Annotated in this window: 112 protein-coding genes, 1 tRNA gene, 1 pseudogene and 1 other annotated feature (2 of these 115 only partly in view); of the genes and pseudogenes, 79 read left to right on the top strand and 35 right to left on the bottom strand. The window is 37.2% G+C overall.

What is annotated here, in order from left to right:
* The 8 genes from RCG25_RS20035 to RCG25_RS20000 all read left to right on the top strand — a co-directional run.
* On the top strand, window positions 1–334 hold the final stretch of the coding sequence (locus RCG25_RS20035; protein WP_308080583.1) for a CpaE/TadZ family protein. 509 nt of this gene lie to the left of the window's left edge; only the last 334 of its 843 coding nucleotides appear in the window; its start codon lies off the left edge, out of view; its stop codon occupies window positions 332–334.
* A gap of 13 nt (window positions 335–347) precedes the next feature.
* The gene (locus RCG25_RS20030; protein WP_308080582.1) at window positions 348–1,799 is read left to right on the top strand and encodes a TadA family conjugal transfer-associated ATPase; all 1,452 of its coding nucleotides are present in this window, start codon (window positions 348–350) and stop codon (window positions 1,797–1,799) included.
* Window positions 1,796–2,764 (top strand): type II secretion system F family protein, encoded by a 969-nt coding sequence (locus RCG25_RS20025; RefSeq protein ID WP_308080581.1) that lies wholly within the window; start codon window positions 1,796–1,798, stop codon window positions 2,762–2,764. The genes RCG25_RS20030 and RCG25_RS20025 overlap by 4 nt, the downstream gene beginning before the upstream one ends.
* Window positions 2,765–2,767: 3 nt before the next feature.
* Window positions 2,768–3,691, top strand: a complete 924-nt coding sequence (locus RCG25_RS20020) for a type II secretion system F family protein (RefSeq protein ID WP_308080580.1) — start codon at window positions 2,768–2,770, stop codon at window positions 3,689–3,691.
* 106 nt (window positions 3,692–3,797) lie between these two features.
* Window positions 3,798–4,706 carry a fumarylacetoacetate hydrolase family protein gene (locus tag RCG25_RS20015; RefSeq protein WP_308080579.1) on the top strand — a complete coding sequence of 303 codons (909 nt, stop codon included), beginning with the start codon at window positions 3,798–3,800 and terminating at the stop codon, window positions 4,704–4,706.
* A gap of 100 nt (window positions 4,707–4,806) precedes the next feature.
* Window positions 4,807–5,166 carry a YisL family protein gene (locus tag RCG25_RS20010; protein ID WP_308080578.1) on the top strand — a complete coding sequence of 120 codons (360 nt, stop codon included), beginning with the start codon at window positions 4,807–4,809 and terminating at the stop codon, window positions 5,164–5,166.
* Window positions 5,167–5,245: 79 nt separating this feature from the next.
* Window positions 5,246–5,518 carry a ubiquitin-like small modifier protein 1 gene (locus RCG25_RS20005; RefSeq protein ID WP_308080577.1) on the top strand — a complete coding sequence of 91 codons (273 nt, stop codon included), beginning with the start codon at window positions 5,246–5,248 and terminating at the stop codon, window positions 5,516–5,518.
* A gap of 1 nt (window position 5,519) precedes the next feature.
* Window positions 5,520–5,792: a MoaD-like domain-containing protein gene (locus RCG25_RS20000; protein ID WP_308080576.1), complete on the top strand. Its 273-nt coding sequence runs from the start codon at window positions 5,520–5,522 to the stop codon at window positions 5,790–5,792.
* Window positions 5,793–6,027: 235 nt separating this feature from the next.
* On the opposite strand, the gene RCG25_RS19995 is transcribed toward RCG25_RS20000, so the two are convergent.
* Complete coding sequence (locus RCG25_RS19995; protein WP_308080575.1) at window positions 6,028–7,860, bottom strand: aldehyde ferredoxin oxidoreductase family protein; 1,833 nt, start codon at window positions 7,858–7,860, stop codon at window positions 6,028–6,030.
* 234 nt (window positions 7,861–8,094) lie between these two features.
* Here RCG25_RS19995 and RCG25_RS19990 point away from each other — a divergent pair, with 234 nt between their 5' ends.
* A complete protein-coding gene (locus RCG25_RS19990) occupies window positions 8,095–9,123 on the top strand; it encodes a ThiF family adenylyltransferase (RefSeq protein ID WP_308080574.1) in 1,029 nt (342 codons plus the stop codon).
* A 287-nt stretch (window positions 9,124–9,410) separates the two neighbouring features.
* Here the strand turns inward: RCG25_RS19990 and RCG25_RS19985 are convergent, their stop codons facing one another.
* Both RCG25_RS19985 and RCG25_RS19980 read right to left on the bottom strand, forming a co-directional pair.
* The gene (locus RCG25_RS19985) at window positions 9,411–10,343 is read right to left on the bottom strand and encodes an aminoglycoside phosphotransferase family protein (RefSeq protein WP_308080573.1); all 933 of its coding nucleotides are present in this window, start codon (window positions 10,341–10,343) and stop codon (window positions 9,411–9,413) included.
* Window positions 10,344–10,634: 291 nt separating this feature from the next.
* Window positions 10,635–11,198 (bottom strand): DUF2777 domain-containing protein, encoded by a 564-nt coding sequence (locus RCG25_RS19980; protein ID WP_308084230.1) that lies wholly within the window; start codon window positions 11,196–11,198, stop codon window positions 10,635–10,637.
* A 269-nt stretch (window positions 11,199–11,467) separates the two neighbouring features.
* On the opposite strand from RCG25_RS19980, the gene asnB reads away from it, so the two are divergent.
* Together asnB and RCG25_RS19970 are read left to right on the top strand one after the other, a co-directional pair.
* Window positions 11,468–13,315 carry an asparagine synthase (glutamine-hydrolyzing) gene (gene asnB / locus RCG25_RS19975; RefSeq protein ID WP_308080572.1) on the top strand — a complete coding sequence of 616 codons (1,848 nt, stop codon included), beginning with the start codon at window positions 11,468–11,470 and terminating at the stop codon, window positions 13,313–13,315.
* Between the two features lie 92 nt (window positions 13,316–13,407).
* On the top strand, window positions 13,408–14,805 hold the full coding sequence (locus RCG25_RS19970; RefSeq protein ID WP_308080571.1) for an alpha-amylase family glycosyl hydrolase: 1,398 nt from the start codon (window positions 13,408–13,410) through the stop codon (window positions 14,803–14,805).
* Between the two features lie 37 nt (window positions 14,806–14,842).
* On the opposite strand, the gene RCG25_RS19965 is transcribed toward RCG25_RS19970, so the two are convergent.
* Window positions 14,843–15,715 carry an SDR family oxidoreductase gene (locus tag RCG25_RS19965; protein ID WP_308080570.1) on the bottom strand — a complete coding sequence of 291 codons (873 nt, stop codon included), beginning with the start codon at window positions 15,713–15,715 and terminating at the stop codon, window positions 14,843–14,845.
* 148 nt (window positions 15,716–15,863) lie between these two features.
* Window positions 15,864–16,355 carry a YajQ family cyclic di-GMP-binding protein gene (locus tag RCG25_RS19960; RefSeq protein ID WP_308080569.1) on the bottom strand — a complete coding sequence of 164 codons (492 nt, stop codon included), beginning with the start codon at window positions 16,353–16,355 and terminating at the stop codon, window positions 15,864–15,866.
* Window positions 16,356–16,524: 169 nt separating this feature from the next.
* Between RCG25_RS19960 and RCG25_RS19955 the strand changes: the two genes are divergently transcribed.
* Together RCG25_RS19955 and RCG25_RS19950 are read left to right on the top strand one after the other, a co-directional pair.
* The gene (locus RCG25_RS19955; RefSeq protein WP_308080568.1) at window positions 16,525–17,388 is read left to right on the top strand and encodes a CvfB family protein; all 864 of its coding nucleotides are present in this window, start codon (window positions 16,525–16,527) and stop codon (window positions 17,386–17,388) included.
* Between the two features lie 73 nt (window positions 17,389–17,461).
* A complete protein-coding gene (locus tag RCG25_RS19950; protein ID WP_081825501.1) occupies window positions 17,462–17,593 on the top strand; it encodes a DUF3941 domain-containing protein in 132 nt (43 codons plus the stop codon).
* A gap of 43 nt (window positions 17,594–17,636) precedes the next feature.
* Here RCG25_RS19950 and RCG25_RS19945 read toward each other — a convergent pair whose 3' ends face one another.
* The gene (locus RCG25_RS19945; RefSeq protein WP_308080567.1) at window positions 17,637–18,494 is read right to left on the bottom strand and encodes a DegV family protein; all 858 of its coding nucleotides are present in this window, start codon (window positions 18,492–18,494) and stop codon (window positions 17,637–17,639) included.
* Between the two features lie 115 nt (window positions 18,495–18,609).
* Between RCG25_RS19945 and RCG25_RS19940 the strand changes: the two genes are divergently transcribed.
* Both RCG25_RS19940 and RCG25_RS19935 read left to right on the top strand, forming a co-directional pair.
* Complete coding sequence (locus RCG25_RS19940; RefSeq protein WP_308080566.1) at window positions 18,610–19,452, top strand: YitT family protein; 843 nt, start codon at window positions 18,610–18,612, stop codon at window positions 19,450–19,452.
* 18 nt (window positions 19,453–19,470) lie between these two features.
* Entirely contained in the window at window positions 19,471–20,259 is a 789-nt protein-coding gene (locus RCG25_RS19935; protein WP_308080565.1) for a BsuPI-related putative proteinase inhibitor, read from the top strand.
* A gap of 23 nt (window positions 20,260–20,282) precedes the next feature.
* Here the strand turns inward: RCG25_RS19935 and RCG25_RS19930 are convergent, their stop codons facing one another.
* From RCG25_RS19930 to RCG25_RS19920, 3 genes are all read right to left on the bottom strand, one after another.
* Window positions 20,283–20,468, bottom strand: coding sequence for a DUF3813 domain-containing protein (locus RCG25_RS19930; RefSeq protein ID WP_308080564.1), 186 nt, complete (start codon window positions 20,466–20,468; stop codon window positions 20,283–20,285).
* A gap of 1 nt (window position 20,469) precedes the next feature.
* Window positions 20,470–20,622, bottom strand: coding sequence for a hypothetical protein (locus RCG25_RS19925; RefSeq protein WP_308080563.1), 153 nt, complete (start codon window positions 20,620–20,622; stop codon window positions 20,470–20,472).
* A 109-nt stretch (window positions 20,623–20,731) separates the two neighbouring features.
* Window positions 20,732–21,547 carry a Cof-type HAD-IIB family hydrolase gene (locus RCG25_RS19920; RefSeq protein ID WP_308080562.1) on the bottom strand — a complete coding sequence of 272 codons (816 nt, stop codon included), beginning with the start codon at window positions 21,545–21,547 and terminating at the stop codon, window positions 20,732–20,734.
* Between the two features lie 243 nt (window positions 21,548–21,790).
* On the opposite strand from RCG25_RS19920, the gene RCG25_RS19915 reads away from it, so the two are divergent.
* Together RCG25_RS19915 and RCG25_RS19910 are read left to right on the top strand one after the other, a co-directional pair.
* On the top strand, window positions 21,791–22,099 hold the full coding sequence (locus RCG25_RS19915; RefSeq protein WP_308080561.1) for a metal-sulfur cluster assembly factor: 309 nt from the start codon (window positions 21,791–21,793) through the stop codon (window positions 22,097–22,099).
* Between the two features lie 203 nt (window positions 22,100–22,302).
* Window positions 22,303–23,430: a TIGR04053 family radical SAM/SPASM domain-containing protein gene (locus tag RCG25_RS19910; protein WP_308080560.1), complete on the top strand. Its 1,128-nt coding sequence runs from the start codon at window positions 22,303–22,305 to the stop codon at window positions 23,428–23,430.
* A 52-nt stretch (window positions 23,431–23,482) separates the two neighbouring features.
* On the opposite strand, the gene RCG25_RS19905 is transcribed toward RCG25_RS19910, so the two are convergent.
* On the bottom strand, window positions 23,483–24,181 hold the full coding sequence (locus RCG25_RS19905; protein ID WP_308084229.1) for a Crp/Fnr family transcriptional regulator: 699 nt from the start codon (window positions 24,179–24,181) through the stop codon (window positions 23,483–23,485).
* Window positions 24,182–24,498: 317 nt separating this feature from the next.
* On the opposite strand from RCG25_RS19905, the gene moaA reads away from it, so the two are divergent.
* Window positions 24,499–25,515: a GTP 3',8-cyclase MoaA gene (gene moaA, locus RCG25_RS19900; RefSeq protein ID WP_308080559.1), complete on the top strand. Its 1,017-nt coding sequence runs from the start codon at window positions 24,499–24,501 to the stop codon at window positions 25,513–25,515.
* 297 nt (window positions 25,516–25,812) lie between these two features.
* Here moaA and ric read toward each other — a convergent pair whose 3' ends face one another.
* Window positions 25,813–26,511, bottom strand: a complete 699-nt coding sequence (gene ric / locus RCG25_RS19895; RefSeq protein WP_308080558.1) for an iron-sulfur cluster repair di-iron protein — start codon at window positions 26,509–26,511, stop codon at window positions 25,813–25,815.
* A 244-nt stretch (window positions 26,512–26,755) separates the two neighbouring features.
* Between ric and glp the strand changes: the two genes are divergently transcribed.
* Together glp and mobB are read left to right on the top strand one after the other, a co-directional pair.
* Window positions 26,756–28,021, top strand: a complete 1,266-nt coding sequence (gene glp, locus RCG25_RS19890; protein WP_308080557.1) for a molybdopterin molybdotransferase MoeA — start codon at window positions 26,756–26,758, stop codon at window positions 28,019–28,021.
* Complete coding sequence (mobB, locus tag RCG25_RS19885; RefSeq protein WP_308080556.1) at window positions 28,009–28,560, top strand: molybdopterin-guanine dinucleotide biosynthesis protein B; 552 nt, start codon at window positions 28,009–28,011, stop codon at window positions 28,558–28,560. Before glp ends, mobB begins: the two co-directional genes overlap by 13 nt.
* Before the next feature lie 32 nt (window positions 28,561–28,592).
* On the opposite strand, the gene RCG25_RS19880 is transcribed toward mobB, so the two are convergent.
* Complete coding sequence (locus RCG25_RS19880) at window positions 28,593–29,285, bottom strand: Crp/Fnr family transcriptional regulator (RefSeq protein WP_308080555.1); 693 nt, start codon at window positions 29,283–29,285, stop codon at window positions 28,593–28,595.
* Between the two features lie 273 nt (window positions 29,286–29,558).
* Between RCG25_RS19880 and RCG25_RS19875 the strand changes: the two genes are divergently transcribed.
* Both RCG25_RS19875 and clpB read left to right on the top strand, forming a co-directional pair.
* Window positions 29,559–29,738, top strand: a complete 180-nt coding sequence (locus RCG25_RS19875) for a YjzC family protein (RefSeq protein ID WP_308080554.1) — start codon at window positions 29,559–29,561, stop codon at window positions 29,736–29,738.
* Window positions 29,739–29,857: 119 nt separating this feature from the next.
* Entirely contained in the window at window positions 29,858–32,464 is a 2,607-nt protein-coding gene (clpB, locus tag RCG25_RS19870) for an ATP-dependent chaperone ClpB (RefSeq protein WP_308080553.1), read from the top strand.
* Between the two features lie 76 nt (window positions 32,465–32,540).
* Here the strand turns inward: clpB and RCG25_RS19865 are convergent, their stop codons facing one another.
* On the bottom strand, window positions 32,541–32,723 hold the full coding sequence (locus tag RCG25_RS19865) for a YjzD family protein (protein ID WP_308080552.1): 183 nt from the start codon (window positions 32,721–32,723) through the stop codon (window positions 32,541–32,543).
* Window positions 32,724–32,893: 170 nt separating this feature from the next.
* Between RCG25_RS19865 and RCG25_RS19860 the strand changes: the two genes are divergently transcribed.
* The 4 genes from RCG25_RS19860 to RCG25_RS19845 all read left to right on the top strand — a co-directional run bounded on the left by RCG25_RS19860 (window position 32,894) and on the right by RCG25_RS19845 (window position 35,847).
* Window positions 32,894–33,616: an alpha/beta fold hydrolase gene (locus tag RCG25_RS19860; RefSeq protein ID WP_308080551.1), complete on the top strand. Its 723-nt coding sequence runs from the start codon at window positions 32,894–32,896 to the stop codon at window positions 33,614–33,616.
* Between the two features lie 79 nt (window positions 33,617–33,695).
* The gene (locus RCG25_RS19855; protein ID WP_308080550.1) at window positions 33,696–34,532 is read left to right on the top strand and encodes a hypothetical protein; all 837 of its coding nucleotides are present in this window, start codon (window positions 33,696–33,698) and stop codon (window positions 34,530–34,532) included.
* Between the two features lie 146 nt (window positions 34,533–34,678).
* Window positions 34,679–35,626: a BMP family ABC transporter substrate-binding protein gene (locus RCG25_RS19850; protein WP_308080549.1), complete on the top strand. Its 948-nt coding sequence runs from the start codon at window positions 34,679–34,681 to the stop codon at window positions 35,624–35,626.
* Between the two features lie 20 nt (window positions 35,627–35,646).
* Entirely contained in the window at window positions 35,647–35,847 is a 201-nt protein-coding gene (locus RCG25_RS19845) for a ComZ family protein (protein WP_308080548.1), read from the top strand.
* 32 nt (window positions 35,848–35,879) lie between these two features.
* On the opposite strand, the gene RCG25_RS19840 is transcribed toward RCG25_RS19845, so the two are convergent.
* Window positions 35,880–36,137, bottom strand: coding sequence for a hypothetical protein (locus tag RCG25_RS19840; protein WP_308080547.1), 258 nt, complete (start codon window positions 36,135–36,137; stop codon window positions 35,880–35,882).
* Window positions 36,138–36,314: 177 nt separating this feature from the next.
* Between RCG25_RS19840 and RCG25_RS19835 the strand changes: the two genes are divergently transcribed.
* The 9 genes from RCG25_RS19835 (at window position 36,315) to RCG25_RS19795 (ending at window position 48,606) form a co-directional block, all read left to right on the top strand.
* Entirely contained in the window at window positions 36,315–37,247 is a 933-nt protein-coding gene (locus RCG25_RS19835; RefSeq protein ID WP_308080545.1) for a beta-ketoacyl-ACP synthase III, read from the top strand.
* A 108-nt stretch (window positions 37,248–37,355) separates the two neighbouring features.
* Entirely contained in the window at window positions 37,356–38,594 is a 1,239-nt protein-coding gene (gene fabF / locus RCG25_RS19830; protein ID WP_308080544.1) for a beta-ketoacyl-ACP synthase II, read from the top strand.
* A 1,433-nt stretch (window positions 38,595–40,027) separates the two neighbouring features.
* Window positions 40,028–40,807, top strand: a complete 780-nt coding sequence (locus tag RCG25_RS19825; protein ID WP_308080543.1) for a DUF2268 domain-containing putative Zn-dependent protease — start codon at window positions 40,028–40,030, stop codon at window positions 40,805–40,807.
* Between the two features lie 162 nt (window positions 40,808–40,969).
* Window positions 40,970–41,995 (top strand): ABC transporter ATP-binding protein, encoded by a 1,026-nt coding sequence (locus tag RCG25_RS19820; RefSeq protein WP_308080542.1) that lies wholly within the window; start codon window positions 40,970–40,972, stop codon window positions 41,993–41,995.
* Window positions 41,992–42,996 (top strand): ABC transporter ATP-binding protein, encoded by a 1,005-nt coding sequence (locus tag RCG25_RS19815; RefSeq protein WP_308080541.1) that lies wholly within the window; start codon window positions 41,992–41,994, stop codon window positions 42,994–42,996. Before RCG25_RS19820 ends, RCG25_RS19815 begins: the two co-directional genes overlap by 4 nt.
* 38 nt (window positions 42,997–43,034) lie before the next feature.
* Window positions 43,035–44,747, top strand: a complete 1,713-nt coding sequence (gene opp4A / locus RCG25_RS19810; protein ID WP_308080540.1) for an oligopeptide ABC transporter substrate-binding protein — start codon at window positions 43,035–43,037, stop codon at window positions 44,745–44,747.
* A 177-nt stretch (window positions 44,748–44,924) separates the two neighbouring features.
* Entirely contained in the window at window positions 44,925–45,890 is a 966-nt protein-coding gene (gene opp4B / locus RCG25_RS19805; RefSeq protein WP_308080539.1) for an oligopeptide ABC transporter permease, read from the top strand.
* An 11-nt stretch (window positions 45,891–45,901) separates the two neighbouring features.
* Window positions 45,902–46,813 carry an oligopeptide ABC transporter permease gene (gene opp4C / locus RCG25_RS19800; protein ID WP_308080538.1) on the top strand — a complete coding sequence of 304 codons (912 nt, stop codon included), beginning with the start codon at window positions 45,902–45,904 and terminating at the stop codon, window positions 46,811–46,813.
* A gap of 1,046 nt (window positions 46,814–47,859) precedes the next feature.
* Window positions 47,860–48,606 carry a YjbA family protein gene (locus tag RCG25_RS19795; RefSeq protein ID WP_308080537.1) on the top strand — a complete coding sequence of 249 codons (747 nt, stop codon included), beginning with the start codon at window positions 47,860–47,862 and terminating at the stop codon, window positions 48,604–48,606.
* A gap of 61 nt (window positions 48,607–48,667) precedes the next feature.
* Here RCG25_RS19795 and trpS read toward each other — a convergent pair whose 3' ends face one another.
* Entirely contained in the window at window positions 48,668–49,657 is a 990-nt protein-coding gene (gene trpS / locus RCG25_RS19790) for a tryptophan--tRNA ligase (protein WP_308080536.1), read from the bottom strand.
* Window positions 49,658–49,706: 49 nt separating this feature from the next.
* Window positions 49,707–49,958, bottom strand: a binding site (T-box leader).
* Window positions 49,959–50,004: 46 nt separating this feature from the next.
* On the bottom strand, window positions 50,005–50,370 hold the full coding sequence (locus RCG25_RS19785; RefSeq protein WP_308080535.1) for a DUF3899 domain-containing protein: 366 nt from the start codon (window positions 50,368–50,370) through the stop codon (window positions 50,005–50,007).
* Between the two features lie 221 nt (window positions 50,371–50,591).
* On the opposite strand from RCG25_RS19785, the gene RCG25_RS19780 reads away from it, so the two are divergent.
* The 5 genes from RCG25_RS19780 to RCG25_RS19760 all read left to right on the top strand — a co-directional run bounded on the left by RCG25_RS19780 (window position 50,592) and on the right by RCG25_RS19760 (window position 56,406).
* Window positions 50,592–52,286, top strand: a complete 1,695-nt coding sequence (locus tag RCG25_RS19780) for a peptide ABC transporter substrate-binding protein (RefSeq protein ID WP_308080534.1) — start codon at window positions 50,592–50,594, stop codon at window positions 52,284–52,286.
* A 112-nt stretch (window positions 52,287–52,398) separates the two neighbouring features.
* Window positions 52,399–53,331, top strand: a complete 933-nt coding sequence (opp3b, locus tag RCG25_RS19775; RefSeq protein WP_308080532.1) for an oligopeptide ABC transporter permease — start codon at window positions 52,399–52,401, stop codon at window positions 53,329–53,331.
* Window positions 53,328–54,356, top strand: coding sequence for an oligopeptide ABC transporter permease (opp3C, locus tag RCG25_RS19770; RefSeq protein ID WP_308080531.1), 1,029 nt, complete (start codon window positions 53,328–53,330; stop codon window positions 54,354–54,356). The genes opp3b and opp3C overlap by 4 nt, the downstream gene beginning before the upstream one ends.
* A gap of 16 nt (window positions 54,357–54,372) precedes the next feature.
* A complete protein-coding gene (locus RCG25_RS19765; RefSeq protein WP_308080530.1) occupies window positions 54,373–55,467 on the top strand; it encodes an ABC transporter ATP-binding protein in 1,095 nt (364 codons plus the stop codon).
* On the top strand, window positions 55,468–56,406 hold the full coding sequence (locus RCG25_RS19760) for an ABC transporter ATP-binding protein (RefSeq protein ID WP_308080529.1): 939 nt from the start codon (window positions 55,468–55,470) through the stop codon (window positions 56,404–56,406).
* Window positions 56,407–56,588: 182 nt separating this feature from the next.
* Here the strand turns inward: RCG25_RS19760 and RCG25_RS19755 are convergent, their stop codons facing one another.
* Window positions 56,589–56,774, bottom strand: a complete 186-nt coding sequence (locus RCG25_RS19755) for a hypothetical protein (protein WP_308080528.1) — start codon at window positions 56,772–56,774, stop codon at window positions 56,589–56,591.
* A gap of 579 nt (window positions 56,775–57,353) precedes the next feature.
* On the opposite strand from RCG25_RS19755, the gene spxA reads away from it, so the two are divergent.
* From spxA to pepF, 5 genes are all read left to right on the top strand, one after another.
* Window positions 57,354–57,749, top strand: coding sequence for a transcriptional regulator SpxA (gene spxA, locus RCG25_RS19750; protein ID WP_308080527.1), 396 nt, complete (start codon window positions 57,354–57,356; stop codon window positions 57,747–57,749).
* 279 nt (window positions 57,750–58,028) lie between these two features.
* Window positions 58,029–58,700, top strand: coding sequence for an adaptor protein MecA (gene mecA / locus RCG25_RS19745; protein WP_308084228.1), 672 nt, complete (start codon window positions 58,029–58,031; stop codon window positions 58,698–58,700).
* A gap of 234 nt (window positions 58,701–58,934) precedes the next feature.
* Complete coding sequence (cls, locus tag RCG25_RS19740) at window positions 58,935–60,446, top strand: cardiolipin synthase (RefSeq protein ID WP_308084227.1); 1,512 nt, start codon at window positions 58,935–58,937, stop codon at window positions 60,444–60,446.
* 241 nt (window positions 60,447–60,687) lie between these two features.
* A complete protein-coding gene (locus tag RCG25_RS19735) occupies window positions 60,688–61,893 on the top strand; it encodes a competence protein CoiA (protein ID WP_308080526.1) in 1,206 nt (401 codons plus the stop codon).
* A gap of 128 nt (window positions 61,894–62,021) precedes the next feature.
* Window positions 62,022–63,839, top strand: a complete 1,818-nt coding sequence (gene pepF / locus RCG25_RS19730) for an oligoendopeptidase F (RefSeq protein WP_308080525.1) — start codon at window positions 62,022–62,024, stop codon at window positions 63,837–63,839.
* Between the two features lie 510 nt (window positions 63,840–64,349).
* Here pepF and RCG25_RS19725 read toward each other — a convergent pair.
* The 3 genes from RCG25_RS19725 to RCG25_RS19715 form a co-directional block, all read right to left on the bottom strand.
* The gene (locus tag RCG25_RS19725; protein ID WP_374121008.1) at window positions 64,350–65,240 is read right to left on the bottom strand and encodes a ClpXP adapter SpxH family protein; all 891 of its coding nucleotides are present in this window, start codon (window positions 65,238–65,240) and stop codon (window positions 64,350–64,352) included.
* On the bottom strand, window positions 65,212–65,622 hold the full coding sequence (locus RCG25_RS19720; RefSeq protein ID WP_308080523.1) for a globin domain-containing protein: 411 nt from the start codon (window positions 65,620–65,622) through the stop codon (window positions 65,212–65,214). The genes RCG25_RS19725 and RCG25_RS19720 overlap by 29 nt, the downstream gene beginning before the upstream one ends.
* A gap of 99 nt (window positions 65,623–65,721) precedes the next feature.
* Entirely contained in the window at window positions 65,722–66,306 is a 585-nt protein-coding gene (locus tag RCG25_RS19715) for a CYTH domain-containing protein (RefSeq protein WP_308080522.1), read from the bottom strand.
* Between the two features lie 118 nt (window positions 66,307–66,424).
* On the opposite strand from RCG25_RS19715, the gene RCG25_RS19710 reads away from it, so the two are divergent.
* From RCG25_RS19710 to RCG25_RS19695, 4 genes are read left to right on the top strand one after another with little or no spacing between them, the layout of a single operon-like run.
* Window positions 66,425–66,784: a UPF0738 family protein gene (locus RCG25_RS19710; RefSeq protein ID WP_308080521.1), complete on the top strand. Its 360-nt coding sequence runs from the start codon at window positions 66,425–66,427 to the stop codon at window positions 66,782–66,784.
* Window positions 66,785–66,802: 18 nt separating this feature from the next.
* Window positions 66,803–67,441, top strand: a complete 639-nt coding sequence (locus tag RCG25_RS19705; protein ID WP_308080520.1) for a GTP diphosphokinase — start codon at window positions 66,803–66,805, stop codon at window positions 67,439–67,441.
* 46 nt (window positions 67,442–67,487) lie between these two features.
* Window positions 67,488–68,282 carry an NAD kinase gene (locus RCG25_RS19700; protein ID WP_308080519.1) on the top strand — a complete coding sequence of 265 codons (795 nt, stop codon included), beginning with the start codon at window positions 67,488–67,490 and terminating at the stop codon, window positions 68,280–68,282.
* Between the two features lie 15 nt (window positions 68,283–68,297).
* Complete coding sequence (locus RCG25_RS19695; RefSeq protein ID WP_308080518.1) at window positions 68,298–69,200, top strand: RluA family pseudouridine synthase; 903 nt, start codon at window positions 68,298–68,300, stop codon at window positions 69,198–69,200.
* A gap of 23 nt (window positions 69,201–69,223) precedes the next feature.
* Here the strand turns inward: RCG25_RS19695 and prpE are convergent, their stop codons facing one another.
* Window positions 69,224–69,964: a bis(5'-nucleosyl)-tetraphosphatase PrpE gene (gene prpE, locus RCG25_RS19690; protein WP_308080517.1), complete on the bottom strand. Its 741-nt coding sequence runs from the start codon at window positions 69,962–69,964 to the stop codon at window positions 69,224–69,226.
* A gap of 95 nt (window positions 69,965–70,059) precedes the next feature.
* Here prpE and RCG25_RS19685 point away from each other — a divergent pair, with 95 nt between their 5' ends.
* The 3 genes from RCG25_RS19685 (at window position 70,060) to RCG25_RS19675 (ending at window position 73,445) form a co-directional block, all read left to right on the top strand.
* A complete protein-coding gene (locus tag RCG25_RS19685) occupies window positions 70,060–71,919 on the top strand; it encodes a monovalent cation:proton antiporter family protein (RefSeq protein WP_308080516.1) in 1,860 nt (619 codons plus the stop codon).
* 137 nt (window positions 71,920–72,056) lie between these two features.
* On the top strand, window positions 72,057–72,827 hold the full coding sequence (fabI, locus tag RCG25_RS19680) for an enoyl-ACP reductase FabI (RefSeq protein ID WP_308080515.1): 771 nt from the start codon (window positions 72,057–72,059) through the stop codon (window positions 72,825–72,827).
* A gap of 120 nt (window positions 72,828–72,947) precedes the next feature.
* Window positions 72,948–73,445, top strand: a complete 498-nt coding sequence (locus tag RCG25_RS19675) for a CotO family spore coat protein (RefSeq protein WP_308080513.1) — start codon at window positions 72,948–72,950, stop codon at window positions 73,443–73,445.
* A 49-nt stretch (window positions 73,446–73,494) separates the two neighbouring features.
* Here RCG25_RS19675 and RCG25_RS19670 read toward each other — a convergent pair whose 3' ends face one another.
* A complete protein-coding gene (locus RCG25_RS19670) occupies window positions 73,495–74,004 on the bottom strand; it encodes a CotY/CotZ family spore coat protein (protein WP_308080512.1) in 510 nt (169 codons plus the stop codon).
* Between the two features lie 151 nt (window positions 74,005–74,155).
* On the opposite strand from RCG25_RS19670, the gene RCG25_RS19665 reads away from it, so the two are divergent.
* From RCG25_RS19665 to RCG25_RS19635, 7 genes are all read left to right on the top strand, one after another.
* Window positions 74,156–74,512 carry a DUF1360 domain-containing protein gene (locus RCG25_RS19665; protein ID WP_308080511.1) on the top strand — a complete coding sequence of 119 codons (357 nt, stop codon included), beginning with the start codon at window positions 74,156–74,158 and terminating at the stop codon, window positions 74,510–74,512.
* Between the two features lie 339 nt (window positions 74,513–74,851).
* Window positions 74,852–75,319, top strand: a complete 468-nt coding sequence (locus tag RCG25_RS19660; RefSeq protein ID WP_308080510.1) for a sporulation protein — start codon at window positions 74,852–74,854, stop codon at window positions 75,317–75,319.
* A 15-nt stretch (window positions 75,320–75,334) separates the two neighbouring features.
* Window positions 75,335–75,814: a stage V sporulation protein AC gene (spoVAC, locus tag RCG25_RS19655; protein WP_308080509.1), complete on the top strand. Its 480-nt coding sequence runs from the start codon at window positions 75,335–75,337 to the stop codon at window positions 75,812–75,814.
* Window positions 75,815–76,840, top strand: coding sequence for a stage V sporulation protein AD (spoVAD, locus tag RCG25_RS19650; protein ID WP_308080508.1), 1,026 nt, complete (start codon window positions 75,815–75,817; stop codon window positions 76,838–76,840).
* A 6-nt stretch (window positions 76,841–76,846) separates the two neighbouring features.
* On the top strand, window positions 76,847–77,203 hold the full coding sequence (gene spoVAE / locus RCG25_RS19645; protein WP_308080507.1) for a stage V sporulation protein AE: 357 nt from the start codon (window positions 76,847–76,849) through the stop codon (window positions 77,201–77,203).
* 105 nt (window positions 77,204–77,308) lie between these two features.
* Window positions 77,309–77,428: a YjcZ family sporulation protein gene (locus RCG25_RS19640; RefSeq protein WP_308080505.1), complete on the top strand. Its 120-nt coding sequence runs from the start codon at window positions 77,309–77,311 to the stop codon at window positions 77,426–77,428.
* Between the two features lie 153 nt (window positions 77,429–77,581).
* Window positions 77,582–77,836 (top strand): sporulation-specific transcription regulator SpoVIF, encoded by a 255-nt coding sequence (locus RCG25_RS19635; protein ID WP_308080504.1) that lies wholly within the window; start codon window positions 77,582–77,584, stop codon window positions 77,834–77,836.
* Window positions 77,837–78,059: 223 nt separating this feature from the next.
* Here RCG25_RS19635 and RCG25_RS19630 read toward each other — a convergent pair whose 3' ends face one another.
* Complete coding sequence (locus tag RCG25_RS19630; RefSeq protein ID WP_308080503.1) at window positions 78,060–80,357, bottom strand: UvrD-helicase domain-containing protein; 2,298 nt, start codon at window positions 80,355–80,357, stop codon at window positions 78,060–78,062.
* 330 nt (window positions 80,358–80,687) lie between these two features.
* Here RCG25_RS19630 and RCG25_RS19625 point away from each other — a divergent pair.
* Window positions 80,688–82,036 (top strand): IS3 family transposase gene (locus tag RCG25_RS19625; RefSeq protein WP_308080502.1). Its coding sequence is split into 2 segments (ribosomal slippage): window positions 80,688–81,147 and window positions 81,147–82,036, totalling 1,350 coding nucleotides; the frame shifts between segments, so codons are not numbered across the junction.
* A gap of 57 nt (window positions 82,037–82,093) precedes the next feature.
* On the opposite strand, the gene RCG25_RS19620 is transcribed toward RCG25_RS19625, so the two are convergent.
* The 4 genes from RCG25_RS19620 to RCG25_RS19605 all read right to left on the bottom strand — a co-directional run bounded on the left by RCG25_RS19620 (window position 82,094) and on the right by RCG25_RS19605 (window position 84,226).
* Window positions 82,094–82,516 (bottom strand): GNAT family N-acetyltransferase, encoded by a 423-nt coding sequence (locus RCG25_RS19620; protein ID WP_308080501.1) that lies wholly within the window; start codon window positions 82,514–82,516, stop codon window positions 82,094–82,096.
* A 5-nt stretch (window positions 82,517–82,521) separates the two neighbouring features.
* Window positions 82,522–83,034, bottom strand: coding sequence for a YjcG family protein (locus RCG25_RS19615; RefSeq protein WP_308080500.1), 513 nt, complete (start codon window positions 83,032–83,034; stop codon window positions 82,522–82,524).
* Window positions 83,035–83,165: 131 nt separating this feature from the next.
* Window positions 83,166–83,888, bottom strand: coding sequence for an alpha/beta hydrolase (locus RCG25_RS19610; RefSeq protein WP_308080499.1), 723 nt, complete (start codon window positions 83,886–83,888; stop codon window positions 83,166–83,168).
* A gap of 113 nt (window positions 83,889–84,001) precedes the next feature.
* On the bottom strand, window positions 84,002–84,226 hold the full coding sequence (locus RCG25_RS19605) for a hypothetical protein (RefSeq protein ID WP_308080498.1): 225 nt from the start codon (window positions 84,224–84,226) through the stop codon (window positions 84,002–84,004).
* A gap of 156 nt (window positions 84,227–84,382) precedes the next feature.
* On the opposite strand from RCG25_RS19605, the gene RCG25_RS19600 reads away from it, so the two are divergent.
* Window positions 84,383–84,455, top strand: a tRNA-Val gene (locus RCG25_RS19600).
* 106 nt (window positions 84,456–84,561) lie between these two features.
* Here the strand turns inward: RCG25_RS19600 and RCG25_RS19595 are convergent.
* Window positions 84,562–84,810: pseudogene (locus tag RCG25_RS19595) on the bottom strand (tyrosine-type recombinase/integrase); the annotation flags it as partial.
* Between the two features lie 475 nt (window positions 84,811–85,285).
* Between RCG25_RS19595 and RCG25_RS19590 the strand changes: the two are divergent.
* Both RCG25_RS19590 and RCG25_RS19585 read left to right on the top strand, forming a co-directional pair.
* On the top strand, window positions 85,286–85,558 hold the full coding sequence (locus RCG25_RS19590) for an RNA polymerase sigma factor (RefSeq protein WP_308080497.1): 273 nt from the start codon (window positions 85,286–85,288) through the stop codon (window positions 85,556–85,558).
* Window positions 85,559–85,700: 142 nt separating this feature from the next.
* Window positions 85,701–86,696 (top strand): LysM peptidoglycan-binding domain-containing protein, encoded by a 996-nt coding sequence (locus tag RCG25_RS19585; RefSeq protein WP_308080496.1) that lies wholly within the window; start codon window positions 85,701–85,703, stop codon window positions 86,694–86,696.
* Between the two features lie 73 nt (window positions 86,697–86,769).
* Here RCG25_RS19585 and RCG25_RS19580 read toward each other — a convergent pair whose 3' ends face one another.
* The 5 genes from RCG25_RS19580 to RCG25_RS19560 form a co-directional block, all read right to left on the bottom strand.
* Window positions 86,770–87,741, bottom strand: a complete 972-nt coding sequence (locus tag RCG25_RS19580; protein ID WP_308080495.1) for an LCP family protein — start codon at window positions 87,739–87,741, stop codon at window positions 86,770–86,772.
* Between the two features lie 563 nt (window positions 87,742–88,304).
* Complete coding sequence (locus RCG25_RS19575; RefSeq protein WP_308080494.1) at window positions 88,305–89,387, bottom strand: Ger(x)C family spore germination protein; 1,083 nt, start codon at window positions 89,385–89,387, stop codon at window positions 88,305–88,307.
* A complete protein-coding gene (locus tag RCG25_RS19570; RefSeq protein ID WP_308080493.1) occupies window positions 89,380–90,465 on the bottom strand; it encodes a GerAB/ArcD/ProY family transporter in 1,086 nt (361 codons plus the stop codon). The genes RCG25_RS19575 and RCG25_RS19570 overlap by 8 nt, the downstream gene beginning before the upstream one ends.
* A gap of 18 nt (window positions 90,466–90,483) precedes the next feature.
* Window positions 90,484–91,974, bottom strand: coding sequence for a spore germination protein (locus tag RCG25_RS19565; protein ID WP_308080492.1), 1,491 nt, complete (start codon window positions 91,972–91,974; stop codon window positions 90,484–90,486).
* 234 nt (window positions 91,975–92,208) lie between these two features.
* Window positions 92,209–93,429 carry a helix-turn-helix domain-containing protein gene (locus RCG25_RS19560; protein WP_308080491.1) on the bottom strand — a complete coding sequence of 407 codons (1,221 nt, stop codon included), beginning with the start codon at window positions 93,427–93,429 and terminating at the stop codon, window positions 92,209–92,211.
* A gap of 412 nt (window positions 93,430–93,841) precedes the next feature.
* Here RCG25_RS19560 and RCG25_RS19555 point away from each other — a divergent pair, with 412 nt between their 5' ends.
* From RCG25_RS19555 to RCG25_RS19530, 6 genes are all read left to right on the top strand, one after another.
* Window positions 93,842–97,984 (top strand): S8 family serine peptidase, encoded by a 4,143-nt coding sequence (locus RCG25_RS19555; RefSeq protein ID WP_308080490.1) that lies wholly within the window; start codon window positions 93,842–93,844, stop codon window positions 97,982–97,984.
* 429 nt (window positions 97,985–98,413) lie between these two features.
* A complete protein-coding gene (locus RCG25_RS19550) occupies window positions 98,414–99,187 on the top strand; it encodes a crotonase/enoyl-CoA hydratase family protein (RefSeq protein ID WP_308080489.1) in 774 nt (257 codons plus the stop codon).
* 78 nt (window positions 99,188–99,265) lie between these two features.
* Window positions 99,266–100,069, top strand: a complete 804-nt coding sequence (locus RCG25_RS19545) for an SDR family NAD(P)-dependent oxidoreductase (protein WP_308080488.1) — start codon at window positions 99,266–99,268, stop codon at window positions 100,067–100,069.
* A 41-nt stretch (window positions 100,070–100,110) separates the two neighbouring features.
* Window positions 100,111–100,338 carry a hypothetical protein gene (locus RCG25_RS19540; protein ID WP_308080487.1) on the top strand — a complete coding sequence of 76 codons (228 nt, stop codon included), beginning with the start codon at window positions 100,111–100,113 and terminating at the stop codon, window positions 100,336–100,338.
* 26 nt (window positions 100,339–100,364) lie between these two features.
* Window positions 100,365–101,504: a thiolase family protein gene (locus RCG25_RS19535; protein WP_308080486.1), complete on the top strand. Its 1,140-nt coding sequence runs from the start codon at window positions 100,365–100,367 to the stop codon at window positions 101,502–101,504.
* A gap of 87 nt (window positions 101,505–101,591) precedes the next feature.
* Window positions 101,592–101,774, top strand: coding sequence for an acyl-CoA dehydrogenase family protein (locus RCG25_RS19530; RefSeq protein ID WP_308080485.1), 183 nt, complete (start codon window positions 101,592–101,594; stop codon window positions 101,772–101,774).
* 187 nt (window positions 101,775–101,961) lie between these two features.
* Here the strand turns inward: RCG25_RS19530 and RCG25_RS19525 are convergent, their stop codons facing one another.
* A complete protein-coding gene (locus RCG25_RS19525; RefSeq protein WP_308080484.1) occupies window positions 101,962–102,873 on the bottom strand; it encodes a LysR family transcriptional regulator in 912 nt (303 codons plus the stop codon).
* Between the two features lie 142 nt (window positions 102,874–103,015).
* Between RCG25_RS19525 and RCG25_RS19520 the strand changes: the two genes are divergently transcribed.
* The 9 genes from RCG25_RS19520 to RCG25_RS19480 all read left to right on the top strand — a co-directional run bounded on the left by RCG25_RS19520 (window position 103,016) and on the right by RCG25_RS19480 (window position 113,896).
* Window positions 103,016–104,530, top strand: coding sequence for a long-chain-fatty-acid--CoA ligase (locus RCG25_RS19520; protein ID WP_308080483.1), 1,515 nt, complete (start codon window positions 103,016–103,018; stop codon window positions 104,528–104,530).
* A 73-nt stretch (window positions 104,531–104,603) separates the two neighbouring features.
* On the top strand, window positions 104,604–106,124 hold the full coding sequence (locus tag RCG25_RS19515; protein ID WP_308080482.1) for an aldehyde dehydrogenase family protein: 1,521 nt from the start codon (window positions 104,604–104,606) through the stop codon (window positions 106,122–106,124).
* 45 nt (window positions 106,125–106,169) lie between these two features.
* A complete protein-coding gene (locus RCG25_RS19510; protein ID WP_308080481.1) occupies window positions 106,170–107,378 on the top strand; it encodes an iron-containing alcohol dehydrogenase in 1,209 nt (402 codons plus the stop codon).
* Window positions 107,379–107,746: 368 nt separating this feature from the next.
* Window positions 107,747–109,651 carry an alkyl/aryl-sulfatase gene (locus RCG25_RS19505; RefSeq protein WP_308080480.1) on the top strand — a complete coding sequence of 635 codons (1,905 nt, stop codon included), beginning with the start codon at window positions 107,747–107,749 and terminating at the stop codon, window positions 109,649–109,651.
* Window positions 109,652–109,813: 162 nt separating this feature from the next.
* The gene (locus RCG25_RS19500) at window positions 109,814–111,085 is read left to right on the top strand and encodes an MFS transporter (RefSeq protein WP_308080479.1); all 1,272 of its coding nucleotides are present in this window, start codon (window positions 109,814–109,816) and stop codon (window positions 111,083–111,085) included.
* Between the two features lie 43 nt (window positions 111,086–111,128).
* A complete protein-coding gene (locus RCG25_RS19495; RefSeq protein WP_308080478.1) occupies window positions 111,129–111,839 on the top strand; it encodes a hypothetical protein in 711 nt (236 codons plus the stop codon).
* An 18-nt stretch (window positions 111,840–111,857) separates the two neighbouring features.
* On the top strand, window positions 111,858–112,403 hold the full coding sequence (locus tag RCG25_RS19490; RefSeq protein WP_308080477.1) for a polyhydroxyalkanoate biosynthesis repressor PhaR: 546 nt from the start codon (window positions 111,858–111,860) through the stop codon (window positions 112,401–112,403).
* Between the two features lie 23 nt (window positions 112,404–112,426).
* Window positions 112,427–113,494 carry an alpha/beta fold hydrolase gene (locus RCG25_RS19485; protein WP_308080476.1) on the top strand — a complete coding sequence of 356 codons (1,068 nt, stop codon included), beginning with the start codon at window positions 112,427–112,429 and terminating at the stop codon, window positions 113,492–113,494.
* A 6-nt stretch (window positions 113,495–113,500) separates the two neighbouring features.
* Window positions 113,501–113,896 carry a YidH family protein gene (locus RCG25_RS19480; protein ID WP_308080474.1) on the top strand — a complete coding sequence of 132 codons (396 nt, stop codon included), beginning with the start codon at window positions 113,501–113,503 and terminating at the stop codon, window positions 113,894–113,896.
* A 382-nt stretch (window positions 113,897–114,278) separates the two neighbouring features.
* On the opposite strand, the gene RCG25_RS19475 is transcribed toward RCG25_RS19480, so the two are convergent.
* Entirely contained in the window at window positions 114,279–114,593 is a 315-nt protein-coding gene (locus RCG25_RS19475; protein ID WP_308080473.1) for a hypothetical protein, read from the bottom strand.
* A 339-nt stretch (window positions 114,594–114,932) separates the two neighbouring features.
* Between RCG25_RS19475 and RCG25_RS19470 the strand changes: the two genes are divergently transcribed.
* Window positions 114,933–115,343, top strand: the 5' end (the start) of a protein-coding gene (locus tag RCG25_RS19470) for a serine hydrolase domain-containing protein (protein WP_308080472.1). Its footprint extends 681 nt past the window's final position; the window shows 411 of its 1,092 coding nt (coding positions 1–411); the start codon lies at window positions 114,933–114,935; the stop codon falls past the right edge of the window.

Genomic DNA, 115,343 nt, shown 5'->3' with positions numbered 1-115,343 from the left:
TACAAAACTTTTCTTAGAAACGCTCGACATCCTTGGTCTTAAAGACCGGGTAAGAATCATTATAAATAGAGCAAATATGGAAAGTGTCATAAATGCAGAGGATGCAGCAAAAATATTGGCTGCAGAAAACCCAATTTATATTCCTAATGACTTTCAGATTTGTTCCCAATCCATTAATCTTGGTGTTCCATTTGTCATTAAACATGCGAAATCTGATGTTGCAAAAGGCATATTTAAAATGGCTGAGTCATTATCAAGTGCAAATAGCGTAATTACTCAGAAAACGAAGAAAAGTCATCCAATATCCAAATGGTTTTCCAAGAAACGATCGTAGGGGGGTTGATTGAATGGGTCTATTAAATCGAATCCAAGAAAAGAACAACAATCAATTCGTTAAAGAACCAAAATTAATAGATATTACGCTTGAAAGTCCGACTCCTTCACCAATGTTAGAGGTTAGACAAGTCTTTAAGGAGCAAAAATCCAAAGAGACGAAGAAAGAAAGTAAAAAAGAGTCCGTAAAGGTTCGTCAGCTTGACAAAAACCAGGAGCTAAAGAATGTTCTCCATAAAAAGATACTACATGAGTTAAAAGAACAGGAAATCGAAGAAATCATTCCACAACTAGATGGTATGGCTGTAGAAATTATTAAAGATGATGAGGATTTTCGTGGTCAAATTGATAGGAAAAAAGTGGTTAATGAGCTAATCAATGATTTAACAGGATTTGGTCCGATAAATCCACTTCTTTTGGATGAGGACGTTTCCGAGGTAATGGTAAATGGACCTAATCAAGTGTATTGTGAGCGGAAAGGCAAGCTAGTTCTAACACCGGTACAATTTCGTGATAATGAACATGTAATGAGTGTAATCGAAAAAATTGTTGCTCCACTCGGTCGAAGAATTGATGAAAGCTCACCAATGGTGGATGCCAGACTTCCAGATGGCTCTCGTGTAAATGCCATCATTCCCCCTTTAGCTTTAAATGGACCAACGATTACGATTCGTAAGTTCTCAAAGGACCCTTACCAGATTGAAGACTTAATCAACTTCGGAACAGTTACAGAGGAAATGGCAATTTTCCTTGATGCATGCGTAAAAGCAAGGCTAAATATTTTTGTCAGTGGTGGAACAGGTTCAGGTAAAACAACTACGCTGAATGTCTTGTCCAATTTTATTCCAGAGGATGAAAGAATTGTCACAATTGAGGATGCAGCCGAAATTCAACTAGGACAAGAGCATGTGGTATCTTTAGAATCCCGTCCGCCTAATATTGAAGGAAAAGGCTCAATCTCCATTCGTGACCTAGTTCGGAACTCATTAAGGATGAGGCCTGACAGAGTCATTATTGGTGAGGTTCGTGGTGGAGAGGCCCTAGATATGCTCCAAGCCATGAATACGGGACATGATGGGTCACTAGCTACAGGACACTCAAATAGCCCAAGGGATATGATTGCGCGGCTTGAAACAATGGTGTTATTAGCCGGAGTAGATCTCCCTGTTAAAGCGATTAGGGAACAGATTGCAGGTGCCATTGATGTAATTATCCAACAATCCCGATTAAAAGATGGTTCTAGAAAAATTACTAATATTACTGAAGTACAAGGTATGGAAGGCGATATCATTGTCCTTCAAGATATTTTTACCTTTCAACAAGAAGGCTTGAACCCTGAAGGGAAAATCATTGGAAGACTTGTTCCAACGGGTGTAAGACCCAAATTTTATGAGAAGCTGGAGGCTTCTGGTATTCATATTCCTGCATCAGTGTTTATCGATCATCATGAGGAGTGGCGAAAATGATATCCCTGCTGATACTCTTCTTTTTATTAACATCCACTTTTTTCTTTTGGTTCTTTTTCAGGATCTTCATTCGCCCGGAAAATAAACTGCAAAGTCGAATGCAGCATTACCTATCCATTGAGGAAAAAGAAAAGGTAAGCCTAGAAAAAGTGGATGGCAAACAAATCTCTTTGCTAAAAGTGATGAATGAAAGGATTCAGAAGAAGGTTTTAACGAAGGAAAAAAACAATCGGCTTGAATTAAAAATAGCTCAAGCAGGTTTGCCGTTAAAACCAGAAGAGTATATCCTCTTTCAATGGATTTTAACCGCTTTAATCGGAGGGATATTCTATTTAATAATGGGAAATTTATTGTTTCTACCAGTAGGGAGTGTAATAGGTTTCCTGATGCCAAAGTGGTTTCTTCGGAAGAAACAACGGGAACGAGTTTCAAAATTCAATGAAGGTCTTGCAGATATGATCACTACGATTGTGGGTAGTTTGAGGGCAGGCTTTAGCTTTCCACAGGCATTGAAGTCGGTGGCTGAGGAAGCTGCATCACCAATAAAGGAAGAAATCGATTATGTAATAAAGGAAATGCAATTTGGGAAAGGGATTGAGGATGCACTCAAAGACCTATACGAACGAATGCCAAGCGAGGATCTCGATTTAATGATTCAAGCAATTTTAATCCAACGGCAAGTTGGCGGTAACCTTGCTACCGTGCTCGATAAGATTATTGAAACGATTCGTGACCGAACAAAAATTCAGAGACAAATTACCACTCTTACAGCTCAGGGGCGTTTGTCGGGCTATGTTATTGCATTATTACCAGTCATTCTCGGTTTTCTTCTTTACTTAATCCAGCCTGGTTATATTGGAGGGCTTTTTCATAATCCTATTGGGTTGGCAATGGTAGGAGCAGGAGTAATTTCAGGAGTAATCGGATTTATTTTAATTAAAAAAATCACTACCATCGAGGTGTAGGAGATGATTTACCTTTCACTATTCTTAACTGTCACTTTAGGTATCTATGGTATTTTAATTCTAAGAACCGAAAAAAAGGTCTCAGTTCAAGAGCGGTTAAGTTTCTTCTTATTAAATAATGAACAAGAGCAGAAAACTGAGTTAAATGAAGAAGAACATCTGACTTTTTATAAAAGATTCATCATGCCGTTGTTCGTAGATTTTAAAAAGAGTTTTAAAAAGAGAATGCCTGGGGAAAAGGAAGCGAGAATTGATAAAAAGGTACAAATGGCTGGAAGTCCCTTTGGAATGACAGCAGTTGACTTCCGAATCATTCAATTGATTTCAATCATCGTCCTCCCAATGATTTTCTTTGGATACGGTACTTTATTAAATGCTGGGAAAGGGATCGTTGTCATCTTTGTTCTTTTTGGAATCCTTATTGGTTTTTTTGCCCCTCATTTCTATTTAAAGCAGAAAACGAAGGCTAGGAAGCATATGGCATTAAGAGAATTTCCGGATATTTTAGATCTATTGACGGTTAGTCTTGAAGCAGGACTAGGGTTTGATGCAGCAATAACAAAAGTAATTGCAAAAAAGGATGGTCCTCTATCGATGGAATTACACCGCTGCTTAGAGGAAATTCGCCTGGGTAAAACGCGGAGAGAGGCATTGACAGGAATCAAAGAGAGACTGGATGTTGATGAAATAAAATCATTCATTGGAAGTGTTTTGCAGGCGGAAAAGCTTGGAATAGGAATGGTCCAAGTGTTGAGAGTCATTGCCAATGAAGTCAGGGAACAAAGAAAGCAACGAGCAGAAGAAACAGCCATGAAAGCGCCAATAAAAATGCTCTTCCCTTTAGTTCTTTTCATTTTCCCTAGTTTATTTATCGTATTGTTGGGACCGGCAGTTATTCAAGTTATTGAAACGTTTAAAAATGGATAACCCCTTTGCTTATGCGGCAAGGGGTTATTTATGCATCTAATTTGTTAGATTGTTCAGTTTATTTTATTATAGGGTTAGTAGTAAATTCAAAATGAGGTGATTGATCATGAAATTTGTGACAGTGCAACAGAATAATGAAAGCTTTGTTGGGGTAGTAAATTCTGAGAACACCAAGGTGTTATTACTCAATCCAACAGAAGAAGCAAGGGGTGGTTCAGCCACTTTCCCCACCACCATACAAGAATGTATTGCACTAGGCGATCCTTTTATTGACCAAGTACAAATATTGCTAGATTGGGTAGAAACTAGTGGACAAGCTGAAATGTATTATCTTCCTATCGAGGAATTCACCTTGCTTGCTCCGATTCCAAGGCCAACCAAAAATATCTTTTGTGTAGGAAAGAATTACGTTGAGCATGCGCTTGAATTGGGAAGTGCGGAGGATATCCCAGAACATGTAATGGTCTTTACGAAGGCACCTACAACTGTTACCGGGCCGGGTACCGTTGTTTTAAATCATCAGTCTGTAACAAAACAACTTGATTATGAAGGGGAATTAGCTGTCATTATTGGGAAAAAGGGAAGCGGAATCAAAAAGGAAGAGGCGCTTGATTATGTTTTTGGTTATACCATTATTAATGATGTAACTGCTAGAGACCTTCAAGCAAAACATAAGCAATTTTTCATAGGGAAGAGTTTAGATACCACCTGTCCAATGGGACCATGGATTGTGCATAAAAGCTTAATTGAAAATCCTAACCACTTACACATTGAAACAAAAGTAAATGGAGAAGTAAGACAAAGCTCAAATACCGAGAAGTTTATATTTCCAATTGAAGATATAATCTCTGTTCTATCAGCTGGTATGACACTTGAACCGGGCGATATTATCGCAACGGGAACTCCAGCAGGGGTAGGGAAAGGATTTAATCCTCCTAGATTTCTAAAGCCGGGAGATCAGATTGAAATTTTTGTAGAAAGTATCGGAACTTTAACGAATACGATTGAAGAATAAAGCTATCGAAGTTTGTTACTATTTAGACATACTAATCTTCGTATTTTTATATTGCCTATGGTATGATAGTCTCTAATAACACTCTTAAGGAGGCCATTAAATGATTCACGGTCATATTACAGCATGGGTTTTAACCCTAATTTTATTTTTTGTTGCACTTTCCCTACATAAAAGTGGAAAAGAAAAAGGCTTAAAAATTGTCCAAATGATTTTACGAGTATTATACATACTTATTATTGCTTCAGGTATAGGACTTCTTTTCATGGTTAATAAAATTGATGTCTGGTATATTTTGAAAGCAGTCGCGGGACTTTGGGTGATTGGATTATTTGAAATGATTCTTGGTCGTGTGAAAAACAACAGAAATACATCCGTTTTTTGGATCCAGTTTGTTGTTGCTTTCCTACTAGTTTTATACCTAGGCTTTGTAAAACTGCCTATGTCATTTTTACATCCATAAAAAGAGAAGGGGACAGTCCCCCAGCGCTTTTGCGCAATGGGGGACTGTCCCCTTTAAATAAAGAGAGGAGAGAGACTGGATGATAGTAAAGGTTTTTGCTAATCTCCGGCAAATATGTGGTGGGGTAACTGTTGAGGTGCTGCCTGATGGTGATCGAGTCATAGATGTTTTGGATAAGATGGTCGAAATGTTCCCAGAGTTACAGGATGAACTATTTACTTCTGAGAAAACACTCCTTCCGTTCGTTCATGTATATGTGAATGGCAGAAATATCATCCATCTTGATGACCTTCAGACGAAGGTAGATGAAAAGGATCAATTTGCTCTCTTTCCGCCCGTTGCAGGTGGTTAATATGGAAATGAAAGACTTAGAGTTTCGTGGAATTAACCGGAAACACCTTGGCATGTATTTTGAAGAACTTGGAGCCACTCTAGTAACTGACACATTTCCATACATGTATAAAGCCGACAAATGGAGTGGGCAAATTTTAGCCGAAGAAGAAATTGCGTTCACTTCTGTATTTAAAGTCAATTCAGTCCACATTCGTTTTATTGCAAATAACGAAATTGAACTTGAAGAGCTTATTAAAAATTATCGCTATAAAACCACTAGAATTGGTGGTTAAAAAAAGAGGAAGACTCGAATGTTGGAGTCTTCCTCTTCTATTATGTTAGCTATGTTAAAATTGCCTGTTGATTTCCGCTCCAGGCTCTTAGCTTTCCGTGGGCGTTTCGGCGAGCCTCCTCGGCGCATGCGCCTGCGGGGTCTCCCCTGAACCGTACTCCCACAGGAGTCTTCGAGCCTTCCGCTCCAATCAACAGGGTATAAAAATCAACACTGTTTTTTAACACGCCTTAAAGTTAGATTGTTTGTGTGAATTCAGGTCCAATAATCCCTAATTCACGAAGCTTTTCTTCTGTTGCGATGCCATCTTTCCAGCCGCGGACTTGATAATATTCTTCAAGCATGATATCCATTCGGCTTACATGTCCGGCACTATTACCCGATGCTGGTTCTTCTGTAAAGCGTTTTGGAAGGAAATCATCTTCCCGCTTATTAAACCCTGCTAGGTTATTATAATAGCGCTCAAGGTTGTAAATTCTTTCACCAGCCTTCATGACATCCTCAGCTGTCAAAGAAACGCCAGTCATAGTACTATACTGCTCAGCATAATGCTCTGCATTTTCAGAGAATGATGAGAACTTACAGATGTTCATAGAATCAGAGAATGCAAGCATATCTTGGAATATCTTTAATAGTTCACCTTTACCTTCTGGCTTTAGGCGGTCAGTTGGTTCTGGAATCCCGGCAATTTCACTTGCTACAGTATAGCCGCGTAGGTGACAGGCACCACGGTTACTAGTTGCATATCCTAATCCAATCCCTTGAATACCGCGTGGGTCATAGGCAGGGATAGATTGGCCCTTAACAGACATAGATAGTTCAGGAGCTCCCCAAGCTGCAGTAGCGCGTGCAGGACCTTCGGCAAGAATACCGCCAAATCCTTCACGGAAAGCAATTTTCTTCGTTAAATCGATCATGGAATCAGCATCTCCCCAGATTAACTCTTCGGAAATGATTCCTTTCTCGAAAGCTTCCATAGTAACAGAGAAACAATGGCCAAGCTCAATGGTATCGAGGCCATACTCGTTACAACGGTCAATCATATATGAAATTGCTTCCGCATCACTTAATAGACAGTTAGAGCCAAGTGACCAAGCAGATTCAAATTCAATACTCTCTACGCGTGTCTTATACTTACCATCTTTCACTTCTACCTCAATTTTACAACCAACTGGGCAGGCATGGCAGGTATTGTTTGCGACACGTAAATGTGTGTTTACATATTCACCACTGTGTTTTTCTGCTTCATCCCAGTGTGTTAATTGAGAGTTCTTGGTTGGAAGTGCTCCTACCTCATTAATAAGGTTAGTTAATACGTTGGTTCCGTAAACAGAAAGACCGCCCTTATTAGGTGCAGTTAAACCGCCATCTAGAATAGCTTTTACTGCTTTTTTGTTCGCTTCTTTGTACTCACTGTCTAATTTAGGCTGTGGCATATTACCTTTTTGTGCGGCTTTAATGACAATAGCCTTTAATTTTTTATAGCCTGCAACAGCTGCTGTACCACCACGTCCTGCTGCACGGTCATGTTCATTGATAAATGAAGCAAAGCGAACAGTGTTTTCACCTGCTTGACCAATGGTCATTACACTAAGGTCATCTTCACCATACTGATCTTTCATTGCTTTAATAAATTCTCTTGTACTTGTTCCCCATAAATTTGAAGCATCGCGAAGCTCAGCTTCCCCAGCTTCAATATAGAGGTATACTGGTTTATCGCTTTTACCTGAGAAGATAAGATTATCGACTCCTGCCCACTTCAAACGTGCAGCAGTCCATCCGCCGATATGTGAATCAGTTACTGTTCCTGTTAGTGGAGATTTCGTTACAACACAAAGACGTCCACTCATGGAAGAACGTGAACCAGTCACAGGGCCTGTCATAAAACATAAGATGTTCTCTTCTGAAAGCGGTTCCACTTCTGGTCCGTTATCAAGTACATACTTAACACCTAGGCCGCGACCACCTATGTACTTAATTGCATCTTCTTCGTTGATGGGTCTGTAATCAACTGTTCCACTGGTTAAGTCAACTAACACTTCTTTGTTCTTAAAACCACCTAGATTCAAAGTTTTTCCCCCTCTTTCATGTAAATAAAATTATTTACTAATCTCTTATAATATTAGATAGTAAGATAAGAGATTCCTCCAAAATTTAGATATATATCCAATTTTATTATAACTTCTTTTAAGTTTTTTTAAAATTAAAATTTTTACAAGAAAGCAGAGAAAGTAATTTGGTAAGATAATAGTAAAAACTCATTGTTTATTAGTAATATAGTTAATTGGGAAAAGGGGAATATTATGAGTGATTTAGAACGGTATTCCAGACAAATTCTTTTTAAAGAAATTGGTGAAGCGGGACAATTTAAACTGTTAAAGAGTCGAGTAGCTATTGTAGGTGTGGGTGCACTAGGCACGGTGATTGCCAACCATCTAGTTCGGTCAGGTGTTGGCTACATTAGGTTAATAGATAGAGACCTCGTTGAACTTTCGAATTTGCAGAGGCAAACTCTATTTGATGAAGAGGATGCGAAACTAAATTTACCAAAAGCAGCCGCAGCAAAAACTAGACTAAATAAAATAAATTCAACGGTCACAGTGGAAGCGGTCATTACCGATATAAATCTTGATAATGCCGAAGAATTATTAGATGGATTTGATGTCATTGTGGACGGAACGGATAATTTTAACACTCGGTTTTTAATTAATGATGTATCAATTAAGTACGGAATTCCCTGGGTCCATGGGGGGGCTGTAAGCTCAAGAGGAATGTTTACGGTCATTAAACCAGGGAAGACACCTTGTTATCGATGTCTTTTCCCGCATGTTCCAACCGCTACAGGTGAAACCTGTGATACAGTTGGTGTGTTGTCTCCGTTAACAGATATCATTGGTTCTTTTCAGGCGATGGAAACAATGAAACTATTAGTAGGGGCGAAAACCACCCCTAATTTAGAGCAAATCGACATCTGGGATTTAACATCTATGCAAATGGATATATCCAACGGAAGAAACCCTGCTTGCCCATGTTGTGTTAAAGGACAATTTGATTTTCTTGATCGAACTTCAGAACATCAGGTGGCCTACACAACGCTTTGTGGCCGAGATACCGTTCAAATTAATCCAAGGGATAAGCGTGAGCTGGAATTAAAAAAAGTAGCCGAGCATCTTAGTAGAAGTGGTAAAGTGTCTGGTAACGACTTTTTACTTCGATTTTCACCGGCGGAAGGCATGTCAATGGTGATTTTTAAAGATGGACGTGTCCTCATACATGGAACAAATGATATCATCAAAGCTAAATTGATGTACGCCAAATACATTGGCAGTTAATCCATTATTTAGGTAGAAAAAGTAAAAAGGCCGGCATCCCTTAACGGGTTCGGTTGATAAGTAGAAAATGTTAATTAGCAATTAAAAAAGAGGTGTATTTCGCATCTCTTTTGTTTGTTCATTAACATAGATTTTACAAGATATTGGTACATACTTTTGTCCATAGTGAAATGGCTCTATTAATTTTCATTGTTGATTTTGAGTAAAAGAAAAAAGACTGCTTTATTGCAGTCTTTGATTGTTTCTTAAGGAAATAACGTTTAATAAGCCAGTTCAAATTTTATTGCTTAAAGTGCCTCCCAAAAGTGTTTATTATTTAAATTTTTAACACACCATTGATAATGACCATCTTCGCAATTATGAGAATAAAAATTGGCAGAAATAAAGCTATATATTAGAACATAGAAATATAATCTTTTTCTAACACCTTCACCTAATGTTGAAATAATTATGTTTAGATATCTCTCATATATATTTGCATTTAACTCATTATACATATCAAAACATACCCATCCTATTGCAATATCAAATAAGTTGTCACCGTACATTGTCATCAATCCAAAATCGATTAATCCTGTAACCATCCCGTTCTTATTAACCATTAAATTCCCAGGATAAAAATCTCCGTGAATTAAAGAATATTCACCTTCGTAACCCAGTGATAAGATATCTACCAATTGATTAACTTTTGCATCGTAATTCACAACATCTTTTTTGAAATAAGACTCTAGTTCGTTTTGTTTCCTAAAAATTATTTCTTTCAATAATTCAAACCAACTTTTTATTTTTAGTAAAGAAATCTGATTATCATTGAATAGAGTGAAACCTTCAAGATTAGATTTTACTTTTACAGATTTCAACTCAAGATTTGCATTAAGATATGTTTCCATCATTGTATTTTGTTCGTTAAAATTCATCTCTGAGAGCATACCTTGCATATTACTACCCTCAATTCGTTTTTCAATAGTTACTAAAATGCCATTTTCCTCAAAGGTATCGTAAATATAAGGAAGCTCATAGCTCAAAGAACTTGCATTAATCTTAGAATAGAAACCCTTTAGGATATTTTGCTTATTAGTATCGGACATATCATTATACAATTTCAATACTTTATTATTGTCATAAGCATAAACCTCAGCTTCCATACCCGAACCTAAAAAATCTGACTTAGATACATTAAATTTATCTAATATTATTGATGTAGCATTAACTTTTGTCATCTAACACCTCAAAATTTTCTTATTTGCTTAATGTACTAAGACATCATCGTATTGGCTGCCAATCATTCCTTTTTTTCGAACGTTGTTCAAGGAATAAGTCATCTTATTATATCTAAAATTTCTCAAGTTCTTGTGATGGGAACTCGACTTAATAATAACTTTACAAATAAGGGGAGAATATCACAAATAAAAGAAGTCCAATTCATATGCGAATTAGACTTCTTTTTGAATTACTATTTTAACTTTTCTACCTCTGAACCGAACCCGTTAGGGATCCTCCACGCCTTTTTACTATGAAATAATTTTTTCAATGATTAATCGTTTTCCGGTATTTAAGGTGAATTCAAACCGATCATTGACCTTTTCATAGTAGCAAAAATGATGCTGCACATTACAAATCTGTTCTTGATTGTCAAAAACCATAAAGTTCACACCATCTTTCCGGTGTTCATCCGACAAGAAAGATAAATGGTTATAACAATAAATACAATCGTAAATAGAAAAGTTCAATGAGTTTAATGTAGTGATAAACTGAAAAAAGGCATCATCATTAACTCCATCCAATAGCCTTTCAAGGGAATACACTAAATGCTTTCTTATTCTTATTAAATCGTGGTCACGAAATAAAATAACTTCCTTCCCACAATGGATTTTTCCTGGCTCGTTTAATATCCCTTTCCTCCAACGGTTGAGGCGAAAAATCTCTATTTCTTGATGAATAAAATCTTCTAACATTGTGGCCTCATCTGTTTCCTCGTCGAAAAAGATCCATTGATTATTAATTTGTTCCACTGTTCCTTCGTTAAAGGCCCGATGCTGGATATCATATAGCTTTAGTCGTTGTTGTCGATTCATCATTAACCTCCATGCCATTTACGTTCATTCTTCTTTGTAGACATCTTTGTGTCTTTTTATAACCTGTTTATTTCAAAAAAATTTTTTAACCTTGTTAGCTAATCTCACAAGAATAAGCCTAGGTAATAATGGTTTCATATAGTCTTGATAATTGTCTTTCCTGAGAAGAGCCCTTCCGTTTTTGTAGGACAATTAACCAATGAACATGGGCTGAATACAATGAAACATGTAATCAAGGTTAATAATCTGAAAGTAGGGAAGTGAAATAAATGTGCGGAATCTCGGGGTGGATAGATTTTGACAAAGCAATTAAGAACGAAACCGAAACCCTCAAGAAAATGGTCAATACCTTAGAAAGAAGAGGACCTGATGAAACTAACATCTGGTATGATACGCATGTTGGATTTGGGCATAAACGATTAATTGTTGTCGACCCTGAGGGGGGAAGACAGCCAATGACGAAACAAAAGGACGGTTTTAATTACACCATTTGTTACAATGGGGAATTATACAATACTGAAGATATCCGCAAAATACTCCATACTAAAGGATATTCCTTTAAGGGTCATTCTGATACAGAAGTACTGTTAACAGCCTATATAGAATGGGCAGAAGAGTGTGTAAACTATTTAAATGGGATATACGCCTTTGCCGTTTGGGACTCAAAAAGGGAATTATTGTTTATTGGACGAGATCGTTTAGGGGTAAAACCGTTATTTTATAAAGAGCATAAAAAAGGATTTGTTTTTGCCTCAGAGATTAAGGCGCTACTCGCCCATCCTGAAATTAAAACAGAAATTGACCATGAAGGATTGGCAGAGGTCTTTGGTGCAGGACCGTCAAGATCACCAGGATCAGGTATATTTAAAGGTATTAAAGAGTTGAGACCTGCACATGCTTTAACCTTTTCCAAGAATGGGTTAAAAATATGGCGTTATTGGAATGTAAAAAGTGCAGAACATAAGGAAAATGCAGAGGAAACCGCGGAAAAAGTCCGTTATTTGGTTACCGATGCCGTCACAAGACAATTAGTATCAGATGTGCCGTTGTGCACCTTTTTATCAGGCGGTCTTGATTCAAGTATTATCACCGCTATTGCTGCAAAGGGATTCGAAGCTCAAGGAAAAGGGCAGCTTCATACTTATTCAATTGATTATGAGGGAAATGACCAATATTTCTCTTCGAATGAATTCCAGCCGGAAGCAGATGGGAAATTCATTCAAATGATGACCAATCATTTTGGAACCAGGCATCATAATAAGACAATTACTCAAGCACAATTAGTAAATGATTTATTAGAAGCGACTCACGTGAAAGACCTTCCGGGAATGGCAGACGTCGACTCCTCATTACTTTGGTTCTGCAAAGAAATCAAAAAAGATTTTGTCGTAAGTTTATCAGGAGAATGTGCGGACGAAATTTTTGGGGGGTACCCATGGTTCCATCGTCAACAGGACTTAGAGCGACCGGGCTTTCCGTGGATGCGATCTGTCCATGAGAGGCAAGCATTACTACAGCCTGAGTGGCAGAAAAGACTAAAGTTAGATGAATATTGCTTGGAGCAATATAAACAGGCGATTGCTGAAACACCTAAACTAGATGGAGAAAGTTTAGAAGAATCAAAGAGAAGAGAATTATTTTACATTAATATGACTTGGTTTATGACAACACTCCTTGATCGAAAAGACCGAATGAGTATGGGGGCTAGTCTGGAGGTTAGGGTTCCTTTTGCTGACCATCGCCTTGTCGAGTATGTTTGGAATATCCCTTGGGATTTAAAAATGTATCGCGGTAGGGAAAAAGGAATTCTCAGAAAAGCATTTGAAGGTATTATTCCTGAGGAGGTCCTTTACCGAAAGAAAAGTCCTTACCCAAAAACACACAATCCTGAATATACAATGGCCATTCAGAAATGGATGGGAAAAATCCTCCAAGATAAATCTTCTGTTCTACATGAATTCTTCCAAAAAGACCAGTTAGAGGGGATTGTCAGTTCGGGGGGGAAATCCTTTCAGGAGCCATGGTTTGGTCAGTTGATGACAGGTCCACAATTATTGGCCTACCTTGTGCAGCTTCATACATGGTTTAAAGATTATAATATTAACATAGTAAATTAACTTTACATTTGGAATATATAGCATGTTGGATTAAAATAGTGTAGGGAAGAGGAGATCCTCTTCCCTTTTATAGGGAGGTTAGGTATAAATATATGAAAAAAACGATACTCATGTTCATTACTTTCTTATTATTTTCTTCGTTACCTGCACAGGCAGCGGTAAAAAAAGAAAACAGATTATGGCAGGATGAATCATTTTATTCCATAATGGTTGATCGATTCAACAATGGAGATATAACCAATGATGTAGATGTAAATGCAAAAGACCCGTTAGCCTATCATGGCGGTGATTTTCAAGGGATTATTGATCGTCTAGATTACATACATGATATGGGCTTTACAGCCATACGTTTAACCCCTATCTTTGATAATACGAAAAATGGGTACCATGGTTACTCAGTAACTGACTATTATAAAACGGACGAACACTTTGGTACTATAAAGAAATTTCAGGAGCTTGTAAAAGAAGCGCATAAGCGGAAAATGAAAGTAGTCATTGATTTTGTTACAACCAACGAAGCTACAAACCATTCCGTGGACAAGGCTTACCTAATTGATGCCGCAAAATGGTGGATCAAGAAGACCGATATTGATGGATTTAGTTTACCAGAAGTGAACCAAACAAAATTAAGTTTTTGGAAGGATTTTTCAAAACAAATCAAAGACACGAACAAGAATTTTTTCTTGCTTGGCGTTCTTTCTAAAGATACTACAGCTGACCCAAAGGAATACGAACAAGCTGGAATAGACAGTCTATTAGATTACTCTCATCTTGAAAATATAAGAAAATCGTTTGCCACTACTGATGAATCCATCAGCCAATTTAACGCTGATACTGACAAAGGACAACCATCCTTCCTACGAGCATCATTTATGGACAATGAGTATACAACACGGTTTACTACTGACATTGTTGAAAAGCGACAGTTTCCTGGTTCACGTTGGAAAACAGCATTGACTTATTTATACACTACGCCAGGAATCCCCATAATTTATTATGGGACAGAGATTGCCCTAATTGGTGGGGAAATTCCGGATAACCGCAGGCAGATGAATTTTCGAGCGGATAAGGACCTTATTGATTATATAACGAAAATAGGTGAGTTAAGGAATCAGCTCCCCTCATTAACAAGAGGCAGTATGGACATGCTTTATGAGAAAAAGGGGATGATCGTCTATAAACGAACGTATAAAGGCGAAACGTCTGTAGTGGCAATTAATAATACAAGGAAATCACAAAAAGTCATTTTATCGAAGGATCAATTGGAAAGCGGTAAAGAACTTAGGGGGTTACTTGGAGGGGACATTGTCCGTAGCCGAGATAATCAATACATCCTTATTCTTGACCGAGATAACTCAGAGGTTTATGTATTAACTGAAAAGAGTGGAGCCAATATTCCGCTGATTGTTTCCATGATTATTGTATATATTCTTGTATTCATTTTCCTTTTTTTCATCATAAAAAGAAGAAAAACAAAAAAGGTAGAGTAAACGCATTGGGGAACAATCCCAATGCGTTTTCTTATAATTATCCATTTACTACTTTTCCACCATTTACATGAATCATTTGGCCACTTACAAAGGAAGAATCATCTGAGGCTAGGAATACATAACTCGGTGCCAGTTCAAAGGGTTGTCCAGCTCTCTCCATCAAGGTATTAGAGCCGAAAGTGGCAACTTGGTCAGCAGGGAAGGTAGATGGAATGAGCGGTGTCCATATCGGTCCAGGGGCAACTCCATTTACACGTATTCCTTGGGGGGCTAGTGATTTAGCCAAGGAACGAGTAAAGGATACAATGGCCCCTTTAGTCGCCGAATAATCCAATAATTGTTCATTTCCCTCGTAGGCAGTGATTGATGCTGTATTGATGATAGAGGCTCCTTTTTTTAGATAAGGTAGGGCCATTTTTGTCATATAAAAGCAGGAAAAAATATTAGTTCGAAACGTTTTTTCGAGTTGGGCCGCCGTAATATTTAGTAAGCTTTGTTGTGGATGCTGTTCGGCTGCATTGTTCACCAAAATATCGAGTTTACTAAATTGCTCTATGGTTTGATTAACAATTTCTTTACAGTGGTCTTCTTCCCCAATATCGCCGGAGAAAAGGAGACAACGGCGTCCCTCTGCCTCAATCAGCTGCTTTGTTTCTTTTGCGTCCTGATGTTCATTTAGGTAAGCAATCGCAACATCTGCACCTTCTTTAGCAAAATAAATAGCCACTGCTTTTCCAATGCCGCTGTCTGCGCCAGTAATAATCGCAGTTTTACCTGCTAACTTTCCTCCTGCTTTATAATTTGAATCGACAAACTTTGGTCGTGGATCCATTTCACTTTCTATTCCTGGTTGATGGTTCTGATGTTGTGGGGGAAAGGTCTGTTTTTGTTGATTTGGTTTATTACTCATTCGTATTACCTCCATGATTGATTTATCTTGTTATTCTTTGGACTAATAGAAAAATTATGAACCAAAAATAAAAAAGACGAGAAGGATGGGATCCTTTTCGTCTTATGTACACTACTTTTAACAGAGTTAAACATTAGTGTTTCATTCACTACCTATAGTTAATAAACTGTACATCTACAGTAAGATCTGCTTCACGTACCAAGGAAATGATTTTTTGTAAATCATCACGGTTTTTTCCAGTGACACGTACTTGGTCGTCCTGAACCTGACTTTTTACTTTTACACCACTGTTTTTAATGATCGTATTAATTTTTTTGGCATTTTCTTTATCGATTCCTTGAACAAGCTTGGCTCTTTGACGGACTGTTCCGCCCGATGCCTTTTCTATTTTTCCATAGTCAAGGTTTCTAACGGGGATCCCTCGTTTAATCAACTTTCCAAGTAAAACATCTTTTAATTGATCCATTTTATATTCGTCATCAGAAATAAGAACAAGTTCTTCCTTTTCTAGTTTGACCTCACTCTTACTTCCTTTGAAGTCATAGCGTGTACCAATTTCTTTCATTGTTAGGGTTATTGCATTAGTGACTTCAGAAAAATCAACTTTGGATACAATATCAAATGAGCTATCTTTAGACATAAACAAACCTCCATGTATTTTATTGTATGTAGAAACAATACCTGCTAGAGTTTCCCTTTATGGGTACATTATAGTAAAATATAGCAGTTCAAACAACTTTATAAAAATAGCAGCATGAACTACCAAACGTAAATGAAATTAAAACGCTTCGAAGGAAAGGAACGTTAATATGTCAATAAATGAACTAATTGGCCAAACAACCACCTTAACTGTTGCAAGAAAAGCAACATTTGGCTATTTTTTAACGGATGGAAATGAAGATGTATTATTGCATATAAATCAAGCTAAACAGGATTTAGAAGAAGGCGATGAAGTAGAAGTTTTTTTATATGTGGATTCAGAAGGCCGAGTCTCTGCTTCAACCACCATACCAGATATAGCTGTCGGCCGCTATGGTTGGGTTAAGGTAACCGACACGAACCCGAGAATTGGTGTCTTTTTAAATATTGGACTTCCAAAGGACCTTTTGCTTGGTATAGATGATCTGCCTGTTCATAAGTCTGTCTGGCCAACAGTTGGCGATTTAGTTTATATCACAGTAAAACAAAGCAGCAATAATCTCCTCTATGCAAAACTTGCCAGTGATCAGGTTATTGAATCTATTTCTGTAAAAGCAACCAGAGAGAATTTCAATAAAAATGTTCAGGGGCACATATACCGGACAGCTAAGGTTGGCAGCTGGATTTATACGTTAGAAGGTTTTAAAGGATTTATTCATGAATCACAAAGACCACAAGAGCCTCGTTTAGGTGAAAAAGTAGAGGGGCGGATCATCGATGTGAAGGAAGACGGAACGGTGAATGTGTCCCTACTTGCGAGGAAAGAAGAATCTCAGGATACCGATGCAGACCGAATTTACGAATACCTTCTCAGCAGAAACGGAGCTATGCCTTATAATGATAAAAGTACGCCTGAGGATATACAAGACCGTTTTAACTTAAGCAAGGGTGCCTTTAAACGTGGACTCGGAAAACTAATGAAAGACGGAAAGGTATATCAAGAAGGTAGCTGGACGTATGTAAAAAAAGATTAACTCAGATTACATACTCTATTTCGTAATGACAGACAATAATGACTGACAAAGGAATTACGAAAGGAGTAATTACATGCCACACACATCTGATAATGATAAAAAAGCAAAAGATAATAATGCCTTGAGACATGAGAAAAATATGATGCGCGAAAAAAATCGTCAGGCAGGTAAAAATCAATATTCTAAAAAGACAGACCATAAATAATTAAAAAACCAGAGCAGAAAAATTGCTCTGGTTTTTTAATTATTTATGGTAGTTGGTTTAAAAAGAAAATAGATATGGTTCCTGCACCTGTATGAGCACCAATAGCTGAACCAATGTTAGAGATATAAACCTCTTTTGGATGAAACTCTTCCTCAATCATTGCTCGCATCTCTTGAGCTAATACCTCATTATCCGCATGACTAATGCCAATAGTCTGTTCCCCCATATTGGAGCCACGTTCATTCATGATTTCAATAATACGGCGTAGTACCTTCTTTTTACCTCTAATTTTTTCAATGGGAACGAGCTTTCCATCTTCAACATTTAAAATCGGTTTAATATTTAAAAGTCCACCAAGGAAGGCAGATGCCTTGGATACACGGCCGCCCTTTGCTAAATAATCTAGATCCTCAACGGTGAAGAGATGTTCCATATGCTCACTTCTAAAACGTACATCGTTTAAAATGTCCTGTTTGCTCGCATTGTTCATCGCAAGCTTGGCTGCTTCTTTTACAATTAGTCCAACACCAAGAGAAGCACATTTTGTATCAACGATCGTTAAATTAAAGTTTGGATATTTTTCCTTCACTTGGTCAAGAATCATAACAGCGGTTGAATAAGTTCCTGATAGCTCAGAAGAGAAGGCTATGTATATTCCATCTTCATTTCTTTCAGCCATTTGTGTGAAGACTTCTTCAAACAAAAGGGGAGAGGTCTGAGATGTTTTAGGTGTAGAACCGTTTCGGATGGCGTCATAGACCGTTTTTGGATCAATATTTTTAACATCTTCGTATTCTTCTCCATCTAGATGGACTTTTAATGGGAGAAGTGTGACATTGTTTTCTTCATAAAAACTTTTAGGTAAATCGCATGCGCTATCTGCTAGTATTTTTACCTGCATGAAGCTCACCTGCTTTCAAGCGTTATTTTAGTTTCAGTTTATCGGTTTCGCCTAAAAAATACAATTATGTAATTTTAGAAGGGTTGACAAACAAAAGAATAAAGGGGGACTAACATTGCTTTGGCAAGAATCAAAAAAAATAGTTATTGTAATCGCGGGTGCGTTATTAAATGCACTAGCAATGAATTTATTTCTCATACCGGCTAATGTTTATTCAAGCGGTTTTACAGGAATCGCCCAATTACTTTCAAAGGTGCTAAGTGATTATACACCTATTCAACTCTCCATGGGTATTTTATTGCTTCTATTAAATATCCCAGTAGCCATTCTAGGGTGGAGAAAAGTAGGAAAATCTTTTACCGTTTACAGCTTTTTAAGTGTGTTAATGTCCTCCTTTTTTTTAACCATCGTACCTATCAAACAAGTATCCCAAGATATTTTACTTAACGCCGTATTTGGTGGAGTTATTTTAGCTGTAGGTGTGGGGATTACTTTAAAGTGGGGAGCATCAACAGGTGGTGTAGATATCATCGCAATGGTTTTATCGAGAATGAAGGATAAACCAGTTGGTCCGTACATGTTTGTCTTAAATGGGATAATCATTGTAACTGCTGGCTTCCTGTTTGGGTGGGAAAAAGCACTTTATACACTAGTTACTTTATATACCTCAACAAGAGTCATTGATGCCATTCATACCAGACATGCTAAGCTCACGGCAATGATTATAACGAAAAAAGCAGACGAACTGAAAAAGGCCATCCATGGTTCACTAGTTAGAGGAATCACAATGATCCCAGCAAAAGGAGCGTTTTCAAATGAAACAAGGGATCTGCTAATGATCGTCATTACTCGCTATGAACTTTATGATTTAGAACGAATAATTAAGGAAATAGATCCAAATGCATTTACAAATATCATTCAGACTACAGGAGTATATGGTTTTTTTCGGAGAGAATAAAGGAAAAAGGAGACCAACATGCGAATACTACTTTGTGTTATTACGTTACTTTTCCCATCTTTGCAAAAAACAGTTACAAACGGGGTGAACGAACTGAATTATCGTTTTTATGTCATTCCGACTGCGGGATCAGAAAGGGTAGATTTCGAAATAGTCGTAGAAAACACTGGAGAGGTTCCGCTTCACTTTGAATTTCCAACTTCTCAATTGGTTGAAATAACGATTACGGACCAATCACGGAAGGAGGTTTATGTCTATTCAAAAGGACGATATTTTTTGCAGGCATTTCAGACGGTTAGTATAGAACCACATCAATCCTTAAGACGAGTAGAAAAATGGAATTATCAATTTAAGGGGAGCAGGGTTCCGCCTGGTGAGTATACCGTTCATACCACATTTCGTCCTATTAGGTTAAATGACCAACCTATCACAAATCGAACCAAGTTAACCAATAGTCAAAAATTCTATGTTCCAGAAGAAAACAATATCTTCCGTGAGGTAAAGGTGTCAGGCACCAAAGGAAATTATGTTGTCACTGGTGAGACAATTGTAAGTAACCGTGAATTATATTATTCAGTTGAAGATGGCCATTCGGAATTTATTCCTGAAACAAAGCTATTAGTTCCTTCTGATAAGGGGGAGTGGAGACTATTTAAACTGGAGGTCCATCTTCCGAATGAAAGGCTTCCTGTCAATGGTTCCTTGATGTTAAACCTTTATGAAAAGAGCTGGGACGGTAAAATCACTCATTCCTATCCAGTGATACTTGAACAATTTCATCATGAAAAAAACAGAGGCACCGAATAAAGGTGCTTCTGCTTTTTGTGCAGCTATCTGATCTGTTCAAGCTCTTGTTGCATTTGTTGGAGCTGTTCCTGCTCTGCTACCTTCGAGTTTGCATAAGCAGAACTTAGAGCATTCTTTGCTTTTGCTACAGCAGAATCATACTCATTTGGGTTGGCAGATTTCGCCATTTCAACAAATCTTCGTGCTTCCTGGAACAATTGGTTTCCCATGTTATATTCCTCCAAGCGAGGATTCATGCACATTGGCCATTTTCTGAGCTTCTGCATCGGCGTAGGTCATGTGATAAGGGATACGTTCATCATGCTTGCTGACTGTATCCACTCCTTGCTGGACAAAGCGTTTTGATTTGTTACGTTTACCCATTCGAATCCCTCCAATATGCTCAAGCTTTGATTGAAACAGCACCGCTGCCTCAAAAATAGTATGCTCCAATTGGAGGTTGTTCATTTAGGAAAACAATGGCGTTAAAAAATTATAATTTTAAATTTAACAAATCTGCCAAATAATGTCCGACTCCATCTTCTTCGTTGCTAAGGGTGACATCATTGGCAATGTTTTTTACTTGGTCGATGGCATTACCCATTGCAATACCACGGCCAGCATATTCAAGCATTTCAAGATCGTTATCCTCGTCACCGAAAGCAATGATTCTTTCTGCAGGAATGCCAAAGTACTCTGAAGCTTTCTTCAGCCCCACTGCCTTATTTAATCCGATTTTTATGATTTCGATAACATGCCATGGAGCGGCCCAACTGCGGTGATCAATCACTTCTGCATGAACATCGGATAAGTGCTGTCTAATCGTTTTTAATTGATCTTCTTCTGTATGGATTAACATACTGGTAGGGGAATCTTGTAAGTACTCAGCAAGGTCACCAGTAGTTATCTTTGGATTACCGAAGCTAAAAATGTCTAAAAGCTTTTCATCATGATAGTGAAAATAAACGTCATCGATTACTTCTGCAATGATGTTATGGAAATGAAAGCTTCTGCAAGCTTCAACAATGTCTTTTGCGACCTTAACATCAAGTGGTTCGTGATAAAATCCCCAATTAGGATTTCGTGGATGATGCATAAACGCTCCGTTAAAATTAACAATGGGCGTGTCCAAATTTAACTCACGATAATACATTTCACTTGAACGAAAAGGGCGGCCAGTTGCAATCATAACGACATGACCTTCATCCCTTGCTTTATTTATTATTTCCTTCGTTTTTAAAGAGATGGTTTTATCATCTTTAAGTAATGTTCCATCTAAATCTAATGCGATTAAATGTCTCTCGGCCATATGGACTCCTTTATAATATGAATTCTCAAATAAATGCATACTTTTAGTAAAAAAATGAACTGCATGATACACTACATTTAATGAGTTTCAAAACATTGGACTGTTATTTCTATATTTACTATGTTAACAATTATATATCCAACCTGTAAAAAATTTCACACCAAGATTGGATAAAAACCGATATACTTTTTATATAAAAGTAAATACTGTAATAAATCGTACCATTTAAAGGAGCGGAAGGAAATGAATGAGGATTTAAGAGAGAATATTATGGGTGCACTGGAGTTAGTCATTGACCCAGAACTAGGTGTAGATATTGTTAATTTAGGATTAGTATATAAAACAGAAATGGATGATGAAGGAAAGGTCACTATTGATATGACATTAACTTCAATGGGCTGCCCTTTGGCTGGAACAATTGTTGATCAAGTAAAAAGAGCACTTGCAGATATTCCTGAAGTCAAGGATGTAGAAGTAAATATTGTTTGGAATCCGCCTTGGAATAAAGAAATGATGTCACGCTATGCGAAAATTGCCTTAGGCATTCGCTAAATATAAGTGGTAATTTAATATAATATAACCTTTAAAAGCAGTGGAGTTTCATCCACTGTTTTTTCTTTTAGAGTTTTCACAAAACGTCCATATATATCGTTCAGTCTGTGAGTTAGTTCACTTTTTTTGACTATAAACACCTTTATAATACAGATTATTAAGGCTGTTTGAGTTGAAATAGCTGTTTTTAGGGGGCGTTTCATATGGCTTTTAGCCGAGATTTTAATAAAGATCCATTTATCGTTATTTGGGAACTTACACGTGCATGTCAGTTAAAGTGTTTGCACTGTCGTGCCGAAGCACAATATAGAAGAGATCCTCGTGAGCTTTCCTTTGAGGAAGGCAAACAGTTAATAGATCAGATATATGAAATGAATAATCCGATGCTCGTTTTTACGGGGGGAGATCCCTTAATGAGGGAGGATGTTTTTGATATTGCTAAATATGCAGTGGAAAAAGGCGTACGTGTCTCAATGACGCCTAGTGCCACTCCTAACGTGACCAAAGAAGCCATTGAAAAAGCAAAAGATGTCGGACTATCTCGCTGGGCATTTAGTATTGATGGGCCAACAGCAGAGGTACATGATCATTTCCGTGGAACGGCTGGGTCATTCGATCTTACAATGGAAAGAATTAAATATCTTCATGAGTTGGAGATCCCTATCCAAATCAATACCGTAATATCTCGCTATAATATAAATTATCTGGATGAAATGGCAAAAATGGTTGAAGAACTCAATTGTGTATTATGGAGTGTCTTTTTCCTTGTGCCAACAGGAAGAGGACAAGAATCAGATATGATCTCTCCCGTTGAACATGAAAGAGTGTTCAGATGGCTTTATGATTTAAGTAAACGTGTTTCTTTTGATATAAAAACAACAGCAGCACAGCATTATCGTCGAGTGGTTATTCAGCAAAAGATGCGTGAGGCTAAGGAACAAACAGCAGAGATAGATTATCTAAGTGCATTAACAGAGCAGGGATTAACAGGCTCAATCGATGGTTTAGGTCGAGCACCAAAAGGCGTAAATGATGGAAATGGATTTGTTTTCATATCGCATATTGGAGATGTTTACCCGAGTGGACTTTTACCAGTTAAGGCAGGGAATGTAAGGGAGCAGCCATTAGCAGAAATTTACCGTGAGTCACCTATTTTCAAATCACTACGGAATCCTGATCTTTATAAAGGAAAATGTGGGGTCTGTGAATTCCGCCATGTATGTGGAGGTTCAAGGTCAAGAGCTTATGCTATGACGGGTGATTATCTTGAAAGTGAACCGTTCTGTGTTTATATTCCAAAAGCACTACGGGAAAAACAGGTCCAAAAATAATCAAGATAAAAAAGAAGAGGCTGACCTTAAAAGTCAGCCTCTTCCATAACAGCTATTCAATATTGCAATAGACGGCAGAACAATTTTCGCAACCGATCTCGTCTTTTAAATATTGAAGATCTAAAATAGATATTTTACCTCGTTTTATAGAAATAATTTTATCTTTCTTTAAGTCACTGAGGATCCGATTTGTACTTTCTCGAGAAGTCCCACAGAAATTGGCGAGCTCTTGATTAGTTAGAGGCAGGTCAATTAAAATTTCATTATCTTTTTGAATACCGTAGCTATTAGTCATTCGAATTAAAGTAGAAAAAAGCGCGCCGCGTTTTCCATTTAACACAAGGTCACGAAATTTTGTTTGTGTTTTTCGGAAATGATCGCTCATCCATTTCATGAATTCAAAAGCAAGCTTACTATTTTGAAAAATTTCACTTTCAATCACATCTTTTTTAATGGCTACAATTTCTCCTTCTTCTAGTACCTTTGCACTTAATAAGTACCTAGGATTATCTGTAAAGAGTGTCAATTCACCACAAATATCATTTGTACCGCAAATTCTTAAAGATAGTTCACGTCCATCTGATGTTATTTTGCTGATTTGAACTTTTCCAGAAATGATAATGTAAAGTTCCTCTGCTTTCATCCCTTCCTGAAATAAGAAGCTTCCTCTTTCACTTCTAAATTTCCGGTCAGCAAATCGAAGTAATTCTTTTATCTCTATGGAATGAGTGGGTTTCATTGGCGTTGTCATTGTCATCCGTTTCACCTCAAGTAACATATTTTATACCTGTCAATTTTTATTAAGGATTCATTAGTATCATTCTATCCCATGATTGAGCAATAAATCGGGGTAAACAATGACAATATAGTGAAAACTCACGCAGTTTTTTTATGTAAGGTAAGAAAGGCTTATATATTTCCAAAAACAATCATTTCTTCATCAATAAACATCTGTTAAGATAAGAATTATATTAAAAGTATATTTATAGTGAATAAAGTAACAGCTTTCAAACCAAAAGACTGCTACACTTATAAGTAAATTGCTTCCTTAAATGGAGTTGATACCGAATGGAAAAAACCATTATAAAAGATAAATTTAACAGGCCATTACGTGATTTAAGAATATCAGTCATTGATCGTTGTAATTTTCGTTGTCAATACTGTATGCCAGCAGATCAATTTGGGCCCGATTTTGAATTTCTTCCGAAGACTGCTTTGCTAACCTATGAAGAAATTGAACGTCTTGCAAAGATTTTTGTAAGCTTAGGTGTTGAAAAAATTCGTTTAACAGGTGGAGAACCACTATTACGAAGAGATATGCCAATACTTGTTGAAAAGTTATCAGCCATTGAAGGCTTAAGTGACATTGGGTTAACTACAAACGGTGTCCTGCTTCCAAAATTAGCAATGGACTTAAAAAAAGCAGGTCTAAAAAGGGTCAATGTTAGTCTTGATACCTTGAATGATGAGTTGTTCGGCGAAATAAATGGACGAGGTGTTGGGACAGGACCTGTTTTAGAAGGTATTGAAGCAGCTAAGCAAGCAGGTCTAGGTGTCAAAATCAACATGGTAGTAAAAAAAGGTTTAAACGATTCAGAGATCATACCAATGGCAGAATACTGCAAAAACAATGGATTGGAATTACGTTATATTGAGTTTATGGATGTTGGCTCTACAAATGGGTGGAAAATGGACGACGTTGTTACCAAGAAGGAAATGTACTATTTACTAAAAGAGCATTTTGAGCTAGAGCCAATTGACCCCGCATATTTTGGGGAAGTAGCCAAGCTTTATCGTTATAAGGATGCGGACGTTAACGTAGGATTCATTACCTCCGTTTCTGAATCATTTTGTTCCAGCTGCACACGTTCACGACTTTCAGCAAATGGTCAAATATTTACCTGTCTATTCAATGGAAATGGCCATGATATCCGTAATTTCATGCGTAATGGCGCTAGTGATGAAGAAATTCGTAATAGAGTAACCGCCATTTGGAATGGGCGGGAAGATCGATATTCGGATGAAAGAACGGCGGAAACAACGAAAAACCGCAAAAAAATTGAGATGTCCTATATTGGGGGATAATCTCCCCATTGTATTAAATAATAGGCTGTGTTAATGAACATGATTGATTTTTATACACTGTTGATTGGAGTGGAAGGCTCGAAGACTCCTGTGGGAGTACGGTTCAGGGGAGACCCCGCAGGCGTGAGCGCCGAGGAGGCTCGCCGAAACGCCCACGAACCGCTCGAGCCTGGAGCGGAAATCAACAGACAAGTTTAACAAAGCCAAATAATAAAAAACTCTCTTAGCAAAAATAAGAGAGTTTTTTATTTCACAAAAGAGGCTGTCTCAACAGGATTATGAGACAGCCTTTTATTATTAAGAAAGATAGCGTGGGAATAAGATATTATTTTCTAAGTGTACATGCATAAAGGTAAGTCCCTCTAATGCTTCCAAACGTGCATAGACTAAGCGGTACGTACCACAAGCATCTAATGGAAGTGTATAATCAGATGTCACTGCCCGGATTTCTCTCAAAATTTCACCTGCATGATCGTGTTCTTTTTCAAGCTCAACAATCAAATTGATTGCTTCTTCACGGTTTTCCACTGTGCCATCGGCCAGTTGCTTGATTAAAGGGAAGACTACTGCCTCTTCCTTTGCCATATGCTCTATCAATTCTTTTTTAAATTCATAAAAAAGCTCATATACCTTTAATAGCTCTGGATGATTATCACCATGTACGCGAGAGACCTTTGTTACATAAGGGCTAAGCATGGTTAATTCTTCTTCAGACACACGGTGATAATTAGTGATTACGTGGTCAATAATCGTATTAGAATCGGAATCAGTCCATACCTCTATATTTTTCTCTTCGTTTTCATATTTCTTGAATACTTCTTTTAATTCTGTAAGTAAATGATCGGTATTGAGTCCGTTTTGGGCTGCTGCTTCAGACAATGGAATATTTCCGCCACAGCAGAAATCAATACGGTTTTTCTTAAACACATCACTTGTTTTTGGTAATTCGTTTACAATATCTTTAACTAATGAGTTAGATGTAAATGGGAAAGTCATAACGATATCCTCCTTAAAATTTGAAGCTGTTTGTTTTCTTGATATAAGCATAATGGAATTAGAGTGGAAACTAGGTGACCTAAATCACACATTCAATATGATTTTTTGTTTTTTTAAGTAAGATTTGTCCGATTTGTGATATTTGATATATTAGCAAGGTTTCTATAGGCTTATAATGTAATGTATAGTAGTTCATATATTGTACATAAAGTTAAACTACCCGTTTTAGGCAGGAGTGAGCAGGATGTTAGAAAGAAGAAACCCCATCCCAATAGGAGAAGCGGTTAAAAAGATCATGGAAATTCAATTACGTGGTGCGACCGAATACATATCCATAAATGATAGCTATGGCCGTTTTTTATCGGAGGATTTAATTGCAACTAGTGATGTGCCCCATTTTGATAGGGCGCCATATGATGGTTTTGCGGTTAGATCTATTGATACGAGTCAGGCTTCTCAATCCAATCCTCTAGAATTCGAAGTAGTAGATCACATTGGAGCCGGGATGGTTTCAACCAAAGTTGTTGGTCAAAATCAAGCTGTTAGAATTATGACCGGTGCTATGATGCCTGAGGGAACAGATGCAGTGGTTATGTTTGAGTTGGCAAAGGATTATGAAAAGAATGGTATTCCATACATGTCTATTAAGCGTCCATTTAAGAAGGGGGATAATGTTTCCTTCATAGGGGAAGATGCGAGACAAGGCGAAGCTCTTGTTAAAAAAGGGACACTCATCAACCCAGGTATTCAAGCCATGCTTGCTACTTTCGGCTATCATAATGTTCCGGTAGCTAAGAAGCCACTTGTGGGTCTATTTGCGACCGGTACAGAGCTATTAGAGGTGTATGAAGATTTAGTTCCAGGAAAAATTCGTAATAGTAATTCACATATGATTTGTGCACAGATTGAAAGAGCTGGTGGAATTGTCCATTATTTTGGAAAATTGCCTGATGAATTTGATACCTGCTTTGATGCAGTAAAGGATGCATTAAATAAAGTGGACGTTCTGATAACAACCGGAGGGGTATCTGTAGGAGATTTTGATTACCTACCAGCTATTTATGAAAAACTAGGGGCAGAGGTATTGTTTAATAAGGTAGCAATGCGGCCTGGTAGTGTCACAACGGTGGCCCGATATAAAGAAAAGATTTTATTTGGCCTTTCGGGTAATCCTTCAGCATGTTATGTCGGATTTGAACTGTTTGCCCGCCCAATCCTTCGGAGAATGTTATTTTCGGAAAAACCGCATTTGCGGAAAGAACTGGCTGTACTTGAAGTAGACTTTCCAAAAGCCAATCCATTTACAAGGTTTGTTCGAAGTTCAACGTTTATAGAAGCAGGCAGACTTAAATCTACACCGAGCGGTCTGGACAAATCAAACATTATTATGAGCTTAGCTGGTGCCAATTCGTTAATGATTCTGCCAGGTGGAACAAGAGGTTTTACAGCAGGCTGTGAAGTAGAAGTTCTTTTATTGGAGGACCAATCAGGCAGTGAGTGGCCTTGGTAAATCCTGTTGTTTTTCAAATTGTAGGATTTCAAAATAGCGGCAAAACTACTTTTACATTAAAGTTAATCGAACGATTAAAAAACGACCAGTTACAGACAGTAACCATTAAGCATCACGGGCATGGCGGTAAGCCCGATGCATCGATGTCCAAAGATACAGGAAAGCATCTAACCTCGGGTGCACTTGCATCCATTGTTGAGGGAGGCGGAAGAATTCTTCTTCAAGCTGAGGGGATTGCTTGCAATCTTGATGATCAGGTAGAGCTTATGAAATTCTTTAAGCCCGATGTCATAATAATCGAAGGGTATAAGCAAGAGCATTATCCCAAGCTTTTAATAATTAGAGAGACCTCTGACATACGATTACTTGAAAAAGTGAACAATGTATTAGCAGTGATTTCTTGGAATGAGGAAATAAAGGAACAGGTGAATGAAAAGTGGGCTGGTCCATCTTTTTTAATCAGTGATGAAAGAGTAATTCAGTGGACTATCCAATATGTTCAGGAACATGTACAGGTACAAAAAAATCGGTCTGAATAGACCGATTTTTTTTATATGCTATATTGTTTTGCTTAATCCACTTTGCATATTTCAACAGGACAATCCTCACAATCGATTTCCCTTTTTAAGAAATCTAAATCATGAATAGTAATTGTTCCTTTATCAATAGAAATGATATTTGTTCTTCTTAAATCACTTAGAAGCCGATTTACCACTTCACGAGAGGTCCCACAGAAATTAGCTAATTCTTGATTCGTTAAAGGAAGTTCCACTAGGATTCCTTTAGTGGTTTTGATTCCATAGCTATTACTTATTCTAATTAATGTGGAATACAATGCTCCTTTTTTTCCATGAAGGACTAAATCTCGAAATTTAGTTTGGGTTTTCCGATATTGTTGACTCATCCATTGGATGAACTCAAAGGATAGTGGAAGATCTTGTGAGAGCTTTTCCTCAAGTGTTTCTTTCTTAATAACAGCTACTTCTCCACTTTCAACTACACGTGCACTTAATAAAAATTTTGAACTTGGAGAGAATAAATTTAATTCCCCAACAAGTTCACCTTTTGAGCACATTCGAATAGTTAATTCTCTACCGTCAGGAATGATTTTACTAATTTGCAGGATTCCACTTTGAACAATATATAATTCATCTGCATTTGATCCTTCTTGAAAAAGAAAAGTACCTTTCTCGATCTTTCTATTATGGTGAACCGTATCAAAGAGATGGGATAGTGTTACGGACATTTCTTTTACTGACTGCATACAAATAACCACCTTTAAAGGTTCAAATAAACCGCTTAATAATAAAAACACAGTCAAATTTCATAAGGGTATTTTTACTATAATTATATTGTTAACAAAGAATATTTAGCAATAAATGTACAATAAGTTCATACAATCGTCATATTTAAAAAAGCATTCATTATATTTCTTAGGAAATATTGTCGAACTTTGTGAAAACTTGCAGTAAATTCCTTTAATGGGCCTCTACCGAAAAGGAAATAATAAAAATGTAGACGACAAGGAGGGAAGAAAATGGGACAAAACCACCAGTTTAAATCAGGTAAAAAGGCACCGAATAATGGAATATACATTGAGGTTGGCGACACAGGAAGCACTGTCAACAACCCCCAAAAAATAAAGCTTAAAGCGGGAGACACTTTTCCAGAAACGTCCAATGATGAACGTGTATGGACCTATCAAAGAAAACCTTAATGTATCAAGATAAGTCATCCATACGGGTGGCTTTTCTAATGTGAAAAATTTTACTTCTTTTAGAGAAATGTTTTATAATTAAGTTAAGGTCAAAAATGGTCAAATAAGGAGTGAGATGTATGGACTTAAACCGAATGACAGAACGTTTACAACAAGGATTAATGGAGGCCCAATCTTTAGCTGTAAAAAATAATCATCAAGAGGTGGATGAACCCCATATATTTTTGGCGTTAATGGATCAGGAGGATAGTCTCATTGTATCTATCCTTGAAAGGACCGGATTGTCTGTTGAGAAAGTTCAAAGCAAATGGATGGAGTCTATATCTAAAAAACCTCAGGTCACTGGAAGTGGCGTTGAACAAGGGAAATTATATATAACAGCAAAGCTGCAAAAGTTGATCGTTAGTGCTGAAGAATTTGCAGCAAAGTTTGGTGATGAGTATATATCGGTTGAACACATAGTTTTAGCAGCATGTTATGCAAATGATTCTGAAATGAAAAAAATTCTGCAATCATTTGGTAAAGCACCAGAAAATGTATTGAAGGCGATTAAAGAGATAAGGGGGAACCAGAGAGTGACTTCGCAAAACCCGGAAGCAGGATATGATGCTCTAAAGAAATATGGTAGAGACCTGGTTGCTGAGGTCAGAGCAGGGAAGCTAGATCCAGTAATCGGGAGGGACACAGAGATTCGTCATGTTATCAGGATATTATCAAGGAAAACAAAAAATAATCCTGTTTTAATTGGCGAACCAGGGGTTGGTAAAACAGCTATTGTTGAAGGGTTGGCCCAGCGAATTGTCAGAAAGGATGTACCGGAAGGTTTAAAGGACAAAACAATCTTTTCTTTAGATATGAGTGCACTAATTGCCGGTGCCAAATTTAGGGGTGAATTTGAAGAAAGATTAAAAGCTGTGTTAAATGAAATCAAAAAAAGCGAAGGGCGAATCCTGCTTTTTATTGATGAGATCCATACTATTGTAGGGGCAGGCAAGACCGAAGGTGCAATGGATGCAGGAAATATGTTAAAACCAATGCTAGCTCGAGGGGAACTTCACTGTATTGGTGCCACTACCCTTGATGAACACCGGAAATATATTGAAAAAGATCCTGCACTTGAACGAAGATTCCAGCAGGTTCTTGTGCAAGAACCAAATGTAGAGGATACAATTTCCATTTTAAGAGGTCTAAAGGAAAGGTTCGAAGTTCACCATGGAGTGAAAATCCATGACCATGCACTTGTAGCTGCTGCGACATTGTCGGATCGGTATATTACAGATCGTTTTTTACCAGATAAGGCTATTGACCTTGTAGACGAAGCCTGTGCCCTGATTCGGACGGAAATTGACTCAATGCCTACCGAACTTGATGAAGTCACACGAAGAGTTATGCAATTAGAAATCGAAGAAGCGGCATTAAGAAAAGAAAGTGATGAAGGCAGTAAAGTCAGATTGGAAACACTTCAAAAGGAATTGGCGGATTTAAAAGAGCAAGCGAATATGAAGAAAGCAAAGTGGCTTCAGGAAAAGCAAGGAATTCAGAAATTACAGGAGAAAAGGGAACAACTTGAAATACTTAGGAGGGAGCTTCAACAGGCAGAGGATCAATATGATTTAAACCGTGCAGCCGAGCTTCGCCATGGACAAATTCCCTTAGCAGAAAAAGAACTGAAAGAGTTAGAGCAGGCCATAGTAAGAGATGACCGCTTACTTCGTGAAGAGGTGACTGGGGAAGAAATTTCAAATATTGTTTCCAGATGGACAGGGATTCCACTCTCTAAACTAGTTGAAGGTGAAAGAGAAAAGCTGTTAAAATTGGAGTCTATTTTACATGAAAGAGTCATTGGACAAGAGGAAGCAGTCAACCTAGTGGCTGATGCTGTACTCCGAGCTCGGGCAGGAATTAAAGACCCTAAACGACCAATTGGATCATTCTTATTTTTAGGTCCTACGGGTGTAGGGAAAACAGAACTTGCAAAGGCATTGGCAGAATCGCTATTTGACAGCGAGGAACAGATTATCCGTATGGATATGTCGGAATATATGGAGAAACATGCAGTTTCACGTTTAATCGGTGCACCTCCTGGCTATATAGGATATGAAGAAGGCGGACAATTGACAGAAGCTGTGAGAAGAAGACCTTATTCTGTGGTCTTAATGGACGAAATTGAAAAGGCCCATCCAGAGGTTTTCAATATTCTCTTGCAGGCACTAGATGATGGGCGAATTACGGATTCACAAGGCCGAGTGGTGGACTTTAAGAATACAGTGATTATCATGACCTCCAATATTGGATCACACTTTTTACTGGACCGAAGAGATAATGAAATAGGCATTTCGGAGGATACTAGAGACAACGTGATGAACCAACTAAGAGCGCACTTTCGTCCTGAATTTTTAAATAGAATTGACGAAACCATTCTTTTTAAACCTCTGTCATTGGGAGAAATAAAAAATATTGTGGTTAAGATGATGAAGGAACTACAAATGAGATTAAGGCAGCAGCATATTGATATTTCGATTCGAGAAGATGCAAAAGAATTTATTGCTGAGAATGGTTTTGATCCTATATATGGTGCAAGACCATTAAAACGGTATATACAAAGGAATATTGAAACGAAACTCGCCCGCGAAATCATAGCTGGGCGTGTACATGAACATTCATCCGTGGAAATTGTCATTGAAAATGGAGAAGTAAGTTTAAGGGTTCATGAGCTTAATGGCTAAGAAGTAAAAAGAGACTGACTCTAAAGCTTAAGGAGTCAGCCTCTTTTTTTACATTCCCAAACGGACGATTTGCTTATTAGTGTTTTTCAACTGGTTCATTTGGAATAACTGCAGAAACAACGAAAACCAAAATTGTCACTACAACTGCTGCAATAGAACCCGAAACAAAGTCAAAACTTACTCCTGACATAGAGCTAATAACATATGTAAGCATTTGTACTAAAAGAAATGACCAGAAAAATGTCCAAAAGTATTGCACAATTATTCACCTCATACTTATTTTACATCATCATTAATATTACCATACCAAATCAAAAAAATATAGAAAAATCAGCTTTTTGTTTTTAATTGAAATTGGGCAAACTCCCTTTCATCTTTTGTGAAGTGGCATACAATACTTTGAGGAAATATGTAAAAGGAGATTTATCAATGGAAAATCGAAATTTTCTAATGGATACCCAATGGAATATCATTCATTACCCTGAAAAGCCTACAGGATTTGGGATTTTAATCATCGGAGATGAAAGGCATTTTGTGGATGAAAATAAATGCTTTTGGACTCAAAATGAAGGAAAGCTAGCTATTATCAATGAACTAAAAGAAAAAGGGTACACCATTTTTTCCTCAAATCTTTATGGGCGAAACTGGGGGAGCGAAAGTGCTGTCGAGCTTGCTCAAAGATTATATCACCATGTAATCCGTAACGAGATCATTAACAATAAAATTCATATCTTGGCAGAAGGAATGGGCGCACTTGTGGCTCTTCGATTAATGGAAAAAATGAAAGACAGTATTCGATCGATTATCCTCCTTAATCCAATCCTGTCTTTAAAACATCATCTTGAACTTGAAAAAGAGCATAAGTTCTTTTATAAAAAATTGATGAGAGAATTAGCTTCTGCCTATCATGTGGATCAAAAAGAAGTGGAAAGTAAGATTAACAATCTGGAAGGGTCTATTCATCTTGAAGCGAACTGTCCAATAAAAATCATTCAAGTCCTATCAGGTGGGAAATCCTATTCTCAGTCAAAACTGTATCAGCAGGTGATTAACACATCTGAAATTAATCCTACTTTTATTCTTCCTGAAAAAAAACCGCAGCTAGGAAAAATAGTCATCAAGTTTTTTAACAGTCATGAAAATGTACTTTAACGCTCCCTTCTCCCCAAATGAAATATTTCCTTATTAATTGGCATAGGATTCAATAAGGATAATTGGGGAGGAAGCGTTCATGGACAAGGCTATTATATTTGGTATATATGATTTTGTAAGCTTTCATGCAAGCCAGACTCTTTTAAATCAGGGGATAGAAGTGGTGGGTATTTCTTTTGAGGATAAAGACAAAATTTCATTCTATGAGGAGAAAAGACTCGAGGTAGGACGAAATGCAAATTTTACGGAACAATCATTCTCTAAGTGGGAAAAGGAGAGAGAACTGGAAAAGTCAAAAACTGTACTTGTCTTTTCAATCTATGACCAATACATGCTGAAAAAAGGATCCCACTTCCTAAAGAAGAGAGTTATGAAACCGATAGCGGATTATATCGAGAAAAATAATAAGAATCTCGAAATCGTTTGTTTGCTTCCGATTCAAGAGCTTGGTTCTAATAATGAAAGACAATTAGAGGGTTTTTTAGAACAGGTTAGTCGTATAGCGGAGAGCATGCATGTTTTTTATCTGCCAGCTATCTATGGCCCTTGGCAGCCAGAGACGTTCCTTTTTCAACAATCCATACTTTCAAAAATACAAAAGGTAGAAATACAAAAAGGTGACCGAGAATGGACAGAGGATACTCTTTTTGTATGTGATGCAGTGGAATCTATTTTTGCAATGGTAGAATCAGAGAGGCCAGGTAAATACGTGTTACAAAGTGGTAAAAAAGATTATTGGTCTGAGTGCGCGGCGTACCTTCAGATTGATGAAAACCTTTCTATAAAGAACGTATCGGAGCCTGTGAAAATTGACAAACAAATAGTAACAGTACCTGTTCGGCACATCACTCCAATCGCGGATTCTATAACTCAGCAAGTAGAGCATGTACGTCGTTTATTTCAGGGGAATTTATAAAAAGGAAAAATGTGTCTTTTCATTTTATAATACAAAGAGTAGAATTAAGGGAAAAACGGTCCTTTCGCATAGCTTAATGTTTACAATATGAAAATGATAAAAGAAATCGTTGGAGATATGACCGATGTATTAAGGAGTTGCATGGAATGCTAAAGCGTTTCGGAATCATTCTTTTATGTCTTCTTTTACTTGGAGCTTGTGGGGAAACAAAGTCTACAGGGAAATTGAAAAAGGTAGGCTTGCTAGTTCCTGAGACGGTAAATGATCAAGTATGGGGAACAAAGGGATTTAAAGGAATGTTAAAAATACAATCAAAATTTAATGTTGATGTATTTTATAAAGAAGGAATGAATTCGGAAGCCGTGGTTAAACGCGCGGTCGAAGAGTTTGACCAAAAAGGGGTTAACCTAATCTTTGGTCATGGAGCAGAATATGCTGAGTACTTTAATAAAATCTCTAAAGACTATCCGAAAATTCACTTTGTCAGCTTTAATGGGGATGCAAAGAATTCAAATACAACGAGTCTTAACTTTAAAGCGCATGCAATGGGCTTTTTTGGAGGGATGGTTGCTGCTCATATGTCAAAACAACATAAAGTAGGAGTGTTGGCTGCTTATGAGTGGCAACCAGAAATTGAAGGGTTTTACCAGGGAGCTCTAGCTGAAAATAATCAAACTCATGTGAGCATAGAATATGTCGGAAATTGGGATGATGAAACTAAGGCAATCCAATTAGTTGATCGTATGTTGGAAAATGGAGTGGATGTGGTGTATCCTGCAGGCGATGGTTATAACGTTCCGGTAATTGAACGAGTAAAGGAACAAGGCCTTTTTGTTATTGGCTACGTTTCAGACCAGTCAGACCTAGGAGAATCTACCGTTTTAACAAGTACGATTCAACAGGTTGATAAATTATATGAAAAAGTGGCAGATCAATACAATAAAGGCGAACTAAAATCAGGTAATCTTTCCTTTGACTTTCATGATAACGTCATCTCACTTGGAAAGTACAGCCCTTTAGTTAAGAAAGAGTTCATTCAGCAAATGAACAAGCATATAGAGGATTACAAGGAAACAGGCAAATTGCCTAAATAATATTATTAAAGGAGTACATAATGAACAATCAAGATCACACATTACAATTTATGCAAATCGCGATGAAGTATTTACCAGAGGCAAAGGAACAATTGGATCAGGCTGGGGTTGAATTATCTATGGAATTAATCCAACCATTTATGAACCTATTTACTAAAGTAATGGAAGAGGCATATGAATTAGGAAGAGAAAGTGCCTTAAGTGAATTGAAGCAATCTTAATGATGAAAAGGCTGACCATCTATGAGTCAGCCTTATTTCTTTTTCCATAATTGTTCGATATAGGGATATACTTTTTGAAATAAGGGTTTAAATCCCTTCATAGATTCCATTAATGTATCAATATTGTTCATTAGTTCTTCATAATCAATCGTAGATTGCTGACGAGATGGTTCCTGTGTCTGATGATCCTGACGGGGTTGATGTCTACCAGGGCCAAACATTAAACTGGTAAAACGGTCTGACTCTTTTCTCTCCTCGTTCTTCCGTTCTTCCATACCTGCATCCTCCATTTCATTTCCTCTTAATTTTAGAATATGACTAAACAAATAATTGGAATGTACATTAGCGGAGAATATAAAAGAAGAAACAGTTGCTTAAAATGGGGTCTATTTGATAAAATTAGTACCAAGTCATAATAATTGATATTAATTTTTGATAAAGAGTTAGTTAAAAAGGAGATGGAACGTGTGAGAGCTGGTATTGTCGGAATTGGTAGGTATTTACCAGAGAAGATAGTCACTAATCAGGATTTAGAGAAAATAATGGATACCTCTGATGAATGGATTCGTACCAGAACAGGCATTGAAGAGCGGAGAATTGCTGCGGATGATGTGGATACCTCAGATATGGCGTTTGCAGCAGCTCAAGAGGCTATCAAACATGCCGGGATTACAGCTGAGGAGATCGATTTAATCTTGGTAGCTACGGTAACACCTGATACACCATTTCCTTCAGTTGCTTGTCGAATTCAAGAGAAACTAGGTGCAACGAAGGCTGCTGCAATGGATATTAGTGCAGCATGTGCCGGTTTTATGTATGGCATGGTTACTGGAAAGCAGTTTATTGAAACTGAAGTATATAAATATGTTCTAGTCGTTGGTGTTGAAAAGCTTTCAAAAGTTACAGACTGGAATGACCGAAATACAGCTGTCCTTTTTGGAGATGGCGCTGGTGCTGCCATCTTAGGTCCAGTTTCAGAAAACCGTGGAATTTTGTCCTTTGAGCTAGGGGCTGATGGTACAGGAGCAAAGCATTTATACCAAGACGAATATATCATTATGAATGGTAGAGAAGTATTTAAGTTTGCTGTTAGACAAATGGGAGAAAGCAGTTTACACGTTCTTGAGAAGGCAGGTTTAACTAAAGAGGATGTTGATTTCTTAATACCGCATCAAGCGAATATTCGTATCATGGAAGCATCCAGACAAAGATTAGAACTACCTGTTGAAAAAATGTCCAAAACCGTTCATAAATATGGTAATACATCAGCTGCATCCATTCCTATTTCTATTGTGGAGGAATTGGAGGCAGGAAAACTTAAAGATGATGATGTTATTGTCATGGTAGGCTTTGGTGGTGGCTTGACATGGGGAGCTATTGCTATACGTTGGGGGAAATAAAGATTAGCGTATAAGGATACTTACTAGTATCTATGCAAGTTGAATTGCTTGAAAATAACATTTACTATTACAAAAAAGGGAAATGATTGTTGAAAAGGAGATGTACAAATGAACAAGCGTAGAGTTGTAGTAACAGGCGTTGGAGCGGTGACACCGCTTGGTAACGATGTTGAAACAACATGGAAAGGGATTATTGAGGGGAAATCAGGTATTGGTCCACTGACTAGAGTCAATGCGGACGAATATCCAGCTAAAGTGGCTGCTGAGTTAAAAGATTTTAATCCCGAAGTGTTTATGGATAGAAAAGAAGCGCGAAAAATGGATCGTTTTACACAATATGCAGTTGCGAGTGCATTAATGGCAGTTAAGGACGCCAATCTAACTATTAATGAAGAGAATTCAGAACGTGTGGGTGTGTGGATCGGGTCTGGTATTGGAGGAATGGAAACATTCGAACAACAATATGAAACCTTCCAAAAAAGGGGATACAAGCGGGTTAGTCCATTCTTTGTCCCAATGCTAATTCCAGATATGGCAACTGGTCAGGTGTCAATTACCCTCGGTGCAAGAGGATTTAATTCATGTACAGTTACAGCATGTGCAACTGGAACGAATTCCATTGGAGATGCATTTAAAGTTATTCAGCGTGGTGATGCGGATGTTATGGTAACAGGTGGCGCTGAAGCACCAATCACAAAAATGTCTGTTGCTGGGTTCTGTGCCAATACAGCACTCTCTACAAATCCTGATCCTCAAACAGCAAGCAGACCATTTGATAAAAACCGGGATGGCTTCGTCATGGGTGAAGGGGCAGGTATCATTATTTTGGAAGAGTTAGAGTATGCCCTTGCACGAGGAGCTAAAATCTATGCTGAAATCGTCGGTTATGGAGCAACAGGTGATGCTTATCATATCACTGCCCCTGCACCAGGTGGTGAAGGCGGTGCTCGAGCAATGAAAATGGCCATTAATGATGGTGGATTACAACCTCAAGACATTGATTATATTAACGCACATGGTACTAGTACTGAATATAATGATAAATTTGAAACACTTGCGGTTAAGGAAGTATTTGGAGAGCATGCTTATAATCTTGCGATGAGTTCAACCAAATCGATGACAGGCCATCTGTTAGGAGCTGCAGGTGGAGTGGAAGCGATCTTTACCGTATTAGCGATGAGAGATAGCATACTCCCACCAACCATTAATTATGAAACTCCGGATCCTGAATGTGATTTGGACTATGTAGTAAATAAAGCCCGTTCACAAGAAATCAAGGCAGCTATGAGCAACTCACTTGGCTTCGGTGGACACAACGCAACCATTGTATTTAAAAAATACGAATAAAAACTTTAGGTCGACCAGATAAAATGTCTGGTCGATTTTTCTGTTAGACCACAGTCCTTAATACTGTGGTATTTTTCATGTATGTATAAATATAGTAAGTAGAAAATTTCGTGGTTGTGAATACATAAGAACTGCTTTGATGAGTTCAAGGGCAGTTGTGTCCGAATCAGGTGAGGATTCGGACAGCTAAGATGAATACAAGGGCAATGGTGTCCAAAACGGGTGTTGATTTGGACAGCTAAGATGGATCCAAAGGCGATCGTGTCCGAATCGGGTGTTGATTTGGACAGCTAAGATGAATGCAAGGGCAATGATGTCCGAATCAGGTGAGGATTCGGACAGCTATGATGAATACAAGGGAATGGTGTCCGAATCGGGTGTTGATTTAGACAGCTAAGATGGATGCAAGGGCAATGATGTCCGAATCAGGTGAGGATTCGGACAGCTAAGATGAATATAGGGGCAATGGTGTCCAAAACGGGTGTTGATTTGGACAGCTAAGATGGATCCAAAGGCGATCGTGTCCGAATCGGGTGTTGATTTGGACACGATAAGATGAATACATAGGTGATCGTGTCCGAATCGGGTGTTGATTTAGACAGCTAAGATGGATTCAAAGGCGGTCGTGTCCGAATCGGGTGTTGATTTGGACAGCTAAGATGGATGCAAAGGCGACCGTGTCCGAATCGAGTGTTGATTTGGACAGCTAAGATGAATGCAAGGGCAATGATGTCCGAATCAGGTGAGGATTCGGACAGCTAAGATGAATACAGGGGCAATGGTGTCCAAAACGGGTGTTGATTTGGACAGCTAAGATGGATCCAAAGGCGATCGTGTCCGAATCGGGTGTTGATTTGGACACGATAAGATGAATACATAGGTGATCGTGTCCGAATCGGGTGTTGATTTAGACAGCTAAGATGGATGCAAAGGCAATCGTGTCCGAATCGGGTGTTGATTTGGACAGCTAAGATGGATGCAAAGGCGACCGTGTCCGAATCGAGTGTTGATTTGGACAGCTAAGATGAATGCAAGGGCAATGATGTCCGAATCAGGTGAGGATTCGGACAGCTAAGATGAATACAGGGGCAATGGTGTCCAAAACGGGTGTTGATTTGGACAGCTAAGATGGATCCAAAGGCGATCGTGTCCGAATCGGGTGTTGATTTAGACAGCTAAGATGGATTCAAAGGCGGTCGTGTCCGAATCGAGTGTTGATTTGGACACGCTAAGATGAATTCACTGGTCGCCGTGTCCGAATATGTCAGACTCTCAGTAAATACTAAATAATAAATACATTTTTTTTAAAAATCCAAACACCATTCTTTTCAATTAAAACTTATATACCTTCATCTCCACTGCTAATGTTAAAGAACATCTTTGTCAATCAATTCATAAAATGGTTAAAGCGGGCTTACAGGAGGTGGAGAAGTATGGGAGTAATCAAAACAGACAGCTGGTTATTGGCCGATTTTGATAATGCCATAAAAATATGTGAAAAACTGCAACCGTATTTCAAGGGGAAAACAGCAAAACAAATTTACAACCAATTATTAAACTTTGGGATGTATCAGCCTTCGAGATCTTCAAAGGATTTCCTCCACGAAATGAATGAACAGAAAGTATGGGACCAAGTGGAACGTCTATTGGCTAAATATAAAGTTAAATGGAATGGTCCGGACATACCTGTTTTTCTCTTTCCTTTAGCCCAGTCTAGAAGTCTTTTTAGTAGAACAGACAGGAATAAGGGAGGAGTTTCTTTTCCTGATAAAATGTTTTTATTTCTTTCCTCCCATGAAGATGCCAAAGAGATAGAAGCATTGTTTGTCCATGAATATCATCATGTATGCAGGCTCCGTAAGATGAATAAAAAAATGGAGGATTATACACTATTAGATTCATTGGTAATTGAAGGTTTGGCTGAATATGCAGTATTGAAGCAGTGTGGAGAGGATTACTTAGCAGATTGGTGTAGTATGTATACTGAAAAAGAAATAACATATTTTTGGAATAAATTTCTAAAAAAACAATTAGAGTTAAAAAAGAATGAAAGAGTTCACGACGAACTATTATTTGGAGGTGGAAGAGTACCTAAATTACTAGGGTATGCTGTTGGATATAACATTATTGATAAATATTACAAAAATCATAATTATTCTACAAAACTATCATTTGAGATACCAGCTGACAAATTTGTCAATAAAGCAAAATAGTGGAAGATGAAAAAGCCTGTTAAATCAGGCTTTTTTTGTTTTCACTAGATTGAAAATTATCAAGATTGTAAAAAAGTCTTGCAATTGTAACAATTCAGTAATAGAATTTTATTAGAATATAACGAATTCACAGAATAATCCAAAAAAGTAAGAAGGTGTACTATGAGCATAAAAAAATCGTTACTCAAAGAGGCACCATTGCTCGAAGTGAGAAATTTAGAGACAGCCTTTGATATTGAGGGTACTGATTATAACGCAGTAGATAATGTATCTTTCACTGTAAAGCCACGACAAATTGTGGGGGTTGTGGGTGAATCTGGCTGTGGTAAATCTGTTATGAGTCTATCAATTATGAAGCTACTTCCAAAAGGAATTGGAAAAGTAAAATCGGGTGAAATCATTTTCGATGGTGTAAATCTTGAGAAAATGAATGAATCACAAATAAATAAAATTCGTGGAAAAGACGTGTCAATGATTTTCCAAGAGCCAATGACATCTTTAAACCCAGTATTTACGATTGGCTATCAGCTGCAAGAAGTCCTTTTCAATCATATGAAGATTTCAAAACAAGAGGCTCGTCAAAAAGCAATAGCTCTTTTAAAGAGTGTAGGGATCTCTCGACCTGAAAAAATTGTGGACGAATATCCCCATCAATTGTCAGGTGGAATGAGACAAAGGGTCATGATTGCAATTGCCATTGCCTGTCAGCCTAAGCTATTAATTGCGGATGAGCCAACTACTGCGCTTGATGTTACGGTGCAGGCACAAATATTGGAACTTTTAAAAGACATCCAATCTGTAAATGATATGTCCGTTATTTTGATTACACATGATTTAGGTGTAGTTGCAGAAATGTGTGATGAAGTTATTGTCATGTATGCTGGTAAAATTGTAGAACGGACGGATGTCGATACACTCTTTCATAATCCTAAACATCCATACACTACATTACTTTTGGGTGCAATCCCAAAAATGGAGGAAACGGAAGAACGATTAAGCTCAATTCAAGGAATTGTACCATCTCTGATCAATATGCCAAAAGTGGGCTGCCGTTTTGCCAATCGATGTCCAAAAGCTATGCCTGACTGTTTTACTATTACCCCTGAACTAGCAGAAGCAGAGGATCGTCATGAAGTTGCCTGCCTGCTTTTTGAAACTAGTAAACCAAGACAAGGGGTGAGTAAATGAGTACCGGAACTGTACATAAGAACCAGGAGGCCACTCAAGCAGAGAATCTATTAGAGATACAGAATCTCAAAACCTATTATCCTGTTAAAGGTGGTTTTTTTAAACGAACCGTTGGAAATGTGAAAGCGGTTGATAATATCTCTTTTGAAATTAAAAGAGGGGAAACACTTGGACTAGTTGGTGAATCAGGCTGTGGTAAGTCTACAGCAGGTCGGACGATTCTACGATTATTAAAACCAACCGATGGGAAAATTCTCTTTGACGGAAAAAATATAACGAATATATCTGGGAAGTCTCTTCAAGAAATTCGAAAAGATATGCAGATGGTATTTCAGGACCCTTATGCTTCTTTGAATCCGATGCAAATGGTAGGGGATATCATCGCTGAACCTATTTATAATTTCTCCAGAAAAAGTAAAGAAGAATTAAAACAAGAAGTGATGGATTTATTAACAAAAGTGGGTTTACCACAGGATGCCTATTATAAATATGCTCATGAATTTTCAGGCGGTCAGCGCCAAAGAATTGGTATCGCTCGTGCCCTTGCCCTGAGACCGAAACTAATTATTGCGGATGAACCAGTTTCTGCACTTGATGTATCCGTCCAATCACAAGTATTAAATCTATTAAAAGATTTACAAAAAGAATTTGATTTAACCTTCCTCTTTATTGCGCATGACTTAAGTGTTGTGAAGCACATGAGCGATAGGATTGGTGTGATGTATTTAGGTAATATGGTTGAGATTGCAGATAAGGACAGCCTTTATGCACAACCACTACATCCATACACACAGGCGTTAATTTCGGCAATACCATCTCCTGACCCAAGGGTGAAAAAAGAAAGAATTATTTTAAAAGGGGATGTACCAAGTCCAATTAATCCGCCGTCGGGCTGTCCATTCCATCCACGTTGTCCAATGGCAATGGAGGAGTGTTCGAAAAGTAAACCAGTATTAAAGGAGGTGAAGCCTTCTCATCGAGTAGCTTGCCACCTTTACTAAAAAAGGAAAAAAATACAATTTCTCTAGGGGGGAAAACAATGAAGAAGAAAAGTATGCTTATGCTGGCTGCCTTGATGCTTGTTCTATCAGCATTCTTAGCAGCATGTAGCAGCGACAAAGCAGGTACAAAGAAAAACGAAAACGAAGGTAAGTCTGGTGAAACAGCTGAAAAACCTCAGGATGGCGGTACATTAGTATACGCGCTTGATTCAGCTCCTGAAGGCAAATTTAACTACACATTTTATGGAACAGCAACAGACCAATATGTAATTGATTTCTTTGATGAAAACCTTATTGATTACGATGCACAATTGAAAGCACAGCCACATATTGCTTCTTGGAAAACTGAAGATAATAAAGTATTTGATTTTGAAATTAAAAAAGGTGTTAAATGGCACAATGGTGATGAGTTATCAGTAAAAGACTGGGAATTCTCATTATACACTGTTGCTAACAAAGACTATGAAGGTCCACGTTTTGATAACGTTAGAAATATCGTAGGTGCACAAGATTTCCATGATGGAAAAACAGATAAAATTGAAGGTATTAAAGTAATTGATGATTACCATATCCAAATTACTTTTGATAAAGCGCGTGTAAACAACTTGGATAACCTTTGGACATACCCAATGAACCGTACTGCATTTAAAGGTATTGCAGTAAAAGATATGATGAGCTCTGAGCAAGTACGTACCAAGCCAGTGGGCTTAGGACCATTTAAAGTGACTAAAGTGGTTCCAGGTGAATCAGTAGAAATGGAACGCTTTGATGACTATTTCGGTGGTAAACCACATATTGAAAAGGTTGTTGTAAAAGTTATTGACCCATCTCTATCTGTGGGAGAACTTAAAAACGGTACACTTGATATGACATCATTCCACCCAAGCATTATTGATCAAGTAAGGGCACTTGACAATGTAAATACAATTACTTACCCAGGTGTTAGCTACTATTATGTTGGATTCAGATTAGGTACTTGGGATGGCGAGAAGAACGTCATGAATGAACCAAAATACCAAGAGAAAAAGCTTCGTGAAGCAATGTACTACGCAATTAATCGCGAAGAGTGGGTTAAGGCATTCTTCTTTGGTGTTGGTAAACCGGTTAACCGTCCTATCCCAACAAATCACTGGATTGCTGCAGATAATAAAGATTTAGAACAATACAAATACGACCCGAAAAAAGCAAAAGAATTGTTAGACGAAGCTGGATACAAAGATGTTGATGGCGATGGCTTCCGTGAAGATCCAAACGGTAAGAAATTTGTTGTAAACTTCAGTCACTATGCAACATCAAACCCAACATTCGAATCACGTGCAAAAGCGTTAACTCAATATTGGGAAGAAGTAGGTTTAAAAACTAAGTTAACTATGACTGATGCTAACTTATACTATGACATGCTTGAAAAAGCAGATAAATCAATGGAAGTATTCTTCGGCGGCTGGTCAACAGGTGCTGATCCAGATCCAACTCCACTTTGGGGAACAAAATCACTTTGGAACTACCCTCGTTGGGTAAATGCTGATAGTGATAAGTTATTAGACCAAGCACTTGATATTAATGTAGTAGGAACTGATAGCGAAAAGCGTAAAGACCTTTATGTTCAATGGCAAAAACTATTCATGAAGGAACTTCCTGTGTTACCAATTGCTGAGCTTGAAGAAACAATGGCAGTAAGCAAGCGCGTTAACGGTGTGAAGTTCGACGTTTCTGGTAACAACCGTCCAAATGAATGGTGGATTAAACAATAATTACAAAAAGATTAACATGTAAAAAACTATGTTAATTGCTTAATAGGATTGAATAATTCCAGGGGTTCAGTGGGATGAGGGAGGAAGTATACTGCTTCCAATTTCCCTCCTCCCATTTGAACACTTTGGATACATACAACATGTATGTAACATAGTTTAAAGACAAGGAGAATGCACATGCTGAAGTATGCATTTCGTAGAATTCTGGGCATGATTCCGATGTTATTCCTCATTTCGATCGTTGTTTTTTCCTTGGCAAAATTGATGCCAGGAGATTCCCTAAGCGGGGAAATCGACCCAAGGAATACCGACCCACAATATATTGCTGATATGCGGGAAAAGCTGGGTTATAATGACCCGTTACCACAGCAATATGCACGTTGGATTGGAGATTTTGTTCAAGGGGATTTTGGTAAGTCAGCTCGTTTTAAAATACCGGCAGCAGAAGTAATCGGAGAACGTATACCTAATACATTGCTACTAGGTTTTACCTCCATATTAATAACTTATATTCTTGCCTTTTTTATGGGCTCATATGCCGGAAGAAAACCATATACTTTAGGGGATAATTTAATTGGAGGTCTAAATTATTTAGGTCTATCCATACCGTCGTTTATTGCTGGGGTATTTGCCATTTTCCTTTTTTCTTTTACGTTAAGTTGGTTTCCCTCAAATGGTTCAGTTGACATAGGTGTTACCGATGGGACACTGGAATATTGGTTAAGCCGCCTACATCATGTATTTCTTCCTGCAGTAGTCCTAGGACTATTAAGTACGGCAAGCTATACACAATTTTTACGTAACGATATAATAGATAATAGCCGAAAAGATTTTGTTCGTACTGCACGAGCAAAGGGAACGCCTGAGAGAAAAATTTACAATGTTCATATCTTAAGAAACTCAATTATTCCACTTATTACTTTTTTAGGTTTTGATTTAGTTGCAATTATCAGTGGAGCGATTATCACTGAAACAATTTTTACTTATCCAGGTCTTGGACAACTATTCTTACAATCAGTTGGTACCAGGGATTACCCAGTTTTAATGACGTTGACAATGTTATTCTCCTTCTTAACACTAGTTGGCAACCTTGTAGCTGACATTTTATACGGTGTTGTAGATCCGAGAATTAGGCTAGATTAGGGGGAGAAAAAATGGAAATTGTAACTCAGAAAAATCCTAATATTAGTACAGCACCCCCGAAAAAAAGTTTATCACCGTGGGCTATCGCTAGAAAAAAGTTTTTAAAGAACAAACTGGCTATGATTAGCTTTGTATTCTTAGTCATTGTGGCAATCATTTCTTTTCTTGCACCATATATTACAACCGCTGATGTTACAAGGATTAATATTGGTCAGATGTCTTTAGAGCCATCGAGTAAACATTGGCTTGGCACAGACAAGGCAGGTAGGGATGTATTCACCAGGTTACTATATGGTGGACGAATTTCATTATTAGTAGGACTAAGCTGTACACTTTTTGTCATATTCCTCGGGACAATTATTGGCTCGATTTCAGGCTATTTTGGTGGTGCAGTAGATAGTATACTAATGAGATTTACAGATTTTATCTTAAACTTTCCTTTTCTTGTATTTGTTATTGTGCTAAATGCCATTCTTTTTGGAAAAGTAAATGGGTTATGGGTTTTAATTGGGACCATAAGCATATTAAGCTGGGGTGGAATTGCGAGGATTGTTCGAAGTAAGATTCTTGCTGAAAAAGAAAATGAATACATTGTAGCTGCCATTTCAATTGGCTGTTCTCCTGCTAAAATAATCGTTAAACATTTATTACCCAATATCTTATCAACCATTATTGTTCAAGCGACAATTACATTTGCAACAATGATAGTTGCGGAGACAGGTTTAAGCTTTCTAGGCTTTGGTGTTCCTCAAGAAATTCCAAGCTGGGGGAATATGTTAAATTCAGCAAATGAACCAGATGTACTCCAGTTTAAACTTTGGATCTGGGTGCCCCCTGCCTTAACGATTACTGCAACTATTTTATCGATAAACTTTATCGGTGAAGGCTTAAAAGACGCCTTTAATCCAAAATCAAGAAGATAAAATCTACCATTACGACATGGTAGATTTTTTTGTTATGGAGAAGAAGGGCGCATAGAAGCAGTCTATGAGCCCAAAGTGGCTAAAAGAAAGAGAAGAAGGGCGCATAGAAGCAGTCTATGAGCCCAAACTGGCTGAAAGAAAGAGAAGAAGGTCGCATAGAAGAGGTCTATGAGCCCAAAGTGGCTAAAAGAAAGAGAAGAAGGTCGCATAGAAGCAGTCTATGAGCCCAATCTGGCTGAAAGAAAGAGAAGAAGGTCGAATAGAAGCGGTCTATGAGCCCAAACTGCCTGAAAGAAAGAGAAGAAGGTCGCATAGAAGCAGTCTATGAGCCCAAAGTGGCTAAAAGAAAGAGAAGAAGGGCGCATAGATATAAATGCTAATTTAAGCATGTACAAAAATGATTGCTTATTGACCCAGGCATTTTCCCTTAGCTCTAGCACAACTTTACATGGAGAGGCGGGCATGATAGCCTTGTGTGGCAAAGCCAGCCCTTGATACTGCTGGCTTCTTGGCTCGGAAGCCATGCCCCCAGACAGAGGCTCCATGTCAAGTTTCTCCGCTTTCCCACTAACTTCAATTAATTTCCATAAAATCATTTTTGTACATTGTTATGCAATGTTTTGTCATTTACACATAGAAGCAGTCTATGAGCCCAAATTGTCTGAAAGAAAGAGAAGAAGGTCGCATAGAAGCGGTCTATGAACCCAAAGTGTCTGAAAGAAAGAGAAGAAGGGCGCATAGAAGCAGTCTATGAGCCCAAACTGGCTGAAAGAAAGAGAAGAAGGGCGCATAGAAGCGGTCTATGGGCCCAAAGTGGCTAAAGAAAGAGAAGAAGGTCGCATAGAAGCACTCTATGAGCCCAAGTTATGTACCAATATATTTCCTAACATAAATATAGGAGACGCACCATATACATATGAATAATTTAAAGGGACAAGTATTAAATTTAATAAATACAGTTGGTGCAAAATATATATTAAGGAATAATTTAACTAAGGTCTGCCCATACTGATTGACAAACAGTTTTTGAAGTGAGGGGTTGTAAAATGTTGTATCTTCATGATGTTTGGGTAAATTGGTTTGAAGGGGAAGAAAACGGTTATAATGTATGCCACTTTCATGAATGGCGTAAGGATGATGGAGTGGAATTGTTGGACCAAGTACCACTTTTAAAAATCGAGCCGATTCTATTTAACTACATCGAGAATGATTTATCAGAATTACCTCAACAGCTCCTAGATGACATTTATCAGAAAGCATATTTAAGAAAAAACCATGAAAGAGTTCAACTTGATTATTGTTTCGTTGTCACAGACGGGACAGGGATTTTAGCCGTAGATACGATTGGCTATACCATCCCTATTCGAAAAAGCAGACTAATTCCAAGACAGGAACAGCTTGTTTACGAGATGATTAGTCAGCATGAAGCTAAAAAATACCATTTTTATGGACAACCGAAAACAAAGGATTTTCATATTCTTTCACCTGAACCAGAACTGATGAATGGATTGACGAGAAAAGAACGTCAGTTAAAGCAACTATTGTTCATGGCTCTTGACCAATTACTTTCATCAAATAATGAAGCAGAGGTAAGGTATTGGTTTACAGAATGGTGTCCTGAGAAATATTCGACTATTCAAGAATTGAATTTTGAGGAAGCGTGGGAACAGCTCTTTGAGGAAGCAAAGTACGGCTGGTCTAAACGGCATGAAACTTTTTGTGAGAATTTAATTAAGGGACAGCCCTTTTTCGAGAAGCTTTGGGAAATGGAACATGGTCCTAAAGTAAACTAAAAGCCTGATCCAAAAGGAATAAATCCTTTTGGGCTCAGGCTTTTGTTTTTTAAAATTTATATTATTTTCTCTTTCGGCCAAGACCCATGGCGTTTTCCATCTTTTTAAGGGTCTTGTTTGCCACAAGGTTTGCCTTTTCAGCTCCACGATCTAAAATTTCATCCAGTTCGCTTGATTCCATTAAGTTATAATATTTCTCTTGAATTGGTTTAAAGACATTAACCACTACATCAGCTAAATCACCTTTAAAATCTCCATATCCTTTACCAACATACATTTCCTCAATTTCGGCAATAGGTTTCTTAGCCAAAATTGAATAAATGGAAAGCAGATTGGAAACACCTGGTTTATTTTCTTTATCAAATTTGACAATTCCGTCTGAGTCTGTAACAGCGCTTTTTATTTTTTTAATGATCTGTTTAGGGTCATCTAAAGGAGTAATAAAAGACTTTTGATTTGGGTCTGATTTACTCATTTTTTTGGTAGGCTCTTGGAGAGACATAATTCGAGCGCCGACCTTAGGAATACTGATTTCCGGTACAGTAAGGATATCATTGTATTTTTTGTTAAATCTTTCGGCCAAGTCACGTGTTAATTCCATATGTTGCTTTTGGTCTTCGCCGACCGGTACAAGATCTGTATTATACAATAATATATCTGCAGCCATTAGAGGTGGATAGGTCAATAGACTAGCTGAAACAGCTTCTTTACCTGTTGATTTGTCTTTAAATTGTGTCATTCTTTCCAATTCACCAATATAAGAGACACACTGCATCATCCAACCTGCTTGAGCGTGTGCAGGTACCTCAGATTGGATAAATAAGGATGCCTTGTTTGGATCAATCCCTACAGCAATATATAGCGCAGCTAAGCTTCTAATATTTTTACGGAGTGTTACAGGATCTTGGGGAACTGTTATGGCATGCTGGTCTACGATGCAAAAGTAGCAATTATATTCATGTTGCAACTCGACAAATTGCATCATAGCCCCTATATAGTTCCCAAGTGTTATTGTACCACTCGGCTGAATACCAGAAAAAATCGTTTTCATTATTAATCCTCCTAAAAGTTATATAAAAAAAACCATTCATCCCTAATACTATAGGGACGAATGGTTCGCGGTACCACCCTAAATTACTCATATGAGTCACTCAGTTCCAAAATAGCTGGTCGCCTTTTGGAGTCCTACTAACGCAAGGATCACGTCTATTCCTACTACTTCTATTTTCCTAAATAGAAGGTTCAGATAGAAGCTCAAAAGTCCATTCCGTATTTTTTCGCGTTTGTTTTCACCAGCCACAAACTCTCTTAACCGAATGAAAATACGTACTAATCTTTATCATCGCTAAACATCTTATATTTGATTATGCTAATTATAAATGAAGAACATAACCAGTTTCAAGTCTGCAAATAATAATAGAGGCAAAGAGCTCCTAACATGAGTAATCCATTGACCAATCCGTAAAAAAGGAGGGGCTTCTGATCGATAGTGATTAACTCAGATAGTGCTGGAATTTCCTCCAACTTTCTCTTGTTTTCTCCTCTTGAAAAAGCAAGATTAAAGGATTTACCTATTACATCGTAAAAGCCGGAATGAATCGTGTAGAGAAGCAACGATGTTAACAGAAGTAGAGAGGAAATGTAAAAAGATATATTGATATAGCTAAGTAAGGAAATTTCCATATTGGAAATGAAGGAAATTATTACTATTAACAACTGTGTTAGTCCAAGAACAACAAATTTCTTCTTAAATCTAGGATTCACTAGATTACCTCCAAATCATTGATTTAATAAGGGAAACTACCGAATATTATACATGAAAATCTGTATAAGTCTAAATTATATCATAGCTATTTGTAATGATTACGTAAAAATTGTTTCTAACTTGTAAATTAAATTATAAAAAATAATGTACAATTAATTCAAAATATGTATAATAGAGAATGTAGTAATTTTTCAGAATAATAGAAAAGGGAGGTCTACAAGTGAAGAAATCAAAACTTTCACTACTTTTAGTTTTATCACTAGTACTTAGCATGTTCCTAGCAGCATGTTCAGGCGGCGGTGATAAAAACGAAGGCAAAACCAAAAATGAAGGCAAAAATAATGCTGGATCTGAAGAGAAATTAGCGGATGAGCAAGTTCTTAACGTTTTAGAATCTGCTGAGATCCCAACGATGGACAGTGTAATGGCTGAGGACGTAATGGGCTTTACAATGTTAAACGCTACTAACGAAGGTTTATATCGTTTAGATGCAGACCAAAAGGTTGTTCCAGGTGTAGCTGATGGTATGCCAAAATACAACGACGACAAAACAGTCTTAACTATTAAATTAAGACAAGATGCAAAATGGTCAAATGGTGACCCTGTAACTGCTCATGATTTTGTATACGCATGGCAACGTGCAATCAATCCAGAAACTGCTTCACCTTATGGTCCATACTTCATGATGGGCAAAATCAAAAATGCAACTGAAATTTCTGAAGGTAAAGCAAAGCTTGAAGATCTTGGAATTAAAGCTCTAGATGATTATACAGTGGAAATTACTCTAGTAAGAGCATTACCTTACATCGAGTCTTATATCACTTTCCAATTATTCTACCCACAAAACCAAAAGTTTGTTGAAGCACAAGGCGCTGACTATGCGAAAGATGCTTCTCACTTACTTTACAATGGTCCTTTCAAAATGACTAAGTGGGATGGCCCAACTGCTACTGAGTGGGTATTAGAAAAGAACGAAACTTATACAAATGCTAAAGACGTTACTTTAACAAAAATCAACTTCAACGTGTCAAAAGACCCACAAGCATCTGCTAATGCATTTACTGCTGGTGAAACTGACATTACACCAAAGCTTGCACAAGCTGCAATCCTTTCACAATATGAAGGATCAGATGAATTATTACGTTACCAAGAGCCATCAATCTGGTGGTTAAAAATGAACGAAAAGAACCCTGCTTTGAAAAACAAAAACATCCGTAAAGCGATTGCATTGTCTGTGGACAAAAAGGCATTAGTTGACGATGTATTAGCAAACGGTTCTATCGAAGCTGATTTCTTAGTACCAAAAGGTTTTGCTTTCTTAGATGGAAAAGACTTCCGTGATACGGCTGGCCAATGGTCTAAGACAAACAAAGAAGAAGCTAAGAAATATTGGGATAAAGGTTTAGCTGAACTAGGTGTTAAAGAAGTGAAGTTCACTTATGTTGGTCAAGACACTGAAACTGCTAAAACTACAGATGCATTCATTAAAGACCAGTTAGAGAAAAATCTTCCTGGATTAAAGCTTACAATTGAAAGCGTACCGTTCAAAATCCGTATCGCTCGTGAAAATAAATTTGAATATGATTTATTAATGGGTGGTTGGGGACCAGACTATGCTGACCCAATGACATACATGGATCTTTGGATTACTGGCGGAGAACAACAACATATGGATTACTCAAATCCAGAATTTGATAAGTTGATCAAAGCTGCAAGTGAAGATTTAGTTGATAAGCCACAAGAGCGCTGGAAAGCATTACAAGATGCAGAAAAAATCTTGTTAGAAGATGATGCAGCAATTGCACCACTTTACCAACGTTCTGTTAACTTGTTAATTAATCCAAAAGTTAAAGGTTTTGCTCACCATGCATTTGGTGCAGATTATAGTTACCAGTGGATTAAAATCACAAAATAGTAACTATACTAATCAAATAGGAAGAGAGTATATTTCATCAATATACTCTCTTTTTACCTGTATGAGAATTGTCGAAAAATGTTGAAGATTTCATCAATTAGGAGGTGTAGGCATGGCAAAATATCTCGTGCAACGTGTGATTTATATGTTAATTACACTTTTCATTGTTATATCAATTACTTTTTTCCTCATGAAATTAATTCCTGGAAGTCCATTTAATAACTTTGAAAAACTCTCAGAATTCCAGCGTACCCTTTTGCTAGAGAAATATGGGTTAAATGACCCCGTGCCTGTTCAGTTTTTTAAGTATTTAGGTGCAATGGTAAAAGGTGATCTAGGAGTTTCCTTTCAATTTGATAATACCCCTGTAACAGAACTTCTCGCTAATCGTATTGGACCATCCGCAACACTTGGATTGGAAGCCATGATTTTTGGTGCATTAATTGGAATTTTCCTAGGTGTAGTTGCTGCATTGAAGCAAAATACCTGGATGGATTATGGTTCTACTTTTATTGCTGTAGTAGGTAAATCTGTTCCATCATTTATTTTTGCTGGACTGCTTCAGTATTACGTTGCAGTTAAACTAGGATGGTTACCAGTAATGTTTTGGAGAGGACCAGAGTATACGATCCTTCCGACTATAGCGTTAGCAATGTTCCCTATTTCAATCGCAGCGCGGTTTATGCGTACTGAAATGATTGAAGTGCTAGGGTCTGACTATATTACACTTGCTAAAGCAAAAGGGGCAAGCTTTTGGCAAATTAGTGTAAAGCATGCTCTTAGAAATGCATTAATCCCTGTTGTTACCGTTTTGGGACCATTGGCTGTAGGTTTAATGACTGGTTCACTAGTTATTGAAAGAATCTTTGGTATTCCTGGCTTAGGTGAACAGTTTGTTAAATCGATCAGTGTAAATGATTATCCAGTAATTATGGGTACAAATATTTTATTTGCCGTTCTATTCGTAGTTATTATATTAGTCGTTGATATTCTTTACGGAATTATCGACCCACGTATTCGTATTTCGGGGGGGAAAACTAAATGAGCAATAAAGAAATGATCATCTCAAAGGATATGTTTGCTCCTGCTCATGTAGACCCATCAAAAAGTGAAAAGATTTCTAAGCCAAGTTTGAGTTTTTGGCAGGATTCTTGGATGCGTGTCCGTAAAAATAGAGGTGCGGTTATCAGTTTAGTTGTCCTTGTCATATTAATTTTAATGGCGTTCATTGGTCCTCTAATAACGCCATATGCTTACGATACACAAACAACTAAACATAATAACCTTCCACCGCGGATACAAGGTATAGAAAATGTTCACTGGCTGCCATTTGATGGAACATTAACGCGCAGAGACGGAACAGAATATAACGCATATGAAGTACGTAAAGTCGATGCTTATTATTGGTTTGGTACAGACAATTTAGGTCGTGATCTTTTTGCACGTGTCTGGAAAGGTACACAAGTTTCCCTTTTCATTGCTTTTATGGCGGCATTAATTGATATGTTGATTGGTGTGACCTACGGTGCGGTTTCTGGATATTTAGGTGGTAAAGTCGATGGATTTATGCAGAGGATTATTGAGGTTATCGTTGGTATACCTAACCTGATTGTCGTTGTATTAATGATTCTTGTTCTAAAGCCTGGTATCATCCCGATTATTATTGCCTTAACAATCACTGGTTGGACTAGTATGGCCCGAGTAGTGCGTGCACAGGTATTAAAATTTAAGGGCCAGGAATTTGTTTTAGCAGCTAAAACACTTGGAGCATCAGATAGCTCAATTATTTTTAAACACATGATTCCAAATATGTTTGGTGTCATAATCATTAACACCATGTTCTCTATTCCTAATGCGATTTTCTTTGAAGCTTTCTTAAGCTTTATTGGATTAGGTCTCCAGGAGCCAAATGCATCGCTAGGAACATTGGTAAATGAAGGATATAAAGCAATGATTGCATTCCCATATCAAATGATCATTCCTTCCATTATGATTGCTTTGATTATGGTATGCTTTAACTTAGTAGCTGATGGATTACGTGATGCTCTTGATCCAAAAATGCGTGATTAAAAGGCGGGTGAACTGAATGGAGAAAATATTACAAGTTAAAGATTTAAATATCTCATTCCATACATTTTCTGGTGAAGTTCAAGCGATTCGTGGTGTGAGTTTCGACCTTCTTAAAGGTGAAACTCTTGCAATCGTTGGTGAATCAGGTTCTGGAAAATCAGTAACAACTAAGTCAATAATGCGTCTACTTCCTGAACACAATTCAGAGATAAAAAGCGGTGAAATCCTTTTTGACGGAAAAGATTTAACAAAGCTTAAAGATAGAGAGATGCAAAAAATTCGCGGAAAAGATATTTCAATGATTTTCCAGGATCCTATGACTTCTTTAAATCCAACTATGAAAATTGGCAACCAAATAATGGAACCGCTAATTAAACATCAAAATATGAGTAAGCATGCTGCAAAAGAAAGAGCACTTGATTTATTGAAGCTCGTTGGTATTCCTAAACCTGAAATTCGCATAAACCAATACCCACACCAATTCTCAGGTGGTATGAGACAACGTGTTGTTATTGCAATTGCACTGGCGTGTAATCCAAAAGTTCTTATTGCCGATGAACCAACAACTGCGTTGGACGTAACAATTCAGGCGCAAATTCTTGAATTAATGAAAGATTTACAAAAGAAAATCGACACATCCATTATTTTCATAACACATGATCTTGGTGTTGTTGCAAATGTGGCTGATCGTGTTGCTGTTATGTATGGTGGGAAAATTGTTGAAATTGGAACGGCTGATGAAATTTTTTATAATCCACAACATCCATATACTTGGGGATTAATTAGTTCTATGCCGGACATGGATACACATGACGAGGAGTTATTCTCTATTCCGGGAACACCTCCAGATTTATTAGATCCACCAAAGGGTGATGCGTTCGCACCACGTAACCCATTTGTAATGAAGATTGACCTAGAGCAAGAACCACCATTTTTTAAAGTTTCTGATACACACTATGCTGCTACGTGGTTATTACATCCGGATGCACCAAAGGTTGAACCACCGGAAGCTGTTAAGAGACGTCAGAATCAATATGTTGGTAATGCAGGTGTGGCTACATTAGAAAAAGTGACCACTGGGCAATTCCCTGGAAAAAAGGAGGGAAACTAAATGGCTCAAGATAAATTACTTGAAATTAAAAATTTAAAGCAGTATTTTAACGAAGGTAAAGCGAACGAAGTAAAAGCCGTTGATAACGTCTCATTTGATATTTACAAAGGGGAAGTTATGGGACTAGTTGGTGAGTCTGGTTGTGGTAAGTCTACTACTGGGCGTACGATTATCCGCCTATACGATGCAACAGGTGGAGAAGTCTTATATGACGGTGTTAACGTTCATGGGAAAAAGTCTAAAAAACAATTAAAAGACTTTAACCGTAAGATGCAAATGATTTTCCAAGATCCATATGCATCTCTTAATCCGAGATTGAAAATTGCTGATGTTATTGCCGAGGGAATTGATATTCACGGTTTGGCAACATCAAAGCAAGATCGTATGGAACAGGTATATAAGCTATTAGAAACAGTTGGTTTGAATAGAGAACATGCCAATCGTTATCCACATGAGTTTAGTGGCGGTCAACGTCAAAGGATAGGTATCGCGAGAGCACTTGCGGTTCAACCGGAATTCATCATTGCAGACGAGCCTATTTCAGCGTTGGATGTTTCCATTCAGGCACAGGTTGTAAATCTTATGAAGAAATTGCAAAAAGAGAAAGGTCTAACCTACCTTTTTATCGCACATGACCTTTCAATGGTTAAATACATTAGTGATCGTATTGGTGTAATGTACTTCGGTAAGATGGTTGAGCTTGCACCGGCAGAAGAGCTTTATAAAAATCCTCTTCACCCATATACTCAATCATTATTGTCAGCAATTCCTGCTCCAGATCCAATCAGTGAGCGGACTAGAAAGCGTAAATCATATGATCCAGCTTCCCATAATTATGATGGTAACGAAGCAGTTGAATTTAGAGAAGTTACCCCAGGTCATTTTGTTTTATGCTCAGAAAAAGAGTTCAAACAATATCAGGCACAATCTAAGCATTAAAAAAAAACGATCTCGCTAGTTGAGATCGTTTTTTCCTTATAATATAATTTAAAAAGTTTAAAATTCGACTTCGAGAACTGTCCAGCTCCAGTGCCTAGCCCCTCGGGTCAAATAACCTTCGGCAATAAAAGTCAAAGAACATTTGCCTGTCGGGGCTGAACAAGGCACTTACGCTTTTCTAATTATTTTCTTTTTCCCCCAACAGCCTTCCAGCCTGTTTGGTATTTTGCACTTTCGTCTACATATTCACTACGGTTTTTGCCACCGAACACTTTTTCACCAATACCATTTGTAATAACACCCATTAAGGCAGTGATTCCGACAATTAATAAAGCAACCATTGTTAGATCTGTTATGTATCCAGCCATGATAAAAATCCCTCCATTTTTATAAATCAAAATAATGGTCAACCTTTGTAAATATCCCCTATACCTTATTTTAAAAGAACTTAGGCTTTATTGAAAGAGTAAATGCTGAAATCAGACAAAGATTATGAAAAAAATGAATGCGTTTTCATTTCCATTCCTTAATTGAGAATATAACCCTGATAAAATAATTGTTACCATAAAAAAATTGTTTAGCAAAGGATAAATTCGATATTATACATAGAAACCCACAAAAAAAAGGACAATAGAAACGAATATTATTACATAGAAAATAAATGGATTGGGTAAATTTAAATGTAAAATCGTAAATTTATTGAAACTTTTCTTCACATCATTCGTCTAATATAATATGAGTCATGTATTTCTTTCCTTTCTATAATATTTGGAAAAAGGGATACCTTTTTTAGTATCAGTGGTGTATAATAATTATAGAAATTCCTTATTTATAATCATTTTAATTACAACTGTGTTACAATTATAAAATTTAAGTTAAAAATAGTTTTATTTCTATATATTGATAAGAGTATTACATCCGTAAATAATAGAGGAGTGTGAATTAGGATGGTAACACTATACACTTCACCAAGTTGTACATCATGTCGTAAAGCAAAATCATGGTTAGAAGAGCATGAGATTCCATACTCTGAAAGAAATATATTCTCTGAGCCCCTATCCATGGAGGAGATTAAAGCAATTCTTCGTATGACGGAAGATGGGACAGACGAAATTATTTCAACCAGATCAAAGACATTCCAAAAATTGAATGTCAACTTAGATTCAATGCCGCTTCAGGATTTGTTTGGATTAATTAAAGAAAATCCAGGCTTGTTACGTCGACCTATAATTATTGATGAAAAACGGTTACAGGTTGGATATAACGAAGATGAAATTAGACGGTTTCTTCCAAGAAAAGTGCGTACATTCCAACTAAGGGAAGCGCAGCGGATGGTTAATTAAATCATAAGACCTTCATAATTAGGAGGTCTTTTTTGTATTTAATCCAAAAAATTTGTTCTTTTAGAGGCATTTTGCTACAATAAATAAACTATCATAATAATAACGATAGGCATTATAATGGTTTTTTAGTTTTTAACCTTTTTTATTTCCCATATTAGTGCTTTTGTCATAAAATGAAAGTACAAGAATATTTCCTTTTTTATGAAGGCAAATAGGATGAATTATCTGCTTGGGGGTATTTTGTCCCTTCAATATGGTAAACGGAAGGGAGAGGTTATGGTGGAGATTGAACGTATTAACGAAAATACTGTTAAATTTTACATTTCCTATGGAGATATTGAGGAAAGAGGATTTGACCGTGAAGAAATATGGTACAATCGTGAACGAAGTGAAGAACTCTTTTGGGAAATGATGGATGAAGTGCATGGCGAAGAAGAATTTGTGGTTGAAGGTCCGCTTTGGATACAGGTTCAGGCTCTAGAGAAGGGGTTAGAGGTTCTGGTTACTAAAGCACAGCTTTCTAAAGATGGGCAAAAGTTCGAGCTCCCACTTCCTAGTGATAAAATGAAAGATATTCCGGTGGATGAAAAAATTGAAGAACTTTTAGACCAACATTTCAATCCACAACATTTAGAGGAAGAAGAGATCCTCTTAGAGGAAGAGACTCTAGAATTTCTTCTCGTTTTTAAAGATTTTGAAGATATTATTATGCTTTCAAGCCGTCCAGGGTTAGATGATTTAGTGACTAAACTTTATCATTTTGAAGGTAAGTACTATTTATATACAGAATTTCCTGAAGATGTGTTTGAAGAAGATCAAATTGATGACATTCTAAGTATTTTACTCGAATATGGATATGAAACACAGATAACCATTCATCGTGTACAAGAATATGGGAAAGAAATAATCTCCGAAAATGTCTTTGCTGAATTACGAAAACATTTTGGCTAGTTTGCATACCGATTTCAAAACTGAAATCGGTTTTTTTACATAATAAGAAAGTATAAAATTCGACTTTGAGAATTGTCCAGCTCCAGCGCCTAGCCCCTCGGGTCAAATAACCTTCTGCAAGAAAGTCAAAGAGCGACTTTTCTTGCAGAAGAACATTTGCCTGTCGGGGCTGATCAAGGCGCTTATGCTTTTCATATCATGATTAAATAAGGTATATTTTGGCAGGTGAGTAATCTGAAAAACACAGTAAGGGTTATAGTGTTTGTAGCCGTATTATCCGTACTATGGTTTTTCTTTCGTGACCAATTACAAGGTGGAGTATTTGGTTTTTTAAGTATCTTCATAACGTTTTCGGTCATTTTTATTGGGATCGTTATTTTCTTCGAAAACCGACATCCTACGCAAACCATCACATGGTTAGTGGTATTAGGAAGCTTTCCGCTAATTGGTTTTTTCTTTTATCTTTTATTTGGACGTAATTATCGAAAGGAGAGAATGTTTAGGAAGAAGTATTTCTTAGATAAGCAGGCTTTTCTAACGGTTGAAGGGGAAGACGATCCGAGAAGTGAAGAGAAGCGCCGATTACTCGGAGAGCACCAAGGAAGATTATTTACACTTGCACATAAGCTTGGGAACAGCCCTATCTCTTTTGATACTTCTACAAAAGTACTGACTAATGGAGAAGAGACTTTCCGGAACATTATTGATGAGTTGAAAAGAGCAAGGCACCATATTCATCTAGAATATTATATTGTTCGACATGACCATATTGGCCAGGAAATCAAGGATATCTTGATTGAAAAGGCGAATCAAGGTGTTAAAGTAAGATTCCTTTTCGACGCAGTTGGTTCCTGGAAATTATCAAAAGCATACATTAATGATTTACGAGGAGCTGGTATTGAAACCGTTCCATTTGGACCAGTAAGATTACCATTTTTAAATAATAAATTTAATTTCCGTAATCATAGAAAAATTATCGTAATTGATGGAACGATTGGCTTTGTTGGCGGATTAAATATTGGTGATGAATATTTAGGAAGGGACAAAGAAATAGGTTTCTGGCGGGATACACATTTGATGTTAAAGGGAGAAGCCGTTCGTACCCTCCAACTCATTTTTTTGCAGGACTGGTACTACATGACGAACCACAGTTTTCTAACAGCGGAATATTTATCACCACAACTTGATGATAAAAGTCATGGCGGGGTTCAATTGATTGCTGGTGGTCCTGATAATGAGTGGAGTGTTATAAAAAATATATTTTTCGCTATGATTACATCGGCTAAAAAAAATGTCTGGATTGCATCACCGTATTTTATTCCAGATGAAGATATCTTTTCGGCAATAAAAGTGGCAGCTTTAAGCGGTGTGGATGTCAGGTTGCTTGTTCCCAACCGTCCTGATAAACGAATTGTTTTTCATGCCTCAAGGTCCTATTTTCCTGAATTATTGGAAGCTGGGGTAAAGGTGTACGAATATGAAAGAGGATTTATGCATAGTAAAATTGTTATTGTCGACGGTGAACTTGCCTCTATCGGCACATCGAACATGGATATGCGGAGTTTTCATTTAAATTTTGAAGTAAATGCATTTTTATTCCGAACGAATAGTACGGAGAAACTCGTTATGGAATATTTAAATGATCTCAAAAATGCCAAGGAGCTCAATCTACTCACATTTCAAAAACGGCATTTTGGTTTGCGGATTTTAGAGTCAACGGCAAGGCTGCTATCTCCTCTTTTATAATCGAGCGCGTCTTCGTGAATTGTCCAACTCCAGCGCCTAGCCCCTCGGGTCAAATAACCTTCGGCAATAAAAGTCAAAAGGCGGACTTTTCTTGCCGAAGAACATTTGCCTGTCGGGGCTGATCAAGGCGCTTGTGCTTTTCTTATTAACTCGTCAATTTTTTGGCGAGTCTTTTCTTATTTCTTAGAGGATTTTTGCAAAATATGGCGAAATATATACAAAAAAAGGAGGAGATGTTTGATTGTTAACTGCCATAACAAAAAATGGTAAAAAACTTTGTCTTGGTTATGATTATAAGAAGGAGAGCCTCTTGTCCCTTCGGAGTAAAGAAGACTTTTTTTGCCCTATTTGTGGGGAAAGTGTTTTGTTAAAATTAGGCGATCATCGTATTTTTCATTTTGCACATAAAAGAGGTGGAACTTGCCGGGAATTTTATGACCATGAATCCATCTATCACTTGGATGGTAAACGACAGCTGTATCAGTGGCTTATTAAACAAAATATACCCGCAGTATTGGAGTACTTTGATAAGGAAATCCAACAGCGTCCAGACATTCTGTTCAAATTTAACGGTAAGAAATACGCGTTAGAATATCAGTGCTCACCGATACCTGAAGAAATTTTTAGTAAGAGAACAAAAACATATCTTGAGAATGATTACATTCCATTATGGATTATTGCAAGCAGGCATTTGCAACTAAAGCAGAGAGACATCGATACTTTATCTAACTTTCATTACTTATTTTTACGATCTTCTTTACCAGGCACCTTTTTTATTCCATCTTATTGCCCCGAAAAGCAACACTTTCATCTAGTGGAATCCATTACACCCTTCTCGATAAAAAATGCTTTTACCCAACATTCCTTTTACTCACCTGATAGATTAGAAATATCTAGTTTACTCACCCCAAAACCTCAAAAAAGGATTTACATGCCAAAGTGGAAAACAGAAATGGATAGGATCATTCAAAATATGATACGTTATTCAGATCAACATAAAAAAAAGTTCCTTCTTGAAATCTACAATAATTGCCTCAATCCATTTTTACTTCCACCAGAAATAGGCCTCCCTGTCCCTCACTCGATACTCATCCAAACACCACCCGTTATTTGGCAGACGTATGTATATCTTGATTTACTATCCCATAAAAAACCAAGTGATTTTATTACCATGCAAGAAATGAAGGAGCATTTAAATAGGAGAGTGAAAAGACATGAAGTGGTAAGCAGACACTTACCGCAGGTGAGCCATCTGAATCCTTTGCTTGCAGTTATTGAATATCTCCTTTACTTAACAAAGCTAGGTATCCTTTCAAAAGTGGGTGAAACCTGTTTTCAAGTGAAAGAGAAAATATGGATTCCTCACTCTAATAGGGAAAGAGATGAAAGCATGGTTCGGTTTAACCAAAAACATGGTTCACTTTGTAAAATCATAAATGAAAATTAGTAGATGGGCATAATATAGTGAGTATGGTCGTTCTTTTCTAACGATTGTAAAGGAAATTTGAAAAATTAGGAGAATATTATTAGGAGTGGAAGCTTTTTGTAAATCTACATTTGAATGGAGGATGGAAGATGTCAAATGAAACTGCCGTAAAATCACTACCAACTAGAAATGATATCCCCGTAGAGGATACTTGGAAATTAGAGGATATTTTTGCTAGTGATCAGGACTGGGAGAACGAATTTCAAGACGTCAAAAATCAAATTTCTGGAATTAAAGAATATGAAGGAAAATTAGGTGAAAGTGCAGAGACACTTTATAAAGCTCTTCAATTCCAAGATAGGCTATTGGAACGGATTGGAAAGCTTTATACATATTCACATATGCGCTACGATCAGGATACTACTAATTCCTTCTATCAGGGTTTAGATGATCGGATGAAAAATCTTTATTCCCAGGCAGGTAGTCAGCTAGCATTTATTGTACCTGAAATCCTTTCTATCGAGGAAGAGAAGGTTGCAAGTTTCTTGAATGAGAAACCAGAGCTAAAACTTTATGAACACGCCATTGCTGAGATTAATCTGCAGCGTGCACATGTCCTAACTGCTGAACAAGAAGCATTACTAGCTGAAGCAAGCGAAATAATGAATGCTTCTAGTAATACTTTTGGCATGCTTAATAACGCAGACATAGAATTCCCTTCTATTAAAGATGAAAATGGGGAAGAGGTTGAAATTACCCATGGTCGTTATATTCGTTTCTTGGAAAGTGGGGACCAGCGTGTAAGACGTGATGCCTTTAAAGCCGTGTATAAGACGTATGGAAGTTTTCAAAATACCTTTTCTAGTACATTAAGCGGCAATGTAAAAAAGGACAATTTCAATGCACGGATCAGAAAATATGATTCAGCTAGACATGCAGCACTGGCAGCAAACAATATTCCAGAAAGTGTATACGATAATCTGGTAAATACAGTTAGTGAAAATCTGCATCTATTGCATCGGTATGTGAAGCTTCGGAAAAAAGTCTTAGGCTTAAATGAGCTTCATATGTATGATCTTTATACACCACTTGTGAAAGATGTGAAAATGGACATTAAGTATGAAGAAGCAAAGGATATAATCATAAAGGGTTTAGCTCCGTTAGGTGAGGAGTATGGCGAAATCCTGAAGACAGGTTTTGAAAGCCGCTGGGTAGATGTTCATGAGAATAAAGGAAAGCGGAGTGGTGCTTATTCTTCGGGTGCTTATGGGACACATCCATACATCTTAATGAACTGGCAAGACAACGTGAATAACTTATTTACCCTTGCGCATGAATTTGGTCATTCGGTGCATAGCTATTATACACGCAAATCACAGCCGTATCCGTATGGAAACTATTCTATTTTTGTTGCAGAGGTTGCCTCAACCTGTAATGAAGCTTTACTTAATGATTATTTATTAAAGACTATTGATGACGAGCAAAAGCGGATTTATCTTCTAAATCACTACCTAGAAGGTTTTAGAGGTACGGTTTTCAGACAAACCATGTTTGCTGAATTCGAACATTTAATCCATCAAAAAGCTCAAAACAATGAGGCTTTAACAGCTGAGGCGTTAACTGAAAGCTATTACGCTTTGAACAAGAAATATTTTGGTGAAGAAGATATCGTCATTGACGAGGAAATTGGTTTGGAGTGGGCAAGAATCCCACATTTCTATTACAATTATTATGTCTATCAATATGCAACAGGTTTCAGCGCTGCAACTGCGCTCAGCAAGCAAATCTTAGAAGAAGGAGAGCCTGCTGTCAAACGTTATATCGATTTCCTAAGTGCCGGAAGTTCTGATTATCCAATTGAAGTGTTAAAGAAGGCAGGAGTCGATATGACAAGTGCAGAGCCAGTTAAAAATGCATGTAAAGTATTTGAAGAAAAATTAAATGAGCTAGAAAAATTATTATCATAACAAGAAAAAGGATGTTGCTATGTATAGCAGCATCCTTTTAAAATCCTCTAAATCTTTTTCGGTCATTAATGTAAATGACAATAATCAATATGGCAACAAATAAAATTGGCGTACTGAGTAGGAGTGGGAAGACATTGAGTAAAGCTAACAAATGAAGAAAAAACGCTCCAAAGACAAAAAGGATCATAACTATAACGGGAAATTTAGCCACAGGGATAGCCCACCTTTAATGGTTTCTTGTTATATGTCTATTGTCCATTTCGTGAAATTATGATTTATTGACAATAATGTGAAATAACACACAAACTTATTGTCACTAACTTTGAATGCATGGTATATTAAATGCGTGAAGTTGATCACTACAAACATATACCCCTTTGTTTGACCGTGAAAAATTTCTCCCATCCCCTTTGTTCGTATTATAGAAAAATGCCTTGCAGTCAGAATCTGCAAGGCATTTTTGTTTATACAAAAAAACAACAAGTGCTGGATGGTTAGCCTGCACCTGTCTTAGTCTTCAATATATCTCCAAAACGTTCCGTATTTAGCGGGAATTTGCTCAACAACCTGTTTAAGAAGCAATTTTTTCATTTCTCGTTCAATCTGTGAAATGGACATATTATAAACCACTGCAATTTCTTTAGATGCTACAAACTTAAAAAACTTCATAAATGTTTCTAATGGTGGTGGAGGGGATAATACAGGCTTCTCAGAAAGCATTTCCTCTAATATCTGCACATAGACCTCGTAAGGATATGTTCCTGTTATCTTAATACCTTCATCCTCAGCGTTTTCATTAAAGAAAACCAAAGTTGGAATTTCAGTGACATCCATTTCTGAAGTGATTTTAAGGTCACATTGAAAGGCCTTAGCAGCACTTTCGGAATGAATGTCACTTAGAAATTCTTCCACATCTAGGCCTGATGTCTTTGCACAATCCTTTAATACCTCTAAATTAGATATATTTTGTTTTTCTAAAAACAACATCTCCTGAATTCTTCGAAAAAAGCGTATTCCAGCTCGTCTTCCTTGTAACTCAGCTGCTTTTATGGCAATGGATACGGTAAATGGTGTATCGACCGGATTCTCCAACCATAGGGTGCCATCACACGACATGCCTGAACGGCTTGCAGTCTTTTCCCATAAATCTGCAATGGTTTCATAGTTCTTCTTTTTACTCAAATTTAAATCGGCCAACCGTCCACTTAATACATGCTTTATTGAAAAATATCGACCGTATTCAATTTTTAGTTTTTTTAGTATAGGTTCAATAGCCCAGCATTCGGGACATAACGGATCTATAAACATATAGATTTCGATTGGCTTTTTTTCAATTCCGCCACATCGTTGCTTGGAACTATTTGAATTTGAATTACTCACGATTTTCACCTGAAATCTCATCGCCGTCTGGCGTGTTTATCATGTGTTGAGCAGTAAGATAAAGCCTGGAGTAAAAATCATCTCTTATCGGACCATGTAATCCAACTTCGTCCATTGCTTTTGTCATACAAGCTAACCAAGCTTTAGCCCGTTTTGGTGTAACAGGGAAAGGCAAATGGCGTGCTCGCATCATTGGATGCCCATGTTCTTCTGTATAGAGAGCTGGTCCACCTAAATATTGAGTTAAAAATTGCTTTTGCTTTCTAGCAATTTCTGTGAATTCATTTGGGAAAATCGGTGCAAGATCAGGATGTTGTGCAACAAGGCCATAAAATGTGTCAATTAATTGGTGTAGTGTTCCTTCACCAATAGCCTCATATGGTGTTAGCTTTTTCTCATTCATGTTGACAACTCCTTTTTACCCTTTTGTATTTTTAATTTTATCAATGCCGTTTTCATAGCACAAATTTATTGCTTTAAAAAAAGGAATTTTAGATTCATACTACTCATTCATTTTATATTTTTGCATATAAAAACGACGAATTTTATTCTCCGTTTTCCGTTCTGGAATCTTTAAGAAAGACAAGAATTCCCGGAAAATAAGCTGACCTTCTTTGTAGTCTTCCACTTCATACTCTAATTCATAATCTTCTTTGTTTAGATATGAGCTATGATCAAGGACTAATAAGCCGTTCTTGTAAGGAATTTCTACTCTATTCGTTAACAGACTACCAAAATACTCAATTTTAGAAAAAGGTATTCCATTAGCTTCAATTAGTTGTTGAATAACCCCCGTTGGTAACTTTCCAGATTGAAGTGCCGTAGTTACTTCATCTTCTGTAAGGATTTGATTAGTTTCTAAAAGACCGATAGCGGCTGGTTGTTTTAAAGTCATCTCAAAATGATGCTTCTTTTTTCGGATTCTAAGTGCTGAGCCTGCTTCCTTTAAGGAAAAACTGGGAGTATCAAAGTAATGATTTTCCTGTGAAAAGATTTGTGTTTGAGCTATTTCGAGTTCATTTAAAAGTCTTTTATATTCTGATTCAGTGAGTAAATTTTTAAATTCAATCTCAATATTTTGTGACATAGCTGATTCCTTTCGATTAATCAATTAATTTTTATTAACTCTTCATCCTCGACTGCAATCCTTGGGAGAAATGAACGAATTATGCTAAAATAAGAGGGTGAAAAATGGAGGTCGAACAATGAAAAAAAGAATGACAATACTAAACGCAATCATAACAGAAGAAAAGCTAATATTGGAAACAAATGAGACCATTAATGGATTAGTGCCTTGTGAGCAAATTCTAGTGGACTCTGATCATTATTCTTTTATTTATTTAATGGAGCAACAAGAAGATTATACATACATTGTTTTACCAGAACAAATCTGGCCTTATTTAAAGCAAGCTCTAGAAGAAAAGATGCCGGCATGGATTTCCACAACTGAGCAACAAATAGAATTGATTAATTTTCATGAAGAATTAGATTATGTCATTAATAATATTAAAGGAAACAGTAACTATGGCAGCGAAATGGTTACGAAAGTAGAGAGCTTATTTTAGTTGATTGAGGGTGGAATCATGAAGCATTGGGACCTATTTTTAGCGCCATATAAACAAGCGGTGGCAGAGCTAAAAATAAAATTAAAGGGGATGAGAGGTCAATTTGATCTGGATTCTACTCATTCACCTATTGAATTTGTTACAGGAAGAGTTAAACCAATTGCGAGTATTTTAGATAAGGCCAACCAAAAAGGAATTCCGCTTGAACGTCTAGAAGAAGAAATGCAGGATATTGCGGGAATGCGCATTATGTGTCAGTTTGTCGATGATATTCATACGGTAGTTGATTTGTTAAGAAATAGGAATGACTTTGAAATTGTGGAAGAGAGGGATTATATCTCACATAAAAAAACAAGCGGTTATCGTTCCTATCATGTCGTAATTTGCTATCCTGTTCAAACGATTCATGGGGAAAAGAAAATTTTAGCTGAAATCCAAATCAGAACACTAGCAATGAACTTTTGGGCAACCATTGAACATACGTTAAACTATAAATATAAAGGGATTTTTCCAAGTGATATCATGATGAGACTGCAACGAGCAGCAGAAGCTGCTTTCCGATTGGACGAGGAAATGTCCTTAATTCGTGGGGAAATCCAAGAAGCACAGGCTTTTTTCTCAAGGAAAAAAGAATTAAAGCAGGAAGAAAAAAACTAATCCACAGATGCCTTTTGAATCCCATTCATACAAGGAGCAAAATAATATGAAATTTGCCATTACATCAAAAGGAGATCAAAAATCCAATATTTTGATGCACAAGATGAGAACGTATTTACTTGATTTTGATCTAACGTACGATGAAGACCAACCGGATATCGTTGTCTCCATTGGGGGCGACGGAACGCTGCTTTACGCTTTCCACCGTTATAGTAGTCGTCTTGATAAAACGGCATTTGTCGGAATTCATACAGGACATCTTGGTTTTTATGCAGATTGGATCCCTGATGAAATTGAAAAGCTGGTTATTGCCATCGCTAAAACTCCATATCAGGTAGTGGAATATCCGCTTCTTGAAGTAATTATTCGTTATACACACGCTGGTAAAGAATCAAGATATTTAGCTTTAAACGAATCTACAGTTAAAAGTGTCGAGGGAACACTTGTTATGGATGTAGAAATACGTGGACAGCATTTTGAACGGTTCCGTGGGGACGGTTTGTGTGTTTCTACCCCTTCTGGTAGCACGGCTTACAATAAGGCATTGGGGGGAGCCATCATTCATCCGTCTATCTCTGCTATTCAAGTGGCAGAAATGGCATCCATTAATAATAAGGTTTTTAGAACAGTTGGCTCGCCTTTAATCCTTCCAGCACACCATACCTGTATGCTAAAACCTGTCAATCGAACTGATTTTCAAATAACTGTTGATCATTTAACGCTTCTGCATAAGGATGTCAAATCCATTCAATTTAGAGTACCTGACGAAAAAATACGTTTTGCCCGCTTCCGGCCGTTTCCTTTCTGGAAAAGAGTGCATGACTCATTTATTTCTGATTAAGCCGGAGGGAGAATAATGGATTCTCGTTTTCAATTAAAGTGGTTCATTGATGATGACCATACTGGCATGCTCATTAAAGATTTTCTAAAAAAGGAAGAGGTTTCTCGAACTGCCTTAACTGACATAAAGTTTAAGGGCGGTAGTATTCAGGTAAATAGAGAAGAGGTAAATGTCCGTTATAAATTGAGAACGGGTGATGAGTTACGGCTCTTATTTCCTCTTGAAAGCCCAAGCGAAGGGGGTAAGGGAGAAGCAATTCCCTTGGACATTCTGTTTGAAGATGAGTTTTTACTGGTTGTGAATAAGCCGTCAGGGATGAATACAATCCCATCTAGAGAGCACCCCGTGGGGAGTCTTGCCAATGCATTGGTAGGCTATTATCAGCAGATAGGGCTTCAGGCTACATCGCATATAGTCACTCGTCTGGATAGAGATACTTCCGGAATGGTTTTAGTAGCTAAACATCGACATGTTCATCATCTTTTTAGCATGATGCAGCAGAAGGGTTTAGTGAAGCGGACCTATGAAGCACTTACAGGTGGTGTTGTGTTGTCTGAGGGCGGAACGATTAAGGTACCTATTGGACGAAAAGAAGATAGTATTATTGAAAGAGAGGTCCGTGATGACGGACAATACGCCTGTACACATTTTCAGGTAATTAAGAGGTATCCAACTTTTACACATGTTAAATTAAACTTGGAAACTGGACGGACCCATCAAATTAGGGTGCATATGTCCTTTATTGGTCATCCATTACTTGGCGATGATTTATATGGAGGAGATACCTCATTACTTAGTAGGCAGGCTCTTCATTGCAAAGGAATCCAGTTTAAGCACCCTATCCTGGGAACGGAAATGTCATTTTTAGCACCACTTCCACCGGATATCTATGCAATTATGAAGGAGGCTGACATGTAGAGGTCAGCCTCCTTCATTTTTCCTTAATCAAATTGTTTAAATTTTTCTTCAATGTATGGCATAGTAGAAGGAACAGAAACAAGTTCCATTTCAGGATACCTTATTGCAGTTAGTTTTCCACCAAACACAGCCCCGGTATCGATATTATATGTATTGTTGATTACACGCGGCTCTTTAACGGGAGTATGTCCGTACACAATACAAGGATCGCCATGATACTTTTTTGCCCAATCCCTTCTGACTGGTGAGCCATCAGGATGCTTTTCACCCGAAATATCACCATAGAGGACGAATTCTTTTACTTTTGAATGGGTTTGTCCGATAAATTCTTGTTTAATTCCTGCGTGAGCGATTACAAGTTTTTGTTTGTCTAATACTAAGTAAAGAGGCGCCTTTTCATACAATTCCATAAATTTTTTACGAATGGACTCTTGCTCTTTCTTATATAATGATTCATATTCTGCAACAGTAGTTTCAAGGCCGTGTGCGATTTGAACTTTATTCCCTAGAAAGAAACGGTACAATTTATTGCAATGGTTTCCAGGTGTATAGAAGGCTTTACTCTGTTTAATGACGAGCTGCCAAACAATTTCAATTACTTTTAATGATTCAGGTCCTCGGTCCGTTAAATCACCAACAAACCCAAGTACTCTTCCTTTTGGATGAATAGGAATCCCATTGTCCCAATTGTATCCTAGTTCTAAGGTAAGATCTTTAAATTCATGGAAGCATCCATGAATATCACCAATAATATCTATTTTCATAAGAAACACCCCTTTATGCTTATTTTTTGTGAAATTGTTCATTTTTATAAAAAAAGAATCCTTATCCTTAAAAGGATTCGAGAGGAGGAACAAGAATGGAACAGCATGTTTCAGTAATTTCTTTGCTCATTGTTGTCACCATGGCATTTTTAACACCCATTTTCCTACATCGCTTTAAAATGAATTTTATTCCTGTAGTTGTAGCTGAAATTATTGTGGGATTGATTATTGGAAAAAGCGGTTTTAATGTGGTTCATGAAGATATGTGGCTTTCTACACTCTCTACTCTCGGATTTATTTTCCTTATGTTTTTAAGTGGACTGGAAATTGATTTTACTGCTTTCACGGGAAGTAAAAAACGGGACCGGCTTCCAAACGGTAAAATGGAACCCAATACATTTGTCGTGGCAACGGTTATTTTTGCTGGTATATTTATCTTTTCACTCGGCTTATCGTATTTGTTTGTAATGGCTGGCTTTATTGATAATGCCTTCTTAATGACCCTAATCATTTCAACCATTTCCCTAGGAGTTGTCGTACCAACCCTCAAAGAAGCACATCTCATGAAAACAGTCATTGGCCAAATCATTTTACTAGTAGCAGTTATTGCCGATTTGGTGACGATGATCTTACTAGCTATTTTTGTCTCACTTTATGAAGCAGGGCACGGGAACACATGGCTTCTTTTAATTTTATTTGCGGCAGGAGTCATTCTATATTTCGTAGGTAAAAGATTTAAAAATCGCTCCATCATTGAGAGCTTATCTACAGGGACCGTTCAGATTGGTACTAGAGCTGTGTTTACCCTTATTATCGTCTTAGTTGGATTATCGGAAACAGTGGGAGCCGAAAATATCCTTGGGGCATTTCTCGCTGGTGTACTCGTCTCGTTGCTATCGCCAAACCAGGAGTTGGTACATAAACTGGATTCCTTTGGCTATGGATTTTTGATTCCAATCTTTTTTGTTATGGTTGGTGTAAATCTTGATGTTTGGTCACTTTTTAGTGAGAAAAAGCTTTTGTTATTAATTCCCCTTCTTTTAATCGGACTCTTGTTATCAAAGCTTATTCCAGTCTACTTTTTAAAAATTTGGTATGATACAAAAACGGTTTTTGCATCTGGTTTTCTACTCACATCGACCCTGTCGCTTGTCATCGCTGCATCAACAATTGGAGAAAGGATTGGAGTTATTACGGAACAAATGAAAGGGACATTGATCCTGGTGGCCGTGATTACGTCCATTTTTACGCCCATTGTATTTAAAAAGCTGTTTCCAAAAGAAGTGGCCGGGGGTAAAAAAGTCAGCGTATCTTTCCTTGGGGCGAACCAGGTTACTCTGCCTGTATCTCGGGAATTAAAATCTGGCCTTTATGACCCTGTATTGTATCATACGAAAATGGATAAATCAGACAAACAAATTGCTGATTCACTATTTGAAATTGTAGAGCTTCCTGATTATTCAATGAAAACGATTGAAAACACGAAGGTGTATCAATCAGAGATTGTTGTTATTTCGACAGGAGATGAGGAGCTAAACTCTACTCTTTCCATTGCAGCTAAAGAAAAGGGCGTTCCAAGGGTTATAGCACGCATTGAAAGTCCTGATTTAGAGCAAAACTTAAGAGAGCATGATATTGAGGTATTCTCAGCATTTATGTCATCAAAAGCTTTGCTACGGGCTATGATTGAGTCACCAACTTTAATTAACATTTTAACAAACCAAGAAGCGGGATTATACGAAATTGTTATGATGAATACTCATTTTGATGGTATGCTTCTAAGAAGATTCCCGTTTACGGGTGATATTATTTTTGTACGGATTTTCAGAGGGAAGGATTCAATTGTTCCACATGGTGATACGGAACTACAGATGCATGATCGCTTAATCGTTACTGGTACCAAGGAATATGTAGATGAGTTAAAAAGGGAACTTGAATTCTGTGAAACATGTTAATTAAGAAAGCGGAAGCCTATGTGCTGGAGCTAGACAATGCTCGAAGTAGGATTCTATACTTTTCATTTGTGACAATTTAGTGTAAACTTAGTACCAAGTACTAATAACTCGTAATTATTGTAGGAGGAATTTTCAATATGAATCTTTCATTAGCTGGAAAAACATATGTGGTAATGGGTGTTGCCAATAAACGCAGTATTGCATGGGGAATTGCCCGCTCCCTCCACAATGCAGGCGCAAGATTAATTTTTACGTATGCGGGAGAAAGATTAGAAAGTAGTGTTCGTGAATTAGCGAACTCTTTAGAATCAGAAGGGACACTTGTACTTCCTTGTGACGTAACAAAAGATGAAGACGTGGCAAAATGTTTTGCTGAAATAAAGGAAGCGGTTGGCACTATTCAAGGTGTTGCCCACTGTATCGCTTTTGCTAACAAAGAAGAGCTTCAAGGTGAATATATGAATACAACAAGAGAGGGCTTCTTACTTGCTCACAATATTAGTGCTTATTCATTAACAGCTGTTGCCAAAGAGGCAAGAGGATTAATGGCAGAAGGCGGTAGCATTGTAACCTTGACGTACCTTGGCGGCGAAAGAGCTATACCAAACTATAATGTAATGGGTGTAGCAAAAGCTTCATTGGATGCAAGTGTCCGTTACTTAGCAGCAGACCTTGGAAAAGAAAACATTCGTGTCAATTCAATATCAGCTGGTCCAATTCGTACACTTTCTGCTAAGGGTGTAAGTGATTTTAACTCGATCTTAAAAGAAATCGAAGAAAAAGCACCATTACGCAGACCAACAACTCCTGAAGAAGTTGGAGATACAGCTCTATTCCTATTTAGTGACCTGGCTAGAGGAATAACTGGGGAAAACATTCACGTTGATTCTGGATTCCATATTCTATAATATAAGAAGCCCGCTGCCAAAGCGGGCTTTTTATATGGGGATTTACCTATTTAGCATGAACGCGTGTAGGCTTTTCGCATACATATAAAGTGTAGAATTACGCGATAGGAGGTACTGTACATGTCAACTAAGAAGAATCAAGGACCGCTTTTATATGTTAATCAGCCATTTTCTAGAACTCCTTCTAATACAAACATGCAAGAAATTTATATTAGTAAAGGGGACCAAGAGGACCTAGAGGAAGAGAAACTGGTTGAAACAGAAAGTAAGATGAAAATATCTCTTGCTAAAAAAGAAATCGTGCAAGAAGCTGAAACAAAAAAAGAAGCCACACTTCCATCCTCAGACAACCTTCACCAGCAAGAACCAAAATCATCTTTTAAAAGGGTAAAACCCTTTAAAGATTTGAATATTAAAGAACGATTGGATTATTTAATTAATTTTCCTAAAGTATTACCGCCAGTTCCTTGTGTCTTTTATACAAAAGAAGAGAATTATACCGGTTACTTAACTGCCTATGATGACGGTCAGATTACCATTCAATTTCATGACCAATCAACGATAGATATTCCTTTAGTGGAGTTAAAGGACATTATTATGATTGGTATAAAAAGATAATAAAAAAGCCAGCCGATAAACGACTGGCTAATATACATTTTTTGATTTCTTAGTTACAGATACCTAGGTTAACGTCTGCGATACATTGTACTGCACAGAAGCAGCTTAAATCAACTGTAATACAGTCGTTGCTTGCACGGAAGCGTTCAACCTGGCAAACCTTTGTAAGGTCAATACAGCATTTATCTCCGCCAGAAACTAAGTTTACTGGACAGAAGTTTCCGCCATCACGTTTGCCTGGTACTAAAACACGAAGTGTTGCACAGCAGTTATCGAATACGTCTTCTACTCGGAAGTAGATGGACACACAAGCATTACTTTCGTTGCTAAAGAACGCATGGAATGGTGAACCGTCTGCTGTACTTAACACAAATACACGAGTATCAACCGGATCTCTCCTAGATGGTGATACTAGCGTACCTAGTGGTTCAGTAAAACAGCTGGTACATTCAGCACACTCTTCTTCTACAGCATTATCTTGGATGTCTTTAATGGCACGAACTACTTGGCAAACACAGTTTGCACTGTCATTGTCATGATGATTTCTTCCACAACCCATTTATTTTTTCCTCCTTATTCGTGATATGTCTTACACTACTAACATATTTAACAGAGCGGTTTTGGGTTACGGACAATAGCCTGTTTTAGCTAAATTAGGCGTATAATGAGGAATTTCCGCAGGGTTTTCGAAAAGGAAAGGGTGAATAACCATGAAAATAACGTTTCTCAGCTTCTTAGTCTTATCCTTGGCTAGCTTTCGGTTAACACGATTACTTGTATTCGATAAGATAACTGAATTTATTCGTCAACCCTTTTTTGATGAAATAAGTGAGAAGAATGAGGACGGGGAGATAGAGGTTTATTATATTACGAAAAGAACAGGGATAAAGAAATTTATGGGTGAACTATTAAGTTGTTATTGGTGTACTGGCATTTGGGCAGCAGCATTCATAATAGGATTCAATTATTTTTACCCTGTTGTATCGGAACCTATTACTCTTATATTGGCGATAGCCGGGTTGGCTTCCATTTTAGAACTATTTGTTCAGCAATTTATCAGAAATTAATTGTTTCGCTGAGACAAGACATAGTTGTCGTTCATATTCTATCTTAGTAGAAATTTTTTCGACAAAAGGAGAGAGGTAGATGGATACGAATAAGAAAAATACACAATCAACACAAACCACACAAACAATTCAATCTTATAAACCGTCCAATAAGATTAAGAAAAAAGGCTGCGGATGTGGAAAGAAAACTTCAAAGTGATTGAAAAACTGCTAGTTAATCTGGCAGTTTTTTTTATTTTACTCAAAGGGTTATTAGTAAAAATAAAGATGATGTTGTCATAATTTTGGGCTTTGTCGAAAAAACTAATAATAAATAATGGAATAAGGAAGGGGAATCAAATGATCACTTTTTATCGATTTATATTATTCGCCTGTCTAATTTTACTTTCCGCTTGTAGGAATAATGAGCCGGTCAAGGATAGCCAGTTAGCTCTCATGAAAACAACTAATCCTAAGCCGGTTATTATTTCTAATAAGAAGCATAGTGACCGAGTGGAAGAAATTAAAAAGGATGTTAGTTCTCATCCAGAGCTTTACGATGTTGCTGTGGTCAAGGGTAAGAAAGATACTTTAGTTGTTTATAAAGTTAAACATTTACATCGTTTTCGAATGAAAGCGATAGAAAAAAATGTAAATAAGATGCTGGAGGAAAAATACCCAAAAGAAAACTTTACAGTTTCAAGCGATTATAAGGTATTTTTAGAAGCTGTGAGACTAAAGGAACATATTAAATCATCTGATTTCTCTGACCAGAAAGCTGAAAAACGCTTTAATGAAATTGTAAAAATGACAGAAGATATGAAGTAAGAAGGGGAGAATACGATGCCGAGTAACAAACAAAAAAACACCACACTTCAGCAGCGAAACTATCAACAACTACAGCAAAAACATGAAATAAAGAGACCGGTCTTAAAGAATTGTATAAAAGCTTTTTTTGTAGGTGGGCTCATTTGTGTAATTGGTCAAGCTGTTAGTTATTTTTATATTTACTTTTTTAATTTTACTGAACAGAGCGTTGGAAACCCAACAGTCGCAACTATGGTCTTTTTTTCAATGCTATTAACTGGGTTTGGCGTTTACGATCGATTAGGTCAATTTGCAGGAGCAGGGAGTGCTGTGCCGGTAACTGGTTTTGGTAATGCAGTCATCTCGGCTGCCATTGAGCACCGGACAGAAGGGTTTGTTCTTGGAGTTGGTGGAAATATGTTTAAATTGGCTGGATCGGTCATTCTCTTCGGAGTTTTTTCCGCTTTTGTAGTTGCATTAATTAAAACGCTACTTGTGATGTGGGGGGTTTTGTAATTGTTAAAAGGGCATCAATCATGGGTGTTCGCAAACCGCCCAATGATCACAGCAACTGGCGTAACGGGTGGACCATTTGAAGCAAATGGAAAATTGGCCAATGATTTTGATTTATTGTATGAAGACTTATGGATGGGAAAAGAGTCCTATGAAAAGGCCCATAGATTATTACTTGAAGAAGCAATTAAGGTTGCCTTGGATAAAGGAAAAGTTCAAAAAGAACAAATCCAATTTTTATTTGCAGGAGATTTGATCAATCAAATCACACCGACGAGTTTTGCGGCACGGACGATGCAGATTCCATACTTTGGTCTGTTTGGCGCTTGCTCGACTTCCATGGAAGGCTTAGCGCTGTCTTCTTTCGTGGTGAACTACCAGGGAGCTAAATACGTCCTTACAGGTGCATCAAGCCATAACGCAGCAGTAGAGAAACAGTTTCGGTATCCAACTGAATATGGTGGTCAAAAACCTCCTACCGCGCAATGGACCATTACGGGTGCAGGAGTAGCACTTGTGCAGCCTAATGAACCTGATCGTTTCGAACCTGTGACAACTGCAGCAACCATCGGAAAAGTGATTGATATGGGCTTAACCGATCCATTTAACATGGGTGGGGCAATGGCGCCAGCTGCGGCAGATACCATCATGGCTCATTTTCGTGACTTAGAGTTGGACCCATCCTATTATGATTTAATTGTTACCGGCGACCTTGGAAGAATCGGACATGATACTGCCTTTGAATTATTAAACAAAAGCGGCCTTAAATTGGAGCGAAGACAATTCCAAGATTGTGGTTTATTGATTTACAAGGAAGACCAACCTGCACAATCAGGGGGAAGCGGTGCAGGATGCTCAGCAACCGTTTTATATGGTCACTTATTAAATCAAATGAAAAAAGGGCAATATAGAAGAATTTTAGTTGTTGCAACAGGGGCTTTATTGTCACCGTTAAGTTTCCAGCAGAATGAATCAATCCCGTGTATTGCACACGCTGTGGCAATAGAAATGAATGGAGAGATGGGGTGAGCCTTTGTGTTAGCGATGTTTTTCTGGGCCTTTGTAGTGGGTGGAATAATCTGCGTCATTGGACAACTATTATTTGATGTAGCTAAACTGACTCCAGGTCATACTTTAAGCTTGCTCGTTGTTGCCGGTGCAGTTCTGGATGGTTTCGGGTTGTATGAGCCATTGGTCGACTTCGCCGGGGCAGGGGCAACCATTCCAATTACCAGTTTTGGTAATGCCCTCGTCCATGGAGCCTTACAGGATGCCAAGGCACATGGAATTATTGGAGTATTAACGGGGATGTTCCAAGTGACAAGCTCTGGAATTTCGGCTGCCATTATTTTTGGATTTATCGGCGCACTTATTTTTAAGCCAAAAGGGTAAAAACACAATTTTACCTGTTTTTCTTGTTTAGTCTGTCATGCCTATACACTTTTTTATGTACTTTCATATGTTATTAGTGAGATTACAAAAGTGAGGTGACAGTCTATGTGGTGTGGATATGGCGGCGGCTACGGCTACGGCGGTGGATACGGCGGCGGTTCAACTTTTGTTCTAATCGTCGTATTGTTCATCCTTTTAATCATTGTTGGTGCAAGCTTCTATTAAGAAATATGGAGCTTAAACTGAAGGAAAGGGTTGGCCCATTAATATGGCCGACCCTTTCTTAACACTTGTTTCTTTTTAGCTTTTCCCATTTTATTCACCATTTTAACACTCCTTCATACAATAAAGTAGTTTATGAAGGAGTGTGAATTTTCGATGGATAATGGTTTCTTTAAAAATATAGAAAACAAAACGGGCGTAAATATGAAGGATATTTTCGACCTTGCTAATTCTCTGCAAAATGCGAATTTTAAAGATGAAAAAACTGTCCGTAATGTGATTAGAAGAGTTTCCCAAATTGCCAATAAACCGGTAAGTAAGGATATGGAAGATCAAATTGTAAAATCAATTGTGAATGATGGTAAGCAGCTTGACTTCAATACAATCACCAAAATGATGAATAAAAAATAGGCTGTGTTAAAGAAGTTTGTTGATTTTTATTCCCTGTTGATTGGAACGGAAGACGCGAAGACTCCTGTGGGAGTATGGTTCAGGGGAGACCCCGCAGGCGCAAGCGCCGAGGAGGCTCGCCGAAACACCCACGGAAAGCGAAGCGTCTGGAGTGGAAATCAACAGGCAAGGTTAACAGAGCCAAAAAATACAAAGAGAAGAGAGGCTGAACACATCAAAATGGTCAGCCTCTCTTCTTTTTGTTAAGGGGTGTTAAAAAACGCGATGGGTACGCTTTTTTCCCTCTTCTATGCTGGGGAACGGAAATAAACAGCTGATTCTGTGCACGGGTCATGGCCACATAAAATAATCTTCGTTCTTCCTCTAAAGCAGTGAAATCCCCGTTTCTATATGTTTCAAGCGCGTAATCATGCGGGAGACTGCCATCGACAGCACCAAGCATATAGACAGTTTGATACTCCAGACCTTTCGCCCGGTGAATAGTGCTTAGGCTAATGGCATCGGTAAAATGTTTACTTAAGTTTTTAATTTCCTTATTCATGGCCGACATATGCTCTGCATGTACTAATAATGCTTCAATGGTTTCGAAGCTTCTTGCCGCCACTTTCAGGTCCTTTAGGTCATCTGATCCTTTTTCCAGCTTACTCGATTCATTTCCACGTTTCTTAAGAAAATCAAGAAAACCAATATCCTTTTCAATCTGTTCAAGAGCCTTAATCGGAGACAAGTGTTTTAACCCGCGAATGAGTGTCACTGCTTTTTTTAATTTCTTTTCTTGAAAAGCATGTGTTGTTTTCAAGTGTGAAAGAGACTCAAGAAAACTACAGTCTTTTAGGATGCTTTGTGCTTTTATTTCTTTAAGTACAGACTGTTTTAAAAACAGAAAAGGTAAGATGTCAGCAATTGCTTGGGGGTCATCTTCATTTAAACTCACTCTTAGAAAGGAAAGGGTGCTTCTTACTATATAGCGGTCGTAAAAAGAGTCTGCGTCCAAATCAATTTTAAATGGAAGGTTTGAGTTCGCTAATCGTTCAAACACAGCTCTAGAGCCAGCATTGGTGCGATAAAGAATCGCAAATTCGGAAGGGTTCGCTCCTGCTGCAATTTTCTCTTGAATGTCTGTAACAATCATGGTTGCTTCTTCTTCTTCATCATAGGGGAAAAATAACTTTGGCAGTATTCCCGCTGAGAATTGAGCCTTCATTTTCTTCGTTCTTCTTAATTTATTGGCTGAAATCATTTGATTGGCTGCCGAAACAATCTCATGAGAGGATCGATAATTTTGGTCTAGTGTTACCAATTTTGCATAGGGAAAGTCTTTCTCAAACTCCAGTAAATAGCTAGGGTCACTGCCTCTGAAGCTATAAATTGCCTGATCATCATCACCCACTGCGCAGACGTTTTTGTTTTTTCCTGATAAAAGCTTAACTAGCTCGTATTGCACTTTATTAATATCCTGAAACTCATCAATTAAAAAATAGTGAAAACGATCTTGATATTGTTGAAGAAGTGCTGGAGATGTTTTGAGAAGCTGATAACAGCCGATAAGCATGTCATCAAAGTCAAATAAACCTTCTCTTTGTTTGAACTCTTCATATTTTGTATATAAAAAGACAACTTTCTCTTCCCACTCTGTTGAAGGTGTAACTTCGTGAGGCAGGAGTAGGGAGTTTTTCCAAAGTCCAATTTGCTGAAGAGCCAGGTCATAGGCAAATTCTTTCTCCGATAAATCAAGCTCTTTACCTGCTTCCTTCAGGATTTTGTCCCGCTGCCATTCTTTTTTCAATAGTTTATTAGCCGACCAATTCACTGAATCATGAAACATTAGAATACGGTAAAAGATGCTGTGAAAAGTTCCTGTAACCAGTAAGTTAATCTTCTCGCGGTTTATTTCTGGATAAGAGAGCAAACGATGCTTCATTTCCGCAGCTGCTTTTGATGTGAAGGTAACAAGCATAATCGATCGGGGATCCGTTTGTTCTACTTCCATCATATAAGCTGTCCTGGCAGTTAACACCCGAGTTTTCCCACTGCCGGCACCAGCTAGGACTAGCAAAGAGCCTTCCGTTTCCATAACAGCCGCCGCCTGGCTATCATCCAGGACCACACCTTGGCTTTCGAGTTGCTGAAGGTAAGAAGGGCGCTGATTTTTTTGTATGGCATCTGCTGGTTTAAATGGTATCTGATACTCTATTTGTTTTGCAGACTTGAAAAGTTCAACATCTTTGGGGGCTTCTGTAATAGTTCTGCCTTGCGGTATTTTAAAGCCGTTCCGTTCAATATAGGTTGGTGTGTCATCTAATTGGGTTACTGGAGAACTTGGTTCCAAACAAGCTTTTTTAGGAGCATGTGCATGAAAAAAATGTGGATGATCTTGAATCCCTAAAAACAGTTGCACCTTTTCCTTGCAAGCAGGACAAAGGAGCTCTCCATTTTTACCAGCAAGGAATATCTTTTGATATTGTTCCCTGGTTAGTTGCTCAAGTTCAATGGTTTGATTTTGGTAGATAGCAGTTTTCATATAGTAAAACCTCAATTTCAATAAATACGACTGTTCTATCATAACAAAACCTGATAGGGACGGAAAGTGTTTCATATATTAACCATTCATAAAGAAAAGCGGAAGCGCCTTGGTCAGCCCCGACAGGCAAATGTTCTTCTGCAATAAAAGTTGCTCTCTTTGACTTTTCTTGCAGAAGGTTATTTGACCCGAGGGGCTAGGCGTTGGAGCTGGACAATTCTCGAAGTCGAATTTTATACTTTCTTATTTATGTAAAAAAACCACTTGCCGTTTTTGAACTGCACCCGAATTGTTAGACACACAGCTAACAATTGGAGGTGCAGTTTTTATATGTCTAAATTTACTATTGAGGAAAAACTAGAAGCAGTTATTCGATATCACCAGGGATCGGAAGGGGTAAAATTTATAGCTAAATCCATAGGAGTACATCATACTGTCTTACTAAATTGGATAAAACAATATGAACACCACGGTGAAGATGCCTTTAAAAATCCCTATACATCCTACACAACAGAGTTTAAACTAGACGTACTAAATTATATAAAAGAGACAGGGACGTCTATAAGGGAAACTGCTGCAATTTTTAATATTGCAACACATAGCACCATTCAAAAATGGTTAAAAGGTTTCGAATCAAATGGAATAGATGCCCTAAAAACAACACAAAAGGGGCGTTCACCTATGAAAAAGGAAACAAACAAACCTCAACCAGTGGAAGGATCTGACGAAGCACTAAGAGCTGAAAATGAGCGTTTACGTATGGAGATTGCTTACTTAAAAAAGTTACAAGCCTTAATTCAAGAAAAGGAAAAATTACAGAACAGGACAAAGCGCAAATAATCTATGAATTAAGGCATGAATTTAAAGTAATCGATCTAGTAAAGGTCGCTGGTATGGCGCGTAGTACGTATTACTATTGGGTTAAACAAATGGATCGTCCAGATAAGTATAAGGAGGTCAAAGAATTGATTCAGGAGATCTTTGATGAACATCAAGGACGTTATGGATATCGTCGAATCACATTAGAATTGCGTAAACGGGACTTAAAAATTAATCATAAAACAGTCCGACACTTGATGAATGAAATGGGGATAAAATGTCTTGTACGCATGAAAAAATATCGTTCTTATCGTGGAAATGTAGGGAAAATTGCCCCTAATATTTTGGAGCGCAATTTTAAAGCGTCAAAGCCAAATGAGAAGTGGGTAACAGATGTAACAGAATTCCATTTACACGGAGAAAAGCTATATTTATCCCCCGTTTTAGATTTATACAACGGAGAAATCATCGCTTATAACATAGAAAAACGTCCTGTTTATCTACTTGTTTCAAAAATGTTGGACAAAGCTTTTGAGCGTTTAGCAGAGGGAGACGCCCCCATTCTCCATTCTGACCAAGGTTGGCACTATCAAATGAAGCATTACCAACATGCATTAAAAGAACATGGTATTACTCAAAGTATGTCACGTAAGGGGAATTGTTTAGATAATGCGGTCATGGAGAATTTCTTTGGCCTATTAAAGTCTGAACTACTCTATTTAAAAGATTTTGAAAGTATGGAGCATTTTAAAGTAGAATTAGAGAAATATATTTATTACTATAATCACAAACGAATTAAGGTAAAACTAGAGGGCATGAGTCCAGTCCAATACCGAACTCATGCCCAAGTAGCTGCCTAAATTTATTTGTCCAACTTTTCGGGTTCAGATCATTTTCTTTGGCAAGTGGTTCGTATGTTACATTTCTTTCATCATTGTTTTATGAGGAATGCCTGCATCCAGGAATTCTTCAGAGACAACTTCATATCCAAGACGAGCATAAAAGGGGATGGCTTGTGTTTGGGCATTAAGTTTTAACTTATGAAGCCCTTGTTCACGAGCATGCTCCTCAATACCATTCATGATGGCATTTCCAGCACCCGTCTTTCTTGCTTCCTTTAATACACAAATTCGTTCTACTTTTCCATATCCATCAACTACACGGAATCGACCTGCACCTATTGAAGAACCATCGTTATACAGGACAAAATGAACAGCCTCATCTTCGAATTGATCGATTTCCTCTTCAAGAGGAACGTGTTGTTCTTCAACAAATACAGTCTTTCGAATTGAAAATGCATCTTCTAGTTCTTTTTGATTTTCAACCACTTTAAGCTTCACTTTACCTATTCCTTTCCAAGACGAAATGTTTCATATACGGTCCAAGAACCATTTTCTAATTGATAGAGAAGGTGGAATCGGTCAATGGTTTCTTCGTGATTAATTTTTGTCATTCGGAGTGAACCAAAGACATCGGAGTGTTCGTCATTAGAGAGTTTTTGACCAATCGTAATATGTGGGACAAAGGCATACTCTAATGGTGAGTCGCTAAAAGTTTGATTGATTTCGGAATGCAGATTTATTAGTTCTTCTGTCGGATCAACTTTAAAATAAATCACGTTATTTACAGGTTGAAAAGAGCTGATCTTTGAAGTTTTTAAAGAAAATGGATGGGTATTTTGAGCGATTTGCAGTAACTTATTTGCTACATCCTTTGCATTCTCTTCAGTTGCTTCAAAGGCATTTTTTAATGTTAAGTGTGGAGGAATAAGTGAATAGTGTGGATCATAACGTTTACGGTAAGAATTCACTAAATCTTGAAGCTTTTTTGATGGAAAAATGACAACTCCAAATTTCATACGTATATACCTCCGTTTTTAAAAAATTATTTTAATAGAAAAATAATACTCATAACAGCCTTCTTACTATTATAGCAAATTTTCTAACTTTATTAAATAATAGAAAATACTCAAACTTTTGTTAATATGTGTTAGAAGAACATTTTCAGTGCTCGTCTTAAATCTGGCTGCCAATAGGTCCACGTATGATCACCATTAAATTCTTCATAAAAGTATGTAAATGGTTTATCTGAAATGATTTTTGATAGTTCCCTATTAGGGCGTAAAAAGTTCTTAACTTGTCCATCTGTCGTTGGTACTTCCGTTTCATGGGTTCCGATTACGTGATAAATCTCTAGCAGCTGAGTATCTTTAAAATCTTCCACTAATCCTAAGACCTTTTGATTCACATAGGGTGATTGCAAAAGCACCTTTCCAAATGTATGTGGATATTGAATCGCTGTCATTAAAGAGACGGTGGCCCCTAGAGAATCACCAATAAGTGCTCGGGTTGTACCCATTTGATAGGTTGGAAACTCCGTATCAAGAAATTGCACTAATTCATGTGCTAGGAAGCGTATATATTGCTCATTTTGATCACCATTTGGATGATATTTTCTGCGGCGATCGGCAACATCTTTATAGGGTACCCCAACAATAATTAAATTTTCAATTTCTCTGTTATAAAGAAACTCATCTGCTAATCGGCCAATTCTGCCAAGTTGAAAATAATCCCGGCCATCCTGGGCAATCAGCAGAGAGTATTTATAGAGTGGTGAGAAGTTTGCTGGAAGGTAAACGAGAAGTAGTATTTCCTCTCCCAGCTCTTTACTGTGAAAGGTAAGTTCTTTAATCGTGCCTTTTGGAAATTCCATGTGATAAAACCCCCATATTCAGTAGATACATTAGAATTTTACCATAACTCGACTGGAAATGCTTTCACAACGGGGAATAGAGGGATTGGTTTGCTGTTAAGTGGTCAGAGGAATTAATGAAGATATCGCTTTTTCGATTGAGATTCGGGCAAAAGGGATAGGATATTTTCACGTTTAAAGGTGCGCATCTGTTTCCGAAGCAAACAGTACCCACGGATATAGTCGTCATTTATTTCCTTCACAATTAGTTTTCGTTGTGAAATTTCTTGGTTATCGGCAAGGTAAATCATTTCCAAAGGCATGTTTTCTTCAATTGAACGAATAAAAAGCCCATCCATGTAAATCACTCCTTTCTTTTATACTATTATTATAACCGAACATTAGTTCTTTATTCAACTAAAACAAGAACTAACGTTCCTGTTTTTGGGGTTATATATTGGAAATTAAATATTGACTTTTGCTACAATATTACTATAATTAGATATGTAGCTTACGATCTGTTAGCTCAGTTGGGAGAGCGCAACCTTGACAGGGTTGAGGTCGGGGGTTCGAACCCCTCACAGGTCATACATTTTGAGAGGCTAAAAGCTTTGTTTAATCAAGGTTTTTAGCCTTTTTGTTTTGCCTAGAATGTCGTAAGTGATGCTAAGAATTTCTCTATGCTAACAATTTGCTAACAATCAATATTTAAAAAGTTTTCAAAAGAGATTGCAACGTTTGTATCCATAGCAGGAATACAGTGAGCATAGAAATTAAGCTTTGTGGATACCCGGTTATGTCCTAAGCGGTCGGCGACCACTTTAATGTTTTCTCCATTTGTTAACATCAAGTTCGCATGTGTATGCTTTATTCCATGAAAGGATATCTTTTTTACCCCTGCTTCTTTTGATAATCGTTCCATTTGTCTTAGTAGATTTCTTGGATCCTTTCTCCCGCCTAATTCAACTGTACAACTAAGTCCTCATCTTTAAAAATTAAGCCCAATCGTTTCTTTAAATATCCGGTGTTCTTTATGTGCTAATACTCGTTAATGACAATTGGTGAAATAGATATTTGTCTTCTCGAACTTTTAGTCTTAACTTCCTTAAGAATTAAACCATTATCTGTTCAGGCAAGGGATCTACGAATATTAATCACGTGGGTTTTATAATAATATCCTCTCATTTATTCCTAGTACACCACCTCTCCATAAACCTGTATATATAGCGATAACTAAGGCTATATAAATTGATTCACTTCTGATACATATTAAGAATTGGCTTACTTCATCTTTTGTCCATGTATCAAATCTTTAGTTGCACTCTATAATAAAAATTTTAAGTTGAAACAACTTTTTGCATTGACATGCGTCTTTCATTTGTAACAAAAGGATACGTATCTAAAGGAGCTCTAAAGGTATGAAGAATTCTAATCAGGAACAAGCACTTATTCAATTGATCACAGAAAATAAGGAGAATATTTATCGGTTAGCTTTTAGTTATGTGAAAAATAAAGAGGATGCATTAGATGTCGTTCAGGAATCTATTCAAAAGGCTATCTTAAAAATAGACAGTCTAAAGGATCAACAAAAACTAAAAAGTTGGTTTTATAGGATTGTTGTGAATAAATCCTTAGATTTTTTAAGAAAACATAGAAGAGTCAATGTGATGGATGATGCAACTCTTGAGTAAAACAGAGAAAGCGACTATACAAAAAATAAATTACCGAAGAATAATCTCATTACTGTACAACAAACTATGAATAATAAAAATTAAATAATAACTGTTTATAAACGCTGCCAAAAACAGATTTTATTTGAAAGGGGTAAGAACAATGAGAATAAATTTGATGGTTGTATTTATCTTGTTTTTAAATATGTTTATCAACATAGTTCCTCTTCAAGCAGCTGGAAAATATCCTAGCAATATCTATGTCGTAAAATTAGGTGATACTTTACCAGGAATTGCAACTAAATATGAAACAACAGTTGAAGAGCTAAAAGTAACAAACGGATTGCAATCCAATTCATTATTTGCTGGTGAGAAATTATTGGTTCCAATTTTATATGAAGTTGTAGCAGGGGATACACTTAAGGACATTGCAATTGCCTATAATGCTTCAGTCGATATAATAAAAGAAGTAAATCGACTATCATCAGAACAAATAAATACAGGGCAGATATTAAAAATTCCTCCTAAAAGACTTGCAATGCAAGGACAGTATATTCTTTTTACAAAGGAGGAATTCGGGGAGTGGTTATTCCACCATCAATTTTCCCGGAAAATAACTTTAATCCAAGAACATCACACATGGGCACCTTCCTACAAGCATTTTTATGGCAACAATCATTTTAACATGTTGAAAGGGATGGAAACGTATCATGTGAGAAAAAAGGGTTGGAAGAATATTGCCCAAAATATCACGACGTTTCCTGATGGGAAATTAGCTGTTTCTAGACCGTTTGACATGGCCCCTGAAGGCTCAATTGGTTTTAAGGCCAATTCTACAGGAATTGCGATTGAAAATGTTGGAAACTTTGATATTGGTCATGATGTCATGACAAAGGAACAAAAAGAAACCATCGTTTATATTACAGCTTTGCTTTGTTTAAGATTCGGGTTAACCCCATCCATTGATAGTATCACTTATCATCATTGGTGGAATTACGGGACACAGGCAAGGGTGTTAGATAACAGCAAACCATTTCAGGTTAAAACATGCCCTGGAACTGGTTTTTTTGGCGGAAATACTACGATAAGTGCAAAGACTTATTTTTACCCACTAGTGATACGCAAAATGAAAGAAATTTCTGTTACACACAGATTTTAGCTTCAATCAACATTCTAATCAATGATAGTTTGAATGGCGCGTGAAAAGAGAGAAACTAAAAGTTGTTTCTCTCTTACTTTTGGCGTTTTTCTTTTGTTACAGGGGTGGGTTTATCGCCCAAGAACTCTTTCATCGCTTCTTTATTTTTGGCAAAATCGATTTGTAGCACTTGTCCAGAATGAGGATACTGCATATTAGAATATCCTGTTGGAACAGGAATACGTATGGTTTCGACATCTTTAACTTGGTTAAACAATACATTGCCGCAAAGAGAGACAAATGTTTTAAAGTCCATATCTGTATCAATATAATGAATCATTTCTTCTCCTATTGTTGGCAATTTCATAACACCGTTTACAGAACTTAATTGTTCCGTAAATTCATTTTTCAACGAGGCAAGGACTTCCTGTTGTCTTTGGACTCGGCCAAAATCGCTTAATTTATCATGACGGAATCGAACATATGATAATAATTCTTTACCATGTAGTCTTTGTACACCAGGTTTTATATTAAGTCTCATGTCCTCGATTATTTTTTGATCAACATTTACTTCGATGCCTTTTGGAGCAACCATATCAATCACCTTAATGAATCCTATAAAGTCAATTGTGATAAAATGTTTCACATCAATATCAAAATTATTTTTAATGGTTTGTCGTAATAATTCAGGACCGCCTAAGTAATAAGCGTTATTGATTTTATTATAATGTCGGTTTTCACTTGGAATTTCGACGTATGAATCACGCATAATGGTCACAATTTTGCCCATTTTAATATGAGGATCATATTGAGCGACCATAATAGCATCCGAACGGGATTTTTTTTCTCCACGGGAATCAATACCGATTATTAGGACATTAATTTTTCCATTTGCATCTTTTTGTCCATTAAAGGGTTTCTTCGTTTTCTTTTTACTTGCTTCTTCCATTTTACTTAATAATACTGCAATATTTTTTTCTTTTTGTTTAGTATCTACTCCATGTTGAAAGCTGCAAGAGGGTAATATTAATAAGCAAATTAGAGAGATAATGATTTTTATTTTCAAATAGTATCACATCCTTTTATGAAAAATATAATGGATTTTCCTTTTCATATGTAGTGTAAATATTTTTTGAAAATTGAATGTGATATATACAAGGAAATTTTGAAATGCTTTAAGGTCTCATTTGCTGAGTCTCAAGAATTGATTGTTTACTTATGATTTTGAAAGGTGTACTTAAACGGGATGAAGAGTTTCAAAATCTGTCCTTATTGCATTTTTGTTCATTTTTAATCTCCCTTTTCTTAGGTACAGAAGCATGTTACTACAACCTATAGGGGGGGGGTTATTGGTGCCAATTTTGGTGACCTTCAATATATTAGGTATAAACTTATAAATGTTTAAATTAACAAAAGCTTGATATAAAAACATTTTTCAATTAAATACGGTCTTTCCAATTATAATTAAAACTATAAAACCAGGTTGTTTCACCTTTAAAGGGTTGAGGTCGGGGGTTCGTTACCCTTACAGATCATACATACAAAACCTTGGTATCCGCTGTGTTATCAAGGCTTTATATAACAGGAAAATTAGTATGAAATAACTTAGTTGAATAATCCTGAAGAGTATTATTCAACAATTCCCGTTTGTTTAATTTCAACTTTAGCATGAACAAGGACCTTTACTTGAGGGTAAATTAAATTCCATGACTTCTCATTAAATTTACGATAATGTTCTTTATATTTTGCTCCTAGACCTAATGGATCCACTTGATGGTCCTGAAATCGATTGACTATTTTCAAGGAACCCTTTTCTAAAATCTGTTCCACTCCCTTTTGAAGTTTTGGTTTATCAATAGGTACCCTTTGTTTCTTTGGAGAAGAGAACTCTTGAAGTCTAGTGTTCATTTTTAAGTAGATCGTAAATACTGGTCTACCCTTTACTATTTTCACTTTGTATTTTGCATTTGAATGAAGAATATCTAAAACGACCTTCTCACCATTACTTAAAATAAATTGGTGTAGCCCGTGGTTGTATGTATCAACCAGCCCTTTAAAAATAAACAAATCGTCCATCGATAAAGCTGTGACAAATCGATCATCCTTAAAAATGGCCAACCCATTGATCTTAATTGTATCTTTTTCCTTCTTGATTAGTGGCAAATAGGGATCCTGCCCAATCTGAGAAAATTGAAAGAGAAAGCTGTGTAAATTAGACCGAGTAAGCTGACCGGATTTCATATTTTGCTCCAGTAATTCATGTATAAATAAGGAGGTGTTCTCTGTTTTTAATTTATCCGTTGATAATAAATCAAATGAATCACCATCTACAATGGCCAGTTGAACAAGGTTTCCTATGGAGGGATCACGGTTTAGGGTATCTACAAAATCATTAATTCCTCTTTTTGACAGTTCCTTTCCATAGAGAGCTAAACGAAGCTGCCCACTTAGTAAAGGATATCTAGTCTCGTTATTTAAGATGGCACGAATCTCTTTGCTCGATCGCCCAACACTTGCTTTGATTTCGGTAGAGGAAGATTTGTCTTTTTTAAAAATAGGAAATACGATCGTCTCTTTTATTCTGTTTTTAGAAGCCACATCATACCCTACGCCCTGTGCCATATTTATTTCATTGACAATGGTGGGAGGGATCAGGGAACAACCCGTTAGAAATAGTGGAATAATCAATCCAACTACAGAACGCTTATCCATTTTTATTACCCCTTTTTAATATGGTAAGGACTAGAAGTAGAATAGGGATATAAGCATAAAAGAACCATAAATTCATTTGTATAATATATTTATCTAACAGATCTTTATAAGGGTCTTTGATCAATTGGCATAGTAGGACACTAGTAAAGCTAAGGACAATTAAGGTGTATTTTTGCTTTTTATTAAAAATTTTCTTAAGACCCCTGCTAGAACACCATAGTAAGAGTGCGAGTAAGGAAGTAACAATGACTAAATACATAGAAATATATAAGTACTCAAATCTTTCCAAGTAAGAAAACTTCATGATTTTAGTTAAAGACAGCTCTGGCCAAATGGTTGATGCTAATTGTTTTTCACTATAAAAGGAAAACGAGACAATGGCAGAAAAGGTGTAGAGCAGGGTCGTAAATAGGGCTCCTAAATGAGCAAATTTTCTTGATGAGTATCCATTTTTTATAAAAGGATAAAACATGAGCAACGTTTCCGTTCCCGCTAATGTGTACATGGAGCTTTTGACAGAATCCAATAAATCCATAAAGGAATGATTCATAATTGGTAATAAATTTGAAAAATGAGCCATTTTTATTGGAAAAACATAGAGAATGATGAGATAAATTTGTGGATACATAAAAGATAAAAATGAGATTCCAACGACGACTCGAAACCCTCCGGACACACAATAATAAACAAGTACCAATATAATAAGGGAAAGAATCCATGCCGACAAATTGGGAAACATCCAGACCTGAATGATTTCAATGTAACCAAGCAAAACGGATACACTAGCTAACCAGTAATACAACATAATAATCAAGCTGAAACTGTTGCCAATGATTTTACCAAACACCATAGAATGGACATCGACAATATCCCCCTCGGCTTTTGCTAAAAGCTTATACATCATCCAGATAAAAAGTTGAACAAAGCATCCAGCCAGTAAAATGCCAATCCAAGCATCATAACCGGCCTTTTTTGCAATGATTCGTTGAAAACTTAAAATCCCCACACCAACCTGTGAACTATAGATCGTAAAAAAGACTAAATAGGGAGAAATTTGATGCCTTTTATCAATTTGCATAAAAAATATCCCCCTTCTTTATTCATAGAAATCATTCATGGGCTCTGGGTTCTTTCCACTTCCAGTAGACTTTCTCTTTTTTTGCGGCCTAAGGAATTGCGGATTCTCTTTTTGCTTAGAAAAAGGAAGTCTAATCCATAGATCTTGGAAGGCCGTTTTCCTTAAGGGGTACACGCTTACATATGGACGCCCAAGTGAGGTAAGTCGCAGCACATGTAAAACGGTAAATAATAATCCCACAAACACCCCAAATAAACCTAAGAATTGGGCAAGAAAGATTAATGGGAATTTAATAAATCTAATGGTGTTGCTAAATTTATAGACAGGTGCTATATAGGATGCTAAGGTTCCAAGACCTACTAAAATAAGCAAAACATTACTGGTTAAGCCTGCTTCAACGACGGCTTGACCGATGACAATGCCACCAACAACGCCAAGGGATTGTCCAATTTTCGTAGGTAAACGAATACCAGCTTCTTTCACCATTTCTATCATAATTTCTAAAAATAGAGCCTCTAAAAAAGGAGAGAATGGAACGGCTACCCTTGAACCAACCAAATTTTCTAATAATTTTGAAGGTATCAATTCATAATGATAGGTCAGAGCCGCGACGTATAAAGGACTGACAAGACTTGATATGAAAATAGAAAAAAATCGTAATAAGCGGAAAAAATTAGAAATGATCCATGAGAAACTATAATCCTCCATGGCTATTAAGGATTCAATTAAAGTAACAGGTGCGATGACAAGATTCGGTGACCCGTCAGCCGCGATAATAATTTTCCCTTCAGGGAGTCCTGCCGCAACCCGATCGACTCTCTCAGTTGAAATTGATTGAGGAAACAAGGAGTGAGAATTATCCTCTATCATAGACGCAATATAGGAACTGTCTAAAATTTGATCATACTGGATATCCTCAATTCGTTGAATCACCGTGTTTACGTTTTCTGGATCAGCGATCCCGTCCATATAAATGACCGCTACTCTAGTTTTTGACAGTTCCCCGACTTTCATTTCTTTTACAAGTAGTTCAGCAGCTGGTAATCTTTTTCGAATCAGATTGATGTTGGTGTCTAATTCTTCAATAAAGCCAACTTGTGGACCTAATGCTGAGGATTCCATGGTCGGAATGCCGACATCGCGAAATTTACTGTTCGCAATATTAATTAATAAACATTCTTGATCGTATTGATTCTTTTGAACAGCTATATATCCATTTAGAAGGTTTTGGGTGATTTGAGATTTATCATTAGTAAAAGAAATCCCTTGTACGGGTATTTTGCTTTTCAATTCTTCGAGGCTTAGCTGTTCCTGTAAATATGGCAACACATCTTTATGTAAAATGTCTGATGATATGAGGGTACGAAAATAGGAAAGCCAAAAGGGCTCCTTATCTAGTAGAGAGGTATGCTCATGAACAAAATCATTGGATTTAGAAAAGCGTTCAATCCAGTTTTGTTCGGGTGAATTTTGGGATTCCTGTTCCGTATCATTGTTTTGTAACTTCATCTGTATCCCTCAACATAATTTTTTCTCATTATGTGTAGAACCGGGAATTTTATGCGTATGAATCATTTTTAAACATTTGAAGGGTTAAATAAAAGTTGAACTTTACAACCTTGACAGAGTTAGGGTATTTATTTGTGCCTCAAAAAAAATCTGCAGACCCTTTAAAGAGAGGATCTGCAGATATTGTCGGTAACTATTGGGATGTCTCTAAATAATAAAAAAGGCATTTTCTATTTAATGATTAATCAATACATGGGCCATTTTTAAGGCCTTACCATTTTTTTTCTGTTTATAATAATAATTAAATAATTCTTTTTGGGAACGTTTAATTAAATAGACAAAACCAAATTTTTTAAAGAAAGGTAATGAAGTATCGAACAAGTATTGATAGTATTCGTGTTCTTTATTTTGAAGTAAATAACTAAGTAAGGTAAATAAGATTAAATATAATTGTTCATTTTTCTTTAGAGCTTTTTCAAGTCCTCCATTAACAAGTTGTAATAATTCATCTATTGGAAGTAAACTCCCATAATATGCACTTCGTATATACCCTTCTAAAGAAAGTAAATAAGGACTTGATTCATTATTTTTAAGAGACATTGACTCCTTATAGTATTTATTGGCTAGTTCATAATTTTTTCTTCTAAAGTATTCAAAAGCTAAGTTGTGTAATACCTTTGCTTTTCGATCGGGTGAATTACAAAGGTCACAGCTTTTGATTAAGCTTTCAAACCTCTGAATGGTCTCCTTAAAATCTCCATCATCTTTTACTTGAATCACCATAAGCATTTCTGCATCAATCACTCTGAGATAGTTATTAATTTCTTTAAAAAATTGACGCGATTTATCTGCGAAAAAATAAGCCATAGCTGGTGATTCGATCGAATGATACGCAACTGCTAAATAATAGGTATATTCCTTGTTATTGTAATCTGTGTCATTTATTGATTTTAATACTTGAATGGCTTTGAGATTTTCATGTTTTGCTAAATAGTAAACTCCTAAAACGTGTTTGAACAAATTAGCTTCATAGACAGATAATTTATGTTCTTTCTTTTGGATTTCCTTGATGATGGTAAATGCTTCGTCAGTCAAATTATGCATTAGTAAATACTTAACCCGAAGTAATTTGTAAAAATAAATATAATCAGAGATCTGAATTAAATCTTCCTGCTCAAGTTCATAATTAATAAGATCCATTTCGTCAAATAATTGCATGATAAGAACATTATGCCAATGGCTTAAGCGCTTTTTTATATTATTAAGTTTTGCTATTTCATTTTCGATATTTATTCCTAGACGATCTGATAAAAGAGTGATTATTTCAGGTGCATATTCAGTATGTAAACGCTCAATTTTACTAATATGTGTTCCAGAACAAATCCCTTTTCCTAATTGCTCTTGAGTTAATTGGTATTTTTCGCGATAAAACCTAATGATTTTCCCCTCATCCATAATGAAATTCTCCTTTAGATAAATTTTCTTTGATGTGTTTGAGCATTAGAAAACCATGATTCCCCCAAGTACAAAGATATTTTTTCGATATATATTACTAAAAATTGTTTAATTCTCCAAAATTCGATGTATTTAATGATATTTTTGAAGAATTATGTAGCGGAATTAGAACAACATGTTGAACTATTCCCCCAATTTACCGAGAATAAAAGCTCAAGTAGAATATGAATTAATAGAGTTATCTAATTATTCACACTCTTATTTTACACTATCATTCTATCAGGAGGAAAGCGATGCTCTAAGTGAAATGTAACCATTTTTTTGAGAGGTAACCTGTTAGATTCTTATTTTTAAAAAGTAATAGGTTTAAAATTTGTAGCTGAAATCAAAACAGTAGAAGGAGCGTTGAGTAATGAAAATTCGAAAGAAACAATTCCTAAATGTAATGGCATCAGGTGTAATAGCATCCAGTTTACTTACATCTTATTTAATGCCTCAGCAAAAAACGTATGCTATATCAAATTCTGTTGAATCGATTTTAAAAGGCCTGACAGAAGAACAAACACAATCTATTAAGAGATTAACTCCACAAGAAGGGTTTATTATTGATCCAAGATTATTGTCACTTAAAGATAAAACCGCAAATGTCATTGTTGAGTTCAAAACAGCTCCGGTCGAAAATGCTCAGCAATCAAAAACAAAAGGTACATCTAAAAATAAAGCAGAAAAGATAAAAGGGGAACAAGAATATTTTAAACAACGATTAACTGAAATTTTTAAGAAAAAGGAAGAGTTAAACAAAAATATAAAAGAAAATTCAATTAAATATCAAATTAAACAAACTTATCAGAATGTATTTAATGGAATGGCTATGACGATTCCTACAAATGAAATTAATACATTGCTTGAGACTGGTGTAGTTAAAAGGATTTGGAAAGACAATGTCGTTAGTTTACCGATAAATGAATCGACTACTACTCAAGAACCAACAACTGGAAAAATAATTCCACCAGCGCTCCCTCATATAGGAGTTGATCGTTTACATAATGAGGGCTTAAAAGGACAAGGGATAAAAGTTGGGGTACTTGATACAGGGATTGACTATAATCACCCTGATTTAAAAGATGTTTATAAAGGCGGCTATGATTGTGTCGATAATGATTCTGATCCAATGGAAACAACTAGAGCGAAATGGCTTGGATCTGGTCAACCTGAAACGATAGATGGTAGTTCATACTATACAGAACACGGAACTCATGTTGCTGGAACAATCGCATCTAACCCTAAAAATGATGTTGAATATGCCATGACTGGTGTAGCTCCGAATGTTGACTTGTACGCATATCGAGTATTAGGAGAATATGGATCAGGATATGATTCAATGGTTATCGCAGGAATAGAAAGAGCGGTAGAAGATGGAATGGACGTAATAAATCTATCATTAGGTAATGGTAATAATCATTCCTTAGACGCAACATCTGTAGCCATCAACAATGCAGCATTAAAAGGGGTCATACCAGTTATAGCCGGAGGAAATGCAGGGCCAACTCCTGGTACGTTAGGTTCACCAGGTGCTTCTCCACTAGCAATCACTGTGGGTGCTAGTGATGTGCCGACTGATATTCCAACCGTTAAAGCAAGTTTAGCAGATATCTCAGTTCAAAATACTTTAATGGGGCATGGCCTTGGTAAGGATTATCTACAATTAATTGATAAAGAGTATGATGTTGTTGAAGTAGGAATTGGTACTGAAGAGGATTATACTGACAAAGACATTAATGGGAAAATGGCATTAATTTCTCGTGGTACTATTTCATTTGATGAAAAAATCCGACGAGCTCATGATAAAGGTGCTGTAGCTGTATTGATTTACAATAATGAGGATGGAGAAATTCCATATTTCTTGGGTGAAAATCATGGCTATGTCCCAACATTTAAAATGTTACAAGGTGATGGAGTAAAACTTTCAGATAAATTAAAAGCGGATCCAACTACTAAACTTAAAATATCAGATTTACATTCAAATATGACCTCTGGTGATGTGTTAGCCGATTTTAGCTCACGTGGACCAGTAAATAATAACTTTGATATTAAGCCAGATGTGGTAGCACCTGGGGTGTCTACTTTCTCTACTGTTCCAGAGTATATTAATAGTCCAGAAGATGGTGTCGATTATTCTAGTGGTTATGCGAGTTTAAGTGGAACATCCATGGCAACACCACATGTTGCTGGAGTTGCAGCCTTATTATTACAATCACATCCAGATTATACAGTTGCAGATGTAAAGGCAGCGCTTATGAATACTGCTGATCCTTTAAAAGGTCGTATGTACAATGTGAATGAAGTTGGAGCAGGACGTGTAGATGCTTATGAGGCAGTACACAATACAACGTTATTGGAAGTACAAAATAAGACGACTTCCTTAGATGAAAATGGATCCAAAATAGAAATCGATGACATTTCAGGATCTATACCTTTTGGTAGTATTGCACAATCAAGTGAGACGCAAAATAGAACAACCTCGATTTCTATTAAGAATTTAAGTAGTGAACTAGAAACATATCATACAAGAGTAGAATTTTTAACAATCGATGGTGTTTCAAGAGATGCAATCAAGAGCGGTGTGACGCTTCAACTACCATCGACGATTGAAGTGAATGGTAATGAGAGTAAAAATATTAATGCAGAAATATCAATTCCAGCTAATGCAGAATTTGGTATATATGAGGGATATATTTATATTGAAAATGATTCCAAAACTGCAGAATATCAAATTCCTTTCCATGTTCGTTATTCTAAACCTGGATTTGAAAAGCTTAAATTTTTTAAACATGCAATAACGAATGACCTTAGTAATTTTCATCCATACATCGAGCCGTTTACACCAGTCGAATTCAAGTTAAATAGTCATATGAAAACGATTGATGTCGTGGTTAGCGATCTTGAAGGAAAACCAATTGGGTTTTATGGCACATTTAATTTAGAAAATGCGTCAGTTGATACGGATTACTTAATTTTCTTCGGATTTTCAGGTGAAGTAAAGCATTTTACAGGTGATCCGAATAAACCGTTAGCACTAGAATATGAATCACTTAAAGAAGGTAAATACATCGTTTCTTATATTGGTACAGGGGTAGATGGTAAAACATATAAGATTGATAATGACATGGTGATCGATAATACCGCTCCAACACTGGAATTTGATAAGAAAACAGGAATCCATGAACTTTCTAGTTCAGATTTAACAACTGAAAGTTATGACGGACAAGATTATACAGCATATTGGGTGCATGGAAAATTGTATGACGATACGATTGATTATTTAAAAAGTAGAGGTCATGACATCACTCAAGAGGCAAATACCGCGTATGCTTATCAAGATTCTTTTTGGCCAACAGCTGAATTTTTCCCAAATGCAAATGGTGAATTTAAATTTGGTGTCTTACCAGAAGAATATGCAAACTATCCAACAAATGTAGCCATATATACTTATGATTACGCTACAGCAGGAAATCCGACTTTCCCAGACTTTACTTTTATTAATAAAGGAAGTAATTATTCCTTAATAAAAAACAATACAAAAGGTGTAAGTCTTGGATCGGAGTTTGTAAATACATTTACTGTTCAAAACGCTTTAGATTTAACAAGTGCTTCTGTAACAATCGATGTCCCTGATTTCTATAAAGTTGTAGACGTTAAGCCATCTAAACAGCTAGAGGATCTTGCAAAGAAAAATAATTGGACAATTCACGTTGCAAAGCCACAAATTACAGAAAACACTTGGTCTAATATTTCAACATTTGCTGTAGATATATCAGACAAAAAAACACAATTACCAGTTTCAATTAATGATGATATTGATTTATTGGATATCACATTAAAAGTAGTCGATGACCATAATTACTTTGTAGAAAGTGGATTCTATTATCAAGAATCTTCCTATCAAACAAGCTCAGGTAGTAAGTCTTCTTTACCAACATTTGCTGAAAGGTTTAAATTCATTTCCCAGCACTCATGGTTCGAAGGGTACTATCATGGTGAAGCAGTTAATTTAGATAATTATGATTTAGACTATTCAAAGATTGGGACAAAAGCTTATCTGGTAGATAAAAAAGGTAAAAAGTACTCTGCATATATTTCAGAAAATGGTTATATGACAATAACGGATATTCCTGCAACGAAGGATGAATATACGTTAATCGTCGATATTCCTGGGCATTTCCAATACAACAAAAAAGTAACTTTAAGCAGGACGATCGATGGAGTAGTCCAAGGTATTTTCTATAATGTCTATACGGATACGGCTGCTGCTGGTGATGTCAACGGAGATAATGTAATCGATATTTATGACGCAAAGCTTGTTGCAAACAATGCTGGAATTTCAGGGGATAGATTGAAAGAAGATCTTAATAAAGATGGAGTCGTTGATATTGTTGATTTCAACTATATTGAGAAGAACTTCATGACTATTAATCCTTATGTCCCAACATCCAATAAGCCGGTTGAAAAAACGGAAAAACTATCCTTAGAAGAATTGAAAAAAAGTTTTAATTAAAAAAGAGGGTGCCTTTTGATAAAAGGCATCCTTTTAAGATTGTATACAATACAAAAACAGACATGTGGCTTAATTTAAAACCTGGCGTCCAAAAACTTATTAATTTTTCGATATACATAGTTTTCTCCTTAAAATATAGAAGTCTAGATTATATTTACTGCACTAGTAGTAAATTTATTTAAGTGTAAATTATATATATAATAAATTCACGTAATTTCTAATTTTCTGAAAATAAAAGGTAGAACTGGAATTAGTGAGATTTTCGTCGGGGTGGGTAATTCAAAAGTAAGATAGATAGTTGAGCTGAAAAAGATGTTTCGAGAATATATAGTAAAGAGATCAAACGCTGTACGAAATACCGTCGAAAGAGGGGCCGTACGGAAATTTGCAGTACAAATACGTAAATTTTAACTTGTGAGGTAATTTTTAATGAAAGTATTAGTAGAAAAAAAAGAAAAAATCTGTACGATTCAAATCAATCGACCTAATGTTAGAAATGCCGTTGACCGTGAGACAGCACAACAGCTAGCTGAAGCACTTCGTGATTTTGAAAATGATGAAAATCTAAATGTAGCTGTACTGTATGGTATGGGAGGTACGTTCTGTGCAGGTGCTGATCTAAAAGCGTTCTCAATAGACGATGGCAATCGTTTGGAAATAGATATGTCGAAGGATGGTCCTATGGGTCCTAGTCGAATGAACTTATCAAAGCCTGTCATTGCTGCAGTATCAGGTCACGCTGTTGCAGGAGGGTTAGAGTTAGCAATTTGGTGCGATCTTCGTATAGTTGAAAGAGACGCAATATTCGGTGTTTTTTGCCGTCGTTTTGGTGTGCCACTTATAGATGGTGGAACCCAACGATTACCTCGCTTAATCGGTATGAGCCGTGCACTCGATATGATTTTAACTGGTCGACCAGTTGGGGCTGAGGAAGCACTCTCAATGGGGCTTGCCAATCGAATCGTCGAAGTAGGAACTGTGAAAGAAGAAGCTGAAAAACTAGCAGCTCAGATTGCTCAGTATCCTCAATTATGTATGAAAAATGACCGAAAAGCAGTTTATGAAGGATTTGATTTAGATTTTGAGAAAGCAATGCAGTTAGAATTCACTTTAGGAATGATTGTTGTACAAAGTGGTGAATCCAAGAATGGTGCTAAACGCTTCGCTCAAGGGCATGGCAAACATGGGATTTTTAATAATTAATGAGAAGTAGAATGAATTTCATAAATAGTGAGACTAATAGAAGTTGATTTTCTATTAAATTAAAGGAGGACGAGAGAAATGGAAGGAAATGTAGCTATTATTACTGGGGCAGGACGAGGAATTGGTGAAGCAACTGCAGAAAAATTAGCAAGACAAGGAGTAAAAGTAGTTCTAACTGACATAGATCAAGAACGGGTAGAAACAGTAAGATCTAAAATTGTTGAATTAGGTGGGGAAGCCATTGCCTTTTCAGGGGATGTAACAGAAAACGAGTTCCCTTCCATGCTTGTAGCAGAGGCTGTATACTCCTTTGGGCGATTGGATGTTTTGGTCAATAATGCAGGATATACATGGGACGGACTTGTTCACAAGATGACGGATGAACAATTTCGGAAAATAATGGAAGTTCATTTAGTGGCACCTTTCCGTCTTATAAGAGAAGCAGCACCCTATATGAGGGATGCGGCAAAAAAAGAGATCGAACAAGGGATTAACCATTACAGAAAAATTATTAATGTGTCTTCGATTGCTGGATTGACAGGAAATGTCGGACAAACGAATTATGCATCAGCTAAGGCTGGTCTTTTTGGCTTAACTAAGTCAGTAGCAAAAGAATGGGGGCAGTTCAACATCAACTGCAACGCAATAGCTTTTGGAGTTATGGATACACGATTAACCCAACCAAAAGAACAAGGGGAATCCATCAGCGGCATTCCACTTGGCATCCCTAAGAACGTGCGTGAACAATTGACAAGAGCCATTCCTCAGAAGCGTCCAGGAACAATCGAAGAAGCTGCGGATGCAATCTATTATCTCACTTCCCCAATGTCAAACTATGTGAATGGAGCCGTCTTACAAGTAAATGGTGGTATTTATATGTAGGGATACCACGAATTCAATCAGTATGAAGAATCGCCAATGGTTTGAAACAAAAAGGTGTTGAAAAAGGAAATCATGTAGTGTTGCTGTTGGAAAATTCCCTGAGTTTATCCCGTTTATTTATGCATGTTGAAGAATCAACAAAGATTAGCTATATTTTTAAAAATGCTAGAGTAGATACAGTCATTTTGATTCCAGAATTAAAACCGATGACTGATGAAATCAAATTAGAAATGCCCCAGGTTTTGCACGTGATGACTACAGAATATTAATTTAATCGAAATGGAGAGTTGAATATATGAGAGAAGCTGTAGTCGTTGAAGCTGTACGGACACCAATAGGTAAGCGGAAAGGAATTTTTAAAAATATTCGTTCCGATGATTTAGTAGCGCAAGTTTTACAGGAACTTGTTCGGAGGACGCAGATTTCAGCAGAGAGTATTGAAGATGTCATTATGGGATGTGTGTCACAAGTTAGTGAACAGTCAGGGGATATCGGGAGGGTTGCAGCACTGATTGCCGGATATCCTATCACAGTGCCAGGAACAACGATCGACCGCCAATGTGGATCCAGCCAACAAGCCGTTCATTTTGCCGCTCAAGCGATCATTTCTGGAGATATGGACGTGGTTGTTGCAGCCGGAGTGGAGAATATGAGCCGTGTACCGATGTTTTCATCCATACAAGGAGCGGAATTGAGTAAGGGCTTGACCTCAAACTATGAAATAATCAACCAAGGTTTGTCCGCAGAGTTAATTGCAGAAAAATGGAATATAAGTCAAGATGACATGAATCAATTTGCGGTGGGCAGCCATCAAAAGGCTATTCAAGCAATTAGAGAGGGTCGCTTTGAAAGGGAGATTATACCGATTTTCGGTGAAGATGGCCAAGTCTTCAATCAGGACGAATGCCCACGATCAAATTCTACCCTCGGGGACCTTCGTAAGCTAAGTCCATCCTTTAAAAAAAATGGATTTATACATCCAGGAATATCTAGTCCTATTAGCGACGGGGCAGCTGCTGTCTTAATTATGTCACGTGAGAAGGCTAATGAATTAGGTCTTAAACCACGCTGTCGGATCATCGCTCGAACAGTGGTAGGTTCCGATCCAACATTGATGCTGACGGGACCGATACCTGCTACAGAAAAAGTACTAAATAAAGCAGGTCTATCGTTAGAAGATATTGATATTTTTGAGGTAAATGAGGCCTTCGCATCTGTTCCAATTTCATGGTTGAAGGAAACAGGGGCAGATCCGAAGAAATTAAATCCTAACGGTGGTGCAATCGCATTAGGTCATCCTTTAGGGGCTAGTGGAGCTAGACTGTTCGTGACAATGCTTAATGAGTTAGAAAGAATAGGTGGGCGATATGGGTTGCAAACAATGTGCGAAGGTCTTGGAATGGCCAATGCATTAATTATTGAACGACTTGACTAAAATTTTTAAAAGGAAATTTGGAGAGTCATTTGCAATGAAAAAAATGGCTTCTGGGGAACTCGTTGGTGCTATTGGTTTATTACATTGATGCAAGAATTACCACTTGAAAAGGCTATTCTGGCTGTTGCAGCATATGGAGCAATGGAATGGGCTCTGGAGATCACGATTAAATATCTTCATGAAAGAGAAGCTTTCGGAAAACCACTTAGTAAACAACAAGTTATTCGACACAAAATTGCTGAGATGGGGGGGGCACATCTGAAATTATGAAAGAAATTATAAGTAAGGACATACTAGGTTCGTAAAGCAGGAGGCTTTACGAACCTAGTATGTGAATTAATGAGTGATGTTAGTTAAAGATGGTAGGCTTATTTACATCTGTGTTTCTATTTTGGTTAGTCCATTAAAAGGCGCTTTTCTTGAATTTAAGGCCTTTTTCCCATTAATCATTACGAGGTTAATGTGTCAGCATTCGAGAGTGGAATTTAAAATGTTCTAAAAATTTCTTTGCGTTTATTGAAAAATGATTATTATCTGAGCGTATCCATGCTAAACCTACATTTACCTGTTCGTAATCTATTATGTCGAGAGAGACAATCTCGCCTTTTAAAACAGAAGGATCATTTTTTATGGAAAAGTCGGGCCCGAAGCTTATTCCTAATCCTTCAATGATTGCTTTTTTTATTACTTCTGTATTATCAGAGGTAAATACAATGTTCATGGGTCCAAATTTACTAATAAGGTTATTGGCAAATCGTTTCACATAATCACCATTATAGAGAACAACGTTTTGTGTGATTAGTTGTTGGGGAGTTATAGATTTATATTTAGCTAATGGTGAGGTTTGGCCGACGTACACCTGCATCTTACCTTCAAGTACCACCTCAAATAGTAGATCCTCTCTTTTTTTTAATAAATCTTCGTAAACCGTGATTAGGCCAATATCAATCTGTTTATTTTGGACATTTTCTATAATATGCTGGACAGCTTTTTCTGAAATTTCTATATTCACATTTGGATAGGCGTTTTTAAAAGAAGATAAAGGTTTTAATAGGAACAGCATAAAGCCAGGTATAGCTGATAATTTTAAATTTCCAGAAAATACAGTGTTATAGGCTTGGGCTTCATCTTTAAATTCTTGAAGTTTTGTTAATACTTCATATGCCTTTTTAATTAAGGCTTTTCCTTCATCAGTTGGAACAGCGCCAAGTCGTCGATGGCGTTTAAATATTTTAACACCTAGTTCATCTTCTAATCTAGTAATAGATTGACTGATTCCCGATTGAGAAACATGCAGGTTTTCTGCTGCTATAGAAATTGTTCCTGTTTCGGCAACCTTTACAATGTATTCCAATTGTTCAATATGCATAGTTTTCTCCTTCAAATATAGAAGTCTAGCTTCTATATACTTCATTAACAGTTGATTTATTTCAGTGTAAATTATATATATAATAAATTCAAGTAATTCTTAATTTTCTTAAACTTTAAAAGAGTGGGGGAGTAAGAAAAGAATGGTTTTGAATTTGAATGAGAATTTAAAGAACAGTGCAGAAAGATATCCAAGTAATATAGCCTATACGTTTTTGTACCAAAGTATAACGTATGCAGATCTTGATAATGAGGTAGATTGTGTTGCAGCGGGGTTATCTTCAATAGGACTCAGAAAAGGGGACAAAGTTGCTTTACTCCTTGGAAATTGCCCTGAGTTTGTAACTGCTTACTATGGGATTCTTCGTGCAGGTGCAGTAGTTGTTCCAATTAATCCAACCTACACTTCAGCAGAAATTTCTTATATTTTATCAAATAGCCATGCGAAAGCTGTGATTACTGATTCTCCTTTAGAGTCAACAATTTCTCCATTGAAAGAGCAATTAGAACATTTGAAGATGGTCATCTATACAGAATCGATCAAGTCTGAATTGTCATGGGAGGTTCTCTTTCAAGAAACAAATGATATTTTTGTAAGCCCTTCTATCCATGAGGATGATCTGGCAGTCATTCTCTATACTTCCGGAACAACTGGAAAGCCGAAAGGCGCCATGCTATCCCATCGAAATATGGCGTCCAATGTTGAATCATTATCTAAGCTTACAGAGTTCACAGAAGGAGACCGTATGATTACTGTTCTTCCAATGTTCCATGTGTTTTCTATGTCGGTTTGTATCAACTTGCCCATTGCCTGTGGGGCAACAATTGTCATTGTTCCGAAATTTAGTCCTGCTGAGGTAATAAAAACGATTAGAAGAGAGAAAGCGACCTTGTTTGCTGGGGTTCCAACCATGTTTAGCTTCATGCTTCAGTTGCCCGAGACAACAGCAGCAGATTTCTCTTCTATTCGCGCTTGTTTTTCAGGTGGTGCTTCGATTCCGGTTGAACTGCTTCATCGATTTGAAGAAAAGTATAACGTACAAATTATAGAAGGCTATGGGCTTTCTGAAACTGCCCCTGTTACAGCTTTCAACCCATTGCGGGGAACACGTAAACCTGGTTCTGTTGGTATAGATATACCAGATGTAAAGAACAAAGTGGTGGATCCGGATGGAATGGAAGTTCCAAGAGGAGAAGTCGGAGAATTGATTGTAAAAGGTCCGAATGTGATGATGGGGTATTTAGGAATGCCGGAAGCTACATTTTCAGCCTTGAAAGATGGATGGTTTTATACAGGTGATTTGGCCCGAATGGATGAAGAAGGATACATATATATCGTGGACCGTAAAAAAGATATGATCCTTGTTGGCGGGTACAACGTCTATCCGAGAGAAGTGGAAGAAGTATTATATCAACACCCGGCTATTGTGGAAGCAGCTGTAATAGGGATTATCGATACAGAATATGGAGAGATTGTAAAGGCTTTCGTTGTATCTAACGATGAATGTTTAACGATGGATGACATCTTGCATTTCTGCCAGGACAAGCTTGCAAAGTACAAGCTTCCAAAGCTAGTGGAATTTATGAAGGAATTACCTAAGAACAGTACAGGTAAAATTTTGAGAAGAGCTTTGCGTGTTGAACCAGTGGAAGTTTAATAAGTTTGATAAAGAACTTGTCTAAAAAACAATTGGTGGATTTTTAATGAGTAAATAACAAGGAGGAATTTTTATGGTATCAACAGTGCAAGCATTGGAATTTCCACTCTTTTTAAATGGAGAGTGGAAGCCAGCTATAAGCGGAGAAACGTTTAATGTAATAAACCCTGCAACTGGTGAAGTCGCGGCTAAGGTGGCGAAAGCTGGGAAAGAAGATGTAGAGGCAGCTGTTTCATCTGCCCGCCAGGCTTTTGAGTCAGGAGTATGGTCTAAAAAATCTCCACAAGAACGTGCTCACGTACTTGTCCAATTTGGAAATAAGATCATTGAACATGCTGAAGAATTGGGTTACTTAGAGTCTATTAGTTCGGGAGCTACCGTTCGACGGATTTCAAACTTAGACATCCTATCCATTGTGGATCTCTTACAGCAAACTGCAAAGTTTACTGTCGAGTATCCGTATGTTGAGTCTCTTCCTACTGTCCCATTTCCTGGACCAAGTAATAATCAAGTTTGGCGAGAGCCGCTTGGGGTGGTAGCAGCTATAACTGCTTGGAACTTTCCAATGATTTTAGCAATGTGGAAAATTGCTCCTGCGTTAGCTATGGGGAACTCGATCGTAGTTAAACCAGCATCCAATACTCCGTTATCTACCTTGAAATTAGCTGAATTGGCTGCTCAAGCTGGAATCCCGGCAGGTGTATTCAATGTTGTACCTGGCCCTGGTGCCAGCATTGGAGAAGCACTTGTCACGCATCCAAGTGTAGACAAAGTAGCATTTACCGGTTCTACAGAAGTAGGGAGCCGCATTATGGAGCAGGCATCTAAAACGGTGAAACGTGTCACGCTTGAGTTAGGCGGGAAATCACCGGCAATCGTATTGCCTGATGCTGACATGAGCATTACCATTCCTGGCATTTTATTCGGATTCTTGACACACTCTGGACAAGTTTGTGAATCCGGTACGCGTGTATTAGTACATGATTCCATTTATGAACAAGTAATTGAACAATTAGCTGAACTTGCCAGCACGATTAAAATTGGAAATCCATTAGATATCGCAACAGGAATGGGACCGATGGTATCTCAGCAACAATTGGATACCGTACTTTCTTATATTGAATCCGGAATTCAAGAAGGGGCACGATTGATTTGCGGAGGAAAGCGTGCAATTGTTGAAGGATTTGAAAATGGCTATTATATTGAGCCTACCATTTTTGCCGATGTTCATAATGACATGAAGATTGCTAGAGAAGAAATCTTCGGTCCTGTGCTCTCAGTCATCCGTTACTCCACAATTGAGGAAGCAATCGAAATAGCGAATGATACGATTTATGGATTAGCAGGTGGAGTTTGGACAAAAGATGTAAATAAAGGAATGAAAATAGCCCGTGAATTAAAGGCTGGAACGATCTGGATCAATGATTGGCATATGCTCCGCAGTGATGCTCCATTTGGGGGATACAAGCAAAGCGGTTTCGGGCGAGAGCTAGGCCGCCATGCACTGGACGAATATTCGCAGCTAAAGCATGTTCACTGTTCACTTGTACCTGAAGTAAGCCAAAAACATTGGTACCAAATATTATTGGGATAATACAGATTCATTTATTAATACAAAAATAAAAAAGCAGGTGATTCTATGTCGACATCATTTTTTCAATTTTCTGTTCGAACGGTTGTAAATAGCGGGGCGGGATCAAGAACTTTGCTTCCTGAGATGATAAAAGGGCTTGGGGGTAAACGAGCAGTACTTTTCACGGATAAGGGTTTAACCCAGGCCGGAATTACAGCTCAAATTAAAGAATTATTTGAAATCATGCCGGGTACGCCTGAGCTGGTTGGGGTGTTTGAAGATATCGAACAGGATGCAAAAGGTGAAATTATTAATCGAGGAGCTCGTTTCTTTAAAGAATGCAACGGTGATTCCTTAATTGCTCTTGGTGGCGGCAGCGTTTTGGATACGGTAAAAGGGATCAAGTGGATGCTCCATAAAGGTTTGAATGATATACGTGATTCCCTTCTTACCGGAAATGTGATGGAGTGGTGGCCAGAAGCCCAATATATTTTTATTCCGCATGTAGCTATTGCGACAACGGCGGGTACGGGTGCTGAAGTATCACCAGTAGCCGTTATCCTTAATGAAAAGATTGGAATAAAAACAAATCTTCTTCATCCATTTATCAATGCAGATATGGCGATTCTGGATCCGGATTTAACTGTAGGGCTTCCTCCTAAAATCACTGCCTTTACAGGATTTGACGCATTAACTCATGCAGTGGAGGCTTATTTTTCACAAAAGGCCAATCCGATGACAGACGCCTATGCAATTCAATCGATTCGAATGATTGTAGACAATTTAGAAACTGCTGTTCGAAAAGGGGACGATCTTTCAGCAAGAGCGAATATGCTGATGGCAAGTTCGATGGCTATTTCTGCTTTTTGCCTTGCGATGAATGCGGTTCCAGTCCATAACATGGCACATGCGTTAGGGGCAAAATTTCATATCCCGCACGGGCTTGCAAACGCTGTATTGTTGCCGAATGTAATGGAGTCCCTGCCGACGTACTATTTGCCAAGAATTACGGGGTTTGCCCAAGCGTTGGGAATCGCAAATCCATCAGAGCAACCAGAGAAATGTTTAGCGGAAGTTGTCCAATATATAAGAGATCTCCGCAAAGCAGTGAATTTGCCAGACACTTTTGGTGAATTTGAATGTAACGAAGAGACGCTTCAACATTTGGTACCAGCTGTTCATAATGACCCTGCCGGAGTTTTCTATAAGATACCAGCCACGATTATCACCAAAGTAATAAATGAAGTTTTCGAGGTACCTGCGATAAAGGCTTAATCTCGTTTACAAGATGTAAAACGCTAATTTTACATTTCATAATCTGGCAATCTAGTTATATGGAAAACACTTGAAAACTCCTCTTAATGTTTGGTTGGTGAACTGACATTATAGCCAGGTAGTCAAAAGTGTTTTCCTTTTTTTAAAATTTATGCTTTGTTAAACTTGTCTGTTGATTTCCGCTCCAGGAGCTTCGCTTTCCGTGGGCGTTTCGGCGAGCCTCCTCGGCGCTTGCGCCTGCGGGGTCTCCCCAGACCCGTACTCCCACAGGAGTCTTCGCTCCTTCCGCTCCAATCAACAGGGTATAAAAAGCAACAATGTTATTTAACACAGCCAAAATTTAAAAATAATAATCCTTGGAGGTTTGTATGAAAAGTAAAGTTTCAACTCAACCTATGTCCGCAACTTCTTTTACAAAAAAGGCAAATTTAGCAGTGTACGAATCTCTAAATTTTGATGATTTACAGGATTTCGTAGATGCAAACCGAGGCTTTATTGCACCTTTAGAATCCACCATGATTAAGGATAATTCTGGGGAAATCATCTGGGACATCGATAAGTTAGAATTTCTAAACGACACTGCTCCTGAGACAGTGAACCCAAGTTTATGGAGAAATGCACAATTACAGGCTATCTCTGGTTTGTTTGAAGTTGTAGAAGGGGTTTATCAAATTCGTGGACAATCAATCGCCACCACTTTCTTTTTCGAAGGTAAACAAGGAGTCATTGTCTGTGATGCATTAGGAAGTAATGAATCCGCTGAAGCTGCAATGGAATTATATTATAATCATCGACCAAGAAAGCCAGTTTCAGCCATCATTATTAGTCAAAGTCATGCGGACCATTTTGGCGGTATTCAAGCAGTTCTAAAATATGCAGAGAATCCAGATATTCCAATTATAGCTCCCCAATATTTTACAGAAGAAGCGTTAAGTGAAAATGTGCTTTTAGGCACAATCATGGCGAGAAGAGCAGAGTATCAGTTTGGTAAAAATTTACCAGACGGTACGAAGGGCTCCGTATCTATAGGTATAGGTAATACGATGAGTTCAGGGACGATGAGTTTTGAGAAACCTACTGTTGAAATAGTAAACGAAATCCAAACGATGGAAATCGATGGGGTAACCTTTCAATTTTTATTAACTCCAAACACAGAAGCACCAGCTGAAATGCATTTTTATATCGAAGAGTACAAAGCATTATTCGTATCAGAGAACGCCAATAAATTGATGCATCAAATTTATACGGTAAGAGGGGCAAAAACGCGGGATGCTCTTCATTGGGCTAATTCACTCAATAAAACAATCGATTTATTTGAAAATGAAGAGATTGATGCCTTGCTCATGATTCATGCATGGCCTGTTTGGGGCAAAAATCAGGCATTAAACCACTTGAAATTGCAACGTGATTTATATAAATATATGCACGATCAGACAGTGCGTTTAGCCAATCAGGGATATACGATGGATGAAATTGCTGAGACAATCAAGCTTCCAAAAGCATTAGATACTTATTGGGGGAATCGTGGGTATTATGGCACGTTAAAGCATAACTCAAAGGGCGTATACAATTTTTACTTAGGTTATTATAGTGCTCATCCTTCAGATTTAGATCCATTACCACAAGTGGAAGCGGGTCTTAAATATGTAGAATACATGGGTGGAGCGGCTAACATTTTGAAACAAGCAAAAGCTGACTTTGAAAATGGTGAGTATCGCTGGGTAGCTCAAGTATTAAAAAATGTCGTAATGGCCGACCCGGAAAATTCGGAAGCAAAAAATTTATTAGCAGATGCATTCGAACAATTAGGATACCAAGCCGAATCAGCCAATTGGCGTAATATTTATCTTGTTGGTGCATCAGAACTAAGGAATGGAATTAATAAAGATAATTCCCCATTAGATGTTTCTGGAATCATTAAAAATATGCCAGTAGAAGAATTTTTAAAGCTGATCGCTGTTAAACTAAACGGCCCAAAAGCAGATGGTAAAAAAATAGCGTTGAATGTAACGTTATCAAATTCCAACCAAGAATACGCTATTTATTTAGAAAATTCTGTCTTAATATATAAATCTGGTAAGTTAAATGCTGATCCAGATGTTTCCTTAACTATTGATCAATTCACATTCTATGGAATTGGGCTTGGTCTGCTTTCACCAGAACAAGCAGTAGCAGCAGGTAAAGTATTCATTTCTGGTGACCAAACAAAATTGAATGAATTTTTATCACTATTGGATGAGTTCGACCGTCTTCCAAATATCGTAACTCCTTAATTAACTGAGAAAAATCATTTATGATTCAATTTTTTTCACAATAAGCACCTGTTCAATCTTACTCGCTATTAATGCGGGCAAAGCAGGTGTTTTACTCCTTAGGTATGATTTCTAATTTTTATCGAAAAAAATGAATATATTTGGTGAGAGGCAGGAGTTTGAATGAAAAGTTGGACGAAATGGATTATTTTATTTGCACTTTTTATTATGTCTATTATTAATTTTGCTGACAAATCCATTACAGGTTTAGCCGGAATTCATATTATGGAGGATTTGAATCTAACCTCCATTCAGTTTGGCATTGTTGGCAGCAGTTTTTTTTGGTTGTTTTCAATAGTTGGAATAATAGGGGCTTCTTTATCTGATCGTTTTGGAACTGGGAAATTACTGGCTATTATGGCGATTATTTGGACAATTACGCAATCTATGATGTTGTTTGTATCAAGTCTACCAATGCTTATATTTAGTAGAGTATTACTAGGTGCAGGAGAAGGTGCTTTTTCTGCAACCGCAATCAGTCATCTTAGTAAATGGTTTAAACCGGAATCACGTGGACTTGCCATCTCGATTATAAATTTTGGCAATGTTGTGGGGATCGCTGTTACAGCCCCAATTGTGGTTTTTCTAATCTCAAATTATGGTTGGAAACAAGCATTTTTTATTTTTGGTATTTTAAGCTTTGTCTGGTTACTATGTTGGCTTTGGCTGGGACGGCTGAAACCAGCTGTTTCTTTTGAAGAAGAAGTATTTAAACAGGAAAACAAACAAAATTTTAATGGGAAAGATATCTGGAAAGCTTTACGATCTCCTATTTTTATTTTTACAACCCTATCTTCATTTGTTGCTTATTCTTTGATTGTCTTTGGACTCACCTTTAATCCTGCATACCTAATGAAAGTAAAGGGATTGTCTGAACAACAGTCTGCAATGGTTATTGCCATTTCCGGATTAATGGGAGCGATTCTTGGAATGGTACTAGCCATCATTTCAGATCGTTTATACAAAAAAACTCAAAGTTTGTGGAAGTCGCGAACTCTATTTACTGCCATTTGTGCTATTCTAGCAGGGATTTTGTACTCCATGTATCCCCTAGTAAATGCTTCGGGTTCGATCATCATTATTCTTTCTTTAGTAAATACATTAGTAGTCACAATAAACACACTTAATCCTACAGCAGTAACTAGTTTACTCCCACAGCGAAGAGGTGTTATGACAGGTACTTATTATGGAGTAATGTCTTCATCAGGTATAATTTCTCCAATTATTTTTGGAAAACTCATCCAAGCTTCTGGTTCAAATCCAGGAGGTGGTTTTAGTACATCCATTTATGGGATGGCAGTTGGTATGGTGATTGCAGCTATACTCATATACCTTTTCGGAAAACCAAAACAACGAATCTCAACTGAGAATGATAAAAGAATAGTGAACCTCTAATGGCAACTTTGATTTAAAAAAATTTTAAAAGGATGTGCGAAATATGGCTGAAAAAAAAGATAATCTGAAAGAATCATTGAAAGAAACAATAACGCGAAAGAAAAAACAAGAAGTTAACGAAACGGTTGAAACTGTAAATGAACCTTTACTAGAGGATAAACAGGACGAAGAAATCACTGTCGATGGTGAAAAAGAAGCATCGGTTTCTAGCCTAGACCTGCTCTGGAGATTTGCATATCAGGAATTTGATGAATGGGTAAAGTGTGCTGAACATCGCGACGAAGTCTTTTTAGAAGAGGTGAGACGATTCTCTGAAAGTGTACAACGGAATCAGGGAAATAAAATAGCAATAGCAGAGCAATTTACAAAGGAATTTACTGAATGGGAGAAGACTGTTCGAGATGAATTTTTAATGTCAACCACCATCTTACAGCATTTCTTTCCGGTTCAGTCTTATGAGGAAATGAATGCGCAAATGAATCAAATTCAAAAGACAATATTGTCACTCTTAAGTACACCGTTCCGAACTATTGCAAACTACCAATCGATTGAGAAATATGTAGAAATGATGGAGCATTATATTGAGCTTAGGAAAAAAGGGAGAATGCAATATATTAATACTGTTAAACAAACTGGAAATCCGCTATATGAATTTCAAAAAGGATTTGTCAATCTGTTTACAGCACAATTCAAAGAACTTATCTTACCGCTAAATAAATATATGGAAAAAACGGAAGAACCTTCAAAATCATAATTTAAGGAGAGAAACAATATGTCAAATGAAAAAATCTTTGATCCATTTGTTGGATTTAACCAATTGAGTGAAATGTGGGACAAACAAGTAACGGGCCTATTATATAACCTAACAGACAACAAAGAATTTGTTCGCACAGCAAGTTCAGGCCTAAACACCTATTCATTTTACCTAGAGCGACTTAGAAAGCACCAAGAGCAAATTGCGGCACTAATGAATATCCCGACAAAGAAAGATGTCGCTAATGCCGCAAAGCTATCTATTCAGACAGAAGAAAAAATTGATTTGTTAGAAGAACAAATTTGGAAATTACAAGAAAGTGTAAGCTCCATTACTAAAGAAAATTCAGGAATGTTCGAAGAAGTAGTCAATATTGTCATGCAAATGAAGAATGAATTCCAAAAGATAGCCCAAGGGCTGGCGGAAACGCAAAAAATGAATGCCGACCTTCAGGAATTGCGGAAAGAAATAGAGAGAGGCCTCATCGGAATAGAGCAGGAAAAGCATAAAAAAGTATCGGAAAAAAAGCAGGATAAAGATCTAGTGCTTACCGGTATTAAATAACATTGAAGAGAGGAGTGATAATAATGAAAGCAGTAGGAACAAACCTTTTTCCTATCTTAAACTTAGAAAAAGAAGCGAAACGGTGGAACCAGCTATATAAAATTATGACCGAGCCAAAGCCAGATATTGTACCTACACCGAGACAGACTGTCTGGAAGAAAAATAAAGCAACCGTATGGTATCATCCTGCAAAGGAAAAAAGACATGCGATCCCGTTATTTCTTGTATACTCCTTGTTAAATAAGGCGTACATTCTTGACATCGGGGAAGGAAGCAGCGTTGTAGGCGGACTTACCGAGCGCGGCTATGATGTCTACCTATTGGACTGGGGCTCCCCTGGGCTTGAAGATTCTGATATCACTCTTGATAATTATATCATTGATTATTTGGAGAACGCCCTTAAACGAGCTTTAAGACATTCAGGTGCAAAGGAAATATCCCTTGCCGGCTATTGCCTGGGTGGAACCATTGCAGCCATCTTGGCTTCCATAACGGAATTGCCAATTAAGAATTTATCCCTTGCGGCCGTACCAATCGATTTTAGTATCGGCATCTTTCCTGATAAATTGCTGGAAGCACTACAAAAAGGGCAGCTAAGTCTTGACCGTTTTGCTGAAGCACATGGGACCATTCCATCAGAAATTATGCATTTGATATATAGGATGGTATCACCTGGTTTTGCAAGTTCTAAGATCAATCTCGTCACCCGTGCACATGATGAGAAATATGTAGAAAAGTGGCGCCGAATGGATAAGTGGACGAATGACTCTGCTTCGTTTGCAGGTGCTGCATTCAAACAGATGTTTAACGATCTCTATCAAGAGAATAAACTCTTAAAGGGAGAATTGGTGATTGGTGGCAGGAATGTGGATTTAAAGAATATAAACTGCCCGCTATTTGTCTTCTCTTGCTCACGTGACACAATTATATTAGATAAGCAAAGTCTTCCGGTGATGGACCTTGTTTCAAGTAAGGATAAAACTTATGAGGTTTTTGAAGGTGGACATGTTTCACTAGCATTGACCGGGGTATTCGCTGAAGTTTGGGATAAGTGGCTTTCGGCTCGATCAGAGGAAATGAAGGGGATTTAATCATTAATGAAAGCTTTATATAGAATAGAAGAGTCATCAGGAGATAGTGTAAAGTATGCACAGCAACATTTAGCAAATGAAAGAACGTATCTTGCATGGATTCGTACGGCTATATCGATAACAGGAGTAGGTTTTTTAACAACTTCATTACATTTTACAATTAAAATTAGTTCCAATCCCTACATTAATACCTTAGTCATCATTCTTGGAATCTTTGCGTGTGTTATCGGTTTTATAACTTGTGTATTATCTACGATACAATACACTAGGAAAAGAATAGAAATTACAGGTGGCATCTACACACCTTCAAACCATTCCATAATTTTTGTTTCTAGTTTATTTTCTCTATTAATGTTCATGATTTTTATGTATCTTTCTTTTCTATTATTAGTGAAGTCCTAAGTAATGCTGCCACCAATTTCATCTGTTTAAAACATAATAAGTGTTATAATCTTATTCACTTTACAATCTTTACAGGGGTGAGGTCGGAGGTTCGAACCCCTCACAGGTCAAATAATATGGAAGGCTAAACTCCTTGATATATATAGGGTTTTAGCCTTTTTTTGTTGTTTCAATAATATTCAGTCACTGTATAATTTTTCTTTTGCTTACCTCTATTCATTAGCTTTTGCATCCATGTAACCCCATTTTTCTTACAACGTACTCTATTTAATGACTAATATCTTTTCTCGAATATTTAATGAATTCAGTTATGACTAGTTTTTCCTTTAAACTGCCCCTCGTATTATGTGAGGAGAAGCACACAAGGAGGCTCCTTGTGAAGTTAATACTTTTCGACTCTTACTAAACCTTTACCTAAATTGTTTTTTTCAAAATAGCATATGACCTTATCATGTACTTGTATCTTATCACCCGAAAGGATTTTTTTGGAAGAAAAATGAATTTCTGTCCCGTCATCACTTTTTCCGTAATATTGATTACCATTAATATTGCTAATCTTGTATTCCACCGTAGTAAACCCAGAAGAACTGTTGCTTTTAGTACTTGTATTAATAGGAGCAACTTTATGATCTCTTATGAATACTAAAGCTAAAAGTATAGATGAGAGCACCACAAGGATGATCACTCTTTTGAACATGTTACTCTACCTCCTTCTAAGTATTTTAAGAGATGCAAAAGGAAAGTAAAATCCTTCTTTTTTCCTCTGGTCTATATACCTATTTCAGGATCCAACTACATTTTTCTATTGCTACCCTTTGGAAGTAGAAAAAAGGCTATCAGAAATTGATATTGATGCCGTTATGTATGCGGGCTAACTACAACAATTTATAGAAGATAATCCTTTTTCTCCGTTTCCTCCAATTCATAGAAAAAATCGTCGGTATTTGTACTTTTGCGAAGGATAATTTATTATTTTTTTACTCAATATAAACCATAAATCAATTGTTAAAATAATACTTGAAGATGAGGATTTACCATGAAGTATAAATATCTTCTGATCTATTTTTTAACCTTCGGACTTTCCAGAAGCAATACCTCTGAAGCCCTTTTTATTCAAGACTCTTTTAAGCCTTTCCATCATGTTTCAGCCGAGTATAAAAATAATTCAGTAATACCAGACTCAAAGGAAAAGCATATTCAGCATAAGATTAGAGAATATTTACTAACCAACCATATCAGTGGGAGTGTTGTGGTATTAAAAAACAATAAGAAGTTTTTTTCTGAAGGAATCGGATACTCAGACCTTTCTAATCGAACGTTAAATAGTCCATCCACTACATATCCGGTTGGTTCGATAACGAAAACAATTGTTGCTGTCTGTATTCTTCAGCTTCAAGAAATCGGTAAGTTGAGGATCCAAGATTCAATATCAGAATATGTCCCTTAT

Origin of the sequence: Neobacillus sp. PS2-9 (assembly GCF_030915525.1) — a bacterium.
Lineage (GTDB): Bacteria > Bacillota > Bacilli > Bacillales > Cytobacillaceae > Neobacillus.
The sequence above is the reverse complement of the archived record's forward strand: the minus strand, read 5'-3'. Positions and strand labels throughout refer to the sequence as shown.

Coding starts and splice junctions, on each gene's coding strand:
- RCG25_RS19630 (WP_308080503.1), bottom strand. CDS start 80,357: ATGAAAACTGCTATCTACCAAAATCAAACCATTGAACTTGAGCAACTA.
- RCG25_RS19475 (WP_308080473.1), bottom strand. CDS start 114,593: ATGTTCAAAAGAGTGATCATCCTTGTGGTGCTCTCATCTATACTTTTA.
- RCG25_RS20015 (WP_308080579.1), top strand. CDS start 3,798: ATGAAATTTGTGACAGTGCAACAGAATAATGAAAGCTTTGTTGGGGTA.
- RCG25_RS19665 (WP_308080511.1), top strand. CDS start 74,156: ATGAAAATAACGTTTCTCAGCTTCTTAGTCTTATCCTTGGCTAGCTTT.
- clpB (WP_308080553.1), top strand. CDS start 29,858: ATGGACTTAAACCGAATGACAGAACGTTTACAACAAGGATTAATGGAG.
- RCG25_RS19725 (WP_374121008.1), bottom strand. CDS start 65,240: ATGAGATTTCAGGTGAAAATCGTGAGTAATTCAAATTCAAATAGTTCC.
- RCG25_RS19920 (WP_308080562.1), bottom strand. CDS start 21,547: ATGGCCGAGAGACATTTAATCGCATTAGATTTAGATGGAACATTACTT.
- RCG25_RS19520 (WP_308080483.1), top strand. CDS start 103,016: ATGGTTTTGAATTTGAATGAGAATTTAAAGAACAGTGCAGAAAGATAT.
- RCG25_RS19850 (WP_308080549.1), top strand. CDS start 34,679: ATGCTAAAGCGTTTCGGAATCATTCTTTTATGTCTTCTTTTACTTGGA.
- RCG25_RS20010 (WP_308080578.1), top strand. CDS start 4,807: ATGATTCACGGTCATATTACAGCATGGGTTTTAACCCTAATTTTATTT.
- RCG25_RS19575 (WP_308080494.1), bottom strand. CDS start 89,387: ATGGATAAGCGTTCTGTAGTTGGATTGATTATTCCACTATTTCTAACG.
- spoVAC (WP_308080509.1), top strand. CDS start 75,335: ATGCCGAGTAACAAACAAAAAAACACCACACTTCAGCAGCGAAACTAT.
- RCG25_RS19605 (WP_308080498.1), bottom strand. CDS start 84,226: ATGGATGGGCTTTTTATTCGTTCAATTGAAGAAAACATGCCTTTGGAA.
- RCG25_RS19705 (WP_308080520.1), top strand. CDS start 66,803: ATGAAGCATTGGGACCTATTTTTAGCGCCATATAAACAAGCGGTGGCA.
- asnB (WP_308080572.1), top strand. CDS start 11,468: ATGTGCGGAATCTCGGGGTGGATAGATTTTGACAAAGCAATTAAGAAC.
- prpE (WP_308080517.1), bottom strand. CDS start 69,964: ATGAAAATAGATATTATTGGTGATATTCATGGATGCTTCCATGAATTT.
- RCG25_RS19945 (WP_308080567.1), bottom strand. CDS start 18,494: ATGCAGGTAAAAATACTAGCAGATAGCGCATGCGATTTACCTAAAAGT.
- RCG25_RS19840 (WP_308080547.1), bottom strand. CDS start 36,137: ATGGAGGATGCAGGTATGGAAGAACGGAAGAACGAGGAGAGAAAAGAG.
- RCG25_RS19990 (WP_308080574.1), top strand. CDS start 8,095: ATGAGTGATTTAGAACGGTATTCCAGACAAATTCTTTTTAAAGAAATT.
- RCG25_RS19915 (WP_308080561.1), top strand. CDS start 21,791: ATGAATGAGGATTTAAGAGAGAATATTATGGGTGCACTGGAGTTAGTC.
- RCG25_RS19565 (WP_308080492.1), bottom strand. CDS start 91,974: ATGAAGTTACAAAACAATGATACGGAACAGGAATCCCAAAATTCACCC.
- opp4A (WP_308080540.1), top strand. CDS start 43,035: ATGAAGAAGAAAAGTATGCTTATGCTGGCTGCCTTGATGCTTGTTCTA.
- RCG25_RS20020 (WP_308080580.1), top strand. CDS start 2,768: ATGATTTACCTTTCACTATTCTTAACTGTCACTTTAGGTATCTATGGT.
- RCG25_RS19695 (WP_308080518.1), top strand. CDS start 68,298: ATGGATTCTCGTTTTCAATTAAAGTGGTTCATTGATGATGACCATACT.
- RCG25_RS19880 (WP_308080555.1), bottom strand. CDS start 29,285: ATGCAGTCAGTAAAAGAAATGTCCGTAACACTATCCCATCTCTTTGAT.
- glp (WP_308080557.1), top strand. CDS start 26,756: ATGTTAGAAAGAAGAAACCCCATCCCAATAGGAGAAGCGGTTAAAAAG.
- RCG25_RS19710 (WP_308080521.1), top strand. CDS start 66,425: ATGAAAAAAAGAATGACAATACTAAACGCAATCATAACAGAAGAAAAG.
- RCG25_RS19505 (WP_308080480.1), top strand. CDS start 107,747: ATGAAAAGTAAAGTTTCAACTCAACCTATGTCCGCAACTTCTTTTACA.
- opp4C (WP_308080538.1), top strand. CDS start 45,902: ATGGAAATTGTAACTCAGAAAAATCCTAATATTAGTACAGCACCCCCG.
- RCG25_RS19845 (WP_308080548.1), top strand. CDS start 35,647: ATGAACAATCAAGATCACACATTACAATTTATGCAAATCGCGATGAAG.
- RCG25_RS19585 (WP_308080496.1), top strand. CDS start 85,701: ATGAGAATAAATTTGATGGTTGTATTTATCTTGTTTTTAAATATGTTT.
- RCG25_RS19560 (WP_308080491.1), bottom strand. CDS start 93,429: ATGGATGAGGGGAAAATCATTAGGTTTTATCGCGAAAAATACCAATTA.
- RCG25_RS19955 (WP_308080568.1), top strand. CDS start 16,525: ATGTCAATAAATGAACTAATTGGCCAAACAACCACCTTAACTGTTGCA.
- RCG25_RS19960 (WP_308080569.1), bottom strand. CDS start 16,355: ATGTCTAAAGATAGCTCATTTGATATTGTATCCAAAGTTGATTTTTCT.
- RCG25_RS19875 (WP_308080554.1), top strand. CDS start 29,559: ATGGGACAAAACCACCAGTTTAAATCAGGTAAAAAGGCACCGAATAAT.
- RCG25_RS19935 (WP_308080565.1), top strand. CDS start 19,471: ATGCGAATACTACTTTGTGTTATTACGTTACTTTTCCCATCTTTGCAA.
- RCG25_RS19860 (WP_308080551.1), top strand. CDS start 32,894: ATGGAAAATCGAAATTTTCTAATGGATACCCAATGGAATATCATTCAT.
- RCG25_RS19550 (WP_308080489.1), top strand. CDS start 98,414: ATGAAAGTATTAGTAGAAAAAAAAGAAAAAATCTGTACGATTCAAATC.
- trpS (WP_308080536.1), bottom strand. CDS start 49,657: ATGAAAACGATTTTTTCTGGTATTCAGCCGAGTGGTACAATAACACTT.
- RCG25_RS19980 (WP_308084230.1), bottom strand. CDS start 11,198: ATGAATCGACAACAACGACTAAAGCTATATGATATCCAGCATCGGGCC.
- RCG25_RS19615 (WP_308080500.1), bottom strand. CDS start 83,034: ATGAAATTTGGAGTTGTCATTTTTCCATCAAAAAAGCTTCAAGATTTA.
- opp4B (WP_308080539.1), top strand. CDS start 44,925: ATGCTGAAGTATGCATTTCGTAGAATTCTGGGCATGATTCCGATGTTA.
- RCG25_RS20025 (WP_308080581.1), top strand. CDS start 1,796: ATGATATCCCTGCTGATACTCTTCTTTTTATTAACATCCACTTTTTTC.
- RCG25_RS20030 (WP_308080582.1), top strand. CDS start 348: ATGGGTCTATTAAATCGAATCCAAGAAAAGAACAACAATCAATTCGTT.
- RCG25_RS19610 (WP_308080499.1), bottom strand. CDS start 83,888: ATGGAATTTCCAAAAGGCACGATTAAAGAACTTACCTTTCACAGTAAA.
- fabI (WP_308080515.1), top strand. CDS start 72,057: ATGAATCTTTCATTAGCTGGAAAAACATATGTGGTAATGGGTGTTGCC.
- RCG25_RS19765 (WP_308080530.1), top strand. CDS start 54,373: ATGGAGAAAATATTACAAGTTAAAGATTTAAATATCTCATTCCATACA.
- RCG25_RS19795 (WP_308080537.1), top strand. CDS start 47,860: ATGTTGTATCTTCATGATGTTTGGGTAAATTGGTTTGAAGGGGAAGAA.
- RCG25_RS19510 (WP_308080481.1), top strand. CDS start 106,170: ATGTCGACATCATTTTTTCAATTTTCTGTTCGAACGGTTGTAAATAGC.
- RCG25_RS19905 (WP_308084229.1), bottom strand. CDS start 24,181: ATGACAACGCCAATGAAACCCACTCATTCCATAGAGATAAAAGAATTA.
- RCG25_RS19525 (WP_308080484.1), bottom strand. CDS start 102,873: ATGCATATTGAACAATTGGAATACATTGTAAAGGTTGCCGAAACAGGA.
- RCG25_RS19545 (WP_308080488.1), top strand. CDS start 99,266: ATGGAAGGAAATGTAGCTATTATTACTGGGGCAGGACGAGGAATTGGT.
- RCG25_RS19720 (WP_308080523.1), bottom strand. CDS start 65,622: ATGAATGAGAAAAAGCTAACACCATATGAGGCTATTGGTGAAGGAACA.
- pepF (WP_308080525.1), top strand. CDS start 62,022: ATGTCAAATGAAACTGCCGTAAAATCACTACCAACTAGAAATGATATC.
- RCG25_RS19985 (WP_308080573.1), bottom strand. CDS start 10,343: ATGACAAAAGTTAATGCTACATCAATAATATTAGATAAATTTAATGTA.
- RCG25_RS19635 (WP_308080504.1), top strand. CDS start 77,582: ATGGATAATGGTTTCTTTAAAAATATAGAAAACAAAACGGGCGTAAAT.
- RCG25_RS19675 (WP_308080513.1), top strand. CDS start 72,948: ATGTCAACTAAGAAGAATCAAGGACCGCTTTTATATGTTAATCAGCCA.
- RCG25_RS19855 (WP_308080550.1), top strand. CDS start 33,696: ATGGACAAGGCTATTATATTTGGTATATATGATTTTGTAAGCTTTCAT.
- RCG25_RS19490 (WP_308080477.1), top strand. CDS start 111,858: ATGTCAAATGAAAAAATCTTTGATCCATTTGTTGGATTTAACCAATTG.
- RCG25_RS19965 (WP_308080570.1), bottom strand. CDS start 15,715: ATGAGTAATAAACCAAATCAACAAAAACAGACCTTTCCCCCACAACAT.
- opp3b (WP_308080532.1), top strand. CDS start 52,399: ATGGCAAAATATCTCGTGCAACGTGTGATTTATATGTTAATTACACTT.
- RCG25_RS19825 (WP_308080543.1), top strand. CDS start 40,028: ATGGGAGTAATCAAAACAGACAGCTGGTTATTGGCCGATTTTGATAAT.
- RCG25_RS19500 (WP_308080479.1), top strand. CDS start 109,814: ATGAAAAGTTGGACGAAATGGATTATTTTATTTGCACTTTTTATTATG.
- RCG25_RS19515 (WP_308080482.1), top strand. CDS start 104,604: ATGGTATCAACAGTGCAAGCATTGGAATTTCCACTCTTTTTAAATGGA.
- RCG25_RS19480 (WP_308080474.1), top strand. CDS start 113,501: ATGAAAGCTTTATATAGAATAGAAGAGTCATCAGGAGATAGTGTAAAG.
- RCG25_RS19925 (WP_308080563.1), bottom strand. CDS start 20,622: ATGGGTAAACGTAACAAATCAAAACGCTTTGTCCAGCAAGGAGTGGAT.
- RCG25_RS19570 (WP_308080493.1), bottom strand. CDS start 90,465: ATGCAAATTGATAAAAGGCATCAAATTTCTCCCTATTTAGTCTTTTTT.
- RCG25_RS19685 (WP_308080516.1), top strand. CDS start 70,060: ATGGAACAGCATGTTTCAGTAATTTCTTTGCTCATTGTTGTCACCATG.
- RCG25_RS19715 (WP_308080522.1), bottom strand. CDS start 66,306: ATGTCACAAAATATTGAGATTGAATTTAAAAATTTACTCACTGAATCA.
- RCG25_RS19760 (WP_308080529.1), top strand. CDS start 55,468: ATGGCTCAAGATAAATTACTTGAAATTAAAAATTTAAAGCAGTATTTT.
- RCG25_RS19950 (WP_081825501.1), top strand. CDS start 17,462: ATGCCACACACATCTGATAATGATAAAAAAGCAAAAGATAATAATGCC.
- spxA (WP_308080527.1), top strand. CDS start 57,354: ATGGTAACACTATACACTTCACCAAGTTGTACATCATGTCGTAAAGCA.
- RCG25_RS19700 (WP_308080519.1), top strand. CDS start 67,488: ATGAAATTTGCCATTACATCAAAAGGAGATCAAAAATCCAATATTTTG.
- RCG25_RS19530 (WP_308080485.1), top strand. CDS start 101,592: ATGCAAGAATTACCACTTGAAAAGGCTATTCTGGCTGTTGCAGCATAT.
- RCG25_RS19910 (WP_308080560.1), top strand. CDS start 22,303: ATGGCTTTTAGCCGAGATTTTAATAAAGATCCATTTATCGTTATTTGG.
- RCG25_RS19485 (WP_308080476.1), top strand. CDS start 112,427: ATGAAAGCAGTAGGAACAAACCTTTTTCCTATCTTAAACTTAGAAAAA.
- RCG25_RS19930 (WP_308080564.1), bottom strand. CDS start 20,468: ATGGGAAACCAATTGTTCCAGGAAGCACGAAGATTTGTTGAAATGGCG.
- RCG25_RS19660 (WP_308080510.1), top strand. CDS start 74,852: ATGATCACTTTTTATCGATTTATATTATTCGCCTGTCTAATTTTACTT.
- RCG25_RS19555 (WP_308080490.1), top strand. CDS start 93,842: ATGAAAATTCGAAAGAAACAATTCCTAAATGTAATGGCATCAGGTGTA.
- fabF (WP_308080544.1), top strand. CDS start 37,356: ATGAACAAGCGTAGAGTTGTAGTAACAGGCGTTGGAGCGGTGACACCG.
- ric (WP_308080558.1), bottom strand. CDS start 26,511: ATGACTTTCCCATTTACATCTAACTCATTAGTTAAAGATATTGTAAAC.
- RCG25_RS19970 (WP_308080571.1), top strand. CDS start 13,408: ATGAAAAAAACGATACTCATGTTCATTACTTTCTTATTATTTTCTTCG.
- opp3C (WP_308080531.1), top strand. CDS start 53,328: ATGAGCAATAAAGAAATGATCATCTCAAAGGATATGTTTGCTCCTGCT.
- RCG25_RS19495 (WP_308080478.1), top strand. CDS start 111,129: ATGGCTGAAAAAAAAGATAATCTGAAAGAATCATTGAAAGAAACAATA.
- RCG25_RS20005 (WP_308080577.1), top strand. CDS start 5,246: ATGATAGTAAAGGTTTTTGCTAATCTCCGGCAAATATGTGGTGGGGTA.
- RCG25_RS19755 (WP_308080528.1), bottom strand. CDS start 56,774: ATGGCTGGATACATAACAGATCTAACAATGGTTGCTTTATTAATTGTC.
- RCG25_RS19590 (WP_308080497.1), top strand. CDS start 85,286: ATGAAGAATTCTAATCAGGAACAAGCACTTATTCAATTGATCACAGAA.
- RCG25_RS19820 (WP_308080542.1), top strand. CDS start 40,970: ATGAGCATAAAAAAATCGTTACTCAAAGAGGCACCATTGCTCGAAGTG.
- RCG25_RS19670 (WP_308080512.1), bottom strand. CDS start 74,004: ATGGGTTGTGGAAGAAATCATCATGACAATGACAGTGCAAACTGTGTT.
- RCG25_RS20000 (WP_308080576.1), top strand. CDS start 5,520: ATGGAAATGAAAGACTTAGAGTTTCGTGGAATTAACCGGAAACACCTT.
- RCG25_RS19815 (WP_308080541.1), top strand. CDS start 41,992: ATGAGTACCGGAACTGTACATAAGAACCAGGAGGCCACTCAAGCAGAG.
- RCG25_RS19640 (WP_308080505.1), top strand. CDS start 77,309: ATGTGGTGTGGATATGGCGGCGGCTACGGCTACGGCGGTGGATACGGC.
- RCG25_RS19535 (WP_308080486.1), top strand. CDS start 100,365: ATGAGAGAAGCTGTAGTCGTTGAAGCTGTACGGACACCAATAGGTAAG.
- moaA (WP_308080559.1), top strand. CDS start 24,499: ATGGAAAAAACCATTATAAAAGATAAATTTAACAGGCCATTACGTGAT.